This window comes from Campylobacterota bacterium, from assembly GCA_020633995.1.
Taxonomy (GTDB): domain Bacteria; phylum Babelota; class Babeliae; order Babelales; family RVW-14; genus JACKCO01.
In genome coordinates, this window is the sequence record JACKCO010000003.1 from 634,387 (window position 1) to 728,521 (window position 94,135).

Annotated in this window: 85 protein-coding genes and 6 tRNA genes (1 of these 91 cut by a window edge); 49 read left to right on the top strand and 42 right to left on the bottom strand. The window is 41.0% G+C overall.

Features of this window, described 5'->3' with window-relative positions; translation table 11 throughout:
* A protein-coding gene (locus H6679_02630) for a hypothetical protein (protein MCB9493147.1) crosses the window boundary here: on the top strand, positions 1 to 336 show its 3' portion. Its footprint begins 249 nt before the window's first position; 336 of the gene's 585 nt are visible here — the last part of the coding sequence; its start codon lies beyond the left edge, outside the window; the stop codon is at positions 334 to 336.
* The gene (locus H6679_02635; GenBank protein ID MCB9493148.1) at positions 302 to 1,063 is read left to right on the top strand and encodes a MerR family transcriptional regulator; all 762 of its coding nucleotides are present in this window, start codon (positions 302 to 304) and stop codon (positions 1,061 to 1,063) included. The genes H6679_02630 and H6679_02635 overlap by 35 nt, the downstream gene beginning before the upstream one ends.
* A 1-nt stretch (position 1,064) precedes the next feature.
* Here the strand turns inward: H6679_02635 and H6679_02640 are convergent, their stop codons facing one another.
* Both H6679_02640 and H6679_02645 read right to left on the bottom strand, forming a co-directional pair.
* On the bottom strand, positions 1,065 to 2,291 hold the full coding sequence (locus H6679_02640; protein ID MCB9493149.1) for a type II secretion system F family protein: 1,227 nt from the start codon (positions 2,289 to 2,291) through the stop codon (positions 1,065 to 1,067).
* Positions 2,291 to 2,578 (bottom strand): DUF167 domain-containing protein, encoded by a 288-nt coding sequence (locus tag H6679_02645; protein MCB9493150.1) that lies wholly within the window; start codon positions 2,576 to 2,578, stop codon positions 2,291 to 2,293. Before H6679_02645 ends, H6679_02640 begins: the two co-directional genes overlap by 1 nt.
* Before the next feature lie 122 nt (positions 2,579 to 2,700).
* On the opposite strand from H6679_02645, the gene H6679_02650 reads away from it, so the two are divergent.
* The 3 genes from H6679_02650 to H6679_02660 all read left to right on the top strand — a co-directional run bounded on the left by H6679_02650 (position 2,701) and on the right by H6679_02660 (position 3,047).
* Positions 2,701 to 2,774: transfer RNA gene (locus H6679_02650), tRNA-Arg, on the top strand.
* 46 nt (positions 2,775 to 2,820) lie between these two features.
* Positions 2,821 to 2,912 (top strand) — tRNA-Ser (locus H6679_02655).
* 46 nt (positions 2,913 to 2,958) lie between these two features.
* Positions 2,959 to 3,047: transfer RNA gene (locus tag H6679_02660), tRNA-Ser, on the top strand.
* Between the two features lie 16 nt (positions 3,048 to 3,063).
* On the opposite strand, the gene H6679_02665 is transcribed toward H6679_02660, so the two are convergent.
* Positions 3,064 to 3,582 (bottom strand): NUDIX domain-containing protein, encoded by a 519-nt coding sequence (locus H6679_02665; protein ID MCB9493151.1) that lies wholly within the window; start codon positions 3,580 to 3,582, stop codon positions 3,064 to 3,066.
* Positions 3,583 to 3,924: 342 nt separating this feature from the next.
* Here H6679_02665 and H6679_02670 point away from each other — a divergent pair, with 342 nt between their 5' ends.
* The 4 genes from H6679_02670 (at position 3,925) to H6679_02685 (ending at position 7,034) form a co-directional block, all read left to right on the top strand.
* A complete protein-coding gene (locus H6679_02670) occupies positions 3,925 to 5,013 on the top strand; it encodes an alpha/beta hydrolase (GenBank protein MCB9493152.1) in 1,089 nt (362 codons plus the stop codon).
* Between the two features lie 80 nt (positions 5,014 to 5,093).
* On the top strand, positions 5,094 to 5,948 hold the full coding sequence (locus H6679_02675; protein ID MCB9493153.1) for a DUF4111 domain-containing protein: 855 nt from the start codon (positions 5,094 to 5,096) through the stop codon (positions 5,946 to 5,948).
* A 133-nt stretch (positions 5,949 to 6,081) separates the two neighbouring features.
* Positions 6,082 to 6,531, top strand: a complete 450-nt coding sequence (locus H6679_02680; GenBank protein ID MCB9493154.1) for an NUDIX domain-containing protein — start codon at positions 6,082 to 6,084, stop codon at positions 6,529 to 6,531.
* Positions 6,528 to 7,034 (top strand): AAA family ATPase, encoded by a 507-nt coding sequence (locus tag H6679_02685; GenBank protein ID MCB9493155.1) that lies wholly within the window; start codon positions 6,528 to 6,530, stop codon positions 7,032 to 7,034. The genes H6679_02680 and H6679_02685 overlap by 4 nt, the downstream gene beginning before the upstream one ends.
* A gap of 5 nt (positions 7,035 to 7,039) precedes the next feature.
* Here the strand turns inward: H6679_02685 and H6679_02690 are convergent, their stop codons facing one another.
* Positions 7,040 to 7,963 carry a hypothetical protein gene (locus H6679_02690; protein MCB9493156.1) on the bottom strand — a complete coding sequence of 308 codons (924 nt, stop codon included), beginning with the start codon at positions 7,961 to 7,963 and terminating at the stop codon, positions 7,040 to 7,042.
* A gap of 224 nt (positions 7,964 to 8,187) precedes the next feature.
* On the opposite strand from H6679_02690, the gene H6679_02695 reads away from it, so the two are divergent.
* Positions 8,188 to 8,946 (top strand): hypothetical protein, encoded by a 759-nt coding sequence (locus tag H6679_02695; protein ID MCB9493157.1) that lies wholly within the window; start codon positions 8,188 to 8,190, stop codon positions 8,944 to 8,946.
* Positions 8,947 to 8,955: 9 nt separating this feature from the next.
* Entirely contained in the window at positions 8,956 to 9,153 is a 198-nt protein-coding gene (locus tag H6679_02700; GenBank protein MCB9493158.1) for a hypothetical protein, read from the top strand.
* Between the two features lie 7 nt (positions 9,154 to 9,160).
* On the opposite strand, the gene H6679_02705 is transcribed toward H6679_02700, so the two are convergent.
* The 13 genes from H6679_02705 to H6679_02765 form a co-directional block, all read right to left on the bottom strand.
* Positions 9,161 to 9,331 carry a hypothetical protein gene (locus tag H6679_02705; protein MCB9493159.1) on the bottom strand — a complete coding sequence of 57 codons (171 nt, stop codon included), beginning with the start codon at positions 9,329 to 9,331 and terminating at the stop codon, positions 9,161 to 9,163.
* Positions 9,328 to 9,813: a hypothetical protein gene (locus H6679_02710; GenBank protein ID MCB9493160.1), complete on the bottom strand. Its 486-nt coding sequence runs from the start codon at positions 9,811 to 9,813 to the stop codon at positions 9,328 to 9,330. Before H6679_02710 ends, H6679_02705 begins: the two co-directional genes overlap by 4 nt.
* A 72-nt stretch (positions 9,814 to 9,885) precedes the next feature.
* The gene (rplS, locus tag H6679_02715; GenBank protein ID MCB9493161.1) at positions 9,886 to 10,314 is read right to left on the bottom strand and encodes a 50S ribosomal protein L19; all 429 of its coding nucleotides are present in this window, start codon (positions 10,312 to 10,314) and stop codon (positions 9,886 to 9,888) included.
* A 137-nt stretch (positions 10,315 to 10,451) separates the two neighbouring features.
* Complete coding sequence (trmD, locus tag H6679_02720) at positions 10,452 to 11,798, bottom strand: tRNA (guanosine(37)-N1)-methyltransferase TrmD (GenBank protein ID MCB9493162.1); 1,347 nt, start codon at positions 11,796 to 11,798, stop codon at positions 10,452 to 10,454.
* Positions 11,799 to 11,874: 76 nt separating this feature from the next.
* Positions 11,875 to 12,114 (bottom strand): KH domain-containing protein, encoded by a 240-nt coding sequence (locus tag H6679_02725; protein ID MCB9493163.1) that lies wholly within the window; start codon positions 12,112 to 12,114, stop codon positions 11,875 to 11,877.
* 80 nt (positions 12,115 to 12,194) lie between these two features.
* A complete protein-coding gene (gene rpsP, locus H6679_02730) occupies positions 12,195 to 12,455 on the bottom strand; it encodes a 30S ribosomal protein S16 (protein MCB9493164.1) in 261 nt (86 codons plus the stop codon).
* 92 nt (positions 12,456 to 12,547) lie between these two features.
* Positions 12,548 to 13,912: a signal recognition particle protein gene (ffh, locus tag H6679_02735; GenBank protein MCB9493165.1), complete on the bottom strand. Its 1,365-nt coding sequence runs from the start codon at positions 13,910 to 13,912 to the stop codon at positions 12,548 to 12,550.
* 106 nt (positions 13,913 to 14,018) lie between these two features.
* Positions 14,019 to 16,463, bottom strand: a complete 2,445-nt coding sequence (locus H6679_02740; GenBank protein ID MCB9493166.1) for a right-handed parallel beta-helix repeat-containing protein — start codon at positions 16,461 to 16,463, stop codon at positions 14,019 to 14,021.
* A 92-nt stretch (positions 16,464 to 16,555) separates the two neighbouring features.
* Positions 16,556 to 17,497 (bottom strand): hypothetical protein, encoded by a 942-nt coding sequence (locus H6679_02745; protein MCB9493167.1) that lies wholly within the window; start codon positions 17,495 to 17,497, stop codon positions 16,556 to 16,558.
* A 52-nt stretch (positions 17,498 to 17,549) separates the two neighbouring features.
* Positions 17,550 to 18,272 (bottom strand): hypothetical protein, encoded by a 723-nt coding sequence (locus H6679_02750; protein ID MCB9493168.1) that lies wholly within the window; start codon positions 18,270 to 18,272, stop codon positions 17,550 to 17,552.
* Between the two features lie 23 nt (positions 18,273 to 18,295).
* A complete protein-coding gene (locus H6679_02755) occupies positions 18,296 to 18,994 on the bottom strand; it encodes a hypothetical protein (GenBank protein MCB9493169.1) in 699 nt (232 codons plus the stop codon).
* A 28-nt stretch (positions 18,995 to 19,022) separates the two neighbouring features.
* Positions 19,023 to 19,724 carry a hypothetical protein gene (locus H6679_02760; GenBank protein MCB9493170.1) on the bottom strand — a complete coding sequence of 234 codons (702 nt, stop codon included), beginning with the start codon at positions 19,722 to 19,724 and terminating at the stop codon, positions 19,023 to 19,025.
* Between the two features lie 88 nt (positions 19,725 to 19,812).
* Positions 19,813 to 19,887: transfer RNA gene (locus tag H6679_02765), tRNA-Phe, on the bottom strand.
* Positions 19,888 to 20,142: 255 nt separating this feature from the next.
* Here H6679_02765 and H6679_02770 point away from each other — a divergent pair.
* The 4 genes from H6679_02770 to H6679_02785 all read left to right on the top strand — a co-directional run bounded on the left by H6679_02770 (position 20,143) and on the right by H6679_02785 (position 23,733).
* Positions 20,143 to 21,987 (top strand): KUP/HAK/KT family potassium transporter, encoded by a 1,845-nt coding sequence (locus tag H6679_02770; GenBank protein MCB9493171.1) that lies wholly within the window; start codon positions 20,143 to 20,145, stop codon positions 21,985 to 21,987.
* Between the two features lie 7 nt (positions 21,988 to 21,994).
* On the top strand, positions 21,995 to 22,441 hold the full coding sequence (locus tag H6679_02775; GenBank protein ID MCB9493172.1) for a DUF2062 domain-containing protein: 447 nt from the start codon (positions 21,995 to 21,997) through the stop codon (positions 22,439 to 22,441).
* A gap of 8 nt (positions 22,442 to 22,449) precedes the next feature.
* Complete coding sequence (gene smpB / locus H6679_02780; protein ID MCB9493173.1) at positions 22,450 to 22,899, top strand: SsrA-binding protein SmpB; 450 nt, start codon at positions 22,450 to 22,452, stop codon at positions 22,897 to 22,899.
* A 75-nt stretch (positions 22,900 to 22,974) separates the two neighbouring features.
* The gene (locus tag H6679_02785) at positions 22,975 to 23,733 is read left to right on the top strand and encodes a biotin--[acetyl-CoA-carboxylase] ligase (protein ID MCB9493174.1); all 759 of its coding nucleotides are present in this window, start codon (positions 22,975 to 22,977) and stop codon (positions 23,731 to 23,733) included.
* A gap of 35 nt (positions 23,734 to 23,768) precedes the next feature.
* On the opposite strand, the gene sppA is transcribed toward H6679_02785, so the two are convergent.
* The 11 genes from sppA to H6679_02840 form a co-directional block, all read right to left on the bottom strand.
* Complete coding sequence (gene sppA, locus H6679_02790) at positions 23,769 to 24,713, bottom strand: signal peptide peptidase SppA (protein ID MCB9493175.1); 945 nt, start codon at positions 24,711 to 24,713, stop codon at positions 23,769 to 23,771.
* Between the two features lie 151 nt (positions 24,714 to 24,864).
* Positions 24,865 to 25,353: a hypothetical protein gene (locus H6679_02795; protein ID MCB9493176.1), complete on the bottom strand. Its 489-nt coding sequence runs from the start codon at positions 25,351 to 25,353 to the stop codon at positions 24,865 to 24,867.
* Positions 25,354 to 25,499: 146 nt separating this feature from the next.
* Complete coding sequence (prmC, locus tag H6679_02800) at positions 25,500 to 26,360, bottom strand: peptide chain release factor N(5)-glutamine methyltransferase (GenBank protein ID MCB9493177.1); 861 nt, start codon at positions 26,358 to 26,360, stop codon at positions 25,500 to 25,502.
* A gap of 5 nt (positions 26,361 to 26,365) precedes the next feature.
* Entirely contained in the window at positions 26,366 to 26,932 is a 567-nt protein-coding gene (locus H6679_02805) for a hypothetical protein (GenBank protein ID MCB9493178.1), read from the bottom strand.
* A gap of 12 nt (positions 26,933 to 26,944) precedes the next feature.
* A complete protein-coding gene (gene ftsY / locus H6679_02810; protein ID MCB9493179.1) occupies positions 26,945 to 27,838 on the bottom strand; it encodes a signal recognition particle-docking protein FtsY in 894 nt (297 codons plus the stop codon).
* Positions 27,839 to 28,002: 164 nt separating this feature from the next.
* Entirely contained in the window at positions 28,003 to 28,812 is an 810-nt protein-coding gene (locus tag H6679_02815) for an ankyrin repeat domain-containing protein (GenBank protein ID MCB9493180.1), read from the bottom strand.
* A gap of 23 nt (positions 28,813 to 28,835) precedes the next feature.
* A complete protein-coding gene (locus H6679_02820) occupies positions 28,836 to 29,234 on the bottom strand; it encodes a hypothetical protein (protein MCB9493181.1) in 399 nt (132 codons plus the stop codon).
* Between the two features lie 30 nt (positions 29,235 to 29,264).
* Positions 29,265 to 29,924, bottom strand: a complete 660-nt coding sequence (locus H6679_02825; protein MCB9493182.1) for a fructose-6-phosphate aldolase — start codon at positions 29,922 to 29,924, stop codon at positions 29,265 to 29,267.
* A gap of 15 nt (positions 29,925 to 29,939) precedes the next feature.
* Entirely contained in the window at positions 29,940 to 32,384 is a 2,445-nt protein-coding gene (locus H6679_02830; GenBank protein ID MCB9493183.1) for a leucine--tRNA ligase, read from the bottom strand.
* A 134-nt stretch (positions 32,385 to 32,518) separates the two neighbouring features.
* Positions 32,519 to 33,148, bottom strand: coding sequence for a hypothetical protein (locus H6679_02835; protein MCB9493184.1), 630 nt, complete (start codon positions 33,146 to 33,148; stop codon positions 32,519 to 32,521).
* Positions 33,126 to 33,806 carry a ribonuclease HII gene (locus H6679_02840; GenBank protein MCB9493185.1) on the bottom strand — a complete coding sequence of 227 codons (681 nt, stop codon included), beginning with the start codon at positions 33,804 to 33,806 and terminating at the stop codon, positions 33,126 to 33,128. Before H6679_02840 ends, H6679_02835 begins: the two co-directional genes overlap by 23 nt.
* Before the next feature lie 208 nt (positions 33,807 to 34,014).
* Here H6679_02840 and H6679_02845 point away from each other — a divergent pair, with 208 nt between their 5' ends.
* Positions 34,015 to 34,686, top strand: coding sequence for a helix-turn-helix transcriptional regulator (locus H6679_02845; GenBank protein ID MCB9493186.1), 672 nt, complete (start codon positions 34,015 to 34,017; stop codon positions 34,684 to 34,686).
* Between the two features lie 62 nt (positions 34,687 to 34,748).
* Here the strand turns inward: H6679_02845 and H6679_02850 are convergent, their stop codons facing one another.
* On the bottom strand, positions 34,749 to 37,616 hold the full coding sequence (locus H6679_02850) for a hypothetical protein (protein MCB9493187.1): 2,868 nt from the start codon (positions 37,614 to 37,616) through the stop codon (positions 34,749 to 34,751).
* Positions 37,617 to 37,751: 135 nt separating this feature from the next.
* Positions 37,752 to 38,312, bottom strand: a complete 561-nt coding sequence (locus tag H6679_02855) for a LysE family transporter (GenBank protein ID MCB9493188.1) — start codon at positions 38,310 to 38,312, stop codon at positions 37,752 to 37,754.
* A gap of 209 nt (positions 38,313 to 38,521) precedes the next feature.
* On the opposite strand from H6679_02855, the gene glmM reads away from it, so the two are divergent.
* From glmM to H6679_02925, 14 genes are all read left to right on the top strand, one after another.
* Positions 38,522 to 39,856 (top strand): phosphoglucosamine mutase, encoded by a 1,335-nt coding sequence (gene glmM / locus H6679_02860; GenBank protein MCB9493189.1) that lies wholly within the window; start codon positions 38,522 to 38,524, stop codon positions 39,854 to 39,856.
* A 10-nt stretch (positions 39,857 to 39,866) separates the two neighbouring features.
* Positions 39,867 to 40,556: a DUF502 domain-containing protein gene (locus tag H6679_02865; GenBank protein MCB9493190.1), complete on the top strand. Its 690-nt coding sequence runs from the start codon at positions 39,867 to 39,869 to the stop codon at positions 40,554 to 40,556.
* Positions 40,557 to 40,562: 6 nt separating this feature from the next.
* Positions 40,563 to 41,609 (top strand): hypothetical protein, encoded by a 1,047-nt coding sequence (locus H6679_02870; GenBank protein ID MCB9493191.1) that lies wholly within the window; start codon positions 40,563 to 40,565, stop codon positions 41,607 to 41,609.
* A 337-nt stretch (positions 41,610 to 41,946) separates the two neighbouring features.
* A complete protein-coding gene (locus tag H6679_02875; protein ID MCB9493192.1) occupies positions 41,947 to 43,242 on the top strand; it encodes a hypothetical protein in 1,296 nt (431 codons plus the stop codon).
* A gap of 111 nt (positions 43,243 to 43,353) precedes the next feature.
* Positions 43,354 to 44,301, top strand: coding sequence for an SDR family oxidoreductase (locus H6679_02880; GenBank protein ID MCB9493193.1), 948 nt, complete (start codon positions 43,354 to 43,356; stop codon positions 44,299 to 44,301).
* Positions 44,298 to 45,470 carry a glycosyltransferase family 4 protein gene (locus H6679_02885; protein MCB9493194.1) on the top strand — a complete coding sequence of 391 codons (1,173 nt, stop codon included), beginning with the start codon at positions 44,298 to 44,300 and terminating at the stop codon, positions 45,468 to 45,470. Before H6679_02880 ends, H6679_02885 begins: the two co-directional genes overlap by 4 nt.
* Positions 45,467 to 46,579, top strand: a complete 1,113-nt coding sequence (locus H6679_02890) for a glycosyltransferase (protein MCB9493195.1) — start codon at positions 45,467 to 45,469, stop codon at positions 46,577 to 46,579. The genes H6679_02885 and H6679_02890 overlap by 4 nt, the downstream gene beginning before the upstream one ends.
* Complete coding sequence (locus H6679_02895; GenBank protein MCB9493196.1) at positions 46,563 to 47,216, top strand: methyltransferase domain-containing protein; 654 nt, start codon at positions 46,563 to 46,565, stop codon at positions 47,214 to 47,216. The genes H6679_02890 and H6679_02895 overlap by 17 nt, the downstream gene beginning before the upstream one ends.
* A complete protein-coding gene (locus H6679_02900; GenBank protein ID MCB9493197.1) occupies positions 47,216 to 48,505 on the top strand; it encodes a glycosyltransferase family 4 protein in 1,290 nt (429 codons plus the stop codon). The genes H6679_02895 and H6679_02900 overlap by 1 nt, the downstream gene beginning before the upstream one ends.
* The gene (locus H6679_02905) at positions 48,502 to 49,665 is read left to right on the top strand and encodes a glycosyltransferase family 4 protein (protein ID MCB9493198.1); all 1,164 of its coding nucleotides are present in this window, start codon (positions 48,502 to 48,504) and stop codon (positions 49,663 to 49,665) included. Before H6679_02900 ends, H6679_02905 begins: the two co-directional genes overlap by 4 nt.
* Complete coding sequence (locus H6679_02910) at positions 49,662 to 51,068, top strand: UDP-glucose/GDP-mannose dehydrogenase family protein (protein ID MCB9493199.1); 1,407 nt, start codon at positions 49,662 to 49,664, stop codon at positions 51,066 to 51,068. The genes H6679_02905 and H6679_02910 overlap by 4 nt, the downstream gene beginning before the upstream one ends.
* Positions 51,069 to 51,088: 20 nt before the next feature.
* Positions 51,089 to 52,342: a glycosyltransferase family 4 protein gene (locus H6679_02915; GenBank protein MCB9493200.1), complete on the top strand. Its 1,254-nt coding sequence runs from the start codon at positions 51,089 to 51,091 to the stop codon at positions 52,340 to 52,342.
* Entirely contained in the window at positions 52,323 to 53,138 is an 816-nt protein-coding gene (locus H6679_02920) for a class I SAM-dependent methyltransferase (protein MCB9493201.1), read from the top strand. Before H6679_02915 ends, H6679_02920 begins: the two co-directional genes overlap by 20 nt.
* Positions 53,135 to 54,892 (top strand): ABC transporter ATP-binding protein, encoded by a 1,758-nt coding sequence (locus H6679_02925; GenBank protein MCB9493202.1) that lies wholly within the window; start codon positions 53,135 to 53,137, stop codon positions 54,890 to 54,892. Before H6679_02920 ends, H6679_02925 begins: the two co-directional genes overlap by 4 nt.
* A 4-nt stretch (positions 54,893 to 54,896) precedes the next feature.
* On the opposite strand, the gene H6679_02930 is transcribed toward H6679_02925, so the two are convergent.
* Positions 54,897 to 56,363, bottom strand: a complete 1,467-nt coding sequence (locus tag H6679_02930; GenBank protein ID MCB9493203.1) for a UDP-N-acetylmuramoyl-L-alanyl-D-glutamate--2,6-diaminopimelate ligase — start codon at positions 56,361 to 56,363, stop codon at positions 54,897 to 54,899.
* A gap of 581 nt (positions 56,364 to 56,944) precedes the next feature.
* Here H6679_02930 and H6679_02935 point away from each other — a divergent pair.
* Positions 56,945 to 57,598, top strand: a complete 654-nt coding sequence (locus H6679_02935) for a hypothetical protein (GenBank protein ID MCB9493204.1) — start codon at positions 56,945 to 56,947, stop codon at positions 57,596 to 57,598.
* 3 nt (positions 57,599 to 57,601) lie between these two features.
* Here the strand turns inward: H6679_02935 and H6679_02940 are convergent, their stop codons facing one another.
* Positions 57,602 to 58,849, bottom strand: coding sequence for a histidine--tRNA ligase (locus tag H6679_02940; GenBank protein MCB9493205.1), 1,248 nt, complete (start codon positions 58,847 to 58,849; stop codon positions 57,602 to 57,604).
* A 230-nt stretch (positions 58,850 to 59,079) separates the two neighbouring features.
* On the opposite strand from H6679_02940, the gene H6679_02945 reads away from it, so the two are divergent.
* On the top strand, positions 59,080 to 60,960 hold the full coding sequence (locus tag H6679_02945; GenBank protein ID MCB9493206.1) for an ankyrin repeat domain-containing protein: 1,881 nt from the start codon (positions 59,080 to 59,082) through the stop codon (positions 60,958 to 60,960).
* 43 nt (positions 60,961 to 61,003) lie between these two features.
* Here H6679_02945 and H6679_02950 read toward each other — a convergent pair whose 3' ends face one another.
* On the bottom strand, positions 61,004 to 62,353 hold the full coding sequence (locus H6679_02950; GenBank protein ID MCB9493207.1) for an ankyrin repeat domain-containing protein: 1,350 nt from the start codon (positions 62,351 to 62,353) through the stop codon (positions 61,004 to 61,006).
* A 382-nt stretch (positions 62,354 to 62,735) separates the two neighbouring features.
* Here H6679_02950 and H6679_02955 point away from each other — a divergent pair, with 382 nt between their 5' ends.
* From H6679_02955 to H6679_03010, 12 genes are all read left to right on the top strand, one after another.
* Positions 62,736 to 64,847 (top strand): ankyrin repeat domain-containing protein, encoded by a 2,112-nt coding sequence (locus tag H6679_02955; GenBank protein ID MCB9493208.1) that lies wholly within the window; start codon positions 62,736 to 62,738, stop codon positions 64,845 to 64,847.
* Positions 64,848 to 65,005: 158 nt separating this feature from the next.
* Complete coding sequence (gene galE / locus H6679_02960; protein MCB9493209.1) at positions 65,006 to 66,001, top strand: UDP-glucose 4-epimerase GalE; 996 nt, start codon at positions 65,006 to 65,008, stop codon at positions 65,999 to 66,001.
* A 101-nt stretch (positions 66,002 to 66,102) separates the two neighbouring features.
* Positions 66,103 to 67,674, top strand: a complete 1,572-nt coding sequence (locus H6679_02965) for a hypothetical protein (GenBank protein MCB9493210.1) — start codon at positions 66,103 to 66,105, stop codon at positions 67,672 to 67,674.
* A 116-nt stretch (positions 67,675 to 67,790) separates the two neighbouring features.
* On the top strand, positions 67,791 to 68,759 hold the full coding sequence (locus H6679_02970; GenBank protein ID MCB9493211.1) for a protein serine/threonine phosphatase 2C family protein: 969 nt from the start codon (positions 67,791 to 67,793) through the stop codon (positions 68,757 to 68,759).
* 58 nt (positions 68,760 to 68,817) lie between these two features.
* A complete protein-coding gene (locus tag H6679_02975; protein MCB9493212.1) occupies positions 68,818 to 70,368 on the top strand; it encodes a protein serine/threonine phosphatase 2C family protein in 1,551 nt (516 codons plus the stop codon).
* Between the two features lie 61 nt (positions 70,369 to 70,429).
* The gene (locus H6679_02980; protein ID MCB9493213.1) at positions 70,430 to 71,791 is read left to right on the top strand and encodes a glycosyltransferase family 39 protein; all 1,362 of its coding nucleotides are present in this window, start codon (positions 70,430 to 70,432) and stop codon (positions 71,789 to 71,791) included.
* Positions 71,788 to 73,242, top strand: a complete 1,455-nt coding sequence (locus H6679_02985) for an NAD(P)/FAD-dependent oxidoreductase (GenBank protein ID MCB9493214.1) — start codon at positions 71,788 to 71,790, stop codon at positions 73,240 to 73,242. The genes H6679_02980 and H6679_02985 overlap by 4 nt, the downstream gene beginning before the upstream one ends.
* 28 nt (positions 73,243 to 73,270) lie before the next feature.
* Positions 73,271 to 75,229 carry an asparagine synthase (glutamine-hydrolyzing) gene (gene asnB / locus H6679_02990; GenBank protein ID MCB9493215.1) on the top strand — a complete coding sequence of 653 codons (1,959 nt, stop codon included), beginning with the start codon at positions 73,271 to 73,273 and terminating at the stop codon, positions 75,227 to 75,229.
* Positions 75,230 to 75,246: 17 nt separating this feature from the next.
* Entirely contained in the window at positions 75,247 to 76,557 is a 1,311-nt protein-coding gene (locus tag H6679_02995) for a glycosyltransferase family 39 protein (protein ID MCB9493216.1), read from the top strand.
* A gap of 32 nt (positions 76,558 to 76,589) precedes the next feature.
* On the top strand, positions 76,590 to 77,615 hold the full coding sequence (locus tag H6679_03000; protein MCB9493217.1) for a mannose-1-phosphate guanylyltransferase: 1,026 nt from the start codon (positions 76,590 to 76,592) through the stop codon (positions 77,613 to 77,615).
* A 19-nt stretch (positions 77,616 to 77,634) separates the two neighbouring features.
* Positions 77,635 to 78,273: a M15 family metallopeptidase gene (locus tag H6679_03005; protein ID MCB9493218.1), complete on the top strand. Its 639-nt coding sequence runs from the start codon at positions 77,635 to 77,637 to the stop codon at positions 78,271 to 78,273.
* Positions 78,274 to 78,487: 214 nt separating this feature from the next.
* Positions 78,488 to 79,210 carry a hypothetical protein gene (locus tag H6679_03010; protein ID MCB9493219.1) on the top strand — a complete coding sequence of 241 codons (723 nt, stop codon included), beginning with the start codon at positions 78,488 to 78,490 and terminating at the stop codon, positions 79,208 to 79,210.
* Here the strand turns inward: H6679_03010 and H6679_03015 are convergent.
* Positions 79,199 to 80,092 (bottom strand): hypothetical protein, encoded by an 894-nt coding sequence (locus H6679_03015; GenBank protein ID MCB9493220.1) that lies wholly within the window; start codon positions 80,090 to 80,092, stop codon positions 79,199 to 79,201. The genes H6679_03010 and H6679_03015 overlap by 12 nt on opposite strands.
* 120 nt (positions 80,093 to 80,212) lie before the next feature.
* On the bottom strand, positions 80,213 to 82,564 hold the full coding sequence (locus H6679_03020) for a UvrD-helicase domain-containing protein (GenBank protein ID MCB9493221.1): 2,352 nt from the start codon (positions 82,562 to 82,564) through the stop codon (positions 80,213 to 80,215).
* Positions 82,565 to 82,705: 141 nt separating this feature from the next.
* On the opposite strand from H6679_03020, the gene H6679_03025 reads away from it, so the two are divergent.
* On the top strand, positions 82,706 to 83,917 hold the full coding sequence (locus tag H6679_03025; protein ID MCB9493222.1) for a M23 family metallopeptidase: 1,212 nt from the start codon (positions 82,706 to 82,708) through the stop codon (positions 83,915 to 83,917).
* Between the two features lie 35 nt (positions 83,918 to 83,952).
* Here H6679_03025 and H6679_03030 read toward each other — a convergent pair whose 3' ends face one another.
* The 4 genes from H6679_03030 to H6679_03045 form a co-directional block, all read right to left on the bottom strand.
* Positions 83,953 to 84,459, bottom strand: a complete 507-nt coding sequence (locus tag H6679_03030) for a hypothetical protein (protein MCB9493223.1) — start codon at positions 84,457 to 84,459, stop codon at positions 83,953 to 83,955.
* Between the two features lie 105 nt (positions 84,460 to 84,564).
* On the bottom strand, positions 84,565 to 85,824 hold the full coding sequence (locus H6679_03035; protein ID MCB9493224.1) for a type II/IV secretion system protein: 1,260 nt from the start codon (positions 85,822 to 85,824) through the stop codon (positions 84,565 to 84,567).
* 9 nt (positions 85,825 to 85,833) lie between these two features.
* A complete protein-coding gene (locus H6679_03040) occupies positions 85,834 to 86,244 on the bottom strand; it encodes an FUN14 domain-containing protein (GenBank protein MCB9493225.1) in 411 nt (136 codons plus the stop codon).
* Positions 86,245 to 86,421: 177 nt separating this feature from the next.
* Entirely contained in the window at positions 86,422 to 86,694 is a 273-nt protein-coding gene (locus tag H6679_03045) for an HU family DNA-binding protein (GenBank protein MCB9493226.1), read from the bottom strand.
* 226 nt (positions 86,695 to 86,920) lie between these two features.
* Here H6679_03045 and H6679_03050 point away from each other — a divergent pair, with 226 nt between their 5' ends.
* Positions 86,921 to 88,039 (top strand): ankyrin repeat domain-containing protein, encoded by a 1,119-nt coding sequence (locus H6679_03050; GenBank protein ID MCB9493227.1) that lies wholly within the window; start codon positions 86,921 to 86,923, stop codon positions 88,037 to 88,039.
* An 18-nt stretch (positions 88,040 to 88,057) separates the two neighbouring features.
* On the opposite strand, the gene H6679_03055 is transcribed toward H6679_03050, so the two are convergent.
* The 3 genes from H6679_03055 to H6679_03065 all read right to left on the bottom strand — a co-directional run bounded on the left by H6679_03055 (position 88,058) and on the right by H6679_03065 (position 89,703).
* Positions 88,058 to 88,145, bottom strand: a tRNA-Leu gene (locus H6679_03055).
* A gap of 16 nt (positions 88,146 to 88,161) precedes the next feature.
* A tRNA-Cys gene (locus H6679_03060) sits at positions 88,162 to 88,235 on the bottom strand.
* Positions 88,236 to 88,257: 22 nt separating this feature from the next.
* Positions 88,258 to 89,703, bottom strand: coding sequence for a MiaB/RimO family radical SAM methylthiotransferase (locus tag H6679_03065; GenBank protein ID MCB9493228.1), 1,446 nt, complete (start codon positions 89,701 to 89,703; stop codon positions 88,258 to 88,260).
* 391 nt (positions 89,704 to 90,094) lie between these two features.
* On the opposite strand from H6679_03065, the gene H6679_03070 reads away from it, so the two are divergent.
* The 3 genes from H6679_03070 to H6679_03080 all read left to right on the top strand — a co-directional run bounded on the left by H6679_03070 (position 90,095) and on the right by H6679_03080 (position 94,014).
* Positions 90,095 to 91,411: a hypothetical protein gene (locus H6679_03070; protein MCB9493229.1), complete on the top strand. Its 1,317-nt coding sequence runs from the start codon at positions 90,095 to 90,097 to the stop codon at positions 91,409 to 91,411.
* 119 nt (positions 91,412 to 91,530) lie between these two features.
* Positions 91,531 to 92,544 (top strand): ankyrin repeat domain-containing protein, encoded by a 1,014-nt coding sequence (locus H6679_03075; protein ID MCB9493230.1) that lies wholly within the window; start codon positions 91,531 to 91,533, stop codon positions 92,542 to 92,544.
* Positions 92,545 to 92,583: 39 nt separating this feature from the next.
* On the top strand, positions 92,584 to 94,014 hold the full coding sequence (locus tag H6679_03080; protein ID MCB9493231.1) for an ankyrin repeat domain-containing protein: 1,431 nt from the start codon (positions 92,584 to 92,586) through the stop codon (positions 94,012 to 94,014).
* Positions 94,015 to 94,135 lie beyond the last annotated feature (121 nt).

The following is a 94,135-nucleotide window of genomic DNA, read 5'->3' on the forward strand; positions in this document are numbered from 1 at the left end:
CAGGTTAACGTGAGGTCAAAAAAAATGACGATGCATGGGGCTCAGAAAACGGTAATTAACGATGTTGAACTTGTCAGCCCTGTTACGGGAAAAGTTATTCGTATTCTTACCCAAGCAGGGAAATATGTTAGTAAGAGCCAGCCATTGGTTGTTATAGAATCAATGAAAATGGAAAATGAAATCTGTGCACAAGTGGATGGATTTGTCAAAACTATTTTGATCAGTGAGGGGAATGTAGTACGATCAGGTCAGCGTTTAGTTGAGTTTGATTGTAAGAGAGAGGGTGATGGAGATGCAAAGTATGAAGGGATCAAAGAAACATCTCAAAGTAGGTGATGTTGCACGACAGCTTGGAGTCAAAAAATTTCTTATCAGAGAGTGGGAAAAAGAGTTTGGGGTACTTTCAGGACGGTGTAGACCGCGTACCGACATGACAGCTCAGGATAAGTTGGAAGTTTTTGCACGTATCAAAGAGCTTATCTGTAAATATGGTAAAAGTATTGCCGATGTAAAAAAGGAAGTGTTGCAGACTTCTACAAGTAGTGTAACGCCAGCTACACAAACAACAACTGATTTAGAGTTAACCCATCACGTTCAAGAGCCGGTAGAGGCTGCTCATGTTGAACAAGAAACGGCTCAATCAACTGAGGAATCAGTGGAAACTGCTTCCACTCAGCAATCAATGGACCAAGACCTTGTTGCGTCTGTTGAGCCAACGCGACAAGCTGAACAATCCAGCGAATGTCTAGCCAAAGACGAATCAGAGCAAGCAGCGCCTTTTCGTGCTGGGCCAATTCTTGAACATGATCAAGAAAGCAATGAGCAAGAGAACGACGATGATGTGGTAGAACGTCATTATCAGGAAGATGATGCGGAGGATGTTGAGACCGGCTATTGTGTTGTTAACGCAGCCATTGTGGACAGAACTTCAGATGTTGAGCAGGCTGAATCAGAGTCGTTGAATCGAGCAAGAGATACTGCACTCAATTTTGATAATCATACGCGCAGTCAGCTACGTGATCTTAAACAACACCTTATTAAGCTCAAGCAGCTTTTGCAGTAGATTAGGGCTGAATAATCATTGCTGCATTGAAAATAGGCATATAGACCGCAACCATAACAAACGCAATAATCAGTCCAACTAAAACGAGTAGAAGTGGCTGAATTGTGGTTGTGAGTGTATGTACTTTTTGTTCAAGCTCTTGAGTTACCAAATCGTGAGCGCTCCTGACAGCATTTTGTAGTTGTCCCGACTGTTCACCAGCCCAAAATAGAGCGATCAATTTTTTTGAAAAGAACAATGAGCCATTATGTTCAAGTGCTAGAGAAAGGCTGGATCCTTGCTCTAGTTCATGTACGATAGAGGCAAGAACAGTTTTGATGTAGACATTGTTTGTTACGTTGCTTGCAAGTTTGAGTCCCGGGCAGAGCGGAATGCCAGCAGTAAGGCTGAGTAGAAGTGCGTGTAAAAAGCGAGAAAGGTTTGCCGCAACCAGAATTGATTTAACGCCGGGCAGTTTTATGGTGATCCAGTCTTTGTAGAGAGCAAGAGGTTTAAGATGGCCGATAAGACTGAAAAGGGCTGGACTTAGAAGCAGGGCAAATGCCACTAGGCTACCGTAAGTCGTTCGTAAAAATGTACTTAAAGAAAAAATAACACGGGTACTAAATGGCAGTGAATTACGCATTGATAAGAGTAAGTGTTCAAACTGTGGGATAATGAAGATAAACAGTGCAAGTAGTAAGAGCATACAAAAAACAAGGGTGAGCATAGGGAGGAACAGGGCCTTTTTGAGTGCCTGTTCCCGCGCAAGTTTTTGGTCTAAGTACGTACTCAGAAGTGTTAGTATTTCGGGGAGTTTGCCCGTTTGTTCTCCAACATCGATCATACGGGTGATGAACGGATTAAAGACCTTGGGAAATTGTTGCATGCTTTGCGCAAGTTTTTCACCTTCTTTTATGTTTACAATAATGATTTGAGTAATATCTTTGAGTTTTGGGTGATTGGCATGACTTGTGTATAAAACCAGCGCATTGAGGAGTGGTAGGCCGTTGCCAATGAGCTGGGCAAGATGATTGCACCACAAAAATAGATCATACGTTGTAATGGGCCGATAAATAAGCGGTTTAGTTAACAGGGAGTATCTTTGTGAACCTGTCTGCTTACAGGAGAGAAGGGCAATATGACGAGAAAGGAGATCTGCTTGTAGTTCTTGCTCTGAGAGCGCCTGTGCTGTTCCTTTAACTGTTTTGCCGGCGGTGGTCATGCCTTTCCATCGGTATGTTTGCATTATTCTATCCGCATTTGTTGCTCAAGGCCCAGTTTTGCCAGTGCTTGCTCATACGAAAGATCCGTGTTAATAGACAGAACTTTCTTGCGTGACGTGAGTCCATGGGTTATTGATACATCGCTTTGACTGATCTTAAGTTGTTTGGCTAGAAACTTTATCAGCTCTTTGTTTGCTTTGCCATCAGTAGGGGCGCTTTTGACAAAACATTTGATTATGCCCGACTTGTCGCTTATTATCGCTTGTTTGCCTGATTGTGGTACGACTTTAATTTCTAATGAAATGCTCATAAATGTGCTCATTTTTTATAAAAAATATGCAGAAAAAACAAGACAACTCGATTATTATGTTTTATAATATCTTGCAAGTAATCAGAAAAGCCAGTTTTAATTGGCTTTTTAAATAAAATATTGTGCCCATAGCTCAATTGGATAGAGCATCAGACTACGGATCTGAAGGTTAGAGGTTCGACTCCTCTTGGGCACATATTATTTTTCAAATAGGATCTTTTGCATGATTTTTGTTTTGTCGTGGAGAGATGGCTGAGTGGTCGAAAGCGCTCGCCTGCTAAGCGGGTATCTGGGGTGACCCGGATCGAGGGTTCGAATCCCTCTCTCTCCACCACTTGTTTAGTTGCAAGCAAAGCAAAATCCTGTCTTCAAAGCTTACCGGAGAGGTGGCTGAGTGGTTGAAAGCAACGGTCTTGAAAACCGTCAGTCCGGGTGACCGGGCTCGTGGGTTCGAATCCCACCCTCTCCATTTTTTAAAAATTATTTTACGAATTTGGTTTGCGTGCCAGATTGATGGGGATGGGCTCTTTGGGGTACTTACCAGCTAAGATGTTCGGTAAGTATTCGGTTATTCCTATGGGATAGATGATATATTTACACTTGGCCATTTGCTCTAATGAAAGCCACGCAATTTTTTTAATGACCATTTTTTCAGCATCAGTTAAATTTTCAAGATTAACATTTTGTTTTGTTGTGTGTGCTACGATGAATTGCTGTTTAAGTAGTGTGTGAGTACCTGAAAGTACAAGCTCAAATTCACCAATCCAGACAATAGGGCCAAGTGTAATCTCAGTTGCGGGAATTCCCGTTTCTTCATAAATTTCACGTAAAGCCGCATCCTCAAGGGTTTCGTCAGCTTCTAGGCTGCCACCTATCATTTGCCAAAAAGGGCCATGGTAGGTTCCGTCAGAAGCAGTAGTTTTTGGATCGTCTGTGTAAAGCATGAGGAGCTCGTTTTTGTTATTGAGTAGAAGCACCTTGATACTTTTTCTTGTAGCTAACATGTGATTTCCCCTTTTACATTGCTTACTTTTTATGATAGGTTCAAAAGATAGTTTTTATTCTACAATAAATAGGCCCCATTACAACAACGAAAGTAAGTGGTGCGCATGAAAGTTTCAGTATACATCAGCTAAATTAGGGGTAGTATAAGCTTTTATACTGCTTCATCTTTTTTCTTATATTTTTTTACATAGTTTCGTTTTAACTATGCAGCTTTGTGTTGCATATAAAATAAGAAGGTACATGACATGCCGTATTTTCGCTGTACAGCGATATATTGGATATCCATTGCTATGGGTATGAATGTAACTATTTGTTTAGCTCATAATGAAAGAATAAATACAATGAGTAATTCGAACGTAAGACAAGACGTTGAAAAAAAATCATTTCCACAAGAGCTCCAAAGGCCGTTTTCGTACCATGAACATGACATAAGATACGAAAATAAAAAAGCAGGGATAACGCTTGCGGGAACATTAACGCTACCTCAAGGTGACGGTCCCTTTCCTGTAGTCATATTGGTTGCTGGGTATGGACCGCAAAACAGAAATGCAGAGATGATGGGGCATAAGCCGTTTCTTGTGCTAGCTGACCATCTGACAAAACGGGGAGTTGCTGTTTTGCGTTTTGATAAACGCGGGGCAGGTATGTCAATGGGGCAGTACCAAGGTGCAACGAGTCGTGATTTTGCAGATGATGTGTGCGCAAGTATTGATTACCTTAAAACACGACCTGAAGTGGACGCAAGCAAAATAGGGCTTGCTGGTCATAGCGAAGGGGGCATGATAGCGTCCATGGTTACCGCAGAGCGTAGTGATCTGGCATTTTTGATATTACTTGCAGGTGTTTGTAAGACTGATATTGACTATATGCTTGAGCAAGCTGCGTACAGGCTGCACCTTGACGGGGCGACAGATGAGCTTATTGCCCATGACAAAGAGGTTCGTAGGCAAATGTTGACTGTTGTTTTAGAAGAGTCTAATGCAGACCTTGCTGAGGAAAAGCTCAATGCAATATTTGAAAGATATTGGAAGAATCTATCTCAGCAGCAGCAAAAAGAATCTGAAAAGATTATGTTTGTGATTAGTGAGAAAAACGCTAAGGCCATGATCAAGGTATTCAATGGGGCTTGGTATCGCTATTTCCTGACATGTAAGCCTGCTGAAATGTTTGAAAGCATTTCGGTACCAGTGTTGGCCATTAATGGGAGTCGTGATGCTATCATATCATCGCACCTCGTGTTGCCCACGCTCAGGGAAAGCTTTGCTAAAGGTGGAAATAGTGATTGTACTATTTCCGAGCTGCCAAATCTTAATCATATGTTTCAGACATGTCAGATAGGTTCAATGGCAGAGTATGCAACGCTTAAGGAGACCATGGCTCCGTTAGCGCTCGATACTATTGCTGATTGGATTACAGATCGTTTTTGTTAGGACCATAAAGTACTTTGATACGGAGGGAGGGAAACCTCTCTCCATTGTTTTGATAGCGCTTGAAGTTAGGAGCTTAGGACATGAAAAAAGAAATCGATTTTATCAATGTAAAGTCTGAAGCAAGGATAACTGAACAAGTACATGAATCTCTTGGTACAATCAAGCAGATTTTAGGGCAAGATTTACTAGGAGTATATCTATACGGATCATCCATAGTAGGTGGTCTTGAAAAGTATAGTGACATTGATTTATTTATTGTCTGCAATAGAGCTACAACTCATGAAGAAAAAGTTATGCTTGTGCAATCTTTGCTTAAGATTTCTGGTATATACATGAAGGGTAAGAAGCTACCTATTGAGATGACGATAGTTGAAAAAGCTGAAGTTAATCCCTGGCGTTATCCCCCTCGATTTGATTTTCAATATGGCGAGTGGTTACGAGAGGAATTTGAGGCCGGTAATATGGAGCCATGGCCAGATAAAAAAATGCCAGATCTTGCGTTGCTCATTACGCAAGTATTGTTAGCCAGCAATACATTAGCTGGGGTTGAGCCAGACCAAGTACTATGCAAAGTGCCGTATAAAGATTTTATGGCCGCCATAGCCGATGCATTACCCAACTTAATGGTGGAGCTTGATGGTGATATTCGTAATGTGTTGCTAACGTTTGCTCGAATCTGGAGTACCGTGGTAACTGACCAAATTCGTTGCAAACCAGCAGCTGCAGATTGGGCCCTTGAGCGGCTGCCTCAAAAATATCGTCCGGTCATTGAACGGGCAAGATTGATTTGCAAAGGAGAGGAAAAAGAACGTTGGGATGACGTACTTCCGCTCGTGAAACCCTGTGCTGAGTTTATGTTAGGTCAAGCAAAGAATAGGGTTGCTGAAATTATGTTGTCTGACAATTTTAATAGGATTATTGAGATTGCCTTATGATTGTAGGCTTTTTAGTGCCTTTGTGACAGTGGCTTGAGTATTTGTTTTTGCAAAGTGGGTGACAGGACGTTGTCAATAATGGTACTTTTCATTATGCGATCAGTATGATTTTAAGTTTAAAAGAGGACAGACCATGAGTGAGCAGATTATTTTACGTGCTCGAGCGTTGATTGTCGACAATGGACATGTGCTTTTGACTCGTGCACACAAGCAGCCAAGTTATACGTATTTACTTGGGGGTAAGGTTGAGTACGGCGAGCCAATCATGACCGCGCTTGCGCGTGAGCTGGGTGAAGAGATGGGGATTCATGCTCATATCGGTAAGTTTATAGGGTGCATGGAGCATAGCTGGAATGTTGATAGTCAGTTGGTGCATGAAATCAACTTTATTTTCCATGTAATAGGTGATAATCTTACGAGTCAACAGACCCCTCAGTCGCAGGAAGAGCACATAAGCTTTGAATGGGTCGCTTTTGATCAATTAAAGGAAGCAAATATTTTGCCAAAGACGTTGGCGACGTATGTGCCTGTATGGGCAGAGCATAAAGATTACGACTATTTTATGAGCAAAATGAAGGCATGAAGATAGCTATTTTTGGTTGTCCAGGTAGTGGCAAGAGTACTTTTGCAACAAAGATTTCAAAAAAGTTGAGTATTCCGGTTTACCATTTGGATAAGTATTTTTTTAAGCATGATTGGCAAGAAGTGGGGTTAGAGAATTTTGTGAAGCGGCAGAAGGAGATTCTAGCCTTAGACAGGTGGATTGTTGAGGGGTGTAGCATGCGTTCGCTAGAGTTGCGCTTTCAGGCTGCAGATCTATTAATCTGCCTAGACATTACCCGTCGAGTTTGTTTGTGGCGCGTAGTTAAGCGTTGGTGGGCGGGACGTACAACAGATTGTAAGCCAGAAAACTGTCCAGAGAAGCTTCGCCTTAGGTTTTTGAAGTATGTTTGGAATTACCGAAAGCGTTATCGCCCAGATTCTAGTTACATCCAAAATTTGGCACAAAAGTATCCAAACAAAAAGCTTCTTGTTTTTACGTCAAATAAGTTAGCCGAGCAGTGGCTTGAGGATGTGACTATTTAAATAATTTACGTCCACAAGAACTCGAAGTTATCGTGCATATTTTTGAAAAAGTCATCGGTTGAGAGATCAAACTCTTTTTTAGTTTTGTTGTATGAGCCGGCAACAAGCAGTGTTGTTATCCCTGCAAGAAAAATAGGCAAAGCAAGAGATATTGATGCTTTTTTTCGATCATAATAAAAAAGCGGACTAATGTGCTTTTGAAGTAGACGAAGTTTTGTCATTATTTCTTCTTTTTGCTGATTGAGTGTCAGAAGCGTTTCATCCTTAATATGTTTGTCAAGAGAGGCATTACTGAGTGTGTAAATATCTTCAAGAATGCGATCAAGTTCTGCTTGTAGTTGAGTAATACGTTTTTTACGTTCCTCACTATCTTCCGGGCTATACTCAACAGGTTCATGGAGTTGCGGCAGTGGTATACTGGATTGTTCTAGTCGTGGTCTGTATGGTTTCCAGCGGATATAGGGAAGGTATAAATTATCATAAAAAGCAATCTTGTAAGGAGAATGTGTAAAAATAAAAAAGTATATGCTCCATGCAAGAAATGCATACAGAGCGTGCGTGTAGGGCAAAAGGTGCTTTTGATTTAGTTGAATAAGTAGTTTTTTAGTGTATGGAGGCAGCTTCTGAAGTGGTTGTATATTTTTTTGGCCATCGTAGTTGTTGGTCATGGGGATATGCTTTTTAAGTCGATCGACCAATGCTATGTATTGTTCTTTGCTAAACTGTTGGTACAGGTGAGATGTTTTTTTTGTGTTGTATTCTTCTCTTACTATATCATCGTCTTGAGCTAATTTGTAAAGCTCCAAAAGCTTGTTTTGCTTGCTAGGCTTGTTGTTCAATCCAGAAGTGGGTGACTGACTTGCCTGCATGCCAACAGTTAACTTGAGTAATACAATGAGTGTGATAGCTACGTAACCCTTGAGTTTCACACGACCCTTTTAATATTCTGTTATACAATTTGTTATAATATTTATCTGTTTAAATGTGACTGTGATTATACTTAAAATGTGCTTCAAAGACAAGTGATGCAAAGTTCTTGCTGATTAGTAAAGCCTTTTTAAATTCTTGTATTCTTTGTGTAATTATTGATATCTTAACGGTGTCTTTTGCAGGGCTGATACAATGATTGATTTAAAGAAGAAGGGGATGTCTCATGAAGCAAAATGTCTTGTATCTTATGTTTATTACCTTGTCGGTAAGTTTTTTTGTGGGATCTCCTTTTGGAGAAGCCGATCGAGGTAATGTTGTTTCAGATCCACCATTTGTTAGCCTTGAGCCTGGAGAGCAAAGTTTTCAAGCTGTTATTTATGATGAGGAAACAGCAACTATTATTAAGGATTTGAGCTTTTCTGGTCAGACGAGTATTGATGGGGTTAAGCATGAAGATAATGATTCAAATACTAAGCTTGAATTATCCAAAATTTTAGAAATTCATGTTGAGGATTCCCATTTTCCTAGTGAACGATATCGCGATGGCGATTGGGCGAAAGTAACTGTCAGAACAACGACAGATAAGGAAATTGCGAACTTGCTGATACCTAGAAGAGTGAGTATTTGTGGGATTGATGCAAAAACAAATCTCAATAAATCATGGTTTTTAAGTAATATAGATAGGATTGAAAAGATCACAACCGAACCATTTAAACTTCCTGAAGAACCTGCAAAAGTAATTAAAGAAGCAGTTGTTGATAAGGTAGAGGATAGTTCCAGCAGTAATCAAAATGCTGTTGAAATCGTTATAAAAAAAGAGGAACGCCCCATGCCCTTGAAGAGGGGTATCACACTTGCAGAGCGCGAGCGATTTCATGGTGATGAACATAAGGGGGTTATGGAATCGTTTACAGATATTCTTAGGGCTATTGTTGCTTTTATAAAAGCAGTTTTTGCATTTTTTAGACGCCTTCTGTGGTAAGGAATGCTCTTGAAAATGATGACGGCTAAGCAAAAGTTTTTGTTTGTGATCAAGAAAATTGCTGGAATTTTTCTTATTATTGCAGGAATTTTTGGTTTGTTTTTGCCATTTTTACAAGGTATAGCAATGATAGCGTCTGGTATTTTTTTGCTTGATGGGCGTATATTTAGCGCATTGGCAAAGAAGATCAAGGGGCTAAAGCCGTAGTGTCATGCTACTGCTTCAGGTGTTTAAGTATTTGAGCATAAATAGAGTCTGATTCGATCTTTAGACCAAAATATGGTCCTAAAAATTTAGCCAACATAAAAAAGATAAAAATAGTTGCAATGAGCGAAAGGCTAAGTAAAAAAAAGGCCTGAACAAAAAAAGTTATCATTACATTCATGCTGTTAAGTCTCCTCGTCCTTTAATAAAAACGTAGATGCTTGACGGTGTGTCATTATGCTCCTGCCTGAGAGATATGACACATTGTTTTGTAGGTTTTTGACAAGCGAAAAGGCCTTCCTGTGTACTTGAAAAATCAGAGATGTCCCAACCTGCAAGTTCCATTTCGCGCAAGTAAAATGTTTTGAGTTGTTTTAATTTCTGCTTACCAGAGTACTGTAAAAAAGTAGTAGAAATATCTATCTCGGCGACAGAGTCTTCCTCCAGTTTCGTGGTAGGAAAGCACGACGATGAGTATGAAGATGAGGTGGCATGCAGTTCAAAACCTGTCGGAACAGGTATGTCAAAATGCTTTGCTTGAATTATTTGAGCGTCGAATAAAGGAGCCTGCAAGGCGGCTTGTGTCACTTCCCGATACGATAAGTTACAGGGCGTTTTTTTTTCTTTACTGCATGATGAAAGCAAAAAACAAGATATAGTCAAAAAAAATTTCGCCAAGCGACAAACGACTTGCGTACTCCTTTTTCCCCGCATAAAGCACCATATGCTTTAAGGCTATTCTGCTGCAGCTTGAGTAGTAGGGTTTTTTTGATTTTGCTCGCTTGAAGCTGCTTTATCTTTAAAGATAATTTTTTCTTCGACTTTAGCTGCTTTGCCTAAGCGATCACGTAGGTAGTAAAGTTTTGCTCTACGCACAACACCTTGTTTAACAAGCGTAATATCTTTGATGTTTTTTGAGTAGTATGGGAAAATTTTTTCAACACCAATGTTGTTAGCACCCAGTTTGCGAACGGTAAACGTTGAGGAAATGCCCTTTTTATGCATGCTAATAACGTTGCCTGTGAACAGCTGTATACGTTCTTTGCCACCTTCTTTGACGATTTGATCGACTTGGATGGTGTCACCAACTTTGAACTCAGGAAAATTACGGTCGTAAACACCGTGATCAAGGATTGTTTCTTTTGTTAATTTTTTTGCTTTCATGATTGACCTTGCTTTAGTTTGTACACAAAAAATACTGCAATGTTTTCAAAAAAACTTGAGTTATTCAGTATATATTGCTTTTTCTTGCTTAGCAATACTTAACATATTTCACGACTTTGTATTCCTATTAGTATTTTTTACATAGAAAGTTTTTTATTAAGTCCAAGCCAGCGGTCAAGTACAATAGCGATAGCAGCCCTAACCGACAGGTGTCGATAATTACTCATGCCAGCAACAGGGGTGAGTAAGAAATCACTTTGTTCAAGTACTTCGTCTGCAAGGCCAAGCCCAGTGCCAAATAAAATGAGTACAGGCCTGTTATGCTGCCAAACAGTTCCCTGGCTGTGATAGTCAATCACTTGTCCGTGGCCATGGTATTTTGCGGATGTACTTATAATGAGCGGGGACTGACCTTCTTTTTGTCTGATGGTTTCAATGACATGGTCAAGGTTTGGAGAGGGAATAAGTTTTGCTACTGCGTCGTAACGACTCTTGTTATATTTTTTACCCTCTTCCGAATGCCAAAACTGCAAAAATGTTTGGAGTATTTTTTGTTGATCCTTTAAGCATGAAACGACAAAGTAATTTTCGATGCCATATGTTGCACATGAGCGAGCACCGTCATGGATGTCTAATGATGCAATTGATGTGTGCCCACTTTCATTGTCTTTGAGTCTAATTTGACTATGAAGCAGCGCAACATAGTGGTTTGGAATTTGTTGTTTGCAAAGATCAGTTTGTGCGTCGGTTAAAGACTGAGTTCTCAACCAATCAAAACGGGTTAAGAGTGTTTTTTTACAGGCTTGCTCTTGGCGCCATTGATTGATTTTTTCATGATTGCCAGAACGTACGATGTCTGGGATTCGCTTTCCCTTCCACTCTACCGGCAGCCCATAATGAGGGTGGTCAAGGAATGGTCCCTTGAAAGATTCTTGTTCGACTGACTGCTCATTGCCTACAACGCCAGGAATGAGACGTAAAAGACCTTCAAGTAGCACTTGAGCTGGTAGGTCGCCTCCCATGAGTACGTAGTCTCCAATTGAGATGCTGGCATCAGCGTATTCTTGTTCAACCCGAGCATCGATGCCTTCATATCGAGCACACACCAAAATGAGGTGACCGTCAGGATTTTGAGCCATTGTTTCTAACGTCTTGCTCGTGTCTTGAGGTGTAATTTTTTCCGCAAATTTTTGTAGCATGTGTTGGTCAAGTCGTTGCCCCTGAGGAGAAAAGAAGATCTTAAATCCCGGACCATGCTCATCTTGTGCGTGATCGATAGCTAGTTGCAATAATTCAGGTTTAATGATCATGCCTGGGCCTGGGCCGCAGGTTGGCTCGTCAATTCGTTCTTTTACAGGACAAAATTGCGACAGTTTGAGCAAGTTAAATTTGACAATGCCTGCATCAACAGCTCGAGCCACAAGGCTTGTGTTGATGAAAGATTCGTGTAGTTCTGGGAAGACAGAGATAATTGTAATTTTCATTGTATGCATTTTGAGTAAAAAAAGAGGCTGACAACGTCAGCCTCTTTAAAAAATGTTCTATTTATGTATTAGCTACTTATTCAAGAATTTCAAGTACAGCACGCTTCTGCTCTTTTGATGCTGCTGCATGAACAAGCGTTCTGATAGAACGAGCGGTTCTACCTTCTTTGCCGATAACTTTTCCTAAGTCTTCTGGGGAAACGTGCAGCTCAATTATAATTGACTGTTCTCCGCTTACTTCTGTTACAGATACTTGCTCTGGCCTATCAACAAGCTTTTTTACAATAAACTCAACAAGTTCCTTAAGTACGCTCATTATTTTCTCCTAATGGAATAGTCATGTAACGACGCTGAAAAAAGAGATGAGTTTGTTTTAGGTGCTAAAAAGGTCTACGTTTAGCTTGCGGCAGTTGTCTTGCCAGCTGCTTTATGTGATTTAAGCAACTTTGCTACAGTCTGTGAGCATTGTGCTCCGTTTGACACCCATTTTTGAATACCTTCAGTATTCAACTGAACGATTTCATGTTTAATTGGGTCGTAGGTGCCCAGGTTATCAAGAAACGCACCATCACGTTTTTTACGTGAGTCCATGGCAACGATTCGCCAATAAGGACGATTTTTTCTGCCTAAGCGACTGAGCCGAATTGTAACAGCCATTCTTTGTTATCCTTTCCGTAGTCTCTCTTCTGTATTTCGTTTATCGAAAGTGTATTTCCCAAAAACAGAATTTATTATATACGCTCGATTTGCTATACCAACATACTGCATATGGTTAGTGCGGCAACAGTGAAGAATTTTCCAAATTTGCCACTTCTCTTAAACATTCTAACAAATTGTTTACTTTGTTCAAATCTTTCCAGCAATTGGTTGATATCTTGAACTTGAACTCCAGCCCCCTGGGCGACCCTTTTTTTGCGTGAAGCGTCGAATATAGCGGGTGCAAGGCGTTCTTTGGGGGTCATTGAGCAGATAATGGCCTTAAATTTTTTTATTTCTGTTTGTCCTTTTTCCATGGCGTCTTGTGGGAGTGAATGAAAGCCTGGTAGGTAGCGTGTTATCTTTTGCAGCGAGCCAAGTTTGTCAATCATCTGAATTTGATCAAGAAACTCGTTGAGTGAAAAATTACCGCTAAAAAGTTTTTTTGATAAATTTTCTTGCTTTTGTTCGTCAATATCTTCAGATGCCTTTTCAATCAGGGTCATGATATCACCCATACCCAAAATGCGTGTTGTCATACGCTCTGGAATGAAATGTTCAAGGTCATCTATTTTTTCACCGCTCCCAACAAAAGCTATCGGCTTTTTGAGTGCATAGCGAAATGCAAAGGCGGCGCCACCGCGAGTGTCACTGTCCATTTTACTTAAAATAACTGAGTCAAAGCCGATTTCATCATTAAAGCTTTTTGCAATGTTAAGTGATTCTTGGCCCGTCATTGCATCAAGGACCAAAATTTTGTAACGAGGTGTTAGTTTTGCATTAATTTGTTTGAGTTCTTCCATCAACTGCTGATCAATATGCAAGCGTCCAGCGGTATCTAGAAAGAGATGTTCATATTGATTTTTTTTGAAATGATCATAAATTTCGCGGGCAGCACTGACGGGGTCAGTTGACTGAGCTCGATAAAAATCAGTATCAACCTGCTTTGCCAAAATTTCCAACTGATCAATGGCTGCGGGGCGATAAAAGTCAACAGAGGCAAGTAAAACCGCGCGTTGTTTGCCTCGTTGCTTTGCTTGTTTTTTTATCCAATGAGTGAGTTTGGCAATAGTAGTTGTTTTACCAGAGCCTTGCAACCCCATGACCATAAGTACAGATGGGATTTGAAACGATGTAGGAGAAAGGGCCTTGGCCCCGCCAAGAAAATCAAGCAGTTTTTGATGAACAATTTTGATCATTTGTTGACCAGGGTTGAGTGACTTGGTGACTTTTTGTCCAACAATTTCACCTTTTACTTGATTCAAAAATTCTTTAACGATATCAAAAGGAACGTCAGCCTCAAGCAATGCCTCTTCTATTTGTTTAGTTGCCTGTGCGATGTTTTCTTCGCTAAGGCGCCCCTTGTCTTTGAGCCAACTTAAAACACCTGAGAATTTTTGAGAAAGAAAATCAAACATGTAAGCCCCTAGTCTGCGTAGCCTATAAAACCTTTAAAAACAATAGCTTTAAAGTAAGAAAACTAGCACAAAATAGGGGCTTTAACAACCTATTTACAGATTGTGATTAGCGTCGTGATGGACGTGGTGGGCGTGGTGGCCTTACGTTGTTTTGGCTATCTTTTCGTTTATCAAGTGCAATATTTTCCCACGCATTAACGGAAATAAGTGAGTCAAGATCGTCATACGAGCTTTCAGTAACGAGCAGTTTTCCGCTTGAGTTTGCATACGTGACATAGTAGTTTTGTTCGTTTGCGTAGGCAATATTTTTGGTTACCAGCGATGTTGATTGACGAGCAAAGTCTTTGATGCCAAAGCTGTTATTTGCTGGTGAGTCACCGTCGTTGAGTGCTGTGGTGTTGCCAACCAATGCTGCGCATTCAGCACCAGACAGGCATATGCCAAACGCTTCACCAGCACCACCGTTGTGGCAGCGTGAAACACAATCTTTTATCAATGACTTTTTGTCGGTTACTTCATCTTTATTATCGCAAAGTAAAAATCCTGCAGCTTGAGAGTCAGTCTCTCTTCGCTCCGCAGACTCTCCTGTGCATGCCATGCAAACGGCTTCGCAATGTAAGAACTGTGTGCATTTGCTAGCCTCTGATTCAAAGCCAACAGCTTGCTTAGGATCGTCAAGGCGATCTGTCGCATGTGCACGGAGGTTGTATGCTTTACAGTCTTCAAATCGGTTTGCTAGACAGTTTCTTGACGTGAAACCAAATGTTGATCGATATGATGAAAGCAGTGCGCAGTCGCAATTGTTGATCAAGTTTGAGTTTGAGCCCTCTTCACAAAGAAATCCGATTGATCTGCCAGTTGGATTAACAATTGTTTCTTCGCTATCGTGTTGTGAATGCATGTCTCCGGTGTAGCAGTTCTCAATGAGATTTGCACTTGAGCCATTTAGGCATGAAACACCGACTACGTCACCATTGCTTGTGGTGCAATTGTTTACCGCGCAGTCTTTAATCAAGCAGCTGTTGCAATATGAGAGTGAAATTCCCCAGACATCATTACCTTTGTAGCGTTTTTGCTCAAAGTCAGGATAGTTTGCTCCTCCTGCAAGATCACTCAACACAATGCCAGTTACACCTTTATTTTCAAGACCGGAAACGTTGCAGTTTTTAATGCTGATGCCATCAACACAGTCAAGGCGTATGCCAAAAATTCCTTTGTTGAAGTGGCCTGCAAGGTCTTCACCAAACACAGGTGTTACGTGTGTTTTGAAAAGTGCTTCACTAGGAGTTGCTGATAAAATATTTGCAGCAAAGCCCGCTGGCAGGCCATCAGGATCTGCTGCGTTTACTGCATATACCTGAGCTTTTAAAATAGCGTTTGGAGCAAACGTTCCGCTTGGATAGGCATCTTCCCAGCGAAGTGTGCCAAAGACGCCGTTAGGGCCCATGGTCAAGCGAGCAACTTTACCTTCGCGGACGGTATAACCAGCCATGCCAACGGTTTCGCGGAGCGCTGCTTGAATGTTACAGACTGATACATTTTCAATCTCTACACAGTGACCGTGCGTAAAGCCGTGAAGCTGCTCAAGTTCTAGGCATGCTTTTTCAGTTCCACGCGGTCCGACGTCCAGAAAGTTGTTAATGAATATACCGTACATGTTGCCATCAGGGAATGGTATTGGACTTGCTGTGCCATTGGCAACAGGATCTGCGATTAATTTATCAATCGCTTCGCGGTGTGGTGTTGCGTTGGCGTCGCCGCCATCTTCAAGCGCAACGAGTGCTCTGCGCAAATCATGCAGTGTTGCAGGATCACCCTTGATTTTGATTTCGTGCTGAGAGCCCGAGACCATACAGTTTTTAATTTGGCCACTGATCAAATTATTGAACGCAATACCACCAACTTCCCAGTCACGCACAACCAAATCATGTACCTGGATGTTATCGTTAAAGTTTCCGTGGATGCCATGGTGCGATGAACGACCAAGTGTTCCATTACGGACAACAACGTTGTTAGCACTTATGAATTCTGTTTCTCCGGCAAAAGCGGTGAATTCAAGGTCTTTTGGTGGGGTAGGAAACGCAGCATTTGCAAGTTCAATGATGGAAAATAGTTTAAAGTTATGTGCGTTAACAAAGTCAGTTGTAGTTTCAATGGTTTTTTGGTTGAGGTCTAAGGTAACGTTGTCAGTCTCGATTGAGATGACAGCAAACCAGCCACGTGTTGGTTTGTCTGCTCTGCCAGCTTCAGCACCTGGTGATGGCTCAAAAGCAATATCTTCTTTCAGATAGTAGTAGCCTGGCGTTTTGATTCGGTACGTACCGCTGTCAAAATCTGCTTGCGTGATTGCTACAGCATCGCTCAGATCAATAGATCCTGGTGCTTGCGGTGTTGGATTTTTTTGCGAGATGGTTTTCGTTTGTGCGCCAGTGTTACGTTTTGGCTGAGCGGTGTTACCGCTATCAAAGCCAAATGGGCATCCAGCATTAAGATTTGTGCTCATGAGTAGAGCAAAAAGTGCAAAATAATGTGAATGAATTTTGTGATTCATTTGTTCTCCTTTGTTTTGAGTAGTAAATATTATCGCTGATTACGATGTCAGTTGTCTGATTTTTTCTCCTTTCGTTTTTGATTATTTGATGTTTATTCAGCTGTTTGCTTCAATAATGAGGAAACGAGAAATCGTAGATGGTTTTGTATTGTTGTAGCAATATTCTTGTCCTTACTGTCTAGTCCATAACCAGTATATTCATTTTTCTTAAGATGTTGGACGAACCCTATGGCAGCCTTATTGTAGTATACGATGTATTGACTTGCATTACCATAATAAATTATTTGTGAGCGAGGAATGAACTCCTGCATAAACTCTAAAAAGGCCTTTTGCGCTACGACGCTTGAACGTGGAGCTTTAATTCTGAAAAAAACAGGAGTGTTTGTATGTTCAGTCTTATCTTGCAGAGCTGGCACTATTGTGTCTATCATTTTTCGACGCAATGAGCCCTTAAGTAACTCTTTATAGCTTTCTACGGTAGGTTGATGCTCTGTGTTGTCTATCCACTCCTTCTGGGGGAGAGTGGCTTCGGGATTTTCTTGGTTTATAAGTTTAATTGGTAATTGAAGTTCTGGTTGAAGAGCTTGAAAGGCTAGTTCAATAGGATCTACTTGCTCGCAGTAATCAGAATCTTCTTTAAAAAATGTTATACATGCCGTGTCGAGTATGAAAAAGAGGCGTTTAGATTGTTCAGGTGTAAGTGTGATTGTGTTGTATGGACTTAAGTCAAAAGAGTTACGTCTGCTGCCGTCTAGTGAAGGACGGTGGGGGGACTGTAGTACCCGGTCTTGATCGTTTTGATCAGGGGAAGGTTTCACTTTTAAATCTATAAGTGGACTTGGGGCTGATATTTCCGGAGTGTCGCTTTTTCTTTTAGAGAAAATACCACTAGGGGTTCTTCCAGACCCAGTTTTTTTATCTTTCTCTTTTTTATCTTTCTTTGTTTTCTCTTTCTTGTCTTTTCCTGGTTCAGCTGCTATTGCTGAGTTGCAGATGCCAAGTGTTATGGCGAGGGCAAAATATACATTTTTCACTAAAAAATCTCCTGTGTTTATATATTTATTAAATTTATTCGTCTAGAGAGATCTAAAGATGCTTTGGTATGATTTCTTGAGGTATGTCAAAATAGTTTACGACGATTTGACGAAATGTTTTTTCTTGGTCTCTGCCCAATTGGGTGCCTTTATGGTTAAAAACAAAAATTCCTTTTTTCTGGAGATGTTCAAGGTAGTCTGGGTCTTCTATATATTTTTCGTTTATAAAATAGAATATTGATTGAGGGCCAATATGCTTCTCGAAAAATTTTATAAACACGTTTTGAGCTGCTGTGTCTGTTGGATAAAAATTAATCCGTATGAAGCCTCTAAGTTTTTTATTGCTTTGAAGTTCAGGAATCACGTCTGGTATCAAATTAGCAAGTAAAATAGCACGTAGGGTGCTTTGAGCATGATGTTTATCATCCATGAAGTTCAAGATCCTAATTTGGTTTTGATAAATTTCATCAGGAATGTAAATCTCAAAAATTTTATATGTAGAATGACTTAAAGTAAAAATATCTGTGGGCAAGAGCTCAAGTGGATCAGGTTTTTTGTGGGCAGCATTAATTACTAAAAAAAGACGATTTTTTATATCTTCTTCCAGTCGCGGCATTTTGTATAGGTTAAATTCAAAAGAGTCTCGCTTTTTGTTTTTCTGTGAATCTTTTTTATCTTTCTTTGTTTTCTCCTTCTTGTCTTTGCTGCTTTCAGCACCCATGGCTGAGTTACAGATGCCAAGTGCTAAGGCGAACATAAAATACATGTGTTTCATAAAAATTCCTTATTTTATTGAAATTAATTGATGCCAAAGGCGTCTTTGATGGCTTGATGAAATTTATTTTTTTCTCTTTTGCTAAGCGGTGAGCCCTCGTGATTAAAAACAAGAATCTGTGTTTGTTCAAGATGATCTAAATAGTTTTTTGTAGCTCTGTCTACGTAGTCTGGATTGGCGAAATAAAATATAGACTGTGGTTTGACAAGATCGCTAAAAAGTTTTACGAAGACATGTTGTGCTGCGGTGTGCGTTGAGAAGAAGTCAATTTTTATAATACCCTTGAGTGTTGGCTGTTCTTCTAATTCAGAAATTATACTTTCAAGCTTTATCTTGAAAAAAGCTTTTAAAAGATCTTGGTGGTGACTTTTTTTGCTTATATGATTTAGTAGCATGCAGATCTGATGGAGAGAATCAGGAATATTGACCTCAAAAACTTTGAAGTTAGCATGAGATTTTAGACTGGACATGCTTTCGAGTGGGTTAGGTTTATCATGCGCAGCATTGATAACTAAAAAAAGTCGATTTTTCAATGCTTCTGCCAAAGGTACCATTTGATGTTGATTGAATTCGAATGAGCTTCGTTTCTTATCTTTGTGTGAATGTTTTTCTTTCTTCGTTTTCTTCGATTCTTTATCTTTTGCGGCTTGATTTTGTTCTGCGCATGTCGCATTGCCAAATAGTGTCATGGCGCATGCAAGTACTACGTATGAATAGTGCATTTAAAAATCTCCTTTTTTTAAAGTGAAATTACCGACCAATGGATTGTGAATGCTTGCGTAGTTTTTCAGTGAAAAATGATGCCACGAGTGTTTGGACAATGTCACTTGTTTCATCTTGCTCTGTTAATTCAAAAACATCTATCCCTTGTTCTACTAAATGGTTTAAGTATAGAGCGTCAAGAGTTCCATCGTGCAAATATATTATGGATTGTGGTCTTACTTTCAAGTCAGCTAAGGCTTTTCTGTATGATTCTTGAACAGTAATTTGATTCGCCCCTATTCTGACTTGAATAAAAAAGAAAGTAATATGAGTTTTATGTAACTCAGGTAAAATTTTTTCTGTGATGGCTTGTTTTAAAGTAGCACCAGCCATTGCCTGAATAAGTAATTGAGTAGTTTCTGGGGGCATATATTCACTTGCTGTGTCTCGCGGAGCAGTAAAAGTGTTATCTATAAACGAGCATGTAAAATTTTCAATTCCTTGGTGCGTTATTTTTGTTGGATGCGCTCGTGTGTCTATGATGAAAAATAAATGTTGTAAAACTTCTGGAGTTAGCGTTAGTTTGTGTTTATTTGTTTGAAACATGCAAAAGGGAGGAGTTCTTGGTCTTTCTATTTCTTTTATGACTTCTCTTTCTTCTTTCATTTGTTCGGGTAGCTCGGCGGCGGTGCATGGGTTTGCGACTAATATGCTCAGCAAACATACAGCTGCTAAGTGTAAATGATTCACGAGGTTTCTCCTTTTTTAAGAATACAAAACATGCATTCTTAAAAAAATAGAGGCAAAAATCTGAAAAGAGAAGCTTTTTGGAAAAAAGTGGTGCCAGGAGGCGGAATCGAACCGCCGACACGTAGATTTTCAGTCTACTGCTCTACCCCTGAGCTATCCTGGCATTATTTAAAGAAGCTTTTATTCAAAGCGAATGATTGTGTAGAATACAAGGAGTAAGCGGGCGTGTCAACTAAAAAATTGCTGGTTATACAATCAAAAATGACCTGATAGTGCGTTGTTTGAATGAACAGGAGGCCTATTTTACTTTTCTGCAGGTTATTGCACAATAATTTTAGGTATGTTTTACTATGCTTTTTATTACGAAAAATATGTTGAGCAATTATTACCATTTTAAAGGCGTGAAGGGCGTTGCGGTATGGAAAGCGAGCAGAGGGATCATCGGAGTACTGAGAGCTTAAAAAAACAGGTCAAAGATGTTATAAAGTCTTTGGGTATTGTGTTTGGCGATATTGGGACCAGTCCAATTTATGCGCTATCTGTCATTTTTTTATTTATTGCCCCCAGTAGCGAAAATATTTTTGGCGTTTTATCGCTTATTTTTTGGACGTTGACGAGTGTGGTAACACTTGAGTACGCATGGCTTGCCATGAGTCTAGGCAAAAAAGGTGAGGGTGGAACCATCGTGCTTAAAGAGCTTTTGACACCGCTACTCAGTTCACCAAAGCAGGCCATGGTGGTGACAATACTGACATTCATAGCAATATCACTCTTCTTTGGTGACGGGGTTATTACCCCAGCTGTAGGTATTTTGAGTGCTGTTGAAGGGGCGTTGCTTATTCCTGCATTTGCGCAGGTGAGCCGTACAGTACTCGTTGTTGCTGCGTGTGCGATTACAACCATGTTGTTTTTGTTGCAAAAGCGTGGAGCTGAGCGTGTTTCGCATGCTTTTGGGCCATTAATGCTGCTTTGGTTTAGTGCATTATCCATTTCTGGTATGTACTCAATCGTTCAGCATCCAAGCATTTTGTATGCCCTCAATCCATATTATGCACTGCAATTTTTTATTCATAATGGAATTGTAGGTTTTTTTACATTGTCGGCAATTTTTTTGTGTGCAACAGGAGGTGAGGCGCTCTATGCAGACATGGGTCACCTTGGACGTATGCCTATCATTCGAGCTTGGTGTGTCGTTTTTGTTGCACTGACCCTTACCTATCTAGGACAAGGGGCTTTTTTACTTTCTAGCCCAGATGCTAAGTACGTTTTGTACGAGATGATCTTACATCAATTTTCTGCAGCATACATACCATTCTTAATTTTAAGTTTGGTTTCGACAATTGCCGCATCTCAAGCTATGATTAGCGGTATATTCTCAATTGTTTACCAGGGAATTATTACTAACGTAATCCCGACCATTAAAATAGCCTACACCTCAAGTAAATTACGCTCCCAAGTATACATTGGCTTTATTAACTGGTGTTTGTACATTGCTGTTATTTTAGTCATTATTCAATTTCGTTTTTCATACAAATTAACGGCGTTTTATGGTTTTGCGGTAACCGGAACAATGACCATGACCGGTACCATGATGACGTGGATTTTTTGGCTTCGTAAAAATTACTTCAAGTCATGTCTTGCGTTTTTGCTAACGTTGATCAACATAGTTTTTCTACTTGCAAGCACATACAAAATACCAAAGGGGGGTTACTGGTCTATTTTGATTGGGCTCATTCCATTTACTATTTTGCTTATTTATAACAGAGGTGAGCAGAAGCTGTATGATGTAAGTGAGTTCACCTCATTGGAAGATTACTTAGAAAAGTACAACGAAGAGTATCAAAAGCATCAGCATCTTGACGGATGTGCATTATTTTTTGCACCCGATGTTGATAGACTGCAGCCATACGTTGCACAAACGATGTTTGTTAATGGCATTATGTACGAAGAAAATATTATTGTCTCTGTCGTAACGCGCGATGATCCTTTTGGTGTAATCAGCTTTTTTAAAGGAACGTTAGCGCCAGGATTGCAGGTTTTTGAAATTCATCGTGGCTACATGGAAGTGCTTGATATTGAAAAGATATTGGTCAACGCGGGCATTAACTCAAAGGTTATTTTTTATGGAATTGAGGCGGTTGCAACAAAAAGCTGGTTGTGGAAAATGTATGCCATTATCAAGCACATGTCACCTTCATTTGTCCAGTTTTACAAGCTTCCGGCAAATAAACTACATGGCGTTGTAACACGTGTAGATCTTTAGGAGTGCGATGATCAAAAAGTTTTATAAAAAATTGATGAGTGTAGTGTTGCGTGATCCAAACCCCAAACGTTTAGCACGCTCTTGCGCGTTGGGGGTGTATGTTGCCTTTTCGCCCTTTCCTGGTGCGCATACGCTCATGATGGTTTGTATGAATTATATTTTTGATCTTCATTTCCCAACACTGTTTGTTGTTGCTTCGATAAATAATCCGTGGACCGCTATACCATTTTTTTCAGGAGATTATTTTTTTGGATATTGGCTGGTGCATTATGTCTTTGGGTATTCCCCGTCGTGGGCATTTTCACTGGAAAAATTTTTTGGTTCTGGTAGTATTTGCGTCTGGTCGTTTTTGATTGGAGGAAATCTGCTTGGAGCGCTTGCAGGGTTGCTCTGCTATCCGTTTGCATTGAGTATTTTTAAACGAATTATTGTGCCACAACAGGTGTGTGAGTAAAAGACACTATGGATATAGCAAAAAATAAAAAAGCATATTTTGAGTACGAGTTGCTTGAAAAGTTTGAAGCAGGTGTTCAATTAACGGGCGACGAGATAAAATCACTACGTAAAAAACAGGTTTCGCTTGCAGATGCATTTGCAACATTTACGCGAGGTGAGTTGTTTTTACTCAATTGCTATATTGCACCGTACACTCATGCATATGAAAAGACCGACGTTTCCCGTCGTTCACGCAAGCTTTTGCTTAACAAACGGGAGCTAAACACACTTGTGGGGGCGGTTTCAAAAAAAGGTCTGACGATTGTACCGCTACGCATTTTTATCAACAGCCGTGGCTATGCAAAGGTTGAAATAGCACTAGCTCGTCATAAAAAGTTAGTTGACAAGCGAAAAACGATTCAAGATCGTGAACAGAAGCGTCAGGCTGAGCGAGAAGTGAAGGTTCGTATTAAGTGAGATAAAGCTGAAAGCTTTATCTCATCCCCAACTCGATTGGGGATCTAAGAGAAGTAGCAATTAGGGGGGAATTTTGTGAGTCTTTTGTGGAAAATGCGTCGTCTTAAAACGTGTGACAACACGATGGCGTGGGCGCGGCAAAACTTTGACCAACTCGAGCATGCGACTGTTATTGTTGTTGACAAACTTGAGCACGCGCAAGGCAGGCAAGGACGTAGTTGGCAGATTATGCCAGGACAACTTTTGGTGACGTTTATTCTAAAGCCAGAGCTTGGCATGTGTGATGAGCATGACCTTTCAATTAGACTTAATCAGCTTGATATAGCATGTAGCTTAGGTATTCTTGAGCCGTTGCTTGAATATGGCGTTGGTATCAAATGGCCCAACGACTTTGTCTTGAACGATAAAAAAATAGGCGGCATGCTTGCTCATGCATTATGGCAAGGACAACAACTTCAAGGCCTCATTTTTGGTTTTGCGCTTAACGCTAATACTCGCTTTGAGCCAACTGATGAGCTGAGCAGTATTGCCACCAGTATTGCGCAAGAGCAGGGTAGCGATGTTGATATGCGTGTCTTATTTAAAAATCTTTTAACGTCAATTGGATCGTGGTATCAGGTGTGGTTAGATGGTGCTTATGATCAGTTGTACAAGCAGTGGCGACAGCATCAGGTGTATCTCGGCAAAAAAATTAGCGTTCATCGCAAAGATGGCAGTGTTGTACAAGGGACTATGACTCAGGTACTGCCTAATGGTGATATGATGTTGCTTGAGAATACCGGTAGTTTATGTACGTTATCGCTGTACGTAGTGGAGTCAATTCAGTTGGTTTAATGTAAAAAGGGGCGGAAAAACTTCCGCCCCTTTTTTTAATGTGCTTGGATATCGCTGCTGGTTACACTGCAGCGAACCATGAACTTTTGATAAACGTTGTGTATGAATGCTGCAGTTTTATCTGCAAGACCACCTTGCTCGCCATATTCTTCTTCAGCACCAAATAGTTTCATCAAGCCTGTGGGCTTTTTAGGTTTTACCAACTTGATTTTGTCATCAGGCTCGATATTAATTAACTTTTTGATTTCAGCTATAGCATCAGAGTATGAACCAATTTCGTCAATCATGTTGAGCTTAAGAGCTTGACTGCCGGTAAAAACCTTTCCGTCAGCCCATTTTTTGTCATCGGCACCAACGTTACGTTGTGCCTTAATATCTTTGACAAATTCTTTGTAGTTATCGTTGGCAAGGTTTTGTAAATAGGCAAGCTCTTTTGGCGTGAGGTCTTTGACTGGGCTTCCGGCAGTCTTGTACTCGCCGGCCTGCACGTATGTGTAGTTAACCATCCAGTTGTTGAGAAGACCTTTAACGTTTGGTAGTTCCATAAGTGCGCCAACGCTACCAATCATTGACAATGAGTTTGCAAATATTTTGTTGGAAGCTGATGCAACGTAGTAGCCTCCCGAAGCACAGGTGTTTTCTACAAAACTAACGATAGGTTTTTTCTTTTTGAATTTGAGGAGCTCATTAAAAATTGCCTGGCATGAGCCGGGGTAGCCTCCTGGGGAATTAATTTTTAAAAGAAGTGCCTTAATATCTTTGTTTTCAGAAAAGTCTTCGATTTTTTTGACATAAAAACTTGAGTCAAAGATTGGGCCATTGATGGTTAGGTAAGCGACATGGGCGCTTGGATTGACCGTTTCTTCAAAGGATGTGCGTAAGTTGGAAATAAGAGCTGGGGTAAATTGAAGAATAAGAATAATAAAGAAAAGATTTCTTAAGATGTTGTAAAAGTTCATCTGCTTGTTGTTTTTTTCCACAATGATTCCTTGAATATGATTTTTTGAATTTGCTTTTTGCGTAAGGTATAACTCTAAATGATTTCCGGTTTGCTTGCAAGAAAAGCCGCTTTTGTTAGTTCCAAACAGACCAACAAAGGCGGCTTTTGATTATCTGAAAATATAGTATGTTTTAAACAGCGCTTGAGGTTTCTTCATCTTTCAGCAAGTTGCTCACATCAACAGTTTTGCTTGCCTTGGCATGTTTGCGCTTACTTTTTTCAATAATTGAAATGCTATTTTTATCCTGAGCTTTATTGTAAGTGACTTCAATAATGCGGCTTGCCTGGGCATCACCAGCGTTGGCGTTGATTACTTCGTTGGTGTATGCAGGCTTTTTGCGGTAGTTACGAAAATAGGTTTTGGTGCCTATTTCTAAAGGTTTGTTGTTGTGCATTTTATAGGTGCATGAGACAAAGTATGGGCTGCCTTCACGTTGCTTGAGTTGCTTTTTTATTTTGCTGACAGCATCTTTGATAAGCATAGATTCAGAAAAAATAAACGATTGTTTGCTTTGCCTGTTTTTTGATGCAAGATTGTGCGGTGTGGTTAAAAGGCACAAGCAACATGCGCTAGCAAATGCTAAGCCCAAAATTTTTTTACTACATGATAGAAACTTCATAATGCATACCTTTCATAAAATAACGCCAATTAAGACGATTCTTTTCCCTAAATTAATCAAGAACAATAGTCAAAAGGTTGGTGTAGAAGTACAAAAAAGAGTAACGCTCCATTTATCAATTATTTTACCCTTTGTATTAAAATATGTCAAATGCATGCACTAATCCATCGGTCCTTTCCTTGAAGATCTTTGTAGATCGTGATATTGCTCAAGGCTGCTGTTTCAAGGGTTTTTTGCACGGCTTTGGCATTTGTTCCCAGCTCTAGCACGAGCTGGGGTATTGTGTGGCTTTGTAAGACACTGTTTTTTTTGAGATAGTTGTGTGCTTGTTCAATAATATTGTTGTAAATCCCCAGACCTCCTGCGTTTGCAACAAATGCTGTCTTGTCTTCCCACTGTGTTACATCCTGTTCAAGGCCTTGCCATTCATGTTCGCTTAAATATGGTGGATTACTTACAATTAAGTCGAAAGTTATATCGTTTTGGAGATGCGTGTACAAATCTGACTGTATAAACGTGCAGTTACCAATATTGTTGTGTTGTTTGTTCTGCCGTGCAAGTTCTATTGCGTGAGATGTAATGTCAACACCAGTTACATTGGCATTGGGTAATGCCTTGCTCAGCGCGAGTGCAATGCATCCCGACCCAGTACATAAATCGAGAATGTGTAACGGCTCATTTTTAATAGGATCTAATTGCGTAATAAGCCAGCTAACCCATTCTTCAGTTTCAGGCCGTGGAATCAGAACAGGTGGCCTGGTTATGATATCAAGGTTGCAAAATGGTACACTGCCAAGAATATACTGTAACGGCTTTTTTTCGTTAACACGTTCGTCAACCAGTTTTTCAAGCAATTTAGTCTGCTCGTGCGTTAGCTGAAAGCTTTTATTTGCAAGAAGTTTTGCTTTGCTTGTTCCTGTTACCTTTTCAAGTAACCACCATGCTTCTTGTTCGGCAGGGAGTTGCTGCTGTAGTTGTGCAACCACTGTTGCAAGTGTAGCTGTCATAGCAGTTAGTTCAATAAAAGCGTGTCAGCAATGGTGCTGAGCATATCAAGCTGTGCATTCAGTGCGCTTAAGTGGTTCCAGATTTGCTTAATTTCTCCTGCTGATCGTGTCTGACTTGGGCTTTTGTTAATGTGTGGTAGCAGTTTGTTAATGTAATTTTTTAGTTGCCCTTGTTCGCTTTGCAAGCTTTGTGAAAAACTGTGAAGTTGTATTGACGTCTTTTTGTACGTATGTTTGATGGTGTGTTGTAGAAGCTGGCGAGCTTGAGCCGCATCAGTTTGAGCAAGTGATTGCAGCTGTGTTATAAACTCTGTTTGATTACACCAGTGGGCGTTGCTTAGCATGCTTTCAATGTCGAGCAACACATTTTCAAGTAGTTCTTGTTCAGGCGGTAATGTCTTATTTTTGCTTCGTGTAAGCAATTCTTTAACTGACATGTTTGGAATTTGTTTTACTGCTCGCTCAACTTGGTCACGTATTTTACGCAATGATTGTATTGGATTTTTTGCATGCGTAGCGTATGGAGCGAAAAGAATGGAAAGCATCAGTGCGCGTCTGAGGTTTTTTTTCATAGAAGTCTCCTTTTAGCCGTGTAGTAAGTCGTGTACGTACTGCTGGCCATCAAATGGTTTAATGTCTTCAAGTCCTTCTCCAAAGGTGACATATACAATTGGTATGGAGAGTTTGTCAATGATTGAAAAGACAATGCCACCTTTTCCACTGCCGTCAAGCTTGGTAAGTACGATACCGTTAACACTGGTTGCTTGTCCAAATACTTCGGCTTGTGCAAGACTATTTTGCCCAAGCATGGCATCAATGGTAAGCCAGGTGTGAACGTCATGATCTGGCAATTGACGTTGAACGATCTTTTTTATTTTTTCCAGCTCTTTCATTAAATTTATTTTTGTTTGTAGTCGACCGGCAGTATCGATGATGATGTGTGAGAAGTTTTCTTGCTTGAATTTTTCACATGCATCAAACACAACTGAAGCGGGGTCTTGCTCCTGCTTGCCTAAAAAAATTTCAACGCCAATACGAGCAGCCCATTCCTGTAGCTGCTGTGGAGCAGCAGCCCGAAATGTATCTGCAGCGACAACAAGAATTTTACCCCCATCACGTTTGAGTTTATGGGCATATTTGCTAATAAATGTTGTTTTACCGGTTCCGTTCACGCCAAGCATAAGTAAAACATGCGGCTGCTTGTCTGGCACGTGTTTTGTTGTAAGTTGCTCTTGAAGTAAGACTTCTAATTCATCTTTTGCTTGTTCAAGGCTGGTTATTTTATTGCTGCCAATGTCTGCCTGAAGCTTTTGAATGATACTATTGGTTGTTTTAACGCCGGTATCGGCTGAGAGTAAAAGGCGTGAGAGTTCGTCGAGAAAAGCTTGATCGAGTTTGCCTGTAGTAAAGAGTGAAGAAACTTTACTCGTGAAGTTGTCATAAACTTTTTTGAATTTTTCTTTTATGAATCCGAACATGACTATCCTTGTTAGTGCAGAAACTAGAGACAGAGCTACTACAACGATTTTACCAAGATTACCACAAAAGATGAAAAAACATTGTAAAAACGTAACAATTTTGTGATGAGATTTTAGTTGTGGCGTACTATTTGTGATTTTGCTTGGTTAAAGCATGTTACCAGCTAGCTCATGAGTAGTTTGGTTATATCTTCGTGGTTTTTTAAAATTGCATAGTCTAATGCCGAACGAGAGTTGCCATCAAGTAACATTCGGTCGGCGCCATGCCAGAGCAATAGTTTACAAGCATCAAGGTTTCCATATTTTGCCGCCAGATGTAGTGGGGTTCGTCCTTTGTTGTCAGTGCTGTTTGTGTCGGCCTTGCAGGAAATAAGTTGTCTCATGCCAGATGTGTAGGGGCGGCAACATGAACCGATAAAGCTTTGTGCACTACATGGTTGTGGAGCAAATGTTTGCGATTGTTGTTGAGCTGGACAGTCGTGAGAGAGCAGGAGTTTGATCGCATCGTTGTTGCCCTGTTTTGCTGCAACGTGGAGTGGGGTTAATCCCCTGTTGTCTTGTTGGTTGATGTATGCACCTTTTCTAAGGTGTTCCTTTATTGCATCTGGTCCCTGTTCAAGGACTGCTGAATGCAGTGGGAGTGGTCGTTGTGGTAGTTCTGGCTTTGTTTTGAAGAAATGGATTGGAGTAGCATTTGGTGTGTAGTCTTGTCGAGTTGCAGGTATAGCAATATGTTTTTTTTGTTGTTGTAATTTGTCGGAGAGCGCTGTGAAAAAACGAGGGAAGAGTGGTCGAGAGGGCAGTAGTTCAGTTTGCTTGTAAACCGGAATTTTTTTCAGTTCTTGCATTTTGTTATGTGTGTAAAGTGGTAAACGGTGGCAAGAGGTTGCAGGCTTTACGGGGGCAATAGCATGGGTTGTACTGTAATGTATCAGAGCAAGAAGAAAAAAAGCCTTATGTGCTATTTTTATCATTTGCTCCTTTCCGTTGAGTTTTCTTATTTATCGTTATCTGTGTCTGAAAATTCGTATTCATTGCTGATGAATACGAATTCATCTTCTTTTGTCATTAATGCTTGCAAGACAATTTTTATTTCTTCAATCAAAAAACCTCGTTCATCAGCAAAGCCGTGGCTAAAAAATTCGCGTGCTAAATGACCGCTTACAATTGGAACATTATTGCCGTGAGCAGCGTTCCACAAATCATCAAGTTGCAGCTGATTGAGTTCTAGTGTTGCTAAAAGATCAATCAGCCCACAAACATAATCAACCCAACATTTAGAGTCTTTGTTAGTGTTTAGAGATCGGAGTTCTAATCTAGGTTTTTGTGTTGTCAGGCAAAGACCAGTAGAGAGTGCCAAAGAAAAAAATACAATAGAAATGTACCTTTCAAACATGTAGAATCCCTTCTCCTTTTTATAGTTTTTTTAACCTAGTAGTTTTTCTTTACCAAGTTTTTGCCAGTCTCGATCAAAAAGGGCAATTCCCTTTTCAGTTAGCGGATGATGCATTGCTTGTTCAAACACCGTTGGAGGAAGTGTTGCTACGTCAGCGCCTGCAAGTGCAGATTGATGCCAGTGTTGTACACTTCTAATTGATGCTGCAAGAATTTCTGATTTAAGATCATATATTTCTTTGATAGCAACAATATCTGCAATAGTGGCAATACCGTCTGCCCCGATGTCATCAAGTCTACCTGCAAATGGCGAGATGTAGGCGACGCCAAGTTTTGCAACCATAAGTGCTTGCAGCGTGTTAAAAACAAGCGTCACATTGATTTTAATATTTTCTTGTGAGAGTTGCTTTATAACAGGCAGGTACTCAGGACTGAATGGTATTTTGACAACCACGTTTTGCGCAAGATTTGCTATTTCACGTGCTTGTGCTGCTACAGCTTCGGGTTTTTTTTCAACAACTTCAATGCTAACATCGCCTTCAACCATCGAGCAAATATCAAGTAGTACTTGTTTGCTGTTAGGGCCTTGCTTGCTCAGGTGGGTTGGATTTGTTGTAATGCCATCAACCAGTCCTGTTGGAACCCATTTTTTGATTAATTCACGATCGGCAGTATCAAGAAATAGTTTCATTTACATTTTCCTTTTTTATGGTGTGGCAACAAAGTTAATTAACCGGTTAGGCACAAAAATGGTTTTTCTGATTGTTTTACCAGCTAACCACTTTTCAGCTGCTTGAGCAGCTTCTTTTTCAATGTCTGCCTGCGTAACATCTTTTGCTTTAACCAGTGAGGTTCGTGTTTTGCCGTTAACTTGTATGACAATGGTAACCTCATCAGATTCAGCCAGCGCTGCGTCATATTCAGGCCATGAACAATCTGCAAGCTGTTTGCCAACCAATGTTTCTAGCAGTTCACTTGCAAAGTGAGGCACCATGACAGAAATTGCCGCCAAAAAATGTTCAAGCAGTTGTTTGTCAAGTACGCACTTGTCAGCCTCAAGGTCATTCAAGTACTCCATAATCGCGGAGACTGCGGTGTTGGGTTTAAAGTCGTGGATTCGCGTTGTAAAGTCTTTTAAGAATGCATGGAATCGCTTGAGTGATTTTTCATCAGCTGCTTGTAAGGCAATATTTTTGTCATTGGTTAAAAACGCCCACAGGCGGTTTAAAAAGTTTTTTACGCCGCGGATAGAGTCTGTTTGCCATTCTGTGTCAAGTTCTGGTGGACCCATAAACATCATGTACATGCGTAGGGCGTCTGAGCCGAGGTCATTGACGATGTCATCTGGGTTGACCACGTTACCTTTTGACTTTGACATCTTCTCAACGCGATCAGTGCCCGGTACTTTCATGCAGACCATGCCTTGGTTGAACAGTTTTGCAAACGGTTCGTCAAATGGCAGGTGGCCAAGGTCATAGAGTACCTTGACGTAAAAGCGTGCGTACAGCAAGTGCAAGATTGCGTGCTCGATACCGCCGACGTACAAGTCAACGGGCATCCAGTGTTTCATATCTTCAGGAGAAAATGGTTTGTCTGCAAGCTGTGGGTTTGGATAACGCAAAAAGTACCAACATGAGCCAGCCCATTGCGGCATGGTGTTAGTTTCACGCTTTGCAGCGCTGCCACATTCAGGGCAGGTCGTGTTAACCCACTCGTCAACACTAGCCAGCGGAGACTCGCCCGTACCTGTTGGTTCATAACGCTCTACTTCAGGCAATCTAATAGGCAGTTCGCTTTCAGGAACAGGTACAACGCCACATGCATCGCAATGTACTAGTGGAATTGGTTCACCCCAATAGCGTTGACGAGAGAAGATCCAGTCACGCAATTTGTACTGCGTTTTGCGTTGTGCATAACCCTTCTTTTCGCAGTACTCAATAATGTCTTGGCGATGGTCACCAGCTCGTTTGCCCGCAAATTCTGCAGGCGCTTGCAAGATGCCATGCACCATGTCGGTGTAGCATTCCTCAAGGTTGGCAACACGTGCTGCCTGCTCTTTGTCTTCAGGAAACAAAACAGGCTTGAGTGGGATGTTATATTTTTTAGCAAATTTAAAATCACGTTCATCGTGAGCAGAGCATTTTACGATTCCGGTGCCATAGTCTTTGATTGCAAAGCTTGCAACCCAAATTGGTAGGTCGCCATTGCCGATTGGATCAACAATGTAGCGTCCAGTAAAAATACCTTCAGATTCTTTTTCAGCTTCGTTGCCGCGCTCTGCACGTTTGCGTACTAGCTCTGCACAAAACTCAAGCACTTCATTTTTTGTTGGTGTACCTTCAAGCAGGTCAGGCAAGAGTGGATGGTCTGGTGCAATGACGACAAAGGTATCAGCACAAAATGACTCAAAGTGTGCTGAAAACGTTTGAATTTTCATGCCTGTATCTTTGACTGGTGCGGTGAAGACAAGCCCTTGGCTTTTACCAATCCAGTTGCGCTGCATGAGTTTTACTTTTTCAGACCACTCAAGTCGGTCAAGTCCTTCAAGCAGTTTTTCGGCGTAGTCAGTAATTTTGAGTACCCACTGTCTGATTGGTTTTTCTTCCGTTGGGGTGTGACAGCGCTCGCAACCACCATTGACCACTTCTTCGTTTGCAAGGCCGGTTAAACACTTAGGGCACCAGTTAATGGGAATGGATGATTCGTAAGCAAGTCCCTTTTTAAACATTTCAAGAAAGATCCACTGCGTCCACTTGTAGTATTCTGGGTCGGTGGTGTTAAGTTCTTTGTCCCAGTCGTACATAGCGCCGATGGTGGCTAGTTGTTTTTTGAAGTTGCTGATGTTGCTTTCAGTACCAATTTTTGGGTGAATGCCCTTACGAATGGCATCATTTTCTGCAGGCAGGCCAAATGCATCCCACCCCATTGGGTGCAATACATTATACCCTTGGTGCCACTTGATACGTGCATACACATCTGAAAGGACATATCCTTTCCAGTGACCAACGTGTAGTCCAGCTCCAGATGGGTATGGGAACATATCTAGGCAATAGTATTTTTTATCCTGACAATTGTCTTTGGTTTTGTAGTATGGATTTTCTTTCCATCGTGTGCGCCATTTAGATTCAACGGCTTTAAAGTCATAGGCCATGGTCGTTGGTCTCCTTGAAATGTATGCGTATTATCTTGCTTATTCGCTTTATTGTAGAGATTGTCTGGCAAGAAAACAAGTTCTATCTCACTATTATTTTCTCACAGAAAATAATTCCCAAAAATTGTTGGTTTTTATAGAAGATGCTGTACGCGTTGTAAAAAGAGTTTGAGACGGCGGTAATCATTGCCGGTCAGCAGGGAGAATGTGTGGCAGAAGTTTTCGAGCAGTGCTTTGCTTAAAAGTTGCTGTGTGGCTAGATTTTTGAGCAACGCAAGTAGCAGCTCGTCAAGGTTGTGATGCTGGCTGCTGCACGCAAAGAGTACATGAAGATAGTCGTGCTGCTGTAGAAATTGTTGGTACAACTCTTTGTCGCAATGCTTTACAAAGGCATGAATTTTACTTGGTTTAGGCGGAAGCTGATAAAAAAACTTATTATTTTCTTGGTAGCCCAACACTTGTACAGAAAAGGTTGTTTTAAGAAACTCAAAAATTTGTGGTTGTTCAGCTGCCAACTCGTCTTCAGTTTTTTGATAGGGAAATGGGTAGCGTGTTGGGTCCATTGAGCCTGTTTGAATATGACTGACGCAGCCAATGAGTGTACGCTCTTTTTGGTTTATCTGTACGAGTGAGCCAAATTCTGGAAAATAATCCCACTGCCAACACTGAGCAGTTGCCAGCTCGAGTGAGCTTTCAACAATTTCTGCAAAGTGTACAGCATTATTTTTCTGATCATTTGTATTAAAAGAGGCACTGTTGTCCATGGTCGGCCTTAATGGTTATAACTTTTTTCAAAAAACTTTTACGATGGATTATCAGTGGTCCATGAGTATTGATACTGGCCAGGTGTTTTTTTGTTGCATACCCTTTGTGTGATGCAAAGCCAAACTGCGGAAAGTGTTTGTCCATACGCTCCATGAGCCTGTCTCGCGTTACCTTGGCAACAATTGATGCTGCAGCTATCGATGTAGAGTATTTTTCACCGTTGGTAAAGTGATGCAGTTCAAGCTTTTCATGCATAAATACCTGTGGGAGCTTGAGTGGCATGGCATCAGTAACAATATACTTGAGCCGATCTTTGCAAAAAGGAAGTTGGGCCATCAACTGCACGGTTGCTTGCTTCATAGCGCGTAGTGTTGCCTGATAAATATTGAGGTGGTCAATGATGTGGTGATCAAGAGATACCGTTGTCCATAGACAATGTTTGTTTATCCAGACAAACGCTTCTTCGCGTTTTTTTCCGTCGAGTACCTTTGAATCTTTGAGCAAGTTTGATGTTGTATTGACTGGCAAAATGGCAGCGCCAACAACCACCGGACCTGCTAAACAGCCTCTGCCAACTTCATCAAGTCCGCAAACATACGCGTTATTTTTCCACGCATCATGTTCAAAATAATTTGCAGTTATTTTTGATTGTTTCATATTTTTATTTTTCGGGTTAAAAAAATATAAAATTATTATCTCAAAAGAATGATTTTTTTGCTATTTTTATAAGCACTTCTCATAAAAGTGTTAGAAGAAAATTTATTTATTGTGGAAATTTAGTGGCATTTCTATTTGACATGGTTTATATTGGTCACAGCTGTGGCATCGTCATTGCTAGTAATAAAAGTTTTTAAAAGGAGTTGTTATGTCATCGACAGAGCTACGCGTAAAAGAATTACTGCGAGAGAGGGGTTGGACAACAAAAATTTTGGCAGAAAAAACTGGCATGTCCGAAAGTTACCTGACGCACATCAAAAATGGCACGCGCCGTTGGAATGAAGATGCGTTAAAAAAACTTGCCACCGCATTTGGTACTCATCCTGTTGATTTATTTGCACAGCGCAAAAGCAGGACTGATAATGTAGACAACAATGTCAAGATGCCAGAAAACACAAATGTTGATCTGCAGCTTAAAATTGTTCCCGTTGTTGGCGACATCCCGTCAAATCCGTCACCATACAACAATCAGGTTACGCAAGTAACCACTGGCTACAAAGATGTATTTGTTCCTGTATTTAACAACGTTGACGATGCAATGTTTTGTTTTTGTGTCGAAAACAACGTTATGGCGCCAAACTTTATCAAAGGCGACTATTTGATTGTCTCACCAGAGGTGTGGACACGCTCGGGCGATATTGCCGCTGTTGAGTACGGTAATGACACCGTAACCAAAGCGATTATGCAAGTTACCTACATGGACGATTTTATTGTACTTGAGTCAGTCAACCACAAAAATCCGCCTGTTGCGCTTGTACGAGGCAAAGATAATTTCAGAGTTATCGGTAAAGTGATTTATCGTTATCAAAAGCTTGGATAGTCTTTTTATAAAGTAGGCCATGGTAATTTGCCATGGCCTACTTTGTTTTCTAGTGGCTTGAGTTAGAGCTTCTCTAGATCAGACTCTCCTGCATCTACTTTAGCTTTCTTTTTTCCGGTCAAACTAGGAAATGAGAGCTTACGTTTTTTACTGGTTGCTTTTTCTTTTTTAGGTTTAGGTTCTTTTTCTTTTTTAGGTCGAGAAAATAAAGCCTTGAGTTTACTTTTAAAGCTTGGTTTTGTGTCACTGGCGGCCTTTTCCACAAGATTGTTTACTTCTTTTATAGCTGCTGTAGGTAGTTGTTGTGTTGGTTGTGGCATTAGGTTGTTTACAAACATGTCTTCTAAGGCATCAACTTCAAAATCACCACCAGCTTCTTCATTTATACGGATCATTGCGTCTGCGTAGCTCGGGTTTACCACTATTGTGTTGTAGACCGTTCCTGCTGCATATACCTCATCAATGCCTTCGGTTTGGTTAATCATTCTTGTTGCATGTGGAGAAAGAGTACCATTACCTGCAATGGCGTCTTGAGCGGCATTTGTTAGAGCTTCATTTTCTTCTGCAACTTTTGTCATGAGCTCTGGGTTTTCGGCATAAATCTCACGCTGGGCATCCTCGTCAAGTTTGAGATCTTTGACTTTTTGATGTAGAACGTCAATTACTTTAGGGTCTGGGTTGCCATCAACATCTTTGGTGTATTCAATTAATGTCTTAACTATTTGGCCTTGTGTTTCACGTGCTACTTGCGGATCTTTTAGTTTGCCAGCATACCCAATTGTATCGACCAGGACATTTTGAAGAGTGCTAACTTTTTGATTTTCTGTTGTTGCAGCCTTCAAAACTTCAAGGCCGTTAGAGATGCCGTTCTTAAGAATAGTTATTTTTTGATCGTCATCTAGGCCGAGCTTGTCTGCATAGAAAGTATTTTCAAAAACATTACGCAGTACTTGATTTGTTGACATGGCAATACCGCTTTCTCCAATAACGTCTTGTTTGTGGGCCTCTTTGAGGTTTTGTATAATTCTCTTGTCTCTTCCCTTGCCATCTCCTTCGGCCATATCTATCAGTTCTTTGAGCAGAGTTTGTACACCTCCTTCAAATTGATCAGGTGTTACTCTTTTGGCAACCAACACATCATCTTGCTGACCTGGTTGCTTTAATTGATTTGCAAGAACGCGTAACTGGGTAGGTTCAAGGCGTCCCATAATAACGCTAAACGATTCGTTTTCTTTACCGATATTACGTGCGTGAGCGATTGTTGTAGCAAGTTGTTTGATGTCTTGTTCTTTCGCGGATTCAGTTTTTGCTTTTAAGGTGTTTATAGCAGTATCAGTTGCTCTTACTCGAAGATCTTCTTTATATTCGTCAGTCGTTTTAAACTGAGGGCGGTATAATGCGGCTTCAAGTATTGAGTTTATGTATCCTACTCCGTCTTCTTTATCTGCAGCAAGTTCGCTAGCTTTATCAAGTAAGAGATCAAAAGTTTTTTGTACAGCTTGAGGATCATCACTGTTTTGTGCTGCTTTAAGCTGTTGAAAGCCAAGAGACGTGAAGTTGCTAACGGTATTTGGGTCTAGTTCTTTGATCTCGAGCTCTCGTTGTTTACTCTCAAGCGCTTGCTTCATTGGCGCAACTTGTTCTTTACGTTTGTTTAAGATAGCATCAGTTTCTTTTCTTCTTTCTTCAGGGGTTTTCTTTGTTCCGTCACTATGTTCACTTTTTACTCGTATGGCTCCCATTTCAATAGCTTCTATCGATTTTTTCAAGTCTTTGATATCTGCTTTCAAGCTTTCTTTTGTGGCCTTTTTTTCTGGAACAGTTTTCTTGACCGCTCTGAGCAGTTGAATTGCTTCTGGCTCGTCGGCTGTTTTCTCTGGTTCGGTTACTTTTTGTAGTGTGGTTTCTTTTTCTTTAATCTGTCGTTTCAGCTTAGCAATTTCTTGTTGTTGTGCTTGTTTAAGTAAGTCCCTTGCCTTTCCTTCACTGATAAGTTCAAGTTCTGGCATGTCGTCATCGTCGTCGTCATCTGTCGTTTTTTCTTTTTTCTCAGGAATTCTATCTGGTTCATCTTCAAGCCTTGGCGCTTCTGTTATTGCTTCAAAATCTTCTTCCTTGATTACGGTTATTTCTTCGTCTTCGTCGCCGAATTTAATAGCTTGGTCTTCAGTTTTAGGCTCTTCGGCTTTTGCAGTAGCGGCTTCTTTTGCTTTTGCTGCGTCAGTTGCATCATCCCAGTCGTCGTCTTCAACCTCATCTGCCTCATCTCCAATAGACTTTCGTCGTCCGGTTATTTTGCTCATGTCAAGTGGTGCGGCGGGAGTAGGGTCGGGTTTTTTTGTTACTGATGCTGGCGCCATAGGCTTTGCAGCTGCGGGTCTTGCAGGGAGGGGTCTTGCTTTGGGTTTGGTGTCGACTTTTGGTTGAACCTGTTTGGGTGTTACTGTTGGTTTGAAAACGGGAGTCTGCGTGGTGGGTTCATCCCATTCGTCCTCTTTGACTACGTCTTCTCCTTCATCTTTTTTTGTTGTTTCTTCAGCCGCTTTTCTCTTTTGGAAAACTTTTAGCAATGCTTCTTGTATACTGGGGGGTTCTTCTGTTTTTACAGATTTTTCCGGTACTTTTCTTTCGGTAGCTGGTTTAAGTTTGAACCCTCCGGCTCTTATTTCATCGAGTAATCCAGCTTTTCCCGTAGGCATTGGAGGTGTAAATTTTGATGGGCCAGCTGGTTTTGTTGTACCTGCATCAGTTTCAACACTGCTAGGGATTCGTTTTGAGGGAAGGATACCTCCTGGCGGTGGAGGAGGTGGCGGTGGTGCCCCCGTCGCACCTTTTGCTTTCATTGCATCAAGTTCGCTGGCATTAAGTATGCTGCACGTAGTAAGCACCAAAGCGATAGCCAGTAAATAACTAAAACGTGATTTATTCATAACAAGAGTCCCCTTTAAATCGATTAACGATACAATACAGCATCAGTGTAAAGATTCAGGAAGAAAATAATCAAGCTATTTGGTTTTTTATAAATTAATGATTGAATTTATGGGTGTCGGCGCTGTCGAAGAGGTTTAGTCCAAAAAGAAGGTAATGCTTTTGCCCAAAAACCATATACCGGTGCAAAACATTAAAATACCGGTTAGTGTGGTTAGGTAGTTAAGGCGTTGGGGATTGATTTTTCTGCCCAGAAAGCTTGCAATGAACGCCACAGTACCCAAAATGCTGGTTGAAGCGCTGATTGTTACTGTACTGCCGACAAAAAGGATATGTGTTGGCATACTGCCTGCCTTGAGTGGTAAAATTTTGGATGCGGCAAATACGAAAAATGCAACACTGACGGGATTAACTGTTGTGAGCAAAAATGTTTTTGTTACGGTTGCAAGAGCAGAGTCGCGTTTTGTTGTCGTGGTTTGTGTTGCGCTGTAGTGTCGTTTGAGCGTGAGTGAGCCAATAGTGATCAGGAGTATGCCGCCGGCAATATCAAGACACAAATTGCCGTACTGATACTGCTCAACAATGCTCAGTGCTCCAAAAAGACCCATGAGCAAAAGAAATCCGTCACCCAGTGCAGCGCCAAATGCAGTCAAAAAGCCTTTTTTGAAACCATGAATTGCAGCGTTATTAAATGTCATGACAAAGATCGGCCCGACAGCGGATGCAGCTAAAACTCCAATAGTAAAACATTTTATAAAAAACACATAATGAATCATGATATCGATTAATACATTTAAGTTGAGATTAAATTATCCTTTTATGGTAAATTATTTTAACATAATGAAAGGCTGGGAGAAAAGATTTATTTCAAAATTACAATTAAGCATAAAAAAATAGGAGCAGGGCAATGCAAATCGCGTTTGGTACTGATGGGATACGGGGTAATGCTGATATTTTTCCATTCACCGATGATGCATTATATGCTCTTGGTCGCTGTATAGGGCAGTGGGCGTGTGAAAAGTATGCTACACAAACGCCTAAGCTATTGATTGGTGCCGATACTCGCCAGAGTGGTGACCGAATTAAGACACAGCTGGTTTCTGGACTAGTGTATGAGGGTTGTGTTGTTATTGATGGCGGTATTTTGCCAACGCCGGCTGTGGCATCATTGGTGCATAGCCAGGATGATTTTCATGCGGGCATTGTTATTTCCGCATCACATAATCCATTTCATGACAATGGCATCAAGGTGCTGGATGGCACGACGTGCAAAATTACGCCAGAAGATGAGCAAAGTATTACGGCATTCTTTAGCCAGTGTTATCAGCAGGGCATTGTTGGCTCTCGTGTGGAGCATGGCTTGCAGCAGTGGGGGCAAGCTGGACAGGCATATGCATGTCATATTCTTTCGTTTTTTGATAAGCGCCAGTTTAAAGGGCTTCGTGTAGTACTTGACTGTGCACACGGTGCAACGTACAAATTAGCCCCAGATATCTTTGCCCAGCTTGGTGCAGAGGTGGTTGCGCTTAATGTTTGCCCTGATGGCTGCAACATTAACAAGGGCTGTGGCGCGCTGTACCCAGACAAACTTGCAGCTGTTGTGCGTGAGCACAATGCGGATATCGGTTTTTCATTTGATGGTGACGGTGATCGTGTCATTGCAGTTAACAAGCATGGTGAGATAAAAAATGGCGATGACATGTTGGCATTGCTGTGCTTGTCACCACGCTACCAAAACATGCAGGCGGTGGTTGGCACGCTTATGACCAACCAAGGGTTTGAGGTGTTTTTGCGTAAGCACAACAAGCAACTTGTGCGTACTCCTGTGGGCGATAAGTATGTTGCAGCGCAGCTTGAGCAGGATAGTTTGTTGCTTGGTGGTGAGGCGTCTGGGCATTTGATTTTGGCAGACTATCTGTTAACCGGAGATGGTATTTTTGTTGCACTCAGCATTTTGCGTGAACTGCAGCGTTCTGGTAATTGGGACTTTACAACCTTTGAAAAGTATCCACAGGTCTTGTGTAGCGTTCCTGTTGATAAAAAAAATGATTTATCGTTTGCGCCGTATGCACAAGTTATTGACCAATATCGTGAGCAGCTTGATTCTGGTCGCTTGGTTGTTCGCTATTCTGGTACTGAAGACTTGCTGCGTGTAATGACCGAGGCCCCGACTCATGATCTTGCTCATACGGTTGCCTATGACCTAGCGCGTGATTTAAAAAATATGTTAAATGCCTCATAAAGGGTGTCATGTGAATAAAATTGTTGAAAAAGTACTAGATTTTTTTGCGCATATCAGAAATTTGTTTTTGAGTGGCCTGTTCACGATCATTCCGATTGCGGCCACAGTCTTTTTTATTAATTTTGCGTACAATTTTTCGGTTCGTATGCTCGAACCACTCAGACGCTTAGAGCCAGATTATCTTCAGCGTATTCCCGGTTCTGAATTTGTGCTGATCATGATTTTTATTTTAGCTTTAGGCGCTATTTTGCGATTTTTTATCGTGCATAGTGTTGTGAGTTATTGTGAAGAAGTTATTGCTAAAATACCGTTTATTCGCATTGTGTATTCATCGGCAAAAATTCTGGTCGACTTCTTTAAGGTTTCTGATTCTACTAAGGTTGGCCAGCGCAAAGTTGTTCTTATTCCCTACCCGAAAAAGGGTCAATACCACATGGCTTTTTTGCTTGAAGATGCTCTTGATAGCTATCAAAAGGTCATTCCTGAAGCAGTTAAAAAGCGCCCTGATGAAAAGTATTATAAAGTTTTCATGCCGAACTCACCAAACCCAACAACGGGTTACTTTTTTATCATGTCTGAAGATGATATTATTCACACCGATGTTACCTTTGAAGAGGCGATTAAAGTCCTTGTTTCGTGCGGACTGGTAACACCCGAAAGCCTTAAGGCGCTACCGCCACTTGAGATGCCGCTAAAGTAAACGTGTATGGTTTTAATCTCCTATCTGAGTCGACGTTTTAGCGCCTATTTTTTGACGTTTAGCCTTTTACTTGCGGTACTGGTTAATTTTGTAGAGTTTGTCGAAAAAGTGGTTCGGACCGACAGCGCTTCTTTGACAGATATTGCTTACTTTGTAGGCATTAATTTTGTTGTTTCACTCTTTGACCTTGCCCCACAGGCAAGCTGGCTGGCAACCTTTTTTTTGCTGCGTGAGCTTGCAAGCCAGCATGAGTGGGATGTTTTGAATCTGGTAGGTCTAACGCCACAAAAATGCATGGCTTATGTTTTTGGTGCGGGGCTTTTACTTGCCGGGGGAATTGCGGTAGTCAAAGAAGTCTGGATTGTGCCGTTAGCCAGCCACGCACAACGATACAAGCTTGAAACATTTAAGCAGCAATCGGTAGATGCTATTGTCGACCGTTGGCTTATGTTTGACGATGGTGTATTTGGACACGTTGGCTCATTCGACTTTAGAACAGGGCAGGGTACAAACCTGCTGCTGCTCTACGTGGATGATGTCTTTTTATTGAAAAAAATAATAACAGCACCGACATTTAATTTTGGCAATGATGCTGATGCTTTGCTTGTACAGCAAGCGCGTTTGTATGATCAAGCATCCGGTCAGCACTCACAGCTGGTTGAACAGACCATTATGCTCCAGGGCTTTTTACCGCAACTTAAGGCTGACGTTCAGGTACCGACATTGGCTAACTTGTTGGGCTGTGTGTTTGGTCAGGGGATGCATGTGCCATGGAACGTTCGTAATGAGTTGTTGTATGCAGCGCTCAAGCGCATTGTTGAATATATGCATTTGATACTCTATCCATTACTGACGTTTGTGTTGTTTGCATTATTTGTTGGGAGTGCTCAGCGATCGTGGTTTGTTCTTTTCATTCCCTATTTTTTGATTACGCTGCTGGGTATTTGGGGTGATTTTTTGGTGTTAGGCTCAGGGGTGAGTGCATGGCTGCTGTTGATGCTCTATTTTCCTGTGTTCTTATTTTTGCTCAGTAGCTTATTTGTGCTTGCTTGAGTGTTCTCGTCACCCTGACAAATAAGCTCGTCGCTCCGGGCTCGACCCGGAGTCCATTTCTAAAAGATAAAACCTATGTTTTTTGACCTGAGTATAGCCATGGATACCGGTTCGTGGGCCGGCATGACGAGTGTTTGGAGATGCTTACTGTGAAATAGGTAAGTCTTTTTTATTTTTTGCGATAGACATATTTCTTTCAAAGAGTATTAAAGGGTCTGGAGAGTCTGAAAAATAGCTTGTTCTAGTTGAAAAAATGATTGTTTTATATGATACTGAAAAAGTTATTTACGTTGTGTTTTATAATGATAGTGTAATTTTTTAAGAGGGAGCACTTTTCATGAAGAAAAGGGTTGGTGTTGTTTCATCTCGTCTGTTGTTGTGTGCAAGTTTGTTGTTGAGCTGTTCTTACCAGCCATTTGCTCTTGCAAAAACTCAGAGCGCACAAGACAAAGAATCATTGAAAAAATTGTTCGGCAAAGAAAAAAGTTTGCCAGCATTGCCTGAAGGATTTACAACTCGTTCAGAAGTTTCTGTAGAACAGGAAAATGCAACTGCTGATGCTACACAAGCAGAGCAGCCTAAACCTACTACATCAGTAACACCAGAGCAGGTTGACCAAGCCGTCGAAAATCTTGAGCAAGCTGTTGATTTGTTAAAACCAGTTGAGCAAGTAATTACTGAAAATAACCTCATCGGTGCGGTTTCTCAGCAAGTGCTTGAAGCGGTACAAAATGATGGTGAACTAGTCGAGGCATTGCTTGAAGAAGCTGATGAGCTTGAAGAGAACTATGATCCATCAGCACCACGAAAAGAGTATACTCGTTTTAATCAGCCATTTGCATTTTTTCATAGTGTTGGCAAATATCCAATGCTTATGAAGTTTGATCCACGTACTGGTGTGACTGATTTGGTTAACTGTGGTTATGAGGACCAGTCATCTGGTTCGACTAGTTTGGTAACACAGGCTGAGCATTTGGTTGATCTTAAACCAGTATGGACATTTCAAAAATATGCTTATCTTCCAGGCCTTCAGGTTGAGAAGAAATTTCAAGGGCAGCGTGAAGCAGTTCTTGGGCAGATGCTTGAAAGCATTTTTGTAAAAGGCGAGTACAAAGGCACCGTGTTACTTGATGAGTATAATGCTGGTCTGCCTATGAAATGGGTACTTAAAGATGAGGGCCATTTAGCATCTGTAGTACAGTATCTTAAAAAGAATGGTATTGTTAAAAGAGCAGAAAAGCCAGTTTTATTGCTTGAAATGGTTAATGAGATCAGTAGTATGCATGATAATAGCGATATTAAATTTTTGAAGAAATATTATCACCTATTGACAACAGAGGATCTCAGCCCAGAAGCACGTAAGTTTTATAAGCATTGCGACGACAAACTTCAAGATGTTATTGAAGCGACCAAAGATGCAACTACTGTTGGTAAAGGGTATGTTGACAAAATACTTGATGACCTTGAGAAAGAATTTGGTGCATTTAAGGGACAAAATATTACTTCAAAAGTTGTCAAAACAACTACAGTATTACTGAGTGTTTTCATCATCTATAAACTGAGTGAGAAGCTTGTTGATACGTTTATCGTTTCTCCAATTCATAAAAAGATTTGTGAATTAGCTGGAAAATAGACACTTCTAGTTTTTAGGATTTAAGAGGCAGCCATTAATGGCTGCCTCTTTTTTTGTTTTGTGCTACACTCGAGCAAAAAGCATCAATCAAAAAAGTGAGAGAGTAGTATCATGGACCAATCAAATCATCGTGTTCTCATCACGGGGGGAGCCGGGTTTCTCGGTAGTCATTTAACAAAGCGCATGCTTGAGCAAGGGTATAGTGTCATTGTGCTTGATGATCTGAGCACGGGTAGCCTTAAAAACCTTGCTGAGTGCAAGGATAATGAAAATTTTACGTTTATGGAGCACGACATTATTGATCCAATTGACCTAGATGTTGATTGGATTTTTAATTTTGCTTGCCCAGCATCGCCCGTTCATTATCAAAAAGATCCAGTCAGGACAACCAAGACGAGTGTGCTTGGTGCGCTGAATATGCTTGAACTTGCAAAAAAGCACGGTGCACGCATTATGCAAGCATCAACGAGCGAGGTGTATGGTGATCCGCTTGAGCATCCACAGACTGAGCAGTACCGTGGTCATGTGAATCCAATTGGCATTCGTGCTTGCTATGATGAAGGCAAGCGGTGTGCAGAGTCATTATTTTTTGATTATCATCGCATGCATAATGTTGATATCAAGGTTATTCGAATTTTTAATACCTATGGTCCAAACATGGATGTCAACGACGGTCGTGTTGTGAGTAATTTTATTATCCAGGCACTGCAAAATGAACCACTTACCGTTTATGGTGATGGCACGCAAACGCGGTCATTTTGTTATGTTGATGATTTGATCAACGGCATCATTGCCATGATGCAGTCTGACAAAGAAATTACAGGGCCAATCAACCTTGGTAACTGCGATGAATTTACCGTGCTTGATCTGGTTAAGCATGTCAAAAGCTTTACAGACAGTTCGTCGGTGATCAGCTTTAAGCCTCTGCCTGAGGATGATCCAACACAGCGTTGCCCCGACATTACGCAGGCAAAAAGCCTGTTGGGCTGGGAGCCAAAAGTTGATTTGAAACACGGGCTTGAACAGACCGTTGAGTATTTTGCTAAGGAACTTGAATGAGAGTTGTGCTCTCAGCGGGCGGACGATTCCATGCATTTCATTTAGCAAAGCAGCTGGCAAGGCGTAATTCGCTTGCAAAATTTTTCAGTTTTAGTGCGCAGAACAGTGACTTTGATTATTTACCACGCAGTGTAGTTGACCAAAGTACTGTGTGCAAGTTTGTCAACTGGCTTGCATGCCGGTTGCAGGTGCGTCGATTTGTTAACAAATCGTGGTGTAATGCTACGCAAGATGCGTTGTTTGATACATGGGTAGCAAAAAAAATTCAGGCGTTAGAACCCTTTGACATATTTGTTGGTTGGGCTGATTATGTGCTCAAAACCATTCCCTTTGTACGGCAAAAAGGAGCCAAGGTAATTATTGAGTCTGGCTCTTTTCACATCAAAGACCAAGCTCAGTTGCTCACTCAAGAGTATGACCGTTGGGGTATTTGCTATGAGCCGATTAACAAAAAAAACATGGAGCGCATGCTTGCAGAATATGAGCTAGCAGACTACATTATGACACCATCTGAGGTGGTTTGTCAGAGTTTTTATCGACAGGGGGTTGCTCGCGATAAAGTTTTGAAAGTGCCATGTGGCATTGATGGAGCACCGCTAACATCGCTTGAATCGCGAGATACGTATGTTAAAAAATTTATTGTTCTTTTTGCCGGGTTGCTCAGCATTCGTAAAGGCGTGCCGTATTTGATTCAGGCATGGAATGAACTGAATCTTCCTGACAATGATGCGGAACTCCTGCTTGTTGGGGGCATGCAAAAAGATTGTGAAGCCGTCTTAAAGCGATTGCCCATGAAAAAAAATGTAAAAATTATGGGTTCTGTTTCGCATCAACAGCTTAAAAAGCTTTACCAGCAGGCTACGGTTTTGGCCTTACCCTCCATTGATGAAGGTTTTGGTATGGTTGTGACTGAGGCAATGGCAAGTGGTATTCCCGTTATTTGTTCTGATCATGTTGGTGCTGGCGAGTTAGTGCAAGATTATCAGCAGGGCTTTATTGTACCGCATGCAAATGTTCAAGCGTTAGCAGCTTGTTTGGCGTGGTGCTATCAGCATCGTGAAGCATGTTTTGAGATGGGCAGATGCGCACAACAAACGGTTAAAAGTTTAACATGGGACCATTATGGGCAACAGGTATATAGCCTATATCAGCAGATTTTGAATGTGTGAGAGGAGTAGCAATCGCATCAATAAAAAAAGTTTTGGTTGTTGGTTTTTTTAGTCCTGATCAAAATGTTTATACCTATGCATCATCTTTTTATAGAACTTTCGGGCAACTTGGCTATGTGGTGAGCGGGTTTAATATTCGCAAAATAGTGATGCCGTTTTACTCACGTAGCAATCCAAATCTGTTGCCATATCACATAAAAAGAATTAACGACATATTGCTCAATAGATTGCTTGTGCAACATGTACAGCGCTTTAGGCCAGACATGGTTTTTTTTATAAAGCCTGACAACATAACGCTATCAACGATGAGAACATTAAAGGCATGCAATACACGTCTTGCTTGTTTTTATCCAGATAATCCATTTTCGCTATGGAATGGGAATGCGAATGCGCAGGTATTAAACGGACTCCCGCTGTATGATTATTTTTTGATATGGTCGAAAATGTTGATTCCTTCACTCACTTCTGCTGGTGCAAAGCGGGTGTTTTATTTTCCTCTTGCTTTTGATCAAGAGCTTTTTGAGCAACCGATAACAATTTCCTTGATAGAAAAAGAATTTTACACAAGTGACATTAGTTTTGTTGGAACGTGGGACCCTGAGCGTGAGGCATGGTTGACCGAACTTGTTAAAAACTTTCCTCAAAAGCGCATAGCGCTGTGGGGAAATAACTGGCAACATGCAGTGAGCGCTAATCAGTACATAAAAACGATATGGCAAGGGCCTGCGCGCTACGGAGCAGAACTTATAAAAATATTTCGTTGTAGCAAAATTGTTTTAAATTTTTTGCGCCAACAAAATATGACAGCTCACAATATGCGTACGTTTGAAGCGCCCGCTGCGGGAGCGTTTATGTTGACGCAATATAGCGTAGAACAGGCGGAGCAGTTGTTTTGTGAGGGAGAAAGTATTGTATGTTTTACCAGTGTGCAAGATCTTGTTACTAAAGTTAGATTTTATTTAGATCATACAAAAGAACGCGAAGAAATTGCTTTGCGTGCCCATCGTGTTGTTCAATCCTTTGGTTTGAAAAAACAGCTTGAGATGATCATGAGCTTGTTTGAGCAAGAAAGTAGTGAGAAAGGTTTGTGTTATGACGGTTGCGTATGAAAAAAGGCTTTCACCAGTTAAAGTTAACTATATAGAACGTTATTTGCGGGGACAGCGTGTTCTTGATGTAGGTGCCGGGCATTGTTTATACAGTCGTTGGATTGGTGAGCGAAACAAGGCTATACAGGTAACGGCAATTGATTTATACGAGCCGGACGAGATAAAAGATTTTTCCTATCTTAATCTTGATCTGGAGCAACCACTCATTTCTTTGTCTGACAACTCTTTTGATACAATTTTGGCATTTGATATCATCGAGCACATCTCAAACGAGCAGCTACTTACTGATGAGCTGTATCGTGTATGTGCGCCAGATGGCGTACTTATAGGTTCTGTACCGCACGATGACGATGGCTTTTTGCCAGCCTATAATCTGACGTTTAAACATAGATCAGACATAACGCACAAGCGTTACTATCTTCCTGCAACAATAGAACAGGCTCTGGCAAAAAGTGGTTTTGAAGTTCTATTTATTCAAAAATGTGGCGGTATCTCGCCTCAGGTTATAGCTGAATTTTTTCCAGATTTTTGTCGCTACCCAATTAGAAAAATGTGTGGATTATTGCGTAAATTGGGGGTAATCAAAACTGGTCTGTCGTCAGATCTTTTTTTTGTTGCTAAAAAGGAGTGTGTGTAGTGAGGACCGGATCGCAGTTAGTCAAGCCCAAAGTTGCCTTGCTAACACTCAAAAACTCTTACGTGTATGGTGGCGTACTTTCACTTGTTAAAACAGCATATCAATTTTGCGAAAACTATTTTGAGCCGACAGTATTTTGTTTGGGTTTTGACCAAGAGATCTCGACAAGCCTTCGTCGGTTGAAGTTTTCATCGTCTACAAGACGTACACGTTATTTTGATATGAATTGTATTGAGGTTGGTGCTCGCTGGGCTTTTTGGGAGCCGGGTCATTACGCATATACTCGTCCGTATTGGCATGAACTGCTCAATGACTATGAATATTGTTTTGCCATTAGTGGTACGGCGATAGCAGGACATCCTTTTTTGCAACTTGATAAAAAATATTTATTGTGGCTAGCTACGCCATACGACCATGATCGGTTTGCACGTGTTGCGGCCATGAAGGGTGTGAGAAAGCTTATTGATAGTCTTGCACACAAAAAGATGTTAGGGATAGAGCGGAATGTTCTTGAAAGTGCCAGTTTTACGCTTGCTACGAGTGAGTATGCAAAAAATGCCTTTCATCATTTAGCAGCGAGACATAGGGGGGCAATTGCCCGATGTGGATATCCGATTAAACAAAATAGTTTTTTTGTGTACAAAGAAAAAACATTTCAAGGAAATGTTTTGCTTGCCGTTGGGCGGTTTAGTGATCCTCGAAAAAATATTACGATGCTTTTGACGGCGTTTGAAAATATTTATACAAAGATGCCAGACGCCGTGTTGTATGTGGTTGGTGACAGGCCTGCAGAAGATGTTTTACGACCATTTAAAAATTTCTCTTCTTTTAAACATGTTCATTTTACTGGACGCGTGAGCGATCAAGAGCGTAATCAACTGTATGAAAAAGCTTCGGTTTTACTGATTACATCGCATCAGGAGGGACTTGGAATTGTTGGTCTTGAGGCATTATCACATGGAATTCCAGTTGTTTCTACCGACTGTGGCGGTACTCGTGATTTTGTTCATGATGACCAAACGGGTTATCTGGTTGCGGTAAATGATGTGCAAGCCATGTCTGATTCTGTTATTACTGTTTTGTCTAATCAAGCTTTGTACACTAAGCTTTCTCTGAATGGGCAGATGCTCGTGCGTAGTGAATTTTCCTATTCCATGGTTCATGCGATTATGAAAGAAGCGTTTGTTCAGACATATCCAGAGCTTGAGCAATGGTTTGCTTTTTGTGATGGTGGAGTTGATGCTTTAGAAAAAGTTATGCGCTATGAGCAGCGCCATAATACTCTATGAAAGTACTTGTTATTAGCCACACTTATATTGCGTCAGTTAATCGCGAAAAATGGTTAACGCTTGCACGTTTGTACTGCGACGTATTTATAACGGTTATTTATCCAAAAAAATGGTTGGGAACGCTTCGATCGTATGATGTTGAGACCGAATCGTTTTATGGATTGAAGAATTGTAGATTTGTAGCACTTGATGTGTATTATGCGGGTAATGAAAGTAGGTATTTTTATAAGCCGATTAGTTTTTTTACTCTGCTTAAAGAGATTGCCCCTGATGTTGCGCACGTTGAGCAGGGTGACTGTTCGCTTGCTTACCTGCAGACAATATTTTTTTTAAAAATATTGTCGATTCAATCCAGCTGTGTTTTTTTTACATGGATCAATTGGAAGCCCAAGGTAAATCTGGGGTACCGTATTTTTTGGCAATATGTTCAAAAAATTAATCGTTTTTTTTCTGAAGGCGCAATCACCGGCAATTGCAGTGCGCAGAAGCTTTTGCGCGAGCAGGGGTTTAAACAGCCAGTAAAAACGTTACCGCAGCTTGGTGTTGATTGTGCATTATTCAAGCCAGCTCAAAAAATAGATACACGAATAAAAAAAATAATATTTGTTGGACGCTTTATTCGTGAAAAAGGAATTTTTTTATTGGCTCACGTATTTGGAAAACTCATACAGGATAATCGTGATTGGAGACTTGTATTTGTTGGGACGGGAGCAGACAAGTGCGATCTGGTCAGTGCATTGCAGGAATGGGGTATAAGTGAATACGTTCAGCTAGAAAAGCCAATGAGTCATGAGCTGGTGGCTCCCTTAATTGCTCAAGCTGAAATCTTAGTTTTACCTTCGTATGATACGCCTGAATGGAAGGAGCAATTTGGTCATGTCTTGATTGAGGCTATGGCATGCAGGGTTGCAGTTCTTGCAAGTGATGCGGGCGATATACCCGCTGTTGTAGGGGATGCCGGACTTATTTTTCAACAAAAAAATGAACAATCTTTACTTGCACAATTAAAAACTTTAATGCAAGATGAGGCTTTAAGAGAGTCGCTTAAGCAAAGGGGCTATCAGAGAGTGATTCAGCATTACTCACATGAAAAAATTGCCAGATCAACATACGCTTTTTGGCAATTGTTATTAGAAAAAAGGTTAGAGAGGAAGTCATGAAAAAACTTATGGTGATTGGTGGTGGCTATGTTGGTCTTGTAACGGCCGCCTGTTTTTCTCGTAAAGATAATCAAGTCATTCTTGTCGAAAACAATCCTGAAAAATTTGAACTGCTTAAGCAAGGAAAAGTTCCCTTTTATGAACCGGGTTTAGATGCTTTGGTGTATGAAGGGATACAAAAAGAGTCGCTTGTTTTTGTTGATAATATTGCTCAAGCTATGGAGCACAAACCTGAAATTATTTTCTCATGTGTTGGAACCCCTTCTCAAAGTGATGGTGCTGCTGATTTAACATATGTTTTTAGTGCGGCAAAAGAGATTGGTAAGCATTTAGATTTTTATGCTGTTGTTGTTAATAAATCTACAGCACCGGTTGGAACGGTAAGAAAAATTAAAGAAGTGATCGCAGCAGAACTGGAAAAACGGGGAAGTAGCCAAGCATTTGATGTAGCCTCAAATCCTGAGTTCTTACGGGAAGGAAGTGCTGTTAATGATTTCTTTATTCCGGATAGAGTAATTGTTGGCGTGGAGTCAGATCAGGCGTTGCAGACGTTGTGGATGTTGTACAAGCCTTTCTGCCAGGAACACGATCAATTTATTGATATGGCTGTTGAGTCAGCAGAGCTTACTAAGTATGCATCAAATGCCATGCTTGCATTGCGTATTAGCTTTATGAACCAGCTTGCACTGCTTGCAGATAAAACTGGTGCAGACATTCAAGCGGTAGAAACAGGAATGGGAAGTGATAAGCGTATTGGAAAACAATTTTTGCGAGCTGGCATTGGTTATGGAGGCAGTTGTTTTCCCAAAGATGTAAAAGCGCTTATCCATATGGGGAAAGAAAATAATCAGCCTATGACGCTTATGCAAGAGGCGGATTGTGCTAATGAGTTGCAAAGAAATATTTTTGTTGAAAAAATTCTTGCGTACTATGCAAATGATATTAAAGGTAAGCGAATTGGTATATGGGGGTTAACATTTAAACCGCATACCGATGATATTCGTTGTGCTCCCGCCATCGATATTATTCGTAAATTATTAGATCTTGGTGCCGAAATTATTGTGTATGATCCGGCTGGGATGCGCCATATAGAAAATATTTTTGGCAAGCAGCTGACCTATGCTACAAATGCGTTACAGGTGCTTGTGTATGCTCATTCACTTGCTTTGTTGACTGAATGGGAAGAGTTTTTGGCATTTAATGAAACAGAATTTGTCATGCTTAAAGACAGGGTTATTTTTGACGGACGTAACTGCCTTGATGCTGATCGTGTTAGAAAGGCCGGCGTCACATATCTTGCTTTAGGGAGACAGATGCTAACTGATGTAAGCAAAGATGGAGGGGATCGGTTACACATACAGACAGATACGGTATCGAATACGAGAAGCGAGGCAAGTCTATAATCATAAAAGATTGAGTTGCTATGCAAACGATTCTTTATATCCATCATGGTAAAGGTATTGGAGGAGCAGGCTTAAGCCTGCTCTATCTTATTAAAGCTCTTGACAGAAAAAAGTTTCATCCGGTTGTTCTTTTTTTGTATCAATCATCAATCATAAAACTTTTCAAAGATGCTGGGATTGACGTTGTTGGCCCGATTGGTGTTGGTGATTTTCCGCATACCAGGATTTGGTCTTTTTCTTGGTATCACGCTCCTTATTTTTTGAAGGCGCTTAAAGATACGTTGTTAACACGTTATAGCCTAGCAGATAAGTGGTTAGATCTTGTTAAGCCTGATCTGGTACACCTTAATACGAGTTCATTGATAGCATGGGCTGTTGTAGCTAGCCAAAAAAAGATTCCTGTTGTTTGGCACATACGTGAGCCTTTAGCTCATGGGTATCTGGGAATACGTAAAAGATTTATAGAAAAAGTTATAGCGCGTTATGCAGATTACATTATCCCCATTTCTCATACTGATGGTAAACCATGGTTAGGTTTGCAAAAGACATTTGTAACGCATAACGCCGTCGATGGTCGAACGTTTGACTATACTCGTTTTACAGCAAGCAAAATGCTCAAGCGATATGGAATAAAACAGGGTGATCCTGTTATTTTGTTTTTGGGGGGATTGTCTGAACAAAAAGGAACACTAGAAATTCTTTTGATATTTCAGCAGCTCCTGAAAATTATGCCACAGGCAAAACTGTTGGTGGCTGGCTATTTTTCTATGCAGAACGATGGTGGTCATTTGCGTATAATGCTGTCGCCCTTTGCTTGGTATAAACGGAGAGTACAGCGAGTCGTCGAACAGCTAGCAGAGTCGGTTGTTTTTTTGGGGGCAATTGAGAATGTTCCTGAGGTGATGGCTGCTAGTCGCGTTGTCGTTTTTCCCGCTAGTGTAGGACATTTTGCACGGCCAATTATAGAGGCTGGGTTTATGAAAAAGCCTGTCATTGCGTCAGCACTTGCTCCGCTTGATGAGCTTGTTCGAGATGGTTACACCGGCTTTCTTATTCCACCGTATAAGCAAAATCTGTGGGTTGAAAAGCTTGCGATGTTGTTGACCAACACTGCGGTTAGTGACCATATGGGACAATGTGCTTATGAGTTTTGTGTGCAGCGATTTCACATGAATCACTATGTTAGAAAGATTGAAAGATTGTATCACGCTGCGTTAAAAAAAGAGGAAACACATAGCCAGGGGAGTGAGAAGTATGAAACCCCAACAATTTAAAGAGCGGGTAAAAGATTATTGGAATCATGCAGCATGTGGTACAGAATTTATTGACCAGAGCAAGTACAGCAAAGAGTATTTTGAGGCTGTAGAAGATTTTCGTTATCTGATTGAACCAGAAATTTTTTCATTTGCACAATTTACCCGGTTTAGAGATAAAAAAGTTTTAGAGGTAGGGACTGGTGCCGGTTCAGACTTTTTACAGTGGGTACGTGCGGGCGCTCAAGCACATGGCATTGATTTAACGCAAGAATCAATTGACCATGTTCGTACCCGCCTTGCATTATATAATCTTGAAGCGCACGATGTACGTGTCGCAGATGCTGAAAGTCTACCGCATGAGGATAACACGTTTGATCTTGTTTATTCATGGGGAGTTATTCACCATTCACATGATATTGAGCAGTGTTTAAGAGAAATTGTACGTGTTACAAAGCCAGGTGGTAAAATCAAGGTGATGGTGTACAACCGCCGTTCGCTGTTTGCATTTTACCAGTATCTACGTTTTGGGGTGCTACGTGGGCGGCCATTTCAAAGTTTTCAAACTATTTTGTACAACCATCAGGAAAGTTACGGAACAAAGGCGTTGACACGAAAAGAGCTCAAGGCTTTAGTGTCAAAATTTCCTGTTGCCTTACGCGCCCTTGATACGACTGTTTCAAACCATGATTTGTTGTATTACGCCTCGTCTCCAGTACAAGGATTTGCACGATTTTTGGCAACGCTGCTTGGTTGGCAGCGTGTTGGTTGGTTTATGCGGTTTGAGCTTGAGAAGTTATCATCTAGAGATTTATGAATTTAATCCACCAAATTTATACACTTTTATCAAAGCGTGATCGTCTTGTCGTACTGGGACTATTGGGGATATCATTTTTGGTATCACTTATTGAGATGGCCAGTATAACAGGTGTTATGGCTTTCATCTCTTTAGCAACACGATTTGATGTTGTTGAACAAAATAAGTACTATGTCTGGGGACGTGACATACTTGGCAGCCAAGGACCATTTGATTTTTTTCTTGTAACAGGATTTTTGCTGATTGCTTTTTACCTACTGCGTAGTGTGCTTAATGTGGCGCTTGTTTTTGTCATAACACGTTTTTCGTTTGCCAAGCACTATGATTTTTCAACAAGATTTTTCCAACATTTTTTATCAATGAACACGGGAGAAGTAGTCAGGCAAAATTCAGCAGCAATTAGTTCAATGATTTTTCATGCATCTGTTTGCTTTACCTATATTTTATCGTCGTTATTAATTGTATGCGCAGAAGTTCTGACGATTTTGTCCGTTTATGGCATGCTTGTTTACATCAACTGGAAAATGACTGTTTTGTTAACAATCTTGTTAGCGGCACAGAGTGGTATTTTGATTTTTCTGTTTTCTAGGAGTATAAAAAAGGCTGGTAATAAAAGTCACATACACTCGGTACAAACGCAGAAGATTTTTAATGAGTCATTTGGTAATTTCAAGCTCATTCGCCTGTTGAGTAACCAAGACTTTATGACAGAAAAATTTAATGAATCAATGCTTGGGTACTCGCGAGCAAATGCGTTGAACGCGACATTGCAAGCATGTCCTCGGTTTGTGCTTGAAGGGATGGGGTGCACCATCTTGCTTGCTATTATTATTTACTTCATTTGCTATCGACATGATCATCATGCCATGATGCCCATAGTATCTATGTATTCGCTAGCATTTTATCGATTTTTGCCATCAGTTAACAAGATTCTTGCATGTGTGAATCAGGTCTTTTTTTCGCGGCCAGCGGTAGACAAAATTAACGATTATGTTGCATGCAAAACAGAGCAGTTGGGCGATGAGCAGATTGAGTTTAAGAACCAGATAGCATTGCAAGATATTTCATTTGCGTATCCAGGCAGAACACCTGTCTTAAGCACTATTTCACTAGAAATTACCAAGGGTGAGCACGTTGCAATTATTGGTTCAAGTGGCGGGGGCAAAAGCACCTTGCTTGATCTGATGATGGGGGTACACTGCCTTGAGCATGGAAAAATTCTGATTGATGGGAAAGAGCTTACACCAGGTAACTTAAAAGCATGGCGCAAAAAAATTGGTTATATTCCGCAAGCCATCTACTTATTTGATGGAACAGTTGCGCAAAATGTTGTCTTTGGCCGAGCGTACGACCAAGCCCGGGTTGTACAGTGTTTAAGGGAAGCGCATATCTATGAGTATCTTCAAACACTCGAAGGTATTCAAACTCAACTTGGTGAAGGTGGTGTCAAATTGAGTGGTGGACAAAAACAGCGCATTGCTATTGCTCGTGCGTTGTATGGTAATCCTGAGTTATTAATTCTTGATGAAGCGACCTCAGCGCTCGACAGTCAGACTGAGGCTGCGGTTATGCGTGATATTTATCAGGAAAATCAAAATAAGACGATGATCATTGTTGCTCATCGACTTTCAACTGTTGCTCGGTGCGACAAAATTTATGAGCTTGATGGCAATGGGATACGTTGTGTGTCTTACGATCAGCTTGAGAATGTTTCACGCAGTTATGAAGAAGAGCATAAACAAACCTTACCCTGACCGATCAATAGCGTCGAATATTTTCAATATCGCTGAAATATTTTTTTTCACCATTGATAAGGTAATGTGTCTCATGCCCCTTGCCGAGTAGCGTGATGATTGAGCCTTCTGTAGCAAGACTTGCTGCTTGCGCGATTGCTTCTGCGCGGTTAAGAATAGTAGTTACTCGATCCTGATTATTGATGCCTTGCAAAATATCACGGGCTATGGATTCTCGGTTTTCTGTCCGAGGATTATCGTCAGTGATAATAATATGGTCAGCATATTTTTCGGCAAGCATGCCCATCATTGGTCGCTTGCTTGTATCTCGATCACCACCGCAACCAAAAACAACAATTAAATTATGAGTGAATGGGCGCAGTGTTTTGAGTACTTGTTCCATTGCACCCGGTGAATGAGCAAAGTCAACAAAAGCATATACACCATTTTTAAGTTGATGGGGTTGAAGCCTGCCTGGTACGCCTGGAAATGACGTAAGAGCTTGAGAAATGCTTTGTTCAGGCAAGCCCAGTTGTTTGCAGGTCAGACTTGCCATAGTTATGTTTTGGGCGTTGAAAAGGCCAAAAAGTGTTGAAGTTGCCAGCTGCCATGTTTGGCCAAGTTGTAGCGTTATCCCTGCTAGTGTGTTATTTGTGATGGTAAAGTGGTGGTATCCATCATTGTCTGGAGCACCTTGTTTAAATGAGATGACCTGTCTATGTAGTTTTTTTGCATGTATGCCTGCTTGAGATCCCCAGGTATCATCGTTGTTGATAATAATTTTGCCATCTTTTTTAACCTGATCAAAGAGCTTAAGTTTTGCTGCAAAATATTGCTCCATCGAGTTATAGAAATCCATATGTTCTGATGATAGGTTTGTAAAACCAACAACATCAAATTCAACTCCATAGACACGATCTAAACTAAGTGCGTGTGATGATACTTCCATGACGACATATTCAACCTGCTGTTTAACACATTCAGCAAAGAATATATGTAAGTAGTCACTGTTTGGTGTTGTCAGCGTACTTGCCTGTGCCTGATTAAGTATTTTGTTACAGACCCCGCCAATCAGTGCAGTTTTGTGGCCGGTTTGTTTAAGGATGTGTTCGATTAAAAACGTAGTACTGGTTTTTCCCTTAGTGCCGGTAATGCCTATGATTTTTAATTTTTTTGCCGGGAAATTAGCAGCCTGTGCCGATGCATGTGCCAGCTCTTGCCGTATATTCTTTGACGTTGCCAGCGTCGCGCCAAATTGTTTGCAAAGGTCTAATAGGCTCTGGTCAACATTATTTTCTTCGATAACTATTTTTTTTGCACCACGTTCAAGCGCATCATGGATATATTTTTTGCCTTCCTGTTTGTGACCGGTAATAGCAAAAAAAGTTGAGCCCGTGCCAACCTTTTGTGAGTGACAAGTAACGGTGTATATTTCAGATAAAAGGTTATTTTGCATTTTTGAAAGTTCGTGTTTTATGTTACTAAAAGACATTAGATGATCCTACCAAAGGTTAGCCTATCTGCCAACAGCTTAGGTATTATGTATATTTATAGCCAGTGTGTTTCTTGTCGCTCTTTTTAATGTTATGTAAATATATTGGTTATGCTTACTGGTAGATCATATTTGTTATTGTTTTAAAGTGATACAGTTTGGTTTTTTATTTCTACGCGGTATATTCTTTTCAGCTTTTGACTACTTACTCACATTAATGTGAGTAAGTAGTCTTTGTTTTTATGATTTACGTTTCAGGCAGAGGGTTTATAGGAAATACATACAAAAAAACAGTTTCAGTTTGAATAAAGAAAAAGAATAAATGATGTTTTAGTAAAATAAGGACAAAAAATAGTTAATAAGGCCTTTAGAAGAGTATTTTTGTATTGTGTGATTTTTTTTATTTGAGATGTTTTTTTTCTGTTTATATAAAATTGATAAAGTCAAATGATAGTTATCTGAAATTATCAATTTTTGTTTTGTTAACATGGGGGGCGCTTTACTATTTCGTCTTTTTTTAATAAGGTACACTTTAAAATTCGTGTTTTTTACTGTGTAAATTTGAGCATATGGAAACGATAATGAATAATGTAGTTGATGAGAAAAGTAATGTGTTACAGGCAGAAGTAACAGCTACTCAAGGAAATAATGAGCAGCAAGTAGAGGTTGTAGAAAATAAGGACAGTGACATCCCGCTTAAGCCTATTGTTTTGCCCGATGACGTTAGGAGTAAAGTTGAAGGGATACTCAAGGCGTTGGAGATTTTAAAGGTTGATATTGAAAAAAAGAAAGAAACAGCGCAATTGTCGGGGGATTTGTTAAATACCAAGGTTGAGCGATTGGTAGAGAGCGGGCAGCTTAAAATTGACGATAAAGAAGTTAAACGTTCTGTTGAGAGTGTTACAAAATATGTAGCGCTGCTTGACCGTTTGATTCAAGAAATTCTAGGTGAGCAGCAATATTTTATGTTTTTGCTTTCTTCCCCTCCGGCAAAAGAATTTGAGAGCAGCGAACAAGAGAATCATTTTTATTCACTTGTCGAAGTTAAAATCAAACAAGTTAGAAGCTACATGAGGCGTATAAAAAAAGATCTTGATGTTAGCTACTCTCGTTATTCGCATGGTTTTGACATGCAAATGAAACAAATGTCTTACCTAGAACATGTTGTCACCATGCGTGCTGCTCATGCCGCAAAAACTGAAAATAAACCAGTAAAATCAGCGATGGCTGAATAGTTTTTATTGCTTTAAAAGAGCAACAACTTCAGTCTGCGACATTGTGGTTGTTGTTCCTTTTTGCATGTCTTTTACAGAAACTGTTGAGTTTTCTTGCTCATCAGGTCCAAGCAATAATGCATAGCGAGCACCTGTTTTGTGTGCTCGCTTCATCATGTTGGTTACTGAAGCAGTATCAAATATGATGTCAGTATGAAGTCCATTTTTAGTCAACTCGTAGCACAGCATGAGGCCTAGAGCTTGTTGCTCAGTTTGTAGTGGTACGACTACAGAAAGTGCAGGTTTTTGGGGAAGTGAATGTTGGTTAAGTGTTTGCTCAACAAGCATCATGACGCGGCCCATCCCAATGCCGACACCAATACTTGGTATATCCTCTCGGGCACCCACCCCCTTACCAAGTAGATATCGTCCACCACCACAAAATGCGCTTTGTGAGCCAAGCTCCTCAGAGCAAAACTCAAAAACAGTCTTATTGTAGTAATCAAGACCCCGTACAAGCATTGTATCAACGATGTAGTTGACCGAAAGGAGCTGCAATAATTCTTGTAGTTGTTTCCACTCTTGGTCACACTCGTCGCACAGGAATTCTGTTATTTTAGGTGCGTTTTGGTAGAGGCTTTTGCATGTTTCATTTTTGCAATCAAGTGTTCTGAGGATGTTTTTTTCTTTTCTGACTTGGCACGTGGTGCAAATTTGATCGTTGTGTTTGGTTAAAAAATCAAGCAGATCGGCCTTGTGCTTTTTCCGGTCATCACTACAACCTAAAAAGTTGAGTTTTAAAACGTAATTTTCAAGTTTGAGTGTCTGGGCAAACAGTGTATCAAGCATACTCAAAAAGTGTGCGTCTTGCTCGATGTGTTTTGATGCAATAACTTCAATGCTAAATTGTGAGAACTGCCGCCATCGACCTTTTTGTGGTCGCTCGTGACGAAACATAGGCCCGTAAGTAAATACTTTCCAAGGTGACTGCTGTACGCCGTTTTCAACATATGCACGGATGATTGAAGCTGTACCCTCTGGCCTTAAGCATAACTGTTCGCCACTTTGTGTTTGAAAGGTGTACATTTCTTTGGTGACAATGTCAGTTTCTTGTCCAACCGCATGGATGAAAAGGTCAGTATGTTCAATAAACGGTGTTTGAATTTCTTTAAAGTTGTACAGTGCTAAGTGGTTGGTGATTTTTGTGAGTACAAAATTGTGTAATTCAAGATCTAACAGATCGGTAGTACCGCGAACACGAGAAACAGCCATGCAGTGTCCTTTAACTTTTTAATAAAGACAGTTTTTTTAAAACAAGTTTACCAAAAAGCCTATCACGAGCGGTAAAAAAGTACAAAGGAATCTACGACCTTGTCCGGAAAGGTAAGCATGGCCATGGAACAAGCTGAAGAAATTACAATTTATTGATTTTTTTTGGGTGACTTCGTTACGTTTAACTCAAAACAAAGGTGTGATTTTTTGATTGCTATTCGGGGTGTGAAATGAAAAAACAAAATAAAGTGCTTCTGTTGTTTGTTTTTAGTTTGTTAATGCAACCGGTTTCTCTGTCTTCACAACAGTATGGGGTATATGCAGACTCAATGCAGGAATTTAATGAATTGTTTGAAGACATAGACCGGGACATTAAACGAGCAGACGTTCTTTCTAAAAAACAGCTTGATGAGTTGGTGCTGGATATGCGTGATATACTTGATGAAGAGAGTGATTATCTAGAGCAGAGTCATACAGATACAATTTATGATTATTTGCTACAACGATCTATCGCGTTTGGTAAGTGTGAGACGCTCAAAAATGTGTTGGATCATCTGCAGAACAATTTTGAGCGTGCAAAGCATGATTCGCTTACTCGAGATAATGTTGTTCACTTATTATCTAGGGCATTGTTCGCTGCTGTTGCCTCTGCAAAAGTTGATATACTCGAACCTCTTCTTGAATTTACCCCCTCATATGATCTTGACGTTAATACCCGGTTTCATGGGAAGACGTTGCTGCATGAGCTGGCCCAGGTTAACGTCGCGGGAAATGTGCTCAAGCGTGATATTACTAAGGTGGCAAAATTTTTGCTTGCCCGTGGTGCTGATGCTCAACTGCGTGATAGCGATGATCGGTTACCACTGTTTTATGCAATTATTCATGGCAACCAGGTGTATGCTCAGCTGCTCATTAAGCAGATGCCAAGCAAAATATTGAAACAAGCAGTCGATTTTCGATCTGGAGATACGTTGCTGCACGATGCCGCTTGGAATGGGCTGTTGGATGTTGTTATTGATTTAATCAACAAAGGACTTGAGGTTGGTGCAGTTAATGCTCGCGGTAAAACTCCATTGCATCATGCGATTATCAACGGTCAAAATGATGTTTTTGAATATCTGGTTTATCACTACTGTTTTCTGCCAAAAGGGAAAAAACTTGATATTAATATGACCGACTTTGAAGAAAACAATTTGTTACACGAGGCAGCACTTGCTTTAGGAAATTACGACCTACGCCTTTCTCAGCGTATCATGAATATTTTGTTTGCCTCGGGTGTGGACGTTAATGGCCTTAACGAGGGAAACCTAACACCGTTGAATTTGGTTGTTGACTTGGTTAACGATGCATTGGAATCAGGTAAAGACGAAGATCTTGTTGATACGCTTGAGGCTTTGTATGCTGTTACCCCTGGGCTTCGTATGTATGGTGCACACGTTGCTATTGATAAAGAGAAAGAAGATGATCCAGATGGTGACATGATTAGTGATTTTAATCGCTTTAGGAAGCGCTTGTACAAAAAGAAGGATTTATTTGAGCAACGGGGTAAAGTACTTGGTGTGACTGTTAAAACAATGGTCACAAAGATTGCGGATTTGCTTAGAAAGGCTGAAAACTTTGTGGCGACAGAAAAAATTGTTGATCAACAGCGTGAAGCGCTTAGAAAGAGCTTTATTCGCTCAATGGTTTCTAAAAGAAGGTCCGGACCGCAGAGTTCGCAGAAAAGCCTTATGCCAACAGAGGTTCGCGTTCAACGGGTCAAGATGCGCCAGCAGCGAGCAATGCAAATGAAGCAAACGCTTGATGATTCGGTTCAACGCCAAGAAATGAGAGCGCCAAAAAAATATCAGGAAAGGATGCCACCGCCAAGACCAGCCCCACAAGACACGTATCAACCACCTCGCGTGGTGCTAGCAAAACCGGCTCAACCGCGTCCGCGGCCAGAGGGTCCTGCGCAGGCACCTCAGCCGGTACGGGCAACAATGCTGTCTCGTTGGCAATCGAAAAAGAAAGACATGAAGGTACCATCGGCGCAGCGTTGGAGTGGGCGTCAGACGGGGGGGAGTAGGCAAGAAGACGGGCGTTGGCGGTACGGTCGTCGTGAAAGATAAGAAACGAGGAGCACAAAAGTGCTCCTCGTAGTCTGAAAAGATTTTAGTAGAAATAAGAAAGTAGGTTATCTTTAAGATGACCCATGGCACTCATGTCATCAGTTTTTCTAGTGATGAGTGTTGCAACGTGTTGATTCATAAAAGGAATTGGTTGTTTCCGTCTTGTTTTTTCTTGTATAGCGGCACGAATTTGCTCTGTTTGAGCATAATCAAGTGGTGTCTTGCCTGTTTCATCAACAGCTTCAGGGTCTGCGCCTGCGGTGAGTAGAAGTGAGACTATAGCCTCATAGCCACCTGCTGCAGCGTGATGTAGTGGTGTTTTATATTCCCCGTCCCTAGGGTCAACCTGCCATGTATAACGATCTAGGTTTAGGTTTAAGGCGAGCCAATCGATAATCTCTTTGTTAGCATGATCCACTGCAATATGTAGTAAGGTTTTCCGTTCGCTTACTCCGCCGTGAAATCTGCTGTTTTGATTGCCTCCCTCACTGAATGCTTTGTTGAGTTGCTCTATGTCTCCTTGTTTTACTGCTACGTAAGCGGCGGTGTCTTTTTGAAGCAATTCATTCAATTTTTTCCCGAGAGGGTGTTGGTTTATTCTTTCTGGAATGCAAAAAGGAGAGTTGCTAGCAAAGTTATGGGTGTTAGATTGGTCCAGTATGCCACGAGCAAATGCTGTCAGCTCTTCGTCGTGGATCGTAGTTAATTGTAGTAACTGGTTAAATTTTTCATCGCTACAATAATCTGATGCGGTACTTGAGTTGTTAAAATAGGTTACCGTGCCTGATTGAAAATATGATCCTGCCATTGCAGCAAATACAAAGCCTTTTAATCTAGGTTTAATAGGTGCTTTGAGTAGGAAATTATATTTTTCTATCACTTGCTGTGAATCTACCCTATCTTTACCAAGAAGTCTGTTTTTGTAAGCAAAGATAACCAGGGTTGCAAACTCTGACGAACCGTGGCGGCTCTCTTCAAGGATTTCTTGTGCATATTTGGATAGATCAAAAAATGGATCTTGCCAGCAGTTTTCGAGCTGAGCAAGGAGCTCAAGTTTAGTTGGCCCTGTTAGTTTCGGAGCTTTGACCAAGAGTTCAAGCTTACGTCGAATAATTTGTTTGCTGACCTCCGTTAGTTCGATTCTTCCTCCCGTTTCGCTTCTGAGTTGTTTTATTCTAGGCAAAATAATATTGAGTTGTGTTTCTATAGGTAGTTGATCGAATAATATGCCAGCTTCATGTTGTGTAGATACTGCAATTTGGTGCTGTGGAGTTTGATTTCCAACTTCTAGTATGACGTGGTCTTGAGTTGTTCTTCTTTCTTCTGCAGCGGAAATATGTGTGGTTACAAGTGCTGCTGCTATTGAGAAAAGTAATATATTTTTTTTGTTCATAAAAAATCCTTAAAATGTGCATTTAACATTCAATACTTTTGGTTGTTCTGTGCTTGCGTTGCACTGAATCATATAGTGTTGACTTTCAGCATTCGCTTAACATGGCCCCTTCGAGTTAATGGTTTAAACGCAAGGTAGTCAGGTATTCTAAAGATGATTATCTAACATGTATTCTAAAGATGATTATCTAACATGGCAAGTTACGTCTTTGCTTCTAGTGTTTTTAAAAAAAATCTGTTTGTATCAAGGCTTTGCAGTCTTTAATTTCCATTTGTTGACTTATTTACCTGAATGGCTCTATTTTAAATTTATATTAGTATAATTAATGAGTCTTTGGGGAGACTCATCATTATGTTACAGTTTTGTTGAGGGGGGCGTTACCATGAAACGTATTCGTATTTTATATGCTCTAGTTTGGGCATTATCTATTTTTTCCTGCGTTTTTGCAGGAGAGCAAAATCACTATGATTTGTTGCAACTTCCAACTGATGTTACACAAGATGCTATTGATGCAACATTTTATCTTATTTTTAAAGAATTTCCTGACGCTGAGCTGGATAAGCTACATGCTGCGGGTCAGATTAATGCAGATACACTGACAGAGCGGTTCAATACCTTAGATGCTCAATATGAGACTTCTGATCGAGATTTGTATGATGCGCCAGGGATCACACCACCAGATGTTGCAAAGCTGGTGGCGGCTGTAGTTTTGATGGATCCTACAACGCGAGCGGAATATGACAAAACGTTGGGACAGCAAGAACCTCCAGTTGATTCTTCAGATCAGCCACCAGTAGAACCTGTTCAAGATGTACCTCCAGTGGAGGAGCCGGCTGAGCCAGCTGTTGATCAAGCAACACTCAATGAAGATTTGTATAATGCATTTATTGATGGGCAGCAAGAGCAAATGAGAGATCTCATTGGTCTTGGCGCTGATCTTAATGCAAAATTTGATGGCATGACCATCTTGCATCATGCAATTGGGTATGGTGATGTAGTAGAAATTCAGGTATTGCTTGGTATGGGCTTTGACCCGAATATCTTGACCGACGAGCGCGAAGTAGAGGGAAGTCGTGGGCCAGTTGTTGTGCCACCACGTTCGGCATTAGGACTTGTTGCAGATTCCATGATTGCAGCGCGAGGACCACAGGCATCTGTTCAGGCAACACGTCAGAATCTTCTGCTTATAACGCAAATGTTGTTAGATGGTGGAGCGATTGCCTCAGAAGGTTTTATCAATGGCGTCAGTGCAAGTATAGCCTCTATGGGGCGCAATAAATCTCCTGAGCATGATCAATTTGTTAACTTACTAGGTGGCCAGCCAGCAGTTGTTCAACCACAGCCGCTGCCTGTTGAGCCGGCGCCAGGTCCTGTTGCACCATCGGTAGAGCCTGCTGTACTACCTGCTCAACCAGCTCCTGTTGCACCAAAACCAGCTCCAGTTCAACCTGCTGCTGAACAGCAGGTTGCGGGTGAGGCTGATCCAAACTTTACGTTGCATTTGGCAGTTGTTGAAGGAAATATTGCATCAGCTACGCAAGCCCTTGCAGCGGGTGCAGATATTAACTTAAAAGATGCTGATGAGCTTTCGCCGCTTATGAAGTCGGTCATGCAGGGTAATTTGGAGCTAGTTCAATTGCTCGTGAACAACAATGCCGATGTTAATACAAAAGCAAAAGCAGATCAACAGGGTCTTGCGATGACATGTGTGCATGCTGCGGTGATGTTGTTTTCCAGTAATCCAACAGTCGCACCTGCAATTCTTGAATTGCTGCTGAGTAAAGGAGCGGATGTTAATGCCACCGATATGCAAGGATCAACTCCAATGCACTGGGCATTGAACATTAAGTCTGCCGAGGCTGTTGAAGTTCTTGCAAAGCATGGAGCTAAAACTGATATCAAAAATCAGGCGGGAAGTAGTGCCGAAACACTTGCGCAGGCATGGAGATCACAAAAAGACGTTTCTGATGCTAAAACAAGAATTATGAAAGTATTTGCTCCTCAGCTACAAGCGACAGAAAAACAGGTTCAGGCTGCAGCGGTTGCTAAAAGGAGTGAGCCATATAAGCGTAAATATCGAACCTTTAGCCGTCCTATCAGCAGGTATCGTGGACTTCGTCGAAGCAGATCTGCCTCAGACATTAGAAGCCAAGCACGTGGTCAACGTGGCAGACGTGCTGGTAGACGTGATGCTCGAGGTAAGGCTGTGGGGCGTCAATCAGCACGAGGGCAGCAAGCTCGTAGTACGCGTCGCCAAAGAGGAGCAGAGGGACTGGTAAGAGGAGGCCGTCGAGCGACCGGAAGAGCTGCTGCAGGACAAGCTGTGCGTGGTGCTGGCCGTATGCAAGATCAGCGTGTTTTGCCTGAGGCGAATGTTCGTGCTTCGGGTACTAGTGCTGGGGCAGCAGTAAGAGGACGGGCTGCTCGTGTTGCACGTGAAGCGGCAGAAGTAGATTATGTAGATGAGATTGTAGATGAAGGGCCGATGCCTTAGTTGTTTCCTGTTAAGCTCTGTTTTAGAATATCGATTTAAAATGAAAGGCCATGTATTTTTACATGGCCTTTCATTTGCCTTTTATCTAGTCTGTTGCTAGGCTCAGCCAAAGATTGAAAAAAAGCTGTGAAAGCAGGTAAAAAGGAGTGAGTCTTGTAATGAGTGGAACAATCTTGGTTATCGGTGGTGCAGGTTATATTGGCTCATGTACCGCCCATCTTTTACATCAGTCTGGGTGTAATGTTATAGTACTTGATAGTTTGTTGCATGGGCAAAAATTTTTACTCCCATCTGTTCAGTTAATTCAAGATGATATGGGCAATTCCGCTATTCTTGAGCGTATTTTCAAGCAATACCCAATTAAAGCAGTCATGCTTTTTGGGGCGCTCATTGAAGTAGGTGAGTCGGTCAAGTACCCTGCCCGCTTTTATGACAACAATGTCAAAAGAATTTTAACGTTGCTTGATAGCATGCTTGAGTATGGTGTTGGGACATTGATTTTTTCTTCAAGCTGTGCCGTGTATGGTGTGCCTGAATACACGCCTATGGATGAGTATCACCCTCGCAATCCCGTCAATGCTTATGGCAAAACGAAGTTAACAATAGAGTTTGCCTTGCAGGATTATGCTCAAGCTTATGGGTTACATTATGTCGCACTACGCTATTTTAATGCCGCTGGTGCGTTGCCAGACTACGGCCTTGGCGAGCAACATGATCCTGAAACACACGTTTTACCACTATTGCTGCGCGCTGCACTCAATAAAAAGCCATTTACCATTTGGGGCACAGATTATGATACGAGAGATGGTTCTTGTGTGCGCGATTTTATTCATGTTCATGATATTGCTCATGCACACTTGCAGGCATTGCACTATCTTGTAGAAGGTGGGAGCAGTGATGCTTTTAATTTGGGTACTGGCCATGGCTATACTATTAAAGAATTGGTTCAGGCTGTGGAAAGAACATGCAACGTAAATGTCGATGTTATTCATGAACAAAGACGTGGAGGTGATGTTGCAGTACTTGTTGCAAATCATGCTAAAGCGACATCTGTTCTTGGTTGGCAGCCGGTCCATTCTCAACTGCAAAATATTGTTAGTTCTGCGCTTGAGTGGGAAGTAAAAAAACGACTGCTCTTTGATAAGGTGCAGTGATAAACTGTTGTCAGGGCAGTAGTAAATTCGTTATACCTTAAAAAACAAGGCAGGGTAAGCTTTGTTAAATGTTGGGCTTTGAAAGAGAGAAGAGGAGAGTCATGACGAGTGCTGTTTTCAAGCAACAACGTTTTTTTTTGGTTATTCTTTTTTTAATGTCTTTTGCACTTCGGGCGGTGGTCTTCCACTGTTATTTGGCGCATGATAACAATTACTGGCAGGTTGACTCTCGTACGTATGACCGTATTGCCCAAAGCATTGCACAAGGTAAGGGCTATGCTGAGGCTGACGGAACTCCCCACTTTTATCGCGTGCCGGTTTATCCGGCATTTTTAGCATTATGGTATAAAATTTTTGGTCATGATCATATTAAAGCCTTGTGGCCACAGGTGCTACTTGCCTCGTTTATTCCACTCCTCATTTTTACCTTGTCTCTTATTCTCTTTTCCAAGCAGCTGTTACTTGCGCAGTGTGTGGGTGTTTTTGCTGCTCTGCATATTGGATTAGTGTTATATGCCGGCTTCATGATGACTGAAACGCTTTTTATTTTACTGCTTTTGTTATTTCTAATTTTTTTCTGTTCATCGTTTAAACTTTTTTTTTGCAAGTATGAAAATGGCCATCCACCTGAGTTACCTAACGAAAATGCCGGGGTTGAGTATGTTCCACGTTATGCGCCGCCCAATGAGTTAGCTAGCCAGTATTACACAGTCTACAAGCATACACGATTGTCACAGGAACAAAGGCTGCAGTACATTGAAGGCGATCCGATTGCGCGTAGGCTATTCATGTCGGGATTTTTTTTAGGGTTGGCCTCACTCGTCAGGCCCGTGGGGCATTATATGTTGTTACTTGCCTTGTTACTTTTGTTTGCCAGTAACGATGAGCTACGTCACCGTATTGGCAACATTATTATTGTTTGTTCTGCGTGGCTGATTCCTGCTGGCTTTTGGCTTGTTCGTAATTATCTTCTTGCTGGTGCATTCTTTTTTCATACATTGCCAGGGGGGCATTTTTTGTATCTTTCCGGTGCACGTGTTGCTATGCATGTGCATAACTGTTCGTATCAGCAAGCGCGTGAAGTTGTGCGTCTAGAAGTCAATCAGATGATTGAGCGTTATGAAAATGAAATCAATCGGTCACTTAACGAAATTGAACGCTGCTATGTGCATGAACAGCTTGCTAAAAAATATTTTAAAGCGAAACCTCTTTATACACTTAAATATTGGTTGACTGATATGCTGCGTGCGTGTGGCTCGCTTTACTCAGCTGAGTTGCTGTATCTTGACTCTGGTCGAGCTGAAGTCGATTATTTTGCTAAAGATCGTTCTTATTGGTCTATGTTTTCGCGCTATTTATTTCCACAAACCAGCACGCCATGGCTAAAGGTAATCGTTTTTGGTGAAATTATTTCATTTTTTTTAATTTTGCTTGGTTATTTACTTGGTGCTATAACGATGATCATTCATTTGCTTAAAAAGCGCTTTACATTTGATTTTTTCCAGGATTTTGATAGTTGGATAAAAGCCTGTTCGTTTATTGCGCTGTTTATTGTCATTTCACTGGCTGGCGGTTATGCGCGTATGCGCTTGCCTGCTGAACCACTGATTATTATTCTTTCGTTTTGGTCGTGGGGTAGCTTGGTGTATGTAAAGTTTGCAGGAGAGAAATAAAAGGGTTTGGTTACTTCATTCCGCAGTGTTTGATCTTTTCCCTATCTGGGCTATGCTTGGTCTGTTTTTTATTCATAATATTCAACCCAAAAAAATCTTAAAAAAAGGCCGAGAATATGAACAGATTCAAAATGTTAGTTTTAATTGTAGGTTTGCTGAGTAATTACTCTGGTCTGTTTGCCATGGAGGATGGCATGGTGCCTCGAGGTATTCGAGTTCTAATGTTGCAAGCGGTTGCTAGTGGATTAGGTAAGACCAATGTTGTTAAAGTACTTTCACATTGTGTAGCCGAAGATTCCAATAAAAAGTACAGATCTACAATGGAAGATGAACATGATGTTCAGCTTTTTCCAGACGAAGACCAGGCATTTTTTGGTGTGTATGATGGCCATGGTGGCAAGCAAGTTGCAACTCATGTTAAACAGCGTTTAGTTTCCAATATTCGTCAAGCATATGCAACAAGCAATGATCCTGAGCAAGCGTTGATCACCGCATTTTCCCAAACTGATAGTAGCCTTGAAGTGAGCAGAGTTAGAGCTTATTCTTCTGGATCAACGGCAGCAGTTGCATGGATTAATGGACATAATTTACATGTAGCCCATGTTGGAGATGCACGTGTGTTGCTTTTTGATAAGGAGGGTAGGGTATTGCACGTCACCAAAGACCATAAACCAAACAGTGATGATGAGAAAAAGCGAATTCAAGAGGCTGGATTGAGAATTGAGTTTTATGACGGTTGCTGGCGAGTTGATGGCCTGGCAGTGTCACGCTCGTTTGGTGATTTTGGCATTTTTGGAAAAAATCCACGTGAGAAATTGATTCTCTCAGAGCCAATAGTGACTTCACTGCAATTGACCGGGGACGAGGCTTACATGGTTATAGCCTGTGATGGATTGTGGGACGTTATGGATGAACATCTAGGGCAAGATAATGACGCAAAGGGGCAGTCCTCTCAAGTAGCTCGATTTATTTTTGAACAAGTTAAAAATGGCATTGAGCCTCATCAGCTAGCCCAGGCGCTTGTTAATGAGGCTTTGAAATTGGATACTGCAGATAATCTCACAGCCATTGTTGTTAAGTTTTGAGAAACCAAAAGAAGTAGCACCCCATTAAAAAACAAGAAAATTATTTTAGGAAGCAACTATGACAAAAACAGAAAAAATTTCTTTCTCCGTGGCTCTTCTTTTCTCTTGCATTACCGTTTGCAGCTTACAGGCTGAAGTTTCATTTAGGACAATAATAAGTGGGGCACGAACAGTAGATATATTCAATGTTCCGTCAAGCAGTCATAAAACTAGTGCTCGCGTAGCTGGCACATGTGCATTACTTGCACGGCTTGGTAGTGCGTATGGTCAAAATGATCAGCATCATTATAAAAAATCATGGGCGGTGGTTGATGCTGGGCAGATTATAAAAAATATATACGATTTTGCTACACAGCAGGGTGACAGACCAAGGCCAGAAGAGGTAGCTGTATGGCGTGACTGGGTGCATAGATTGTTGGTAAGTGCTGAGACAGTTTTTGCTGTTTTGCAAGATAGTGCTGATAATGAGCAAAAGCGCTTGCAGCTACAATCACTCGAGTCGCTGACAAGGCTTGCTACTATGGCAGCAAATAATGCCTGCGATATGCCACGTGCGATTTTGTTTACAGCACTTTTAGTTGGACATGGTGGTTATTCATGCAAAGAGTTTACTCAAGAGCTGCAAGCAGAAGACTCTGAAGAGATCAAGGAACTAAAAAGACGGGCCATTGATGAAGGGTTGCTTGATAGTGACGGTAAACCAAAAAATAACGGTGATGACCTGCAAACTATTTTGCAGAAAATGAGAGAAAAAATGGCAGCCGAAAAGCCGGATAATGGAAAGTCTGGCGAAAATTTTGTTAAGAATTTGCAACACAGTGTAGATGCCCAGAAAGGTGGGCGACCAACAATGGAAGACGAGCATGATATTCAGCTTTTTGCAGAGGAAGGCCAAGCATTTTTTGGTGTGTACGATGGCCATGGCGGTCGGCAAGTTGCAACTTATGTTAAAAAAAATCTGGTTAAAAATATTCGAGAAGAATACAAAAAAAATAGTGATCCTGAAAAAGCGTTAACTGATGCATTTGCAAGAACTGATGCGGATCTTAAAGACGTTGCTAATGCAAACCAATGTGGCTCAACAGCCGCATTAGCATGGATTAACGGACAAAACGTACATATTGCGCACGTTGCAGATGCACGAGTATTGCTTTTTGATAAGGACGGTAAGGTATTGCACATCACCAAGGACCATAAACCAAACAGTGATGATGAGAAAAAGCGAATTCAAGCTGCGGGTGGAGTAATTTTCAATGGAAGAGTTTTTGGTACATTAGCGGTCCCACGATCGTTTGGTGACTTTCAATATGTTGGAACTAATGGTGAAAAGTTGATCATTTCGGAACCAACGATAACGACGTTGCAATTGACTGGTAAGGAAGCCTACATGGTTGTAGCATGTGATGGATTGTGGGATGTAATGGATAATAAGCTTGAGTGTGACATTGGCAGACCGTCTGAAGTCGGAGCGTTTATTCTTAACAAGGTTAAAGAAGGCACACAGCAGGATGTTTTAGCTAAAGTATTGGTTAAGACAGCTCTAAGCAAAGGTTCTACTGATAATGTTTCAGCGATCATTGTTAAATTTGGAGAAGTAGAAAAAAAGTAACGCCTTGACTTTTGACCACAGCGCTCCAGACTAAAGACTATACTCTCTAAAAAGGAGCGCTGTGGAGTCTCGAGAAAAAAAAGTTTTACTAGGTTTGTTTTGTTTTGCCTTTATCGTTCGCTTATTATTTTTCTTTGCATTTCTTGCAGACAATCCCTGCAAACTTACCTTTGACAGTGGGCACTATCACAACTTAGCGTTGAGCTTGATTGATGGACAGGGGTTGTCTAATGCAGACGGCTCGCCACAGTTTTATCGACTGCCGGGATATCCGATTTTTCTTGCTCTGTGCTACGGTTTGTTTGGGGTTAACCCAGATGTTGCGCTGTTTATACAAATGCTGTTGGCATCATTAATTCCGGTATTAATTTTTATGCTCACACGTTTGATCTTTCCTAGAACATTTTGGTGTGCAGCACTTGCAAGTGTGTTAGCATCACTACACCTGGGGTTGGTTTTGTTTTCAGGCTTGGTGATGACCGAGACACTCTTTGAGCTATTCTTTCTCTTTTTTGTATATGTTACGACCAAAAAAATTTATGAGCCGCAATTGCCTGACAAATATTTTTTATATGCAGGACTCAGTCTAGGTGCTGCAGGCATTATTCGTCCTGTTGGGCAATATCTCATTCCACTTGCGCTAGCAGTAGTCTTTTTATTTTATGATAGACCAATGCGTGAGGTATTAAAGGCAAAAGCATGGCTTGGTGCCGGAGCCCTTGCGATGGTTGGCCCATGGCTGCTACGTAATTTTTTGTTGACCGGTTACTTATTTTTTTCAACATTGCCGGGACCTCATTTTTTCAATCATGGGGCTATTCCATTAACAATGCGTAATAACAACATGAGCTATACCCAAGCAAAAACATACATGCAAGACCAGTTTAATAAGCTTGAGTCTGTGGCTCAAGAATTGAGGCAGCGTCGCTTATCAGAAATTGAACGTTCAAATCTGCAGCAGAAGCTTGCCATTGAAGCAATGCGTCAAAATTATTGGACTAGCATTGTGTATTTTGTAATGAATATGTTTAAAACATCAAGTTCATTGTACTCATCTGAACTCCTGTTTATCGATAGCGGCGGCTCGTTGCCTGAATATGATGTTGGTCGTGGCTTGCAGGCTATGATCGGTAGATATTTGTATCCAACTGTTTCAAATAAGGCGATTGTGTGGGCAATTTATTATGAACTATTATTTTGGACTATAATCTTTTTTGGCATGCTTGGTTTTTTTATTGTTTCATTTTGGACGCGGTATTACTGGTACATTTACGCATTGTTTTGGCCGTATGTACTTTTATTTATTGTGTTGTCGATAGTTTGTGGGTATGCAAGATTGAGGTTGCCAATTGAACCATTTTTAATTATGTTATCCAGTGAGTTCTGGATAAGTTTCGTGTGTGGTAAAAAGGGAATGAATTGAACTCGCAAAAAAAGAAAAAAGCCGTAATTATTGGTGCTGGCCCAGCCGGTCTTACTGCTGGAGTTGAGCTTTTAAGAACGAAAAAGTTTGCTGTTGATTTGATTGAAAAAGAGAAAGTTGTCGGAGGGCTTGCCCGTACGACCGAATATAAGGGATGTCGGTTTGACATAGGCCCGCATCACTTCATTACTGAATCACCAAAAATTGAACAGTGGTGGAAAGATGTGATGGGGGATGATTTCATCAAACACAAACGGTTTACCCGTATTTTTTATAACAACCATTTTTTTCACTATCCACTTGATCCGGGCAATGTTATTCGTGGCCTCAATTTTGTTGAGTGTGTCAAGTGTGTGCTCAGCTACATTAAGATTAGGTTGTTGCCGATTAAAAACGTCAAATCATTTCAAGACTGGGTGACGAATCGATTTGGTTATCGTCTCTTCAGTATCTTCTTTAAAACGTATACCGAAAAAGTATGGGGCATAGCCTGCCATAAAATTTCCTCAGACTGGGCGTCACAACGCATCAAAGGTTTTTCGCTTTCTAAGGCGATATTCTATGCGTTTTTTGGACGTTTTTTCAAAAAGAATAAGCCACGTACGATCAACGATGTATTTTATTATCCTTCACAAGGTTCAGGTGCATTGTGGAATCGTGTTGCGCAGAATTTAACTTCGTTTGAGCAGGGGACCATTAGTCTTGATGAAGAGGTGGTCTACATCGAGCATGATGCAGGCAAAGTTATTGCAATAGCAACGCGTAAAGCGCAGACCCCGCCAGTTAAAGGTGTAGCTCAGCGCTTGATGCGTTATGAGGGTGATTATTTTCTTTCAACAATGCCATTGCGTGGGCTTATTATGTCGCTTAATCCATTGCCACCGGGTGAGGTAGTTGATGCGGCTTCGGCATTACAGTACCGTGGGCTGATTACGGTCAATCTTATCATCAATAAAACTCACATTTGTCCTGATCATTGGCTTTACGTGCATGAGAAAAAAGTACGTATGGGGCGCATTGGCAACATGAATAATTTTTCTATTAAAATGGCTGATCATCCATCTCATACTGCCCTTAGCCTGGAATATTTTTCGTTCGTGGATGAACCATTTTGGTTTAAATCTGATGCAGAGCTGATTGGGATTGGTAAGCGAGAACTTGAGGCAATTGGCCTTGTTAAGGCGGCTGCCGTTATTGATGGTATGGTAATGCGTACGCCTCAGGCGTACCCGGTTTATGATGAAAACTACAAAGAGCATCTTGGTTGTGTTCTCGATTATTTGTCTCAATTTAAAAACCTTCATTTAATGGGGCGAAATGGCTTGCATCGTTACAATAATATGGACATTGCAATGCTTTCTGCAATGAAGGCAGTTGATGATATTTTAGAGCAAGAAAAAAGACAGGACAGAGAAGAAGAAAAAATTGTTGAACAGCAGCCTACGGTATAAGAAAAACCGTAGCGTAATGTGAGTTACTGTGTGTGGTTATACTGGTTATGCTAATCTTTCACGCTCAACATTTCGGGTAGAGCAAGAGCTGCTTGACAACATGCAGCAGTGCATAGCACATCGCGGTCCAGACCAATATGGATTTTGGTCACACAGCGATCATGAAGTTGCACTGGCGTCTCGCCGTCTAAAGATTATTGACTTGTCAGAGGCTGGGCGGCAGCCGATGGTCAATGAGTATGAACAGATAGTTGTTGCGTTCAATGGAGAAATTTACAACTACCAAGAGTTACGCCAAGAGCTACAAGCACTTGGCTGTTTTTTTGCTTCACAAACGGACACCGAAGTGATCATTCATGCATACAAGCAGTGGGGTATTGATAAAGCGTTAGAACGTTTTGATGGTATGTTTAGCATTGCTTTGTATGATATGGCAAAGCGCGAACTTTTTCTCATACGTGATCGCATTGGTGTTAAGCCATTGTATTTTTCACAGCAAGGAGGGTACCTCAGCTTTGCGTCAGAGATTAAAGCACTCTGGGTGCTACCATGGATGAAGAAAGCGATGTCATCGCGTGCTGTTTATCATTACCTGACGTTTATGGTTGCGCCAGCACCAGTTACTATCTTTCAGGGTGTTTATAAATTACCAGCAGGGTATTATTTGAAGCTTGACGCCAACAAAAAGGTTTCATTTACCCAATGGTACTGTCCAATTGAGAAAATAAGCCGTGCTGAGAGAAAGCAGTTTTACAGCCAGGATTTTTGTGTTGAGGGAATTCGATCGCTGCTTGTGAAAGCCGTGCAGAAGCGTATGGTTGCAGATGTTCCTGTCGGTGCATTTCTTTCGGGAGGTATTGATTCAAGTTTGAATGTTGCTTTGATGTCACGTTTTAGCTCTAATGTAAAAACGTATACAGTGCGGTTTTTATCTAGCCAAGGGTATGACGAGGGCGCATGGGCGCGTTTAGTTGCGCGAGAATTTGGCACAGAGCATCATGAAATTGCTATTGCAGAGCGAGAGGCATACGACTTTTATCAGCAGATGGTATATCAGCTCGATGAACCGTTAGCAGATTGTGTGTGCATACCGTTTTATTTTGTTTCAAAACTTGCACGAGATGATGGGGCTATAGTTGTTCAAGTGGGCGAGGGAGCCGATGAGCTTTTTTTTGGTTATCCTACGTATAACCGCTATCGCAGTATTCACAATTGGTTTTGGGTTCCAACAAGTCATCTTGTTCCCCATGGAATACGAAAAGTACTCTGGTCGCTCATGCGGCATTTTTTACCAGAGAAGAATCGATGGACAGAGCTGTTTCATAAATGGTCGCATCACCGACCACTTTTTTGGGGTGGAGCCATAGGATTTCCAGAACTTGCCAAAAGGCGTTTATATGCTGAGCATGTGGTCAATAAGTTTGATGAAGCAGAGGATAGCGTAGTTGAACAAATTTATCCTGGTCTTGTACAAAATTATGATAGTTTCTCTTTTGTTGAGTACCATTTGGCAAAGCTTGAAGAGCTTTGGCCTGAAGCTGATTTTGGTCAACAAATGTTGTATCTGGAGCTTAAACAGCGCCTACCAGAGCTGTTGCTCATGCGTGCAGACAAAATGTCAATGGCTGCAAGCATTGAGGCACGTGTACCATTTTTAGATCACAAGCTTGTAGAGTTCATGATGCATGTACCGCTAGAGTTGCGCTGTAGAAATGGAACGACAAAATATTTACTCAAAAAGGCTGCCGAAGGCCTTATACCTCAAGAAATTATTCAGCGTAAAAAAGTTGGCTTTGGGGCTCCAACACATGATTGGCTTGATCAGGGCAAGCATTTTCCGGCCTATTTTGCGCAAGGTGCGCGAAGAGCAAATGGTCAGAAAAATATTATGCCTGCACGTGCGTGTAATAAAATATCACAGGTTTCACGGCTTACGGTACAGCAGTGGATTTTGCATCAGTTGCAGACCTTTGAACAGTTGCAGTAGTTTGTTATAGGGATGGTGTGAGAAGTATAGGTGTAGTTCTTTGTAGTGTGATTGCCTATCTTGGGCTTTCGTGGGTTTTATTTATGCAGGTTCCAGCGATTGTTGATGCACATCTTGATATTGATTCAAAAGCATATGTCAAACGTGCGGAGTTGTTTGCAAAAACTAGTGACTTAGTGGGGCACAAGGAGCAGCTTCCATATTATCCTCTTGGATATCCTTTTTTTATAGGCTTGTTGTTTAAATTATTTGGCTCGAGTAAGCCTGTGGTGATTTGTGCTCAAGTGTTGTTTGGTTTGTGCTCAATTGTTGGCATCTTCTTTTTAACACAGCTCTTTTTTGATTCGTTAGCAGCGTGCATAGCAAGTGTTTTTATGGGACTGAATGTTGGCTATTTGGTATTTGCTCAATTCATGCTTTCAGAAATAATTTTGAGTCTGTTACTGCTTTTATTCTTTTTTCAAATGATGCGCTTTATTACTGATTATGATGTTTATGATGTTGCGTTGGCGGGACTAGTTTTGGGCTTTTCAGTCCTATTCAAACCTGCAGCATTGTATTATCCTCTACTTCTAATTCCTCTTGTATTATGTGTTGGACAGATAGCGTGGGTAAAACGGTTTAAGAATGTAGGGGCATTTATTTTTGCGTTTTTATTACCATTGTGCTCGTACATGACGTACAACAAAGTTGCGCATGGGCAGTTTTATTTGACAGCTATGACTGAGGTTAATGCGCAGCTATGGTTTTTTCCGCATGTTCTTGCTTGTAAAAACTCGTCAGACGTTGAAGTGGAGCGGGCAAAGCTAACTGCTGTTTTTAACAAGCCAGAAGGGTCTAAAAAAATAGCACATATGATGAAACAAGAGTTTGCTAAAAAGCCACTGTTATTTGTTGGGGTGTGGTTTAAAAATGTTATGAAAACGTGGGTCGGTCTTTTTTCATCAAATCTTAAAGTTCTCATGCATGGGCCAGGACGTAAGGGATTGTCTTTTTTTAAACAGCAAGGTTTCTTGTTGCAACGATTTTGGATGTATATGACAGGAGGAACAAAACACACATGGGTGCAGGTTATTGCTGTATCTGAAATGGTGTGGAGTGTTGTGCGTTATTTTCTTTGTTTAAGTGGCTTATGTGTTTTACTGCGACAGAGACGATGGATGATGCTTGTGTTCTTGTTATCCTATTTATTTTATTTTTCTATGATAACTGGGCACGATGGGTGTGCTCGATTTCGTATGATGTTTGAGTTCGTACTGATTTTACTTGCAGCAGGAGGTGCGTATGAACTTATTAGACCAAGAAAAAGGAAAAGAAGGTTGGTCTGACGGCAATGACGGAAAAGGGAGAGGAGTACGTTGTGCGCAACGTGTATGTAGTTATTCTTGCCGGCGGTAGTGGGCAGCGGCTTTGGCCGCTCTCCACTCCAGACCACCCCAAACAGGTGTTACCATTTATTGGAAAAAAATCATTGTTACAACTCACTTATGAGCGTGTGCAGAAGTTGGTATGTGATCAAGAAAAAATAATTGTTGTAACACGCCAAGATCAAAAAGAGCTTATTCTTAATGAATTACCACGCCCTTTCCAGGGTCACATTATTTGTGAGCCAGTGGGAAAAAATACTGCCCCAGCAATCTATTTGGCAAATGACTTTATTGCTCGGCATGACCCTCATGCTCTGGTGGTTGTTGTGCCGGCTGATCATTTTATTCCGGATACAAATGATTTCTGTAAAACGTTGTATGATGCGCTTGCATATGTGGATGGTCATGACGATCTTGCGCTAGTTGGTATCAGGCCGCGTAATGCGGCAACAGGGTATGGTTACATACAGACGGGTTCTGTTGTTTCAGGGGTTGCTCCTTTGTGTTTGCGTGTAGAGCAGTTTCATGAGAAGCCTGTACAAAAAAAAGCAGAAGAATACGTAAGTATGCAAAATATGTGGTGGAATTCAGGTATGGTTGTTGGGCGCGTGCACGCATTTTTGAATGAGTTTAGAGCATGTGCTTCACAGCTTTTTACAGAATTAACAGCCTTTGTGCAAGGGCAATATAACTATCAAGATGTTCAGTCAATATCGTTTGATTATGCGGTGCTTGAGGCAAGTTCTCGAGTTGTTTTGTTTCCTGCAACGTTTGAATGGTGCGATGTGGGTAATGTGTATACGTTTTTGTTGCTTAAGCAGCAATACGATAAAAAACATGATGTTGTTAGTATTAATGGCAGGGCTAATGTAACAAACGTCATAGACAAAAAAGTTGTTTGCATCGGGGTGAGTGACATGTGTATTATTGAAACTGACGATGTAGTTGTGGTTGTACCAAAGCAAGATGTTGAATCGGTTAAGCAGGCCGCACAAAAGGTGTTCACGGTTGGGGTTTAATAGTTATTTTTGGAGATCAATGAAAAGATATCTACTATTATTGTTTGTATTTGTAAGCCTTAGTATTTCTGCATCTGGAAAATATAAGTATCGAGCAAATCTTGTTGAAGTGACATCAGTGAACAAAAATATACGTGTGGATGTTCGTTATGCTACCAAAGATAATTTTACTGGGGAAAAAGTATATCCTATTGCACGTTGCTTGTTGGATAAGGGGGCAGCAGAAAAGCTCAATGCTGTGCAAAAGGAATTAGAAACGAAAGGATTTGGACTTAAAGTGTGGGATGCCTATCGTCCGTTTTCCTGCCAACAAAGGCTATGGGATGCTGCACATCGAAATGGTAAGGAAAAGTATGTTGCAAACCCAAAAATGGGTGGCAAGCATACACGTGGAGTTACGGTAGATATAACGCTTGTCACTTTTCCTGGGGGAAAAGATGTTGAGATGCCAACAGAGTTTGACAACTTTACGCAAAGAGCTCACAGAAGTGCATCGGTTGGTATTTCCAAAAAAGCTTTGGAGCACCGCCAGCTTCTTGAAGATGTCATGGTAAAGCATGGTTTTGATCCATTACCACATGAATGGTGGCATTTTGATCTGAAGGGATTTGAGGAGTATGAGCCACTTGATATAGGTCTTGAGGACGTCGCCATCTGAGCTTTAATCCCTCTATTCAATTTTACTTTTTTACAGACTTTTTATTCCCATAACACAATCTGATCTGTGGTGTATAGTCTTTTGTTTCTAACTTTTTATCTATATTTTTTGTCTAACTATTTATTAATCAAATAGAAATTTTGTACACTCAGGTATGCAAAAAAAGACGTCATGCGCGAACGTACTGTTTGTCAAGAAAGGCGAAGGAGATGCTATGAACAAGATTGATCGCATGATTCATCAGTTTGATGCGTATGTAGACAAGAAGGTAGGCCCATGGTGGAAAAACTGGAGAAGGTACTTTTCCATTTTTAGTAGCATTTTTCTATTGCTTCTACTGATAGTTGTTTTAGTTCGCATGTTTTATGTACGACCATACCACTTATCAAAGGTCATGAATAATGATTTAGGGTTAATTGAGCGCATTTTTGAAGACATTGATAAGGAATGTAACATTTTATCAATTCGCAAGTATGGTGCAACAATTGATTTTCTTACCGTTGCACGTTTTGCGGGTTCTTCTGTGGGGTGCTTAAATTTGGCTTACCCAAAACATTGGAACGGACCGTATCTTAATCGTACGCCATCAATTCAAGGGCGTCCGTATCAAATTGTGCAGACACAAGAGGGGCATTTTGTTGTGCCAGGTGATGGTGTTAAGCTACCCAATGGTAAAATTATTGGTAAAGATATTATTTTTAATGCTGATACCGTTATTTCTGAAATGATCAAACCAGATGGTGAGCTTTGCCATAATAAACAGCCTCTAGCGCTTAAGCTCAAGTTTAAAGTCGGTGACTGGGACAATCCTGTTGCAAAGGAAGATAAAGATGATGAAGACGTTTCTGCAATTTTAAAAGAATTTGATGCAGCGTTCCCTTATTCGTGGAATGAAATTGAGTGGTTTAAGCGTCAAGACCAGCGTTCATGTGTGTAGTTTTATTGTTCCAGCAAAGAACGTATTGATAATCCCAATAAAAAGTTTGATGGGGAGTGGGGCGTTTTTGTCCCCTTCTGGGTCATAGTGTGCGGCAATAGTATGTCCCGCGATCAGAATTAATGGCATAAGTGAATCGATAGGTGCCACGACAGACTCAGGAACATCTAAGCAGTTACACCACAAGCATTTGCCATCACTTTGACCGTAGGGTACAAGTGCATTGCACAGTTGGTTAGCCATAATGCCATCAAAGGTGATTGCTTTGGTTAGGATCTCTTGGGAAGAGCAACACGTGGTGTTACTGTGATTTGTTTTGTGTTCATACGTTAGGTAAGCCGCTTTGGCTAAAATATAGCAGAACAACGCCGTGGTTGCACCGGCAAGATAAATGATGGCATTTTGTCGTTTATAGGTTGGTAGTCTTTTTTCTCGTTGTTCATCGCTAAAATAAAACTGTGAGATCTTTTGAGCTTCTTCGTTTGTTACGTTTTCCCCTTTTGCTTTAATTTCAGCAATACAGCCGACTAACAATGTTTTTTTAAAACTGGGAATAACATTGCTATAGCCTGCAGACACGTGCCAACTATCAAATGAAACTGGGCCGATTTTGAACCATGCTTCCTGTCCTTTTCCTATGTGTATGTCGATTGGTGAGTCATAGAAATGTTTTGCGGCTAACGCGTGGCCAAACTCATGAACAAGCGTAACGAAAAGTTGTATAAGAAAGGTTTGCACTATGGTTTTTGAAAATTCTTTGGGTTCAAATTGCTCGATTAAACGAACAGGGTCATAGCCATCTGGGGTTGCAGAGTTACTTGGTGTGGGGACAGAGCACAGGGCTAGCATTAAAAAAAATACAGGTCGAAGTTTCTTTGCCATAAAGTGACTTCAATAAGGCATTGATTGTTACTTATTCAAGGGTAGTACGCTACTTTTGAATTTTTCATCAGTCCCTCAAAAGTAGCAAAAACGTTTAGGTTAGGCAAAAAAGCTTTTTCGTTAAACCTTTTCTAAGAAATTTGAGAGTATCTTCTTAGAACCAATGCTGAAAATTGCTGTTATGTAATACTCTTTGGCATTTTTTTCTTCAACATGAGTGATAATGCCAAGGCCGAATTTTTTGTGTTTAACTTGCTGATTTTTTTTCCATGGTGCGTTGGAGGGTTGCGATTGAATAACGTTAGGACTTGCCTGTTTTACAGCGGGTTGCTTCCTGGGAAGAACTTTTTTGCCAGGAGTTACTTTTTTGGTAGGCTCTTTGAATGGGTATGAAAGATTTTCAAAGTATGTTTTAGCCGCAGGGGTTAATGCGCCTCGCCCGTGGTACCACTGCTCGAACTGGGTACGAATTTGAGAGGGGTAAGCATATTCAAGGTCAATTTTTTTGAGCAGCCCTTGAGGAAGTTCTTCAAGAAAACGTGACGGGGCATGTTCCATAAGTTGGCCAAACTGATATCTTGTGTGTGCATTGAGCAGGACCAGGTGTTCTTTTGCACGTGTGATGCCAACGTAGAAAAGACGGCGTTCTTCTTCGAGTTCTTGATGAGAGTCGAGTGATCGCCTGCTTGGCAAAAGCTCTTCTTCTAGACCGATAATGATAACGGTATCAAACTCGAGGCCCTTTGCTGCATGAAGACTCATCATGCGTACCTGTTCTGAGCTATTTTCAGACTCAACTTTTTCTTGCAGTAGAGCAACTTCTTCTAAAAACTGTGCAAGCAATTCACTTGTCGCACGGTTGTGCTCAAGGGTTGTAATTTCCAGCTCCTGTTCCTTTTTTTTCTCAAATTGCATGATTGACTGCATAAATTCACGAACGTTTTCAACTTTGGTGGTTGCTTCTTTTTCGTCGTAGGTGTCTTTGAGGTAGGTTAGGTACTCGGTTTTGTTGACGATGCTTTCAAGCAGAGTGCTAGGACGTTGCGTGTTATCATCTTCGCTAAAGAGTTCAAGAAAACTATCGACGCCCTTTTTTTGCATAGGTGAAAGCTCTGGTTCAAGGTAAGCAAAGAGCTGTTTAAAGTTAAGAAGCGGATTTTTATTCCACTCATCGAGTAAAAACTCTTCAAATTTTGCACCCAACCTGCGTGCAGGGCAGTTAATAACGCGTAGTAAGCTTATTTTATCAAATGGGTTAAGCATGAGGCGTAGATATGCGAGTAGGTCCTTGATCTCTTTTCGTTCATAAAACCGTATGCCGCCGATGATCTGGTAAGCAATAGAGTGGTAAATAAGGGCTTCTTCAATAAGGCGCGATTGAAAGTGTGTGCGATATAAGATTGCAACATCACTCAGTTTTTTGTTTTTTGGCAGGCTTGAGAGTATGATTGCAACGCTTTCTGCTTCCTGTTCGCCGTTGCGACAGGATAGATGCAAGATCCTATTGATTGCTTTTTTTTCAGACCATAATTTTTTGGGATTACGAAGCTTATTGTTTGCAATAACGCTGTTTGCCGCTTCAATGATTGGTTGGACTGAGCGATAATTTTGTTCAATTTTTATGGTTGTAACGGGAGCAAAATCTTTTTCAAAGGTAAGCATATTGGTGACGTTAGCCCCGCGCCATGAATAAATTGACTGATCTTCATCGCCTACAGCGCATAATGAGTCAAGCGTAAATTTATTGTTTGTCAGGCCCATGTGCTTGAGGAGCTGATGTTGGATAGAGCTGGTGTCCTGATATTCATCCACCAAAACATGGCGTATCTTATTTTGATGACGTTTTTTGAATTCTTCGTTTGTTGCGAAGAGCCCAAGGGTTTTAATAATTAGATCATCAAAATCGAGACAATGTGCATTGTTTTTTTCCGTCTCATATTCGAGGTATAGATCCCTCATCCAGGGCTGTGTCCACTGTGCTTGGTCAGGATTTTGTTGTTTGTTTTTGAATTGCGAAATCTGATAGCTCGCCTGAGAGGCTGTTGTGTATTTGTTCAATGCATTACGTTTAATAATTTTTTTTATAAGTTCGAGCTGATCGTCCCCATCGAATATAGAAAATTCTTTGAAAGGAAGCAGATCTTTGTTTAATCGCAATAGTAAAAGGCAGTATGAGTGGAAGGTTCCTACAAAAGGCATACGTTTTTCAGTTCCCAGAAACGAGGCGATTCGTTCTTTCATTTCCCCAGCAGCTTTGTTGGTGAACGTTAAGGCTAAGATCTGATAAGGTTGAACCCCTTCATTGAGCATGAGGTGGGCAATGCGCGAGGTGATAACCCGCGTCTTACCCGAGCCAGCACCAGAAATGACCATGAGTGCGCCATTTGTTTTTGTCACGGCATTTCGCTGTGGTTGATTAAGATCTGCTTCTAGGAAGGTATTAAAATTATTAGGAGCTTGGGATTCACTCATGATCTTTTTCTTTGTTTTTGCACAGTATTGAAATATTTTCTGTGTCTTGGATAAACGTTTAATTCTAATGCCAAACAGTGTATATTGTTTACTAGTTGTTTCAAGACACAGTAGTATTTCAAAATGTTATGAAGGCATGCAATGATTAAATATGTCAAATACGTTTGTGCGGTTTTGGTGGCGAGTTTTTGTTTGTGGTGGTGTGGAGATGGCATGTATCGCTATGCAACGCATAATAAATTACCAGAAGTTGCTCTAAGTGGTTTGTGCGAGGGTGGTACGTATTGTAAGCAAGTTGCATGTGCATTATGTGCGGATAATAGTTATAAGATCTCTACAGTTTCGGTTTTTTTAGATGGTGTTGAGTTGGACGGTGGCAGTGTTCACCATGTACGAACTGCTCGTTTTACAACGCCGTTTGTGCTTGATTGTTCAAAGCTTACCGATGGTAAGCATACACTCGAAGTTGAAGCAGTTGACGCAAGCTATAAGCAAAACAAAATTCGCCATTCTTACAATTTTTACGTCGACAATGTGCCACTTCGTGCGCAATTTGTACAGCAAGAGTATGTGACTGACCAAGGTAAAACCGTCCACATGAAAATACATGCGAATAAAAAATTAGAAAGTTTGACAGTGACGGCGTTATCAAAAACCTATGAGTTTTTGCCAGAGTCCTTTGACTCAACGGTTTATGAATGTTTTGTCCCCATTGACTGTGAAGAGCTTGCAAATGAGCATGTCGTTACCGCACAGGTTGTTGATCCCGCCCAGAATAAGACCAAATTAACTGCAAAACTTAAGATCAATGCTTTTGAGTTTAAAAAACAGCGAGGTTTTCGGGTTAGTGATCAAAAACTTGAAGATGAAAGAGAGTTGAGTGTTAAAAATGATGACCTTGAAAATCGACTTGAAGCGTGTTTAAAAGATAGTCCCAAGCAAAAACTGTGGACTGGACCGTTTGAATATCCAATCGAGGTGCAACGCACATCAACGCCATTTGGCGAAGTACGTATGACGCCACAACGTGGTAAGTACATGCATAAAGGGCTTGATTTGATAAATACTCCGCGCAGTGTGGTGTGGGCAAGTCAACATGGCAGAGTTATCATCAAAGATCGTTTTCTCATGACCGGCAACACCGTTGCTATTGATCACGGTCGCGGCGTTTGTACCGTGTATGCTCATTTAGATGATTTTGCCGACATTAATGTTGGGGATATGGTAAGAAAGGGAAATCCGATTGGTAAGATTGGTATGACGGGTTATGCAAATGGTTATCACTTGCACTGGGAAGTGCGAGTTCATAATACGCCAGTTGAGCCGTCTGAATGGACGAGTAAGATTTACTAAAAAAATAGGGGGCCCAAAATGGGCCCCCTATTTTTTTAGTCGTTGATTAATTTTTTATCTATTGCTTTAAAATATGCTTCCTCAAGAGTGTTGCTTGCTAAAAGGCTCATTCCTCCTGGGCGGCAGGTCTTATCTGGTAGAAGAATAGCAAGTCGAAAAGAGAGCTGTTTTTTTGCATCAGATTCACTTGAATCTAGAAAGCTGCCGTCATTACTTAAGAGTTTGTCAAGGCCTATGGTGAAGTAATGAGAAAGTATCTCAGTGTTAGGATTGTTGGGGACATTTTTTTGCTGGATGATGTTTTCTTTTTGCTTCATATTGCAGTAAAACAATATCTTTGCAAAATCTATGTAGGCTATGAATACTTTCTGATGAGTCTTGTCTTGAAAAAGTTCGTATATTTTTTGGGGAAGATCCTGTTGTAACGCACTGAGTAAGAGCTGTTTTGTTTGGTCTACCTGCTCTCGTGTTAATTGCATCGCAGATGTTTGAGAAAAAAGTATTGCTGTAAAAGCAAGTGTTGTTACGAACCTGGTGAGCATAGAAACTCCTTTTGGGTAAAAATGAAAGATGTTTGTTTTTGGGGTTGTTAGTATGTGTAAAAGAGATATGTTAGTCAATTTTTTGTTACAACAAATTTTAGACTATTACGACTGTACAATGATATGCAAGAGTTCGTGTAGCGATATGACCCCTTGTTCAACTTTTTCAAGTCCGTCGGAAAGTAAAAGTGCTATGTTTTGGTTTTGTATGTAAGCAGTAAGGTGGTTGTGCGATGGGTTGTTCATGATGAGAGTTCGCAGTTCAGGGGATATTGGTAGCAGTTCAAAGATTCCAATTCTGCCAGAATAGCCTCGACCAAAACAGTGGCTACAGCCTTTGGGGAAAAACGTTGCGGTCAAATTTTTGTCATGCTTTTGTAAGAATAGTTGTTCTTCTTTGGAGATTGATTTTTTTTGTTTGCAGAAGGAACAGAGTTTTCTGACGAGTCGCTGAGCAAGTACACACACTAATGATGAAGTAAGTAAAAAGGGCTCAAGGCCCATCTCAAGTAAGCGAGTTATTGCACCAGTAGTGTCATTGGTATGTAACGTGCTGACAACAAGATGTCCGGTTAGTGATGCCTCTATCGCCATTTGCACGGTTGGCTTGTCACGAATCTCACCAATCATGATGATGTCTGGATCCTGACGTAGCATTGCGCGTAGTCCATTTTCAAAGCTGAAACCTGCTCGGGTGTTAACTTGGCTTTGTGTAATACCGGCAAGTTCGTATTCAACGGGGTCTTCCATGGTAATGATATTTTTTTCAGATGTGTTGAGTTTTGAAAGCATGGCATGCAGCGTAGTGCTTTTCCCTGATCCTGTTGGTCCAGTTACGAGTACCAGGCCGTGGGGAAGTGTGAGTAGATTGAGTATGTAATTGTGCATCGACTTGTTTAAACCAAGCTCGTCAAGATTTTTTAAGTGATATGAACGGTCAAGTACCCTGATAACAAGTTTTTCTCCGTGAATTGACGGAAACGTTGAGATTCGCAGATCAATAACATCATTTGCGATCGGAGTACTAAACTCCTGGTTTGATGATAAGCGTACCCTAAATTTGCCATCTTGAGGAAGGCGTTGCTCGGCAATGTCTAAACCTGCAAAAATTTTTATTCGCGAAAGGAGGGCATTTTTTTGCTGGCCAGTGACTATTTGTTGATCATACAAGATACCATCTATGCGGTAACGTATGGTTAGGTGATTTTGGTTGGGTTGAAAATGTACATCAGATGCATTTTGTTCTATGGCGTTGTACAAGATTTCGTCAACAAGGTCAACGGTGGGGTTGTTGACAATGCCGTGCTTAAGTGTTGTTTCTGGTGACGTGATAATATGTACATCGCCTGTGTTACCCGTTGCCATGAAGGATTATTATCCAAGTTTATAACCAAGCAAGAAACCGATACTTGCGGAGCAAAAGAGCAATAGGTTATTTTTGATCCACTCGAAAGCGTTGTTGATCATAGCATTAACATTGTCAGCACTTGTAATGCCCAGGTTGGCCTGGAGCGCTGTCCAGTCGACAGTTAATAAGCCTGAGTATTCCATGCCTTTAATTAAAAAGATTGAAACAATAAGGCAAATAAAGATTGACTTGAAATATTTTTTAAATAAAAAACCTGTGGCAAAACTTAAACCGAAGTAAAATGCTGCTTCTATTGCCTGAGCTGAGGAACCGCCCATATCTTGGGCCCATTGCTTTAGGTCAAAGTCCTGAAAAAAGTTTTTTATCTGATCTATAAATGTTGTTGTTTGATTTGGCGTTGTTTCTGGAGCGGTCATTATCATCACCTTTCTAAAATTATTAACCTTTTTAGTATGCGGCAAAGCGTTTCTTTTGTAATCATAGCACATAAGACTTTAGTGGCGCTAGAGTTTGATGGGCTAAAGATAAAGTGACCAATAAAAAAGGCAGGCGTTAAGCCTGCCTGAGAAAAAAAATCTGATGAGAGTGGCTATTTAGCCCACCATGTCTTTCAATTTTTTGCCGGCTTTAAATTTAGGAACTTTTTTAGCGGCAATTTTCATCTTCTTGCCAGTTGCAGGATTGATACCGGTTCTTTCTTTTCTTTTCATAACGCTGAATGTGCCAAAGCCGGTTAAAACTACTGACTTGCTTTTTTTCAGACTTGCTTCAATAGTTTTGATCATAGATTCGAGCGCATTTTTACAAGCGGTTTTAGGCAATTTGGTGTCTTTTGCCATTTGCTCGATGAGTGAAGCTTTGTTCATTGAACTCCTCCGTATGGATAAAGTTTATACACATATTACACGATACTATTTCCTCGCGCTTTTACAATACACTTAACACAGAATTGTGCATTGGTTGAGTTTTGTCAAGTATCTTTTGTTAAAAAAATGATCACAAGGGGGAAAAGGTAAGGTAACTATGCGTTTAGTTGCATGTGCATGTAACTATAACGTATCTTAAACTAAGGGAGTAAAAGCAGGGGGGGTAATGGGAATCAGATATCGCAGTAAACCAGTTGCGCTGACATGGTTATGTATATCGATAATGTTTTTTTGTGGTGCTTTTTGTGCTGAGCAAAAGGGCGTACCTGTCGTTGAAAAAAGTTATTTTGAAAGTTTACCGACAGAGATTTTAGTTTTGATTTTAGGATATCTTGAGTTGCGTGATATTCTAATTTTTTCTTTGTTGAATAGAAACTGTAGCGCTTTAACGCAGCAAATTTCAGTCGGGTCATTGTTTGATAAGGTTGTGCTTGCGGTTAGTAAAAGTAAGACGCTACCACAAACTTCAAAGCCATATTTTGATGGGTTTTTAAATCGTTTAGCCCAAGATCTTTCGGTTGACATGGTTCAAAGGTTTATGTTTTGTGATGAGTTGAAAAAAAATAACATTTTAACTGATCTTGAACGACAGGCTTTTGTTTCCAATATTGTTAAGCATTTAGAAGAGAGCGAAATAACCCTTGACGGAGTTGTTTGGGGTTGTAGACGGTGTCTCAAGTTGAAATCAATACGGTGTGTGCAGTGGGGCGCTGGCACATTTGCGTATGTTGACAAGCTTCCCTGTTGGTTGGGGGACAAAATTGCACAGTTGGTTAAGGCCCAGATAATGTGCGATATTCAATTGCTCAACAAGGCAGTCAGTGGGCAGCTAGACGAAACAGATCTTAAGAATCTGCTTGTAGCTGGAGCTGATATAAATGCGTGTGATCATGAGGGTAAGACGGCGTTGCATTGGGCTCTTTATAAGGGGCACTACGAGCTTGTGCAAAGTTTGTTAGATCATGGAGCAGATGGGTGTGTGCGTGACGACCAAGGTCGCAGCCCGCTGCATTATGCAGCCGAGAGTGCAAACCTTGCATGTGTTAACAAGCTTCTTGAAAAGAATGTTGTGGTTGATGTAACTGATGTGCGAGCGCAGACACCGCTGCATTATGCTGCTTATTCATCACCACTTAATACGACTACATGGGATGCGCGTGTTGAAATGGTCAAGCTACTGGTAGCCTGTGGTGCTAGTCATACAAACGTTGATTTGACCGGCCGCAATGCTCTTGCGTATGCAATGGGCAATCATCACTTGCGAGCTTACTTAGAATCACTTTGAGAAGAAAATTAGGATACGTGGTGCCGAGGGCCGGACTCGAACCGGCACGGGCTTTAGGCCCGAGGGATTTTAAGTCCCTTGCGTCTACCAATTCCGCCACCCCGGCACACAAGTTTTTTATTTGGAGGCGGCACCCGGAATTGAACCGGGGATCACGGTTTTGCAGACCATTGCCTTACCACTTGGCTATGCCGCCCTAAAAAATCTGAAAAATTATGTCAAACAAGTTCAGGAAGTTTAGCGTCAAGATGTGCTGCTGCCGCTCCTGTGATATGTAGGTCAATAAAACGACCGATTAAATCGTTGCTGCCTAAAAATAATACACGAACGTTTCCTTCAGTTCTAGCCAACAGTTTACCATTCTCGAGGCGTTTTTCAACTAAACATTTAAGTGTTTTGCCGATATTTTTTTCGTTTTGCTCACGGCTGATCTGAATTTGTCGTTTTTGTAGGTCTCTGAGGCGTTGCTCTTTGACTTCATAAGGGCAATCATCAGCCATTTTAGATGCCTTGGTATATTTGCGTGGCGAATAAATAAATGAATAGATGTGGTCAAATCTGACTTTTTCCATCAGATCACGCGTTGCCTGATAGTCTTGCTCTGTTTCGCCTGGAAATCCGACAATAATATCAGTTGTTACGGTTGCATCAGGCATGCGCTCACGTAACCAGCCAACTTTTTCGATAAATAGTTCAATGCTATGGTTACGTTTCATGAGCTCTAAAATTTTGTTTGAGCCTGACTGGACGGGGAAGTGTACGTACCCAGCAAGTTTAGGTCGATGAGCGGCCATAACATCAAACAAATCAACAGTCATATCCCGTGGATGGGGGCTAACGTAGCGTACCCAAAACTCACCTTCAATTTGGGCTATGCGCTCAAGCAGTGTTGGAAATGCCTTGCCACTTTCAGGGTCAACGTATGAATTAACATTTTGGCCAACCAGATTAATTTCCTTTGCGCCATTGGCCACGTCGTGTTCAACTTGCTCAAGTAGCTTACTTGCCGGGTAACTGACCTCTTTGCCGCGGGTGAAGGGTACAATGCAGTAGGTGCAGCGCTTGTCACAGCCGGTCATAATGTTGATAAATGAGCGTTTGAGCTCAGGGGTTAGGGAGCCTACTTTAGCCTCGGTAGAAGTGGGCTTTGCAAGTTTGGTACGCTTGAGCATGCCAAATGGTGCTAGTAGTGGCTTCTTGAGCGTTGTGTTGAGTGCTGCCTTTTTTCGAATATCTCGATCTTGACCACCAAAATTCATTTCTTTGTTTGGATTTTGTTCGTACAGTTGCTTGGTGGTTTCCAGCTGAACGACCAGGTCAACCAGGTACTTTTGTATCGTTTCCAGCTCTTCGCGAGCACCGGCTACAAAGGTAACTAGGTCAAATCGTTTGTACAGCTCATTCTTTTTATAGCTTGCCACACAACCAATAATACCAACCTTGAGATACGGTTTTTCAGCCTTGTGGTCTCGTAGTGCACCAATATATGAATACAGCTTTTGTTCAGCTTTGTCGCGAATTGCACAGGTATTGACCAAGAGTAGATCTGCTTCTCCCTCTGTTGCCACTTCCTGGCAGTCCATTTGGGTTAAAAACTTTGCAATCCCCTGGGAGTCGGCAACGTTAGCTTGACAGCCATAGGTTTTAATAAAAAAGGTAATCATAATTGGTCTCCTACGCCTTGTAAATACCATGTGAGGCTAACAGAAAAGCCGTCTGCTTTTTATTGTCGTTTCAGTTGGGCAAATTTCTGTGTTAATGCCCGTTTATAGGCTAAAATAGTCCACAAACCAACTGTTTTGTCAATTTCAACAGTATAAATGAGGCTTTTCCCCCTGGCAAGGGCCTGAAGGGCCAAAATTTGTAAAAAGGTTGGGGGTAGCCGAATATTATTGTAAAAATGGTCAAAATGGCTACTGGAACGTATGTTTCAAGTCTTTTTGCCATCGGTTGCAATTATTTTAAAATAATTTACAATAGAAATAATAATGGAGATTTGGGGGTGCGTCGGGATTGGCTTGGTGCACCCAGTCCAAGTTACAAATGGAGGTTATCATGAACAAGCGTTACTTTGGTTCGATTTTATTAGGCTTTGTGCTAGGCCTTACTTTTTGCCCAGGTGTTCAAGCAATGAACCCGACTGTTAGTGGCCTGCGTGGTGCAATGGTTGGTTTGAGTAAAGAGAGTAATAAATCCTTAAAAAAGCCTTCTCAGACGAATTCGAGCGAGATAGTGGTTCCTCGCAAAGAAGTAGTCAGTGTCTCCAAGCAAAAGAGTTCAGTGGGGAAAGAGCAAACGGCAGATAAAGCTCTAATGGTCAGGCCTGCGGGTGTTGAAACGCCTTCAAAATACTTTATCAAACAGTTTGGCCAGTGCACTCAAACTGGTGGCCTTATGCTTTTAGCTAATAGGCATAAAGGTTTGCAAAAAAGTATTGACGAAAAGTTTGTAAGGCTTAAACCAGGGGTTGAAAGTAAGCTTGTAGAGCAGATTAGTGATATGGCCTCTGCAGAAAAAAAATATGCCTGTGCGGGCGCTTCGGCAACAGATAGCCACGTTGTACTGTACCACCGTCAGCCTGGGTTGGTCAGTTTTATGCACGACGTATTTTATGTTTTGGGTGGCAAGCAAGCTGCTAAAAAACTTCCTCTTCGTGTGGGAATGAGTCAGCAGTTTGATGAGGCAAAAACAATCAAAGAGCTGGATAAAAAAGAAAATCTGAGAAAAATCAATGATTACGAATTGAGTGACATTTTGGTTTCTGCAAATCCGGCACTTTTTTCAAATATAAAACGAGAAGGTGAGTCATCATTTTTGCAGTTTATCGATGATGAAAGACCATTTATTGGCTATGCATATCAGGGTGATTTTAATGCTTTGATCAAGGGAGCGTGTAAGCAGCTTAATCTACAGATTGACGCCACTGCTGTGAAAGAAGCAGAGATGATTTACAAAAAATACTATAAAGACAGAAATTCTCTTTTGCAGATTTTTATCCCGAAAGATAGAGTTAAAGATTACTGTTATCTTGCGCAAGCTTACGGCAAAAAGCGATATGTTCAGAATAACTCTGCTCAGAATGGTTCTGAGTGTTATGCCAGCATTGATGATTTTTTTAAATTTTTGAAAGGTGAACAGGATAAGCTTGGTGCTTGGATAGACAAAACAGTGAGTGGTGCCAAACGTATTCGTAATGTTGTCAATACTCAGCTCAGAATTTATCCACATCCAGACTATTTCTTGAGTGATAACAATGATTTGAAATGGTGCCGCGCTGATTACTTGCTTGATGAACAAGCGTGTGATGAACGCTACCATGCTTTGTCTGGTTGGGCGGCTGGTTTTGTTCAGAGTCAAATGCTAGAGGCATAAATCTTGTGGTCGATTTATGTGCATTGATAGAAAAGTGAAATAGAAAAACGAAGTCTTAGAGCAGTACATTGGGGTGGTCCTGACCGTATCTGGCCTAAGCGATAAATGGAGGATTTATCATGAATACATGTCGTCGTGTAACTCAATTGGGTATGATTGTTCTTACGTGTGCTGTGTTTGGAAGCAATGTTCAGGCAATGGGTATGCCTCGCGTAGGTCTACCGAAGAAAGCGCCAAGTGCACCAGTTGTTAGAATGAATTATTCACCTTCTTTGTATACCCCAAAAGCAATATCATTTTTAAAGCCGATGCAACCAAGTAGGTTATTCTCATTATTTACCGGATTGAAAAAGTTGTCTCCTATTCAAGGCTTAAATAGCAAGCAGCTTGGAGCTACTTGGCAGCAACGTCCAATGTCATTTTTTGGTAAATTTTGGGGAAATGCTGCAAGGATGATTAAAAGGGTAGAGGCTCCTTCTCAAAAGCAAGAAGATTTTTTAAATCAAGCAATAAAGGCATTATCGCTTGATAACGCTCCTCAACTTCAGGGCTCTGATAAGTTATTTAAAGATAAGCTACAATTTACATTTTTGACCTCGATTAAGCTTGGTAACGTTGATTATGTTAAGGGGTGTATTGAAGCCGGTGCTGATGTTAACCGTCAGATTGGTGGTGAGTACTCTCCGTTGCACTTAGCGATAAAAGAGGCTCCTTCACTGATATTTACAAATGAAGATAGACGCAGAGGTGACAGACTTGTCGAGATTATTGATGTTTTGCTTGACAGTGGCGCTAATATCGAAAGTCATGGTGAATATAAGCAGACTCCGCTATTTTATGCTGCACAGCGTAACAAAAATAGTGTTGTTAAAAAGTTACTTGACCGGGGTGCTCGTGCTCACACAATGGATAAATTTGGAGATTCTGCTCTTCGTGCGGCTATTGGTAGCGGTGAGGAAGCAGAAGAAACTGTAGAGCTTCTTTTAGCTCATGGAGCACGGGAGAGCATTAACAAAAACTCAGACAAGTATAGCGTAATGAAGCAAGCTATGAGCTCTGGTAGTGCAAAAACTGTAAAACTACTACATGACTACGCAACAGAAGAGCAGCGTCGCGAGTTTTACACGATATAACGATAACGGCATTGCCTAAGATAAAATGGAGGATATATCATGAACAGACGTTTTCGATTCATAAAAATTATGCTGTGCATTTTTACATGTGCAGTGTTAGGGAAAAATGCACAGGCAATGCTTAAACCCAAGAGGTTTAGTATGCCGTCAAATACGCATTCTCAAAGAATAAAGTTGCAAGTCCCTAAAATAGGGGCGTCGAAGATTGTAAAAATGGGTGTTCCAACATCACAGTCATGGTTGCAGTCATTGAAACGACCGTTTTCTGGGACGTTGTTTCAACAGCCCAAACCTGTTCCTGTACAGGTGGCTAAGAAAGATTTGCCTAAGCTTGTAACTTTCGTGCAAAAAAGTGGTTTTGCAACAAACCCTAGTAATAAGGGCCCTATATCAGATTCTCCATGGTACAAGAAGGCTTTTGCTCGATTTAAATTTAATCTTAGCCTTTGTAGGCAAGGTACTAATTTAAAGTTTGTTACCGGAAAGAACGTTGGAAATTATTTGCAAAAAAACAGAGTTAGTGGTTTAAGTGATAAAGATTATGGGTTACTGCTTTTTACTGGCGTAAATACAAGTGGTAGTTTGCTACATGAGGCGGTTCGCTCTGATAGGGAAAGTGTGGTTAAAATGTTACTCGAGTATGGTGAAAGTGTTAATACAAAAGATGATTGTGGTAGAACTCCTTTGTTTTACGCACAGAGTAAAGGCGTTGTAAAAGCATTATTCGAGTATGGAGCAGAGGTTGATGTTCGAGATAATCATGGCGACACCCCATTATGGTGGGCGCTTCAGTGTGGTAGTTTAGAGCATGTTAAGGCACTGCTTGAGTGTGGAGCAAATGCTAACGATCGAGATGATGATGACGCCACTCCATTACATTCTTTGTTGAGAACTTCTGGTGGACTATGCGAAAGATCAGATGATGAGAAGATACTAATTATTAAGGCACTACTTGAGCATGGGGCAAATATTAATGCTCAAGATAAGTACGGCTGCACCCCATTGCATGCTGGGATTTGTGCTTTTAATAGGTCACGTTTTGTTAAGTACTTACTTGAACATGGAGCAGGTGTTAATGTTCGAGATAAGAAGGGCCGTACCCCATTAGATAGAGCATTTGAGATAGCAGATGATAGAGAAGTTGATTTTCCGCAAGACACCATATTCATTCAAGAGGATAAAAAGGTTATCGACATATTGCTTCAATACGGAGGAGTTCAATATGGGGCACGAAGCGGAGCAAGGTCAAACCAAAGAGCGGCACATTCAAGACATGCAAGAGATACGAGTGATGCCCTCGTTGAATTAGGCTTTGAGCGTGGAGACAGCCCAACTCATGCGCAGGTAAAAAGAGCGTACAGGAAACTTGCATTAGAGCATCATCCAGATGCACGTGGTGATGCTAATAAATTTAAGAAAATTCAAGCAGCATACGATAGTCTTAAAGACGACTATCAGGAGCCTATCTAAGGATTAATGCCTGGACAAAAAAATGGAGGATATATCATGAACAGACGTTTTCGATTCATAAAAATTATGCTGTGCATTTTTACATGTGCAGTGTTAGGGAAAAATGCACAGGCAATGCTTA

Coding starts and splice junctions, on each gene's coding strand:
- H6679_03080 (MCB9493231.1), top strand. CDS start 92,584: ATGAACAGACGTTTTCGATTCATAAAAATTATGCTGTGCATTTTTACA.
- H6679_02925 (MCB9493202.1), top strand. CDS start 53,135: ATGAATTTAATCCACCAAATTTATACACTTTTATCAAAGCGTGATCGT.
- H6679_02770 (MCB9493171.1), top strand. CDS start 20,143: ATGGAAAGCGAGCAGAGGGATCATCGGAGTACTGAGAGCTTAAAAAAA.
- H6679_02815 (MCB9493180.1), bottom strand. CDS start 28,812: ATGATAAAAATAGCACATAAGGCTTTTTTTCTTCTTGCTCTGATACAT.
- H6679_02685 (MCB9493155.1), top strand. CDS start 6,528: ATGAAGATAGCTATTTTTGGTTGTCCAGGTAGTGGCAAGAGTACTTTT.
- H6679_03020 (MCB9493221.1), bottom strand. CDS start 82,564: ATGAGTGAATCCCAAGCTCCTAATAATTTTAATACCTTCCTAGAAGCA.
- trmD (MCB9493162.1), bottom strand. CDS start 11,798: ATGAAAATTACAATTATCTCTGTCTTCCCAGAACTACACGAATCTTTC.
- H6679_02910 (MCB9493199.1), top strand. CDS start 49,662: ATGAAAAAACTTATGGTGATTGGTGGTGGCTATGTTGGTCTTGTAACG.
- H6679_02795 (MCB9493176.1), bottom strand. CDS start 25,353: ATGAAGTTTCTATCATGTAGTAAAAAAATTTTGGGCTTAGCATTTGCT.
- H6679_03045 (MCB9493226.1), bottom strand. CDS start 86,694: ATGAACAAAGCTTCACTCATCGAGCAAATGGCAAAAGACACCAAATTG.
- H6679_02705 (MCB9493159.1), bottom strand. CDS start 9,331: ATGAATGTAATGATAACTTTTTTTGTTCAGGCCTTTTTTTTACTTAGC.
- galE (MCB9493209.1), top strand. CDS start 65,006: ATGAGTGGAACAATCTTGGTTATCGGTGGTGCAGGTTATATTGGCTCA.
- H6679_02740 (MCB9493166.1), bottom strand. CDS start 16,463: ATGAATCACAAAATTCATTCACATTATTTTGCACTTTTTGCTCTACTC.
- H6679_02920 (MCB9493201.1), top strand. CDS start 52,323: ATGAAACCCCAACAATTTAAAGAGCGGGTAAAAGATTATTGGAATCAT.
- H6679_03040 (MCB9493225.1), bottom strand. CDS start 86,244: ATGACCGCTCCAGAAACAACGCCAAATCAAACAACAACATTTATAGAT.
- H6679_03010 (MCB9493219.1), top strand. CDS start 78,488: ATGAACAAGATTGATCGCATGATTCATCAGTTTGATGCGTATGTAGAC.
- H6679_02755 (MCB9493169.1), bottom strand. CDS start 18,994: ATGCACTATTCATACGTAGTACTTGCATGCGCCATGACACTATTTGGC.
- H6679_02975 (MCB9493212.1), top strand. CDS start 68,818: ATGACAAAAACAGAAAAAATTTCTTTCTCCGTGGCTCTTCTTTTCTCT.
- H6679_02670 (MCB9493152.1), top strand. CDS start 3,925: ATGAGTAATTCGAACGTAAGACAAGACGTTGAAAAAAAATCATTTCCA.
- prmC (MCB9493177.1), bottom strand. CDS start 26,360: ATGACAGCTACACTTGCAACAGTGGTTGCACAACTACAGCAGCAACTC.
- H6679_02940 (MCB9493205.1), bottom strand. CDS start 58,849: ATGGCTGTTTCTCGTGTTCGCGGTACTACCGATCTGTTAGATCTTGAA.
- H6679_02635 (MCB9493148.1), top strand. CDS start 302: ATGAAGGGATCAAAGAAACATCTCAAAGTAGGTGATGTTGCACGACAG.
- H6679_02870 (MCB9493191.1), top strand. CDS start 40,563: ATGGTTTTAATCTCCTATCTGAGTCGACGTTTTAGCGCCTATTTTTTG.
- H6679_03070 (MCB9493229.1), top strand. CDS start 90,095: ATGAACAAGCGTTACTTTGGTTCGATTTTATTAGGCTTTGTGCTAGGC.
- H6679_02665 (MCB9493151.1), bottom strand. CDS start 3,582: ATGTTAGCTACAAGAAAAAGTATCAAGGTGCTTCTACTCAATAACAAA.
- glmM (MCB9493189.1), top strand. CDS start 38,522: ATGCAAATCGCGTTTGGTACTGATGGGATACGGGGTAATGCTGATATT.
- ftsY (MCB9493179.1), bottom strand. CDS start 27,838: ATGTTCGGATTCATAAAAGAAAAATTCAAAAAAGTTTATGACAACTTC.
- H6679_03050 (MCB9493227.1), top strand. CDS start 86,921: ATGGGAATCAGATATCGCAGTAAACCAGTTGCGCTGACATGGTTATGT.
- H6679_02875 (MCB9493192.1), top strand. CDS start 41,947: ATGAAGAAAAGGGTTGGTGTTGTTTCATCTCGTCTGTTGTTGTGTGCA.
- H6679_02935 (MCB9493204.1), top strand. CDS start 56,945: ATGAATAATGTAGTTGATGAGAAAAGTAATGTGTTACAGGCAGAAGTA.
- H6679_02905 (MCB9493198.1), top strand. CDS start 48,502: ATGAAAGTACTTGTTATTAGCCACACTTATATTGCGTCAGTTAATCGC.
- H6679_03035 (MCB9493224.1), bottom strand. CDS start 85,824: ATGGCAACGGGTAACACAGGCGATGTACATATTATCACGTCACCAGAA.
- H6679_02945 (MCB9493206.1), top strand. CDS start 59,080: ATGAAAAAACAAAATAAAGTGCTTCTGTTGTTTGTTTTTAGTTTGTTA.
- H6679_02725 (MCB9493163.1), bottom strand. CDS start 12,114: ATGAGCGTACTTAAGGAACTTGTTGAGTTTATTGTAAAAAAGCTTGTT.
- ffh (MCB9493165.1), bottom strand. CDS start 13,912: ATGTTTGATTTTCTTTCTCAAAAATTCTCAGGTGTTTTAAGTTGGCTC.
- H6679_02855 (MCB9493188.1), bottom strand. CDS start 38,312: ATGACATTTAATAACGCTGCAATTCATGGTTTCAAAAAAGGCTTTTTG.
- rplS (MCB9493161.1), bottom strand. CDS start 10,314: ATGAAAGCAAAAAAATTAACAAAAGAAACAATCCTTGATCACGGTGTT.
- H6679_03075 (MCB9493230.1), top strand. CDS start 91,531: ATGAATACATGTCGTCGTGTAACTCAATTGGGTATGATTGTTCTTACG.
- H6679_02845 (MCB9493186.1), top strand. CDS start 34,015: ATGTCATCGACAGAGCTACGCGTAAAAGAATTACTGCGAGAGAGGGGT.
- H6679_02835 (MCB9493184.1), bottom strand. CDS start 33,148: ATGGACAACAGTGCCTCTTTTAATACAAATGATCAGAAAAATAATGCT.
- H6679_02645 (MCB9493150.1), bottom strand. CDS start 2,578: ATGAGCATTTCATTAGAAATTAAAGTCGTACCACAATCAGGCAAACAA.
- H6679_02950 (MCB9493207.1), bottom strand. CDS start 62,353: ATGAACAAAAAAAATATATTACTTTTCTCAATAGCAGCAGCACTTGTA.
- H6679_02830 (MCB9493183.1), bottom strand. CDS start 32,384: ATGGCCTATGACTTTAAAGCCGTTGAATCTAAATGGCGCACACGATGG.
- H6679_02805 (MCB9493178.1), bottom strand. CDS start 26,932: ATGAAAAAAAACCTCAGACGCGCACTGATGCTTTCCATTCTTTTCGCT.
- H6679_02675 (MCB9493153.1), top strand. CDS start 5,094: ATGAAAAAAGAAATCGATTTTATCAATGTAAAGTCTGAAGCAAGGATA.
- H6679_02840 (MCB9493185.1), bottom strand. CDS start 33,806: ATGAAACAATCAAAAATAACTGCAAATTATTTTGAACATGATGCGTGG.
- H6679_02895 (MCB9493196.1), top strand. CDS start 46,563: ATGACGGTTGCGTATGAAAAAAGGCTTTCACCAGTTAAAGTTAACTAT.
- H6679_02680 (MCB9493154.1), top strand. CDS start 6,082: ATGAGTGAGCAGATTATTTTACGTGCTCGAGCGTTGATTGTCGACAAT.
- H6679_02885 (MCB9493194.1), top strand. CDS start 44,298: ATGAGAGTTGTGCTCTCAGCGGGCGGACGATTCCATGCATTTCATTTA.
- H6679_02970 (MCB9493211.1), top strand. CDS start 67,791: ATGAACAGATTCAAAATGTTAGTTTTAATTGTAGGTTTGCTGAGTAAT.
- H6679_02965 (MCB9493210.1), top strand. CDS start 66,103: ATGACGAGTGCTGTTTTCAAGCAACAACGTTTTTTTTTGGTTATTCTT.
- H6679_03005 (MCB9493218.1), top strand. CDS start 77,635: ATGAAAAGATATCTACTATTATTGTTTGTATTTGTAAGCCTTAGTATT.
- H6679_02850 (MCB9493187.1), bottom strand. CDS start 37,616: ATGAATAAATCACGTTTTAGTTATTTACTGGCTATCGCTTTGGTGCTT.
- H6679_03025 (MCB9493222.1), top strand. CDS start 82,706: ATGATTAAATATGTCAAATACGTTTGTGCGGTTTTGGTGGCGAGTTTT.
- H6679_02820 (MCB9493181.1), bottom strand. CDS start 29,234: ATGTTTGAAAGGTACATTTCTATTGTATTTTTTTCTTTGGCACTCTCT.
- H6679_03065 (MCB9493228.1), bottom strand. CDS start 89,703: ATGATTACCTTTTTTATTAAAACCTATGGCTGTCAAGCTAACGTTGCC.
- H6679_03030 (MCB9493223.1), bottom strand. CDS start 84,459: ATGCTCACCAGGTTCGTAACAACACTTGCTTTTACAGCAATACTTTTT.
- H6679_02915 (MCB9493200.1), top strand. CDS start 51,089: ATGCAAACGATTCTTTATATCCATCATGGTAAAGGTATTGGAGGAGCA.
- H6679_02750 (MCB9493168.1), bottom strand. CDS start 18,272: ATGAAACACATGTATTTTATGTTCGCCTTAGCACTTGGCATCTGTAAC.
- smpB (MCB9493173.1), top strand. CDS start 22,450: ATGGATATAGCAAAAAATAAAAAAGCATATTTTGAGTACGAGTTGCTT.
- H6679_02640 (MCB9493149.1), bottom strand. CDS start 2,291: ATGCAAACATACCGATGGAAAGGCATGACCACCGCCGGCAAAACAGTT.
- H6679_02775 (MCB9493172.1), top strand. CDS start 21,995: ATGATCAAAAAGTTTTATAAAAAATTGATGAGTGTAGTGTTGCGTGAT.
- H6679_02880 (MCB9493193.1), top strand. CDS start 43,354: ATGGACCAATCAAATCATCGTGTTCTCATCACGGGGGGAGCCGGGTTT.
- H6679_02930 (MCB9493203.1), bottom strand. CDS start 56,363: ATGTCTTTTAGTAACATAAAACACGAACTTTCAAAAATGCAAAATAAC.
- H6679_02695 (MCB9493157.1), top strand. CDS start 8,188: ATGAAGCAAAATGTCTTGTATCTTATGTTTATTACCTTGTCGGTAAGT.
- rpsP (MCB9493164.1), bottom strand. CDS start 12,455: ATGGCTGTTACAATTCGGCTCAGTCGCTTAGGCAGAAAAAATCGTCCT.
- H6679_02955 (MCB9493208.1), top strand. CDS start 62,736: ATGAAACGTATTCGTATTTTATATGCTCTAGTTTGGGCATTATCTATT.
- H6679_03015 (MCB9493220.1), bottom strand. CDS start 80,092: ATGGCAAAGAAACTTCGACCTGTATTTTTTTTAATGCTAGCCCTGTGC.
- H6679_02825 (MCB9493182.1), bottom strand. CDS start 29,924: ATGAAACTATTTCTTGATACTGCCGATCGTGAATTAATCAAAAAATGG.